The 111,265-nt window shown below is 63.6% G+C and carries 109 protein-coding genes (2 of these 109 only partly in view); 48 read left to right on the top strand and 61 right to left on the bottom strand.

Annotation, left to right across the window (positions count from 1 at the left end):
• The 11 genes in view from ACQ4W0_RS13510 to ACQ4W0_RS13460 are tightly spaced (at most 48 nt apart) and all read left to right on the top strand, a layout consistent with a single transcriptional unit that may run on beyond the window.
• Positions 1–605 carry the 3' portion of a TolC family protein gene (locus tag ACQ4W0_RS13510; protein ID WP_436577183.1) on the top strand. Its footprint begins 808 nt before the window's first position, so 605 of the gene's 1,413 nt are visible here — the last part of the coding sequence; its start codon lies off the left edge, out of view; it ends in the stop codon at positions 603–605.
• Positions 605–1,579: an HlyD family secretion protein gene (locus ACQ4W0_RS13505; RefSeq protein ID WP_436577182.1), complete on the top strand. Its 975-nt coding sequence runs from the start codon at positions 605–607 to the stop codon at positions 1,577–1,579. Before ACQ4W0_RS13510 ends, ACQ4W0_RS13505 begins: the two co-directional genes overlap by 1 nt.
• 6 nt (positions 1,580–1,585) lie before the next feature.
• Positions 1,586–2,767, top strand: a complete 1,182-nt coding sequence (locus ACQ4W0_RS13500) for an ABC transporter permease (protein WP_436577181.1) — start codon at positions 1,586–1,588, stop codon at positions 2,765–2,767.
• Positions 2,764–3,915: an ABC transporter permease gene (locus ACQ4W0_RS13495; RefSeq protein WP_436577180.1), complete on the top strand. Its 1,152-nt coding sequence runs from the start codon at positions 2,764–2,766 to the stop codon at positions 3,913–3,915. Before ACQ4W0_RS13500 ends, ACQ4W0_RS13495 begins: the two co-directional genes overlap by 4 nt.
• Positions 3,916–3,963: 48 nt before the next feature.
• A complete protein-coding gene (locus tag ACQ4W0_RS13490) occupies positions 3,964–5,544 on the top strand; it encodes an AAA family ATPase (protein WP_436577179.1) in 1,581 nt (526 codons plus the stop codon).
• Positions 5,541–6,014, top strand: a complete 474-nt coding sequence (locus ACQ4W0_RS13485; protein ID WP_436577178.1) for a hypothetical protein — start codon at positions 5,541–5,543, stop codon at positions 6,012–6,014. The genes ACQ4W0_RS13490 and ACQ4W0_RS13485 overlap by 4 nt, the downstream gene beginning before the upstream one ends.
• A gap of 9 nt (positions 6,015–6,023) precedes the next feature.
• A complete protein-coding gene (locus tag ACQ4W0_RS13480; protein ID WP_436577177.1) occupies positions 6,024–7,001 on the top strand; it encodes a hypothetical protein in 978 nt (325 codons plus the stop codon).
• On the top strand, positions 6,998–8,779 hold the full coding sequence (locus ACQ4W0_RS13475) for a VWA domain-containing protein (RefSeq protein ID WP_436577176.1): 1,782 nt from the start codon (positions 6,998–7,000) through the stop codon (positions 8,777–8,779). Before ACQ4W0_RS13480 ends, ACQ4W0_RS13475 begins: the two co-directional genes overlap by 4 nt.
• Position 8,780: 1 nt before the next feature.
• Positions 8,781–9,374: a hypothetical protein gene (locus ACQ4W0_RS13470; protein ID WP_436577175.1), complete on the top strand. Its 594-nt coding sequence runs from the start codon at positions 8,781–8,783 to the stop codon at positions 9,372–9,374.
• Positions 9,371–10,750, top strand: coding sequence for a phenylacetate--CoA ligase family protein (locus tag ACQ4W0_RS13465; RefSeq protein WP_436577174.1), 1,380 nt, complete (start codon positions 9,371–9,373; stop codon positions 10,748–10,750). The genes ACQ4W0_RS13470 and ACQ4W0_RS13465 overlap by 4 nt, the downstream gene beginning before the upstream one ends.
• Positions 10,747–11,775 carry an AAA family ATPase gene (locus ACQ4W0_RS13460; protein ID WP_436577173.1) on the top strand — a complete coding sequence of 343 codons (1,029 nt, stop codon included), beginning with the start codon at positions 10,747–10,749 and terminating at the stop codon, positions 11,773–11,775. Before ACQ4W0_RS13465 ends, ACQ4W0_RS13460 begins: the two co-directional genes overlap by 4 nt.
• Here ACQ4W0_RS13460 and ACQ4W0_RS13455 read toward each other — a convergent pair.
• Complete coding sequence (locus ACQ4W0_RS13455; protein ID WP_436577172.1) at positions 11,747–12,310, bottom strand: TetR/AcrR family transcriptional regulator; 564 nt, start codon at positions 12,308–12,310, stop codon at positions 11,747–11,749. The two genes, ACQ4W0_RS13460 and ACQ4W0_RS13455, sit on opposite strands and share 29 nt — an antisense overlap.
• A gap of 164 nt (positions 12,311–12,474) precedes the next feature.
• Here ACQ4W0_RS13455 and ACQ4W0_RS13450 point away from each other — a divergent pair, with 164 nt between their 5' ends.
• Entirely contained in the window at positions 12,475–13,278 is an 804-nt protein-coding gene (locus ACQ4W0_RS13450; RefSeq protein ID WP_436577171.1) for an SDR family NAD(P)-dependent oxidoreductase, read from the top strand.
• Positions 13,279–13,308: 30 nt separating this feature from the next.
• Here ACQ4W0_RS13450 and ACQ4W0_RS13445 read toward each other — a convergent pair whose 3' ends face one another.
• The 16 genes from ACQ4W0_RS13445 to ACQ4W0_RS13370 all read right to left on the bottom strand — a co-directional run bounded on the left by ACQ4W0_RS13445 (position 13,309) and on the right by ACQ4W0_RS13370 (position 34,330).
• Positions 13,309–14,049: a GyrI-like domain-containing protein gene (locus tag ACQ4W0_RS13445; protein WP_436577170.1), complete on the bottom strand. Its 741-nt coding sequence runs from the start codon at positions 14,047–14,049 to the stop codon at positions 13,309–13,311.
• The gene (locus ACQ4W0_RS13440) at positions 14,025–14,270 is read right to left on the bottom strand and encodes an AraC family transcriptional regulator (protein ID WP_436577169.1); all 246 of its coding nucleotides are present in this window, start codon (positions 14,268–14,270) and stop codon (positions 14,025–14,027) included. The genes ACQ4W0_RS13445 and ACQ4W0_RS13440 overlap by 25 nt, the downstream gene beginning before the upstream one ends.
• Before the next feature lie 206 nt (positions 14,271–14,476).
• On the bottom strand, positions 14,477–15,187 hold the full coding sequence (locus ACQ4W0_RS13435) for an MIP/aquaporin family protein (protein WP_436577168.1): 711 nt from the start codon (positions 15,185–15,187) through the stop codon (positions 14,477–14,479).
• A 42-nt stretch (positions 15,188–15,229) separates the two neighbouring features.
• On the bottom strand, positions 15,230–16,729 hold the full coding sequence (gene glpK, locus ACQ4W0_RS13430; protein WP_436577353.1) for a glycerol kinase GlpK: 1,500 nt from the start codon (positions 16,727–16,729) through the stop codon (positions 15,230–15,232).
• 224 nt (positions 16,730–16,953) lie between these two features.
• On the bottom strand, positions 16,954–18,531 hold the full coding sequence (gene glpD / locus ACQ4W0_RS13425) for a glycerol-3-phosphate dehydrogenase (RefSeq protein ID WP_436577167.1): 1,578 nt from the start codon (positions 18,529–18,531) through the stop codon (positions 16,954–16,956).
• Positions 18,532–19,117: 586 nt separating this feature from the next.
• Positions 19,118–20,404: an O-acetylhomoserine aminocarboxypropyltransferase/cysteine synthase family protein gene (locus ACQ4W0_RS13420; protein ID WP_070259189.1), complete on the bottom strand. Its 1,287-nt coding sequence runs from the start codon at positions 20,402–20,404 to the stop codon at positions 19,118–19,120.
• A 94-nt stretch (positions 20,405–20,498) separates the two neighbouring features.
• On the bottom strand, positions 20,499–21,410 hold the full coding sequence (locus ACQ4W0_RS13415) for a carbohydrate kinase family protein (RefSeq protein ID WP_436577166.1): 912 nt from the start codon (positions 21,408–21,410) through the stop codon (positions 20,499–20,501).
• Complete coding sequence (locus ACQ4W0_RS13410) at positions 21,407–23,086, bottom strand: alpha-amylase family glycosyl hydrolase (RefSeq protein ID WP_436577165.1); 1,680 nt, start codon at positions 23,084–23,086, stop codon at positions 21,407–21,409. The genes ACQ4W0_RS13415 and ACQ4W0_RS13410 overlap by 4 nt, the downstream gene beginning before the upstream one ends.
• Positions 23,044–23,934: a maltose ABC transporter permease MalG gene (malG, locus tag ACQ4W0_RS13405; RefSeq protein WP_353657849.1), complete on the bottom strand. Its 891-nt coding sequence runs from the start codon at positions 23,932–23,934 to the stop codon at positions 23,044–23,046. Before malG ends, ACQ4W0_RS13410 begins: the two co-directional genes overlap by 43 nt.
• Before the next feature lie 10 nt (positions 23,935–23,944).
• A complete protein-coding gene (gene malF, locus ACQ4W0_RS13400; protein WP_436577164.1) occupies positions 23,945–25,456 on the bottom strand; it encodes a maltose ABC transporter permease MalF in 1,512 nt (503 codons plus the stop codon).
• A gap of 176 nt (positions 25,457–25,632) precedes the next feature.
• A complete protein-coding gene (malE, locus tag ACQ4W0_RS13395; protein WP_436577163.1) occupies positions 25,633–26,853 on the bottom strand; it encodes a maltose/maltodextrin ABC transporter substrate-binding protein MalE in 1,221 nt (406 codons plus the stop codon).
• A gap of 99 nt (positions 26,854–26,952) precedes the next feature.
• The gene (locus tag ACQ4W0_RS13390) at positions 26,953–28,038 is read right to left on the bottom strand and encodes an ABC transporter ATP-binding protein (RefSeq protein ID WP_436577162.1); all 1,086 of its coding nucleotides are present in this window, start codon (positions 28,036–28,038) and stop codon (positions 26,953–26,955) included.
• An 84-nt stretch (positions 28,039–28,122) separates the two neighbouring features.
• Entirely contained in the window at positions 28,123–29,760 is a 1,638-nt protein-coding gene (locus ACQ4W0_RS13385; RefSeq protein WP_436577161.1) for an alpha-amylase family glycosyl hydrolase, read from the bottom strand.
• A 239-nt stretch (positions 29,761–29,999) separates the two neighbouring features.
• Entirely contained in the window at positions 30,000–31,010 is a 1,011-nt protein-coding gene (locus ACQ4W0_RS13380; RefSeq protein ID WP_436577160.1) for a substrate-binding domain-containing protein, read from the bottom strand.
• A 352-nt stretch (positions 31,011–31,362) separates the two neighbouring features.
• Positions 31,363–32,580 (bottom strand): maltoporin, encoded by a 1,218-nt coding sequence (locus ACQ4W0_RS13375; RefSeq protein WP_436577159.1) that lies wholly within the window; start codon positions 32,578–32,580, stop codon positions 31,363–31,365.
• A 208-nt stretch (positions 32,581–32,788) separates the two neighbouring features.
• Positions 32,789–34,330 (bottom strand): MFS transporter, encoded by a 1,542-nt coding sequence (locus tag ACQ4W0_RS13370; protein WP_436577158.1) that lies wholly within the window; start codon positions 34,328–34,330, stop codon positions 32,789–32,791.
• A gap of 134 nt (positions 34,331–34,464) precedes the next feature.
• On the opposite strand from ACQ4W0_RS13370, the gene ACQ4W0_RS13365 reads away from it, so the two are divergent.
• The 3 genes from ACQ4W0_RS13365 (at position 34,465) to ACQ4W0_RS13355 (ending at position 38,566) form a co-directional block, all read left to right on the top strand.
• Positions 34,465–35,391: a LysR family transcriptional regulator gene (locus ACQ4W0_RS13365; RefSeq protein ID WP_436577157.1), complete on the top strand. Its 927-nt coding sequence runs from the start codon at positions 34,465–34,467 to the stop codon at positions 35,389–35,391.
• A 312-nt stretch (positions 35,392–35,703) separates the two neighbouring features.
• Positions 35,704–36,825 carry a patatin-like phospholipase family protein gene (locus ACQ4W0_RS13360; RefSeq protein ID WP_436577156.1) on the top strand — a complete coding sequence of 374 codons (1,122 nt, stop codon included), beginning with the start codon at positions 35,704–35,706 and terminating at the stop codon, positions 36,823–36,825.
• Between the two features lie 94 nt (positions 36,826–36,919).
• Complete coding sequence (locus tag ACQ4W0_RS13355) at positions 36,920–38,566, top strand: methyl-accepting chemotaxis protein (protein ID WP_436577155.1); 1,647 nt, start codon at positions 36,920–36,922, stop codon at positions 38,564–38,566.
• Positions 38,567–38,842: 276 nt separating this feature from the next.
• Here ACQ4W0_RS13355 and ACQ4W0_RS13350 read toward each other — a convergent pair whose 3' ends face one another.
• The 5 genes from ACQ4W0_RS13350 to ACQ4W0_RS13330 form a co-directional block, all read right to left on the bottom strand.
• Positions 38,843–39,391 carry a GNAT family N-acetyltransferase gene (locus tag ACQ4W0_RS13350; protein WP_436577154.1) on the bottom strand — a complete coding sequence of 183 codons (549 nt, stop codon included), beginning with the start codon at positions 39,389–39,391 and terminating at the stop codon, positions 38,843–38,845.
• Between the two features lie 64 nt (positions 39,392–39,455).
• Positions 39,456–39,719, bottom strand: a complete 264-nt coding sequence (locus tag ACQ4W0_RS13345) for a hypothetical protein (protein ID WP_436577153.1) — start codon at positions 39,717–39,719, stop codon at positions 39,456–39,458.
• A gap of 613 nt (positions 39,720–40,332) precedes the next feature.
• Complete coding sequence (locus tag ACQ4W0_RS13340; RefSeq protein ID WP_436577152.1) at positions 40,333–41,574, bottom strand: hypothetical protein; 1,242 nt, start codon at positions 41,572–41,574, stop codon at positions 40,333–40,335.
• Between the two features lie 327 nt (positions 41,575–41,901).
• A complete protein-coding gene (locus ACQ4W0_RS13335) occupies positions 41,902–42,270 on the bottom strand; it encodes a hypothetical protein (protein ID WP_436577151.1) in 369 nt (122 codons plus the stop codon).
• A 67-nt stretch (positions 42,271–42,337) separates the two neighbouring features.
• Positions 42,338–42,754, bottom strand: coding sequence for a hypothetical protein (locus ACQ4W0_RS13330; RefSeq protein ID WP_436577150.1), 417 nt, complete (start codon positions 42,752–42,754; stop codon positions 42,338–42,340).
• A 401-nt stretch (positions 42,755–43,155) separates the two neighbouring features.
• Between ACQ4W0_RS13330 and ACQ4W0_RS13325 the strand changes: the two genes are divergently transcribed.
• From ACQ4W0_RS13325 to phaP, 6 genes are all read left to right on the top strand, one after another.
• A complete protein-coding gene (locus ACQ4W0_RS13325) occupies positions 43,156–43,623 on the top strand; it encodes an SRPBCC family protein (RefSeq protein WP_436577149.1) in 468 nt (155 codons plus the stop codon).
• A gap of 153 nt (positions 43,624–43,776) precedes the next feature.
• Positions 43,777–44,667 carry a creatininase family protein gene (locus ACQ4W0_RS13320; protein WP_436577148.1) on the top strand — a complete coding sequence of 297 codons (891 nt, stop codon included), beginning with the start codon at positions 43,777–43,779 and terminating at the stop codon, positions 44,665–44,667.
• Between the two features lie 75 nt (positions 44,668–44,742).
• Positions 44,743–46,014, top strand: a complete 1,272-nt coding sequence (locus ACQ4W0_RS13315) for a YncE family protein (RefSeq protein WP_436577147.1) — start codon at positions 44,743–44,745, stop codon at positions 46,012–46,014.
• Between the two features lie 141 nt (positions 46,015–46,155).
• Positions 46,156–46,527 carry a VOC family protein gene (locus tag ACQ4W0_RS13310; RefSeq protein WP_436577146.1) on the top strand — a complete coding sequence of 124 codons (372 nt, stop codon included), beginning with the start codon at positions 46,156–46,158 and terminating at the stop codon, positions 46,525–46,527.
• 27 nt (positions 46,528–46,554) lie between these two features.
• Complete coding sequence (locus tag ACQ4W0_RS13305) at positions 46,555–46,890, top strand: hypothetical protein (RefSeq protein ID WP_436577145.1); 336 nt, start codon at positions 46,555–46,557, stop codon at positions 46,888–46,890.
• Between the two features lie 274 nt (positions 46,891–47,164).
• Positions 47,165–47,803, top strand: a complete 639-nt coding sequence (phaP, locus tag ACQ4W0_RS13300) for a TIGR01841 family phasin (RefSeq protein ID WP_436577144.1) — start codon at positions 47,165–47,167, stop codon at positions 47,801–47,803.
• A gap of 116 nt (positions 47,804–47,919) precedes the next feature.
• Here phaP and ACQ4W0_RS13295 read toward each other — a convergent pair whose 3' ends face one another.
• Together ACQ4W0_RS13295 and ACQ4W0_RS13290 are read right to left on the bottom strand one after the other, a co-directional pair.
• The gene (locus ACQ4W0_RS13295) at positions 47,920–48,954 is read right to left on the bottom strand and encodes an alpha/beta hydrolase (RefSeq protein ID WP_436577143.1); all 1,035 of its coding nucleotides are present in this window, start codon (positions 48,952–48,954) and stop codon (positions 47,920–47,922) included.
• Between the two features lie 106 nt (positions 48,955–49,060).
• The gene (locus ACQ4W0_RS13290) at positions 49,061–49,951 is read right to left on the bottom strand and encodes a LysR family transcriptional regulator ArgP (RefSeq protein ID WP_436577142.1); all 891 of its coding nucleotides are present in this window, start codon (positions 49,949–49,951) and stop codon (positions 49,061–49,063) included.
• 204 nt (positions 49,952–50,155) lie between these two features.
• Here ACQ4W0_RS13290 and ACQ4W0_RS13285 point away from each other — a divergent pair, with 204 nt between their 5' ends.
• Positions 50,156–50,761, top strand: a complete 606-nt coding sequence (locus ACQ4W0_RS13285; protein WP_436577141.1) for a LysE/ArgO family amino acid transporter — start codon at positions 50,156–50,158, stop codon at positions 50,759–50,761.
• A gap of 4 nt (positions 50,762–50,765) precedes the next feature.
• Here the strand turns inward: ACQ4W0_RS13285 and ACQ4W0_RS13280 are convergent, their stop codons facing one another.
• Positions 50,766–52,208, bottom strand: a complete 1,443-nt coding sequence (locus ACQ4W0_RS13280; RefSeq protein WP_436577140.1) for a coniferyl aldehyde dehydrogenase — start codon at positions 52,206–52,208, stop codon at positions 50,766–50,768.
• Positions 52,209–52,356: 148 nt separating this feature from the next.
• On the opposite strand from ACQ4W0_RS13280, the gene trxC reads away from it, so the two are divergent.
• The 5 genes from trxC (at position 52,357) to ACQ4W0_RS13255 (ending at position 55,314) form a co-directional block, all read left to right on the top strand.
• Positions 52,357–52,809 (top strand): thioredoxin TrxC, encoded by a 453-nt coding sequence (gene trxC, locus ACQ4W0_RS13275; protein ID WP_436577139.1) that lies wholly within the window; start codon positions 52,357–52,359, stop codon positions 52,807–52,809.
• Between the two features lie 70 nt (positions 52,810–52,879).
• Positions 52,880–53,389, top strand: a complete 510-nt coding sequence (locus ACQ4W0_RS13270; RefSeq protein WP_436577352.1) for a MarR family winged helix-turn-helix transcriptional regulator — start codon at positions 52,880–52,882, stop codon at positions 53,387–53,389.
• Positions 53,386–54,132 (top strand): DNA alkylation repair protein, encoded by a 747-nt coding sequence (locus tag ACQ4W0_RS13265; protein ID WP_436577138.1) that lies wholly within the window; start codon positions 53,386–53,388, stop codon positions 54,130–54,132. The genes ACQ4W0_RS13270 and ACQ4W0_RS13265 overlap by 4 nt, the downstream gene beginning before the upstream one ends.
• Before the next feature lie 24 nt (positions 54,133–54,156).
• Positions 54,157–54,522, top strand: a complete 366-nt coding sequence (locus tag ACQ4W0_RS13260) for a DUF6616 family protein (protein ID WP_436577137.1) — start codon at positions 54,157–54,159, stop codon at positions 54,520–54,522.
• A 189-nt stretch (positions 54,523–54,711) separates the two neighbouring features.
• Positions 54,712–55,314, top strand: coding sequence for a DUF1287 domain-containing protein (locus tag ACQ4W0_RS13255; RefSeq protein WP_436577136.1), 603 nt, complete (start codon positions 54,712–54,714; stop codon positions 55,312–55,314).
• On the opposite strand, the gene pdxR (ACQ4W0_RS13250) is transcribed toward ACQ4W0_RS13255, so the two are convergent.
• Positions 55,271–56,755, bottom strand: coding sequence for a MocR-like pyridoxine biosynthesis transcription factor PdxR (gene pdxR / locus ACQ4W0_RS13250; RefSeq protein ID WP_436577135.1), 1,485 nt, complete (start codon positions 56,753–56,755; stop codon positions 55,271–55,273). The genes ACQ4W0_RS13255 and pdxR (ACQ4W0_RS13250) overlap by 44 nt on opposite strands.
• Positions 56,756–56,859: 104 nt before the next feature.
• Between pdxR (ACQ4W0_RS13250) and ACQ4W0_RS13245 the strand changes: the two genes are divergently transcribed.
• Together ACQ4W0_RS13245 and ACQ4W0_RS13240 are read left to right on the top strand one after the other, a co-directional pair.
• Positions 56,860–57,300, top strand: a complete 441-nt coding sequence (locus ACQ4W0_RS13245) for a carboxymuconolactone decarboxylase family protein (RefSeq protein ID WP_071078442.1) — start codon at positions 56,860–56,862, stop codon at positions 57,298–57,300.
• Between the two features lie 80 nt (positions 57,301–57,380).
• Complete coding sequence (locus ACQ4W0_RS13240; protein ID WP_436577134.1) at positions 57,381–57,689, top strand: hypothetical protein; 309 nt, start codon at positions 57,381–57,383, stop codon at positions 57,687–57,689.
• A 64-nt stretch (positions 57,690–57,753) separates the two neighbouring features.
• Here the strand turns inward: ACQ4W0_RS13240 and ACQ4W0_RS13235 are convergent, their stop codons facing one another.
• A complete protein-coding gene (locus tag ACQ4W0_RS13235; RefSeq protein ID WP_436577133.1) occupies positions 57,754–58,941 on the bottom strand; it encodes a multidrug effflux MFS transporter in 1,188 nt (395 codons plus the stop codon).
• Positions 58,942–59,130: 189 nt separating this feature from the next.
• Between ACQ4W0_RS13235 and epsC the strand changes: the two genes are divergently transcribed.
• Positions 59,131–60,069 carry a serine O-acetyltransferase EpsC gene (epsC, locus tag ACQ4W0_RS13230; protein ID WP_436577132.1) on the top strand — a complete coding sequence of 313 codons (939 nt, stop codon included), beginning with the start codon at positions 59,131–59,133 and terminating at the stop codon, positions 60,067–60,069.
• 137 nt (positions 60,070–60,206) lie between these two features.
• Here the strand turns inward: epsC and ACQ4W0_RS13225 are convergent, their stop codons facing one another.
• The 9 genes from ACQ4W0_RS13225 to ACQ4W0_RS13185 form a co-directional block, all read right to left on the bottom strand.
• Positions 60,207–60,686: an META domain-containing protein gene (locus ACQ4W0_RS13225; RefSeq protein ID WP_436577131.1), complete on the bottom strand. Its 480-nt coding sequence runs from the start codon at positions 60,684–60,686 to the stop codon at positions 60,207–60,209.
• An 85-nt stretch (positions 60,687–60,771) separates the two neighbouring features.
• Positions 60,772–61,677 carry a subclass B3 metallo-beta-lactamase gene (bla, locus tag ACQ4W0_RS13220; protein ID WP_436577130.1) on the bottom strand — a complete coding sequence of 302 codons (906 nt, stop codon included), beginning with the start codon at positions 61,675–61,677 and terminating at the stop codon, positions 60,772–60,774.
• Between the two features lie 65 nt (positions 61,678–61,742).
• The gene (locus tag ACQ4W0_RS13215; protein WP_436577129.1) at positions 61,743–62,525 is read right to left on the bottom strand and encodes a hypothetical protein; all 783 of its coding nucleotides are present in this window, start codon (positions 62,523–62,525) and stop codon (positions 61,743–61,745) included.
• A gap of 76 nt (positions 62,526–62,601) precedes the next feature.
• Positions 62,602–63,336 (bottom strand): ABC transporter ATP-binding protein, encoded by a 735-nt coding sequence (locus ACQ4W0_RS13210; RefSeq protein ID WP_436577128.1) that lies wholly within the window; start codon positions 63,334–63,336, stop codon positions 62,602–62,604.
• The gene (locus tag ACQ4W0_RS13205) at positions 63,333–64,181 is read right to left on the bottom strand and encodes an ABC transporter permease (protein ID WP_436577127.1); all 849 of its coding nucleotides are present in this window, start codon (positions 64,179–64,181) and stop codon (positions 63,333–63,335) included. Before ACQ4W0_RS13205 ends, ACQ4W0_RS13210 begins: the two co-directional genes overlap by 4 nt.
• A 6-nt stretch (positions 64,182–64,187) precedes the next feature.
• Positions 64,188–65,171 carry an aliphatic sulfonate ABC transporter substrate-binding protein gene (locus tag ACQ4W0_RS13200; protein ID WP_436577126.1) on the bottom strand — a complete coding sequence of 328 codons (984 nt, stop codon included), beginning with the start codon at positions 65,169–65,171 and terminating at the stop codon, positions 64,188–64,190.
• Between the two features lie 27 nt (positions 65,172–65,198).
• Positions 65,199–66,596: an LLM class flavin-dependent oxidoreductase gene (locus tag ACQ4W0_RS13195; protein WP_436577125.1), complete on the bottom strand. Its 1,398-nt coding sequence runs from the start codon at positions 66,594–66,596 to the stop codon at positions 65,199–65,201.
• A 3-nt stretch (positions 66,597–66,599) separates the two neighbouring features.
• A complete protein-coding gene (locus tag ACQ4W0_RS13190; protein WP_436577124.1) occupies positions 66,600–67,427 on the bottom strand; it encodes a MetQ/NlpA family ABC transporter substrate-binding protein in 828 nt (275 codons plus the stop codon).
• Between the two features lie 108 nt (positions 67,428–67,535).
• Positions 67,536–68,750 carry an acyl-CoA dehydrogenase family protein gene (locus tag ACQ4W0_RS13185; protein ID WP_436577123.1) on the bottom strand — a complete coding sequence of 405 codons (1,215 nt, stop codon included), beginning with the start codon at positions 68,748–68,750 and terminating at the stop codon, positions 67,536–67,538.
• 254 nt (positions 68,751–69,004) lie between these two features.
• Between ACQ4W0_RS13185 and ssuE the strand changes: the two genes are divergently transcribed.
• Genes ssuE through ACQ4W0_RS13160 form a run of 5 tightly spaced genes read left to right on the top strand, consistent with a single transcriptional unit; the run spans position 69,005 to position 73,506 of the window.
• On the top strand, positions 69,005–69,631 hold the full coding sequence (gene ssuE / locus ACQ4W0_RS13180) for an NADPH-dependent FMN reductase (RefSeq protein WP_436577122.1): 627 nt from the start codon (positions 69,005–69,007) through the stop codon (positions 69,629–69,631).
• Positions 69,632–69,655: 24 nt separating this feature from the next.
• Positions 69,656–70,654 (top strand): sulfonate ABC transporter substrate-binding protein, encoded by a 999-nt coding sequence (locus ACQ4W0_RS13175; RefSeq protein ID WP_436577121.1) that lies wholly within the window; start codon positions 69,656–69,658, stop codon positions 70,652–70,654.
• 21 nt (positions 70,655–70,675) lie between these two features.
• Entirely contained in the window at positions 70,676–71,836 is a 1,161-nt protein-coding gene (gene ssuD / locus ACQ4W0_RS13170) for an FMNH2-dependent alkanesulfonate monooxygenase (protein ID WP_436550937.1), read from the top strand.
• 1 nt (position 71,837) lies between these two features.
• Positions 71,838–72,638, top strand: coding sequence for an aliphatic sulfonate ABC transporter permease SsuC (gene ssuC / locus ACQ4W0_RS13165; protein WP_436577120.1), 801 nt, complete (start codon positions 71,838–71,840; stop codon positions 72,636–72,638).
• 25 nt (positions 72,639–72,663) lie between these two features.
• Positions 72,664–73,506: an ATP-binding cassette domain-containing protein gene (locus ACQ4W0_RS13160; protein WP_436577119.1), complete on the top strand. Its 843-nt coding sequence runs from the start codon at positions 72,664–72,666 to the stop codon at positions 73,504–73,506.
• Here ACQ4W0_RS13160 and ACQ4W0_RS13155 read toward each other — a convergent pair.
• Both ACQ4W0_RS13155 and ACQ4W0_RS13150 read right to left on the bottom strand, forming a co-directional pair.
• Positions 73,451–74,173, bottom strand: coding sequence for an HAD-IA family hydrolase (locus ACQ4W0_RS13155; protein ID WP_436577118.1), 723 nt, complete (start codon positions 74,171–74,173; stop codon positions 73,451–73,453). The genes ACQ4W0_RS13160 and ACQ4W0_RS13155 overlap by 56 nt on opposite strands.
• A 55-nt stretch (positions 74,174–74,228) precedes the next feature.
• A complete protein-coding gene (locus tag ACQ4W0_RS13150) occupies positions 74,229–74,696 on the bottom strand; it encodes an META domain-containing protein (RefSeq protein ID WP_436577117.1) in 468 nt (155 codons plus the stop codon).
• A gap of 150 nt (positions 74,697–74,846) precedes the next feature.
• On the opposite strand from ACQ4W0_RS13150, the gene ACQ4W0_RS13145 reads away from it, so the two are divergent.
• From ACQ4W0_RS13145 to ACQ4W0_RS13125, 5 genes are all read left to right on the top strand, one after another.
• Positions 74,847–75,788, top strand: coding sequence for a hypothetical protein (locus ACQ4W0_RS13145; protein ID WP_436577116.1), 942 nt, complete (start codon positions 74,847–74,849; stop codon positions 75,786–75,788).
• Positions 75,785–77,260, top strand: coding sequence for a MocR-like pyridoxine biosynthesis transcription factor PdxR (gene pdxR / locus ACQ4W0_RS13140; protein ID WP_436577115.1), 1,476 nt, complete (start codon positions 75,785–75,787; stop codon positions 77,258–77,260). Before ACQ4W0_RS13145 ends, pdxR (ACQ4W0_RS13140) begins: the two co-directional genes overlap by 4 nt.
• A gap of 127 nt (positions 77,261–77,387) precedes the next feature.
• On the top strand, positions 77,388–78,566 hold the full coding sequence (locus tag ACQ4W0_RS13135) for a benzoate/H(+) symporter BenE family transporter (protein WP_436577351.1): 1,179 nt from the start codon (positions 77,388–77,390) through the stop codon (positions 78,564–78,566).
• Between the two features lie 92 nt (positions 78,567–78,658).
• Entirely contained in the window at positions 78,659–79,402 is a 744-nt protein-coding gene (locus tag ACQ4W0_RS13130; protein WP_436577114.1) for a CPBP family intramembrane glutamic endopeptidase, read from the top strand.
• A gap of 31 nt (positions 79,403–79,433) precedes the next feature.
• Positions 79,434–79,976, top strand: coding sequence for a gamma carbonic anhydrase family protein (locus ACQ4W0_RS13125; protein ID WP_436577113.1), 543 nt, complete (start codon positions 79,434–79,436; stop codon positions 79,974–79,976).
• Here the strand turns inward: ACQ4W0_RS13125 and ACQ4W0_RS13120 are convergent.
• The 7 genes from ACQ4W0_RS13120 to ACQ4W0_RS13090 form a co-directional block, all read right to left on the bottom strand.
• A complete protein-coding gene (locus ACQ4W0_RS13120; RefSeq protein ID WP_436577112.1) occupies positions 79,949–80,890 on the bottom strand; it encodes an acyl-CoA desaturase in 942 nt (313 codons plus the stop codon). The genes ACQ4W0_RS13125 and ACQ4W0_RS13120 overlap by 28 nt on opposite strands.
• Positions 80,890–81,207 carry a DUF3144 domain-containing protein gene (locus tag ACQ4W0_RS13115; protein WP_133992390.1) on the bottom strand — a complete coding sequence of 106 codons (318 nt, stop codon included), beginning with the start codon at positions 81,205–81,207 and terminating at the stop codon, positions 80,890–80,892. Before ACQ4W0_RS13115 ends, ACQ4W0_RS13120 begins: the two co-directional genes overlap by 1 nt.
• Before the next feature lie 70 nt (positions 81,208–81,277).
• Positions 81,278–81,784, bottom strand: a complete 507-nt coding sequence (locus ACQ4W0_RS13110; protein ID WP_436577111.1) for a gluconokinase — start codon at positions 81,782–81,784, stop codon at positions 81,278–81,280.
• Complete coding sequence (gene yfiB, locus ACQ4W0_RS13105) at positions 81,781–82,284, bottom strand: outer membrane lipoprotein YfiB (protein ID WP_436577110.1); 504 nt, start codon at positions 82,282–82,284, stop codon at positions 81,781–81,783. The genes ACQ4W0_RS13110 and yfiB overlap by 4 nt, the downstream gene beginning before the upstream one ends.
• 16 nt (positions 82,285–82,300) lie before the next feature.
• Positions 82,301–83,572, bottom strand: coding sequence for a diguanylate cyclase DgcN/YfiN (dgcN, locus tag ACQ4W0_RS13100; RefSeq protein ID WP_436577109.1), 1,272 nt, complete (start codon positions 83,570–83,572; stop codon positions 82,301–82,303).
• The gene (gene yfiR, locus ACQ4W0_RS13095; protein WP_436577108.1) at positions 83,569–84,150 is read right to left on the bottom strand and encodes a regulatory sequestration protein YfiR; all 582 of its coding nucleotides are present in this window, start codon (positions 84,148–84,150) and stop codon (positions 83,569–83,571) included. Before yfiR ends, dgcN begins: the two co-directional genes overlap by 4 nt.
• Positions 84,151–84,343: 193 nt before the next feature.
• Positions 84,344–85,996: a Na+/H+ antiporter gene (locus ACQ4W0_RS13090; RefSeq protein WP_436577107.1), complete on the bottom strand. Its 1,653-nt coding sequence runs from the start codon at positions 85,994–85,996 to the stop codon at positions 84,344–84,346.
• Between the two features lie 189 nt (positions 85,997–86,185).
• On the opposite strand from ACQ4W0_RS13090, the gene ACQ4W0_RS13085 reads away from it, so the two are divergent.
• From ACQ4W0_RS13085 to ACQ4W0_RS13070, 4 genes are all read left to right on the top strand, one after another.
• Positions 86,186–87,484, top strand: coding sequence for a cytochrome c (locus ACQ4W0_RS13085; RefSeq protein ID WP_436577106.1), 1,299 nt, complete (start codon positions 86,186–86,188; stop codon positions 87,482–87,484).
• A gap of 16 nt (positions 87,485–87,500) precedes the next feature.
• Entirely contained in the window at positions 87,501–87,968 is a 468-nt protein-coding gene (locus ACQ4W0_RS13080) for a (2Fe-2S)-binding protein (protein ID WP_436577105.1), read from the top strand.
• Complete coding sequence (locus tag ACQ4W0_RS13075) at positions 87,961–90,279, top strand: xanthine dehydrogenase family protein molybdopterin-binding subunit (protein ID WP_436577104.1); 2,319 nt, start codon at positions 87,961–87,963, stop codon at positions 90,277–90,279. The genes ACQ4W0_RS13080 and ACQ4W0_RS13075 overlap by 8 nt, the downstream gene beginning before the upstream one ends.
• Before the next feature lie 162 nt (positions 90,280–90,441).
• Positions 90,442–91,107 carry a dienelactone hydrolase family protein gene (locus tag ACQ4W0_RS13070; RefSeq protein WP_436577103.1) on the top strand — a complete coding sequence of 222 codons (666 nt, stop codon included), beginning with the start codon at positions 90,442–90,444 and terminating at the stop codon, positions 91,105–91,107.
• 7 nt (positions 91,108–91,114) lie between these two features.
• Here the strand turns inward: ACQ4W0_RS13070 and fghA are convergent, their stop codons facing one another.
• From fghA to ACQ4W0_RS13050, 4 genes are all read right to left on the bottom strand, one after another.
• Positions 91,115–91,984, bottom strand: a complete 870-nt coding sequence (gene fghA, locus ACQ4W0_RS13065; protein WP_436577102.1) for an S-formylglutathione hydrolase — start codon at positions 91,982–91,984, stop codon at positions 91,115–91,117.
• Between the two features lie 56 nt (positions 91,985–92,040).
• Complete coding sequence (locus tag ACQ4W0_RS13060) at positions 92,041–92,904, bottom strand: NAD-dependent protein deacetylase (protein ID WP_436577101.1); 864 nt, start codon at positions 92,902–92,904, stop codon at positions 92,041–92,043.
• A gap of 48 nt (positions 92,905–92,952) precedes the next feature.
• Positions 92,953–93,624 (bottom strand): signal peptidase I, encoded by a 672-nt coding sequence (gene lepB / locus ACQ4W0_RS13055; protein ID WP_436577100.1) that lies wholly within the window; start codon positions 93,622–93,624, stop codon positions 92,953–92,955.
• A 160-nt stretch (positions 93,625–93,784) separates the two neighbouring features.
• Positions 93,785–95,359, bottom strand: coding sequence for an oleate hydratase (locus tag ACQ4W0_RS13050; RefSeq protein WP_436577099.1), 1,575 nt, complete (start codon positions 95,357–95,359; stop codon positions 93,785–93,787).
• A gap of 256 nt (positions 95,360–95,615) precedes the next feature.
• Here ACQ4W0_RS13050 and ACQ4W0_RS13045 point away from each other — a divergent pair, with 256 nt between their 5' ends.
• Positions 95,616–96,008 (top strand): VOC family protein, encoded by a 393-nt coding sequence (locus ACQ4W0_RS13045; protein ID WP_436577098.1) that lies wholly within the window; start codon positions 95,616–95,618, stop codon positions 96,006–96,008.
• A 1-nt stretch (position 96,009) separates the two neighbouring features.
• Here ACQ4W0_RS13045 and ACQ4W0_RS13040 read toward each other — a convergent pair whose 3' ends face one another.
• Positions 96,010–96,594 (bottom strand): DinB family protein, encoded by a 585-nt coding sequence (locus ACQ4W0_RS13040; protein ID WP_436577097.1) that lies wholly within the window; start codon positions 96,592–96,594, stop codon positions 96,010–96,012.
• A gap of 160 nt (positions 96,595–96,754) precedes the next feature.
• Here ACQ4W0_RS13040 and ACQ4W0_RS13035 point away from each other — a divergent pair, with 160 nt between their 5' ends.
• Positions 96,755–97,759, top strand: a complete 1,005-nt coding sequence (locus tag ACQ4W0_RS13035) for an HDOD domain-containing protein (RefSeq protein WP_436577096.1) — start codon at positions 96,755–96,757, stop codon at positions 97,757–97,759.
• A 26-nt stretch (positions 97,760–97,785) separates the two neighbouring features.
• Here the strand turns inward: ACQ4W0_RS13035 and ACQ4W0_RS13030 are convergent, their stop codons facing one another.
• From ACQ4W0_RS13030 to ACQ4W0_RS12995, 8 genes are all read right to left on the bottom strand, one after another.
• On the bottom strand, positions 97,786–98,487 hold the full coding sequence (locus ACQ4W0_RS13030) for an ABC transporter ATP-binding protein (RefSeq protein ID WP_436577095.1): 702 nt from the start codon (positions 98,485–98,487) through the stop codon (positions 97,786–97,788).
• Positions 98,480–99,193, bottom strand: a complete 714-nt coding sequence (locus ACQ4W0_RS13025) for an ABC transporter ATP-binding protein (RefSeq protein ID WP_436577094.1) — start codon at positions 99,191–99,193, stop codon at positions 98,480–98,482. Before ACQ4W0_RS13025 ends, ACQ4W0_RS13030 begins: the two co-directional genes overlap by 8 nt.
• Complete coding sequence (locus ACQ4W0_RS13020) at positions 99,186–100,157, bottom strand: branched-chain amino acid ABC transporter permease (protein ID WP_436577093.1); 972 nt, start codon at positions 100,155–100,157, stop codon at positions 99,186–99,188. The genes ACQ4W0_RS13025 and ACQ4W0_RS13020 overlap by 8 nt, the downstream gene beginning before the upstream one ends.
• Positions 100,154–101,026, bottom strand: coding sequence for a branched-chain amino acid ABC transporter permease (locus ACQ4W0_RS13015; RefSeq protein WP_099402412.1), 873 nt, complete (start codon positions 101,024–101,026; stop codon positions 100,154–100,156). The genes ACQ4W0_RS13020 and ACQ4W0_RS13015 overlap by 4 nt, the downstream gene beginning before the upstream one ends.
• Before the next feature lie 106 nt (positions 101,027–101,132).
• Positions 101,133–102,299, bottom strand: coding sequence for an ABC transporter substrate-binding protein (locus tag ACQ4W0_RS13010; protein ID WP_436577092.1), 1,167 nt, complete (start codon positions 102,297–102,299; stop codon positions 101,133–101,135).
• A gap of 112 nt (positions 102,300–102,411) precedes the next feature.
• Entirely contained in the window at positions 102,412–103,950 is a 1,539-nt protein-coding gene (locus ACQ4W0_RS13005; protein WP_436577091.1) for a class I adenylate-forming enzyme family protein, read from the bottom strand.
• An 11-nt stretch (positions 103,951–103,961) separates the two neighbouring features.
• Positions 103,962–105,116 carry an acyl-CoA dehydrogenase family protein gene (locus tag ACQ4W0_RS13000; protein ID WP_426073093.1) on the bottom strand — a complete coding sequence of 385 codons (1,155 nt, stop codon included), beginning with the start codon at positions 105,114–105,116 and terminating at the stop codon, positions 103,962–103,964.
• A 39-nt stretch (positions 105,117–105,155) separates the two neighbouring features.
• Entirely contained in the window at positions 105,156–105,980 is an 825-nt protein-coding gene (locus tag ACQ4W0_RS12995) for an IclR family transcriptional regulator (RefSeq protein ID WP_436577090.1), read from the bottom strand.
• Positions 105,981–106,265: 285 nt separating this feature from the next.
• On the opposite strand from ACQ4W0_RS12995, the gene ACQ4W0_RS12990 reads away from it, so the two are divergent.
• Both ACQ4W0_RS12990 and ACQ4W0_RS12985 read left to right on the top strand, forming a co-directional pair.
• Positions 106,266–108,266 (top strand): TonB-dependent receptor plug domain-containing protein, encoded by a 2,001-nt coding sequence (locus tag ACQ4W0_RS12990; protein WP_436577089.1) that lies wholly within the window; start codon positions 106,266–106,268, stop codon positions 108,264–108,266.
• A gap of 30 nt (positions 108,267–108,296) precedes the next feature.
• Positions 108,297–108,836 carry a molybdopterin-dependent oxidoreductase gene (locus ACQ4W0_RS12985; protein WP_436577088.1) on the top strand — a complete coding sequence of 180 codons (540 nt, stop codon included), beginning with the start codon at positions 108,297–108,299 and terminating at the stop codon, positions 108,834–108,836.
• Between the two features lie 42 nt (positions 108,837–108,878).
• On the opposite strand, the gene lipP1 is transcribed toward ACQ4W0_RS12985, so the two are convergent.
• The 3 genes in view from lipP1 to ACQ4W0_RS12970 are tightly spaced (at most 27 nt apart) and all read right to left on the bottom strand, a layout consistent with a single transcriptional unit that may run on beyond the window.
• Entirely contained in the window at positions 108,879–109,808 is a 930-nt protein-coding gene (lipP1, locus tag ACQ4W0_RS12980; protein WP_436577087.1) for a LipP1 family hormone-sensitive lipase, read from the bottom strand.
• Positions 109,805–110,671 carry an alpha/beta fold hydrolase gene (locus ACQ4W0_RS12975; RefSeq protein WP_436577086.1) on the bottom strand — a complete coding sequence of 289 codons (867 nt, stop codon included), beginning with the start codon at positions 110,669–110,671 and terminating at the stop codon, positions 109,805–109,807. The genes lipP1 and ACQ4W0_RS12975 overlap by 4 nt, the downstream gene beginning before the upstream one ends.
• 27 nt (positions 110,672–110,698) lie before the next feature.
• On the bottom strand, positions 110,699–111,265 hold the 3' portion of the coding sequence (locus ACQ4W0_RS12970; protein WP_436577085.1) for a sugar phosphate isomerase/epimerase family protein. The gene runs 495 nt beyond the window's last position; only the last 567 of its 1,062 coding nucleotides appear in the window; its start codon lies beyond the right edge, outside the window; the stop codon is at positions 110,699–110,701.

Genomic DNA, 111,265 nt, shown 5'->3' with positions numbered 1-111,265 from the left:
TCATCAGCACGGGCATGCGCGAAAATGCGAACTGGAAAAAGATCGACAGCAAGCGCGTGCAGGCCGAGCAAGCCTTGAAGCTGCACGGCAAGGAGTACGCGCCCACCGTGTTTGCCATTGGTAACTACAACTTGAATCGCGGCAGCGAAAAGCTCGTGCGTTCGAACTGGGCCATCGGCCTGGTCGTGTCCGTGCCGATCGTGCACCGCATCAACACGGGCAAGATGATCGCCGCAGCCAAGCTGGACCAGGAACGGGTGGAAGTGGTGGCGCGCCAGGCCGAGCGCGACATTCCCACCCTGATCGAGAAGAACTGGCGCGCGCTGGAGAATGCCCGCATCCAGTACTTGTCCACGGCCTCGTCGGTGGAGCTGGCGCGCGAAAATATCCGCTTGCAAACAGTGGCCTTCCAACAAGGGCAAGTGACGTCGCTGGAAGTGGTCGACGCACGCCTGAATCTGGCGAAGGTGGAAACCCAGCGCGCGCAGACTGCCTATAACTATGTGATGGGGCTGGCGCAATTGCTGGAAGCGACGGGCCAGACGCAGCGCCTGGGCAGCCTGGCCGCCGCGGCCGACATCCAATTACCTGTGGACACCAAATAATGAGTACTTCCAAAAAACCATTGGCCATAGTCGCCGCAGTCATCGTCCTGGCTTTCGTGGGCTGGGGCCTGTACCAGGCCTTCCAGCCGCAGCGCCTGCCGTTGCAGGGGCAGATGGATGCGCAGGAAGTCAATGTCTCGTCGAAAGTGCCGGGCCGGGTGGGCGAGCTGTACGTCAAGCTGGGCCAGACGGTGCCGAAAGGTGAGCTGCTGTTCCAGCTGACGAGTCCGGAAGTGGATGCGAAGATCGCGCAAGCGACGGCCGCCACGCAAGCGGCAGATGCCGTGGCGAAAAAGGCGGAAGCGGGCGCGCGGCCGGAGGAAGTTCGTGCCGCGAAAGCCAATTGGGAACGGGCGCAAACGGGGGCGACCATCGCCAAGACCACGTATGCCCGCGTCAACAATATGTTCGAGCAAGGTGTGATCGCCCAGCAGAAACGTGACGAGGCGCAAGCGCAATGGCGCGCCGCCGACCAGCTGGCGCAGGCGGCCCGGGCGCAATATGACATGGCGCAAAAGGGCGCCCGTCCGGAAGACAAGACGGCCGCCGCCGCCCAGGCGCGCCAGGTGGGCGCCGTGCTGACGGAAGCGCAGATCGCCCTGGCGGAAACGAAGGTCGCCGCCCCGGTGGCTGGCCAAGTCAGCAAGATCCAGATACAGCCCGGCGAACTGGCGCCGCAAGGTTTCCCTGTGATCACTTTGGTAAACCTGGACGATGCCTGGGCCGTGCTGCAAGTGCGCGAAGATGAAATGGCAGCGTTTGCCATGGGCAGCACGCATACGGCGAATGTGCCGGCGCTGAAACAGCAGCTGAGTTTCAAGGTCAGCTCCGTGGCCGTGCTGCCGGATTTCGCCACGTGGCGCGCTGCCCGTCCGGGCGGCACGGACTTGCGCACGTTTGAAATCCGTTTGCGCCCCGCCATCAAGGTCGAGGGCTTGCGTCCGGGCATGTCGGTCGTGTTTCCACCGCTCTGATAGCCGATGAGCGAAGCGGATAAAGAGCCGGTTTCAGCGCTGGCGCGCGAGTGGCGGCGCTTGCGCGGCGACTTCTGGGACTTCGGCATGCTTAGCTGGATTCCCGTCGTGCTATGCGGCATGTTGTGGCTGGTGTTTTCCGCCGGCATCGCGCGCGACTTGCCCATCGTCGTCATCGATAACGATAACTCCACCTTGTCGCGCCAGTTGACGCGCTGGCTCGACGCTTCGCCCGGTATCGAGGTCACGGCGAAAGTGGCGTCCAGCGACGAAGCCCTGCATCGCTTGCGCGAACGCACGGCGTTTGGCTATCTGCTCATTCCGAACGATTTCGAACAGAAACTGCTGAGCGGCCGCCAAGCCACCGTGCAATGGCTGTACAACGCGCAGTTTTCTTCGCACGCGGGCGCCTTGCTGCGCGACGTGCGCACGGTCAGCACGACCTTGTCGGCCGGTATCGAGATGACGGCGCGCGTGAAAAAGGGCATGTCGGGCGTGCAGGCCGCGGCCCAGTTCGAACCGATACGCACGACCTTGAACAGCCTGTATAACGACAACGTCAGCTATGAAGCGTTTTTGACCCTGGCCCTGATGCCGGCCATGCTGCAGATTTTCATCGTCGTTGCCGTCGTTACTTCCATCGGACGCGAGTTGCGCGACGGCACGGTGCCGCAATGGTTGGCCTCGGCCCATGGCAGTTGGCTACGCGCCGTCGGCACCAAGCTGCTGTTTCCCCTGATCGCCTACTGCGCGCTGGCGCTGCTGTATTTGCTGTTCTTCAGCCTGGCGCGGGACTGGGCCGTGGCGGGCAGCTTGCCGGCCTTGCTGTTGAGCATGTTGCTGCTGGTGCTGGCTTACTGTGGCCTGGCCACCTTGCTGATCGCCGCCACCTTGTCGCTGCGCCTGGCCCTGTCGGGCGCGGCCTTCATCACGGCGCCGGCCTTCGCGTTTGCGGGCCAGGCCTTTCCCTTGATGGCCATGCCGGCGCCGGCCCGCGCCTGGGCGGAAGCCTTGCCGCTCACGCATTATCTGCAATTGCAAACCAAATACTGGCTGGCCGGCGCGCCGTGGCGCTATGGTGTGCAGGAAATGCTCATTTTGGCTGGCTTTGCCGTCGGCTGCGGCGCCGTGGGCGTATTCCTGCTGGCGCGCCGCGCGAATGCGCCTGCGGCATGGGGGCGTGCATGATGTGGCAATCCTTCCTCGCCACCTGGCGCGCCATGCTGACGGACAAGGGCGCGCTGACCTTGCTGTTCATTGGCGGCATCATTTATTCGTTCTTTTATCCGCTGCCGTACTCGACGGAAATCGTCCAGCGCGTGCCCGTGGCGGTCGTCGACCAGGACCGCAGCGCCATGTCGCGCCAGCTGACGCGCTTCGCCATGGCCCATCCATCCTTGCAAGTCGTGGCCGTCACGCCGGACTTGCCCGTCGCGCAAGATTTATTGTGGCGCGACCAGGTCATGGGCGTGCTGATCCTTCCCGACGGCTTGCAGACGGACGTGCTGGCTGGCCGCGCCGCCCACGCGCAGGTGGCGGGCAATGGCCTATATCTGATGCTGAACAAGGTGGCGCTGAACGGCCTGGCCGAAGTGGTGGGCACCGTGTCGGCCGGGATTGAGCTCAAGCGTTTGGGCGCGGGCACGCCATCGGCCGTGCAGGCCAACCAGCAGCGCTCGCCCATCGCCTTAGCCGCCGTGCCCCTGTTTAATGTCAAGGAAGGCTATGGCGCCTATGTCGTGCCGGGCGTGGCTACTCTTATTGTGCAGCAAACCTTGTTGATCGGCATGACCATGCTGTTCGGCACCTGGTACCAGCGCAAGAGCTTTCCCCTGACAGGCAAGCGCACGGCAGGCAGCTATGCGGGCATGCTGCTGGCGTTTGCCTGCGTGGCGTTTCTCAATTGCTGCTATTTTTTCGGTTTCGTCTTCTGGTTCCAGGATTACCCCCGTGGCGGCAACTTCGGCGGCATGCTCTTGCTGCTGGTACTGTTTTCCCTGGCGGAAGCGGCCTTCGGCATGCTGCTGGGCATGCTGTTCCGCACGCGCGAACGGGGCACGCAACTGATGATCGCCACCTCGATGCCGGTCCTGTTCCTGGCCGGCCTCACCTGGCCCGTCTCGTCCATGCCTATCGTGCTGCAATGGCTGCGCTGGCTGCTGCCATCCACGGCCGGCATCCAGGGCTTTGTTGCGCTTAACCAGATGGGCGCCTCGCTGTATGAAATCCGCCATGAAGTGGCGGGCTTGCTCTGCCTGCTGGCGGCGTGCGTGGCGCTGGGCTGGTGGCGCTGGTGCAAGATGGATGAAACCGTTGTTGATTTGAACAAGGCGTAATGGGAACGATATGCAATAATTTCGTTTCCCTCACGTTGCCTGCACATCATGTCCGCCTTTAACCTGTTCCAGCGCCTGTCCCAAGCCCCCACCAAGCCGAAGGCGGCGCCCGCCGCGCGGCAGTTCGACGTGGCCGATTTGTACCAGGGACCCATCGCGCTGGGAGCAGAAGGCGAGGCGCAAGCGCGGCCTTTCGATGAAAAGCTGCGCCAGGCTTATTTCTGGATCGTCAACCACGCCATCATCAGTCCTCATTACGACATCGAGTACAACGATGGCCCGTCGCAGACGTATTCCGTGGGCGACAGCCGCCGCACCCTGAATTTACCGTCGGCGCAAAGCTATTCCAGTTTTATTTTGCTGCCGCTGCTGACCTTTGCCACGCGCCGCAAATGCCTGTTCGTCGGCGGGCCGGGGCGGGGCAAGACGGCCAGCGCCCTGCTGATGGGGGTGTTGGCCGGTTCGACCGTCAAGGAAGTCAAACGGGCCATGCAGCATGGCCACCCGCAGATGACGGTAGCCGATTTACTGGGCAACCCGCTGCCGGCGGACCTGGTCAATGCGCAAAGCATGGACGATATCCGCATCGCCTGGCGCGCCTGGCTGGGCATGCGCGTGAAAATCGTCGATGAATACAGCCGCATCCCCACGCGCACGCAAAGCGCGCTGCTCACCGTCATGGGCGACAATTACGCGGAAGTGCTGAACCACATTTACGAATGTCCGGAAGCGGCCTGGTATTTGACGGCCAACGACGACCAGGGCGGCGGCACCTACCAGGTGATCGAGGCGCTGCGCGACCGGGTCGACGTGACGGTGCAGGCGCTGGCCTTCAATCCGCGCTTTTTAAATGAGCTGCTGCTGCGCGTGGAAGAAAACGTGCGCCCCGAAGAGCTGGTGCCGCCCGAGATCATCTTCACGGAAGGCGAAGTGGATCAGATAGGCGAAGCAATCCGCCAGGTGGGCATACCCGACGCCGTGCGCCGCCGCCTGGAGTTTTTCGCCAGCCAGTTCGAGCTGTTCGAGACGGCGGGCGGCCAGTTCGAATACATGACCAAGGATACGGCGCGCCTGGCCGGCGCTGACCGTGGCGCCGCGCAGGCGGCCGACAATGGGCGCGACCGCCTGAAGGACCTGGGCTGCCAGACCCTCAACGGCATCTCCGTGCGCACCCTGATGGCGCTGCTGGTCTACGCCAAGGCCATGGCCTACTTTAGAGGCAATGGCGAGGTGGAGCTGGAAGACTTGCGCCAGGTGCTGCCGTTCGTCTTGCATAACAAGCTGCAGCCGGACCCGGACGCGCCCTTTTTCGCGCTGCCGGAAAACGCCGCCTACCGCAGCGACAGGCTGGGTTGGCTGCGCCGCCTGTTCGATTTGTCGAACGATGAATTCAACCGCCTGGACCTGGACCGAGATGATCCCGTTGGCGTGCTGTCTGCGGAATTCGACCTGGGCCTCGATGGCGTCAGCGAGCGCGAGACCCTGGCGCGCCTGAACCGCATCGAAAAGCTGATCGGCGAACGCACGAAAGGGCGCAAGCTGTACGGTCCCCTGTATGACGATTTGCTCAAGCTCAAATACCTGCACCAGCGCTATACCAACTACCGCAGCTGGCTGCGTTCGCAATGAGCGTTCCTTATTGTCTAGGCTTCCTGGAAGCGCTGGCCATACTCAATGGCGAAGCGAGCGACCTGTGCGCGAGCTACGAGTTGCAGCGCCTGCCCGATGCGCCCGATCTCTCCACGGCGCTGGGCTTGCGCGTCGAAGATTATGCCTTGAAAGTCATCGAACCCGCCCGTGACTTGCCGGCAGCCCTGTGGCACGTCAATGCGGTGCCGTGCGGGCGCGCGCACTTGGAGCAAGTGTGCCAGCGCTGGTTTTTCTCGTCGCAGCACATGCAGGCGGCGCCACCGGGGCGCTTCCGCGCGCTGCTCGTGGCCGCCTTCCTGGCGTCGCTCGACGGCGCGCTGGGCGGCTTTTCCCTGCACGCCGTGACGATGACGCCGCCGCCTGGTTTCTGGTACGCGATCCACTGGGACGAGATCGCCTTCGAATCAGGGAACGAACGCTATCTGCTGCATTTTTCGCATAGCGATTGAGGAGCGCTGATGATTTCCCCTGCCTTCGCATCGATACTCGCCGGCGGCCGCGCCCAGTTCAACGGCCGCGCTGCGGAAGCGCGCCGGCGTTTTCCCGCGCTCGACATGGCCGCCTTCGGCGCCTTCCTGCATGATGGCGTCGATCCGCTGGTGGTGGCGGTAGCCGCCGCCGCGCCCGAGCGCGCGGGCGGCGTCACCCTGGCCGCCTACGACATGGCCCTGGAACTGGTGGGCCACGGCTTGGCGGGGCCGGCGGCAAAGAATGCCTTCTTGAACACCGTCTGGCGCGAACTGGCGCCATCGTTTGCGCCGCTGCTGGCGAAGGCCCCCGTCGAGGTGCTGGGCATGCTGAGCAACGCCGCCATCCACCTTTGCGCCGTGGCGGGAGCGCGTCCCGCACAGTGGCAGGCGGAGATGGCTGCCGTGGCGCCGGACGTGACCGCCGTGGCTGAGTTGCGCGTCGTGGGCCAGGTGCTGGCCTGGCGCGCAGGCGTCGCGCATTTTCGCCAGGGCGCGCTGGCCGCCGCCGACACCTTGCCGCTCGCGCTGGCGCTGGCCGCCTTTGGCGAACCGGGTGCGCACTGGCCGCAGGTGCATGCGCAGTTGCTGGCGAATCCCTGGCGCGGCAATGCCGATGGCAGGGAGTTCGGCAGCTTCAGCGGCCTCGGTGGCGCCTTCGGTACGCCGCCGCAAGTGCGCGCGACAAAGGATGGCTGCGGCTTTGCTGTGCGCAGCGCCGAACGCCATTATCTGTTGGTGGCCGACGCCTATGGCGCCGTGCTGCATGGCGCCACGGCGCAGGAGTTCGAGCAGGCGCCAAACGATAGACCATCTTCCGTGCGTCTCGATGGGGCGACCGTGCATATCGGCGCGCGCAGCATCGTGCTCGATGTGCCGGCCGGCGACATCGCCATCGCCGCCAATGCGCATACGCTGGCCATCACCTCACCCTGGACGCATGCGATCCGCTTGCTGCCTCTCGCATGAAGAAAGATGCCGACACCGCGCTGATCGACGCCTGGCAGGCTGCCTGGCCCGAGGCCCTGGCCGTGTGGAGCAAATTTACGCGCTTGCGCGATCCCAGCCTGTGCGCCAGCCACGTCGAGGCCAGCAAGCAGGGCTTGTCCGGCAGCTTCGCCATGATCCGCCTGCTGGACCAGAGCGTCGTGGTCGACTTGCCGCTGGTGACGGAACTGGGGCTGGACGACTATGCGCTGGAAATCCTCGCGCATGAAATCGGCCACCATATCCTCGCGCCGGGCAGCGCCAGCGACCAGTTCCGCCTGCTGGCGCGCATGCGCCGCGCCTTGCCCACCCTGGAGCAGCATGCGCCCATGGTGGCCAACCTGTACACGGACCTGTTCATCAACGACCGGCTGCAGCGCCAGGCGAATTTGCGCATGGCCGATATCTACCGCAAGCTGCAGCAGGGACGCACGGCGCAAGCTGACGCTAAAAGCAGCGGCGGCGTATGGACCCTGTACATGCGCATCTATGAAAACCTGTGGCAGCTGGAAAAGGGAGAGCTGGGCGGCGGCCAGGCCGACGAACGCCTGGATACGGATGCCTGGTTGGGCGCGCGCCTGATACGCGTGTATGCGAACGACTGGATGCTGGCGGCGGGCCGCTTCGCCACCTTGCTGCTGCCTTACCTGGTGGAAGATACGGATGCCCTGGGTGACAGTCTTGACCCCAGTCGCTATCTGCTCGACACGCGCGACGCGGCGCGTGGCTGTCAGACGTATGGCGCGCAGCAGATCGAGGATGACGAGGAGGGCGGAGCCATCCACCCGGTGCATGACAAGCGCATCTCCGGTCTCGATGGGGAAGAGCCGCAAGCCGAGGCGCCGGCCAGGGCGGGCGGCGGCCAGCTGCGCGAACCGTTCGAGCTGGGCGACATTTTGAAAGCCTCGGGCGTGAACCTGAGCGACCATGAAATCGCCATCCGTTACTACCGCGAGCGGGCCTTGCCGCACCTGGTGGCGTTTCCCAGTCGCCCCGCGCCCGAATCGCAGGAGCCGCAGATGGAAGGGCTGGAAGCGTGGGAGATAGGCGATCCGCTGGAAGAAATCGACTGGCTGCAATCCGTGATGCAGTCGCCGCGCCCCGTGCCGGGCGTGACCACCGTGCGCCGCGTGTATGGCCGCGAACCGGCGCGCGCCATCGACGCCGTGCCCGTCGACCTGGACATGTACGTGGACAGTTCCGGCTCCATGCCGAACCCGCAGGCGCACACCTCGTTCCTGACCCTGGCTGGCGCCGTCATCGCTCTGTCCGCCCTGCGCGCGGGCGCGAAAGTGCAGGTAACGCTGTGGAGCGGCAAGAACGAGGTGATGCAGACGCCCGGTTTCGTGCGCGATGAAGACATGATCCTTTGCGTGCTGACGGAATTTTTTGGCGGCGGCACCTGTTTCCCCATCCATTGCCTGCGCCAGACGTATGCCGCCAGGCGCGAACGGCCCGTGCACATCCTGATGATTTCCGACGACGGCATCACCACCATGTTCGACGACGATGAACGGGGCAACAGCGGCTGGGATATTTCCGCCAAGGCGCTGGCCCAGGGCGGCGCGGGCGGCACCATGGCCCTGAACCTGGAGCGCGACTGGGAAGGCGCGGCGACCCACAAGTGGCTGCAGCAAACCTATGACGCGCTGAAACGCGCGCGCCGCGAACAGGGCTGGGATATCCACGCCGTCGAGCGCTACGAGGATTTGCTGGAATTTGCGCGGGCGTTCAGCCGGCGCCACTATATACAATCATGATATGCACACTCCCGGTCCCCACCTCGAAACCCTGACCCACCGCCTGGCCGACACGCCCGCCGAATTCCTCGCCGAGCCGCGCATCGCCGGCGTCGCCAACGCGCAGGCGGTGGCGGTTGCTGCGCTGGTTAACGACATCCTGCTGTTGCATGGCGCGCGCGCACCGGCCGCCTCCTTGCAGGGTTTTATCGGCGCACAGGTGAAGGCGGACCGCAACCGGCTGGCGCTGGCCATGATCCTGTGCTGGCTGCTGGCCGACGACTGGTTCACCGGCCAGCAGTTGCGGCAGCCAGCCTTGCTGCAATTGCTGGGCGAGGCGGCGCGCGAACTGGCCGCCGCCACGCCGGCCCACCAATTCACGCAAGACCCGGAGCGGCGCGAGGAACTGGCGCGCATCGTGCTGGCGCGCCTGGGCTTTCGTCCCCGCGCTGAAAGCGTGACGCAGGCCACGGACAGATTGTCCGCCATCAGCGGCACGGAGCGCCGCCGCTTGCTCGAAGCGAGCCGACTGGCCGAACAGCGCGCGCGGGAAATCCGCGAGGCGCTGGCGAAGAAGGCGGCCGAGGAATCGGCTGACAAGTGGTCGCGCGAATGACGCTCGCTGGCAAACCTGACGTCAATCGGCCTGGCGGCGCCTGGGAATCGGACCGCGACTACTGCCCCACCCTGACGCAAACGGGTGCGCGCATGCTGGAAAAACTGCGCAGCCATCCCGCAGCGCCCCAGTTCCGCAACCGCAGCGGCAACAAGCTGCTGGCTGACGAAGTCGATGCGTTGCGTGCTTATGAGCAGGAAGTCATGCAGGCGACGATCAGCTGGAGCGCCGTCGCGCCGCCATCCTGGCTGCCCGATTTTCTCAAGGCGACTTATGCCACGGTGCCGTACTACCGCGCCTGCGGTTCGCCACCCGCCCGCCTTGCGGACGTGGCGCCCATCAGCCGCGCCGAACTGGCGCACGATATCGCCGCCTTCGTGCCTGACGATGCGGACCTGGCGCGCATGATCAATTTCCAGACGACGGGCACCACGGGCCACCCGCTGCTGATCGCTTCGCACCCGCTGGTGGCGGGGCGCTACCTGGCTTTCCACAAGCGCGCGCTGCGGCGCTTCGGCGTGACCTTGCGCCATGGCGCGGGGCAGGTGGGCGTCATGCTGCTGGGGCACCAGCGCCGCTGCTTCACCTATGTCTCCGTCACGCCCACGATGCACGAATCGGGCCTGGCGAAGATCAATCTGCACGTGGACGACTGGCGCGAGCCGGACGACCGCGCGCGCTATCTTGATGCCATGGCACCCGAATTGATCGCGGGCGACCCCATCTCGTTTGCCGAGCTGCTGGCCTTGCCCATGACGCACAAGCCGGCCGCGCTGATGTCCGTCTCGATGATGCTGTTGCCCGGCATGCGCGCGCGCCTGGAAGAGCGTTTCGGCTGCCCCGTGCTCGACATCTATTCGCTCAATGAGGTGGGGCCAGTGGCCGTCTACGATGAGCAGGCGGGTGGCCACGTGCTGCTGCAGTACCGGCTGTACGTGGAAATCCTCGACGCCGGCGGCCAGCCCGTGCCGCTTGGCGCGCGCGGCGAAATCACCGTGACGGGCGGTTTCAATTTCTGCCTGCCCCTGGTGCGCTACCGCACGGGCGATTGCGCCTCGCTGGTCCATGGGCCGCATGGCCCCGTGCTGGTAGGCCTGGCGGGCCGCAGTCCCTTGCGCTACAGGACGATCAAGGGCGAATGGATCAACAATATCGACATCACGCATGCCTTGAAACCGCTGGCCATCGCCTTGTTCGGCGTGCACCAGCATGGCGACGGCACTGTGGTGCTGCGCCTGGCGCCGGGCGCCATGCCGCAGGCTGACCGGGCGCGCGCCTTGCTCGCCCCTTTTTTCGGCGACATCATGGTCGAGACCTTGCTGGCGGAAGACAAGATCATTCAATACACCTCGGATTTGCAGGAAGCGGCAGCATGAATCTTTATAAGCGCGGCCTGGTAGTCGGCAAATTTTGCCCGCTGCACAAGGGCCATGAACTGTTGATCCATCGTGCGCAGGAGGCTTGCGAAGAACTGCTGGTGGTCAGTTACACCAGGCCTGAGTTTCCCGGCCTGGACCCGGCGCGCCGGGACGCCTGGCTGCACGCGCAATTCCCGCAAGCGCAAATCGTGGTGCTGGACGATGCGCGCCTGGCCGCCCTGTGCGCGGCGCGCGGCGTGCCGGCGCGGACCTTGCCGCACAACGACGACGACGGCGAACTGCATCGCCATTTCATGGGCTGGCTGTGCTGGACGGTGCTGGCGCTGCCCGTCGATGCCGTGTTCAGCAGCGAAGACTATGGCCCCGGCTTTGCGCGGGTGCTGGCGCGGCATTACGCGGCGGGCGCGGTGGCGCATGTCAGCGTGGACCAGGCGAGGGGGCTGGTGCCCGTGTCAGGAACGCGGGTAAGGCAAGACCCGCAGGCGCACAGCGCCTTCCTGTCACCGCTGGTGCGTGCCCATTTCGTCACGCGCGTGTGCGTGCTCGGTGGTGAATCGAGCGGCAAGACGACCCTGGCGGCCGCGCTGGCAGCGCATTTCGATACCGGGTGGGTGGCCGAGTATGGCCGCGAGCTGTGGGAAAGCCAGGATGGCGTATTACATTACGACGATCTGCTCAAGATCGGCCGCGAACAGCTGCGCCGCGAAGCGCAAGCCGCCATGGCCGCGCAGCGCTGGCTGTTTTGCGACACGTCGCCCCTGACCACGTATTTTTACTGCGTCGAGATGTTCGGCAGGGCCGAGCAGGAACTGGCGCAGCTGGCCGGGCATCGCTACGACCTGGTGCTGCTGTGCGCGCCCGACTTCCCCTTCATCCAGGACGGTACGCGCCGCGACGGGGATTTCCGCGCGCGCCAGCATGCGTGGTACCAAGCCGAACTGGAACGGCGGGGGATCGCTTATATCGATGTGTCAGGCACGGTGGCCGACAGGGTCAGACAGGTGGCGCAAGTGTTGCCCTGACCGCCGCCAGGATCTCATCTGAAAACGCTTCATCGTCGACGGTGCGCGCCAGCGCCACGGCGCCCACCATGGCCGACAGCATGACGATGGCTTCCTGCCTGGGGTTGCGTTTTTTCTGCCACGGGAAATGCGTCGCCAGCTTGCCGATGATGGATTTCAGGTGGAAGGTGAAGGCGGGGCGCACTGCCGGCTGCTTGCGCGCGTCGCCCGCCAGCGCCGCCAGCAAACAGCCATTGCCTGGCGCATCTCGGTGGGCCGTGCTCACATAATCGCGCACATACTGGCGCATGGCTTCCGGACTGGCCGTAGCCGCATCGAGCGCCACGCGCGAGTGCTCCGAGCCATGCAAGGTGCTTTCGGCCATCAGCGCTTCCTTCGAGGCGAAGTGGTTGTAGAAGGGGCCATGCGTTAGCCCCGTCGCCTGCATGATCTGTCCCACGCTGACGCCGTCAAAGCCTTGCTCACGGAATAGCCGTGCCGCTTCCCGCAGGATACGCTGGTGTTTTTCTGCCGTCTCGGCCGCTGGGTATCGCATGGTGTTCTCCGGTTATTGCACATTTCTGTTGACATCATACATGACGTACGTCATGCTTGCGACACTAAATATGATGATCATCATGTTTAGTGTCGCGTCGAAGCATGATAAGTATCATGCTTACTGTCCCTTCATTTTAATTTGAAAACCTTAAAGGAATCATCATGAGTACAAGCAATATCCAAGGCACGGCCCTCGTCACTGGCGCATCGTCTGGCCTGGGCGCCGTGTATGCGGACCGCTTGGCCAGCCGTGGCTTTGATCTGATCCTGGTGGCGCGCCGGGTCGAGCGCCTAGGCGTGCTAGCCAAGTCGCTGGCGGAAAAGTATGGCGTGGTCGTGCGCGCCATGGCGGCCGACCTGTCTGCACCGGCCGACCTGCAGCGCGTGGCCGATGAACTGACCGGCAGCCCGGCCATCACCATGCTGGTGAATAACGCGGGCGCGTCGATTCTGGCGCCCGTCGTCGATACGCCCAAGGCGGGCATCGCCACCATGGACAAGGTGAATGTGACGGCGCTGGCCCAGCTGACCTACGCCGTGCTGCCGCAATTCAAGCTGCGCAACAGCGGCACCATCATCAACATCGGTTCCGTGCTGTCCTTCCACATCCTGCCGGTCAGCACGATCTATAGCGCCACCAAGGGCTATGTGATGAATTTCACGCGCGGCTTGCAGCAGGAACTGGCCGGCACGGGCATCACGGTGCAGCTGGTGCTGCCCGCATCGACGGCGACGGAAATCTGGGAATTGAGCGGCGTGCCGCTGGCCCAACTGGACCAGGCCACCATCATGCGCGCGGAAGACTGCGTCGATGCGGCCCTGGCGGGCCTGGACCAGGGCGAGCTGGTGACCTTGCCTTCCGTGGAAGACCGGGAGTTGTGGGAGCGTTTTGACGCGGCCCGCCTGGCCCTGTTCGCAGGCGCGATGCGCGGCAAGCCGGCATCGCGCTACGGCCTCGGTGGCTGACAGGAGGGCTGACAGCACCACGCGCCGACGCTACAGCGGTCGCACGGGGATGCAGATGTCGCAAGAGAATTCGCCGGTGGCCGGGTCCATCGCCGTGGCGGCGGAAAAGCGCTCGAAGCAGGGGCGTTCGTCCCATTGCAGGCCGCTGGCCGGCAGCCATTCGCGCGTCATGCGCGTCCATGCGTCGGCGATGGCGCTGGATGGTCCCTTGAACTGTGCCACAGCATAGCGCCCGCCCGGCAGGGTGGTGATGCTGGCCCGGCCACCTGCCTGGAAGCCATCGGGAACGGCGACGCAGGCGTCGTAGCGGCATTTGCCTGGCGGCGTGATGCTGGGATCGTCATGACCGATGCCGTAGCAGGTCGCGTCGCCCAGGCCGTGCGACTGCATCCATGGCGCGACGGTGTCGCGCCAGAAGGCGCTGATGGCGGGGCCGTAAGGGCCGATATGGCGCTGGCACGCCACGCTGGCGGGCGGCAGGTCGAGGATGGTGACTTGCATGGGACTCTCTCTATGAAGTGGATTGGAGTGCCCATGGTGCTGGAAGTTCGGCAGGTCTGCCTGATCGGCATTGCGCATCGCCTGATCCGGATTGCTATCTAGCCGGCGCAGGTGCATGGCCGCGAGCATGGCGGCGTTTTTCGCGGCGACGCCGGCGCGCCAGGCTGTCGGCGTGCAGCCGAATTTCAGCTTGAAGGCGCGCTCAAACGCTTCGCCGGAACCGAAACCCGTCGCCAGCGCGATGTTCAGTATCGTTTCGTCGGGGCGCACAGCCAGCCGCAGGGCGGCCGTTTCCAGGCGGCGAATACGCGATGAAAGTGGAAACGCGAAAAATGCGCGACGTCGGCCAGCTGCGCCAGGTCCAGCGGCGTGTCCAAGTGGCGGTTGATGTGGTCAAGCACGGCATTCATGCGCCGTGCATATTCGGCGCGGAACTGGCCGCAGAACTGGCCAGATACTGGCTGCTCAGGGGACGGAGGAGGGGAAGACATGCCGCCGATTATGGCATGAAGTCCCCGCCGTGCAGCGCCAGGGCGGGAAGTCAGGGCGCGTTCGACGCCTGTTCCAGCTCGTCGCGCGCAATCAGGGCGATGCTTTCATTGGCCAGGTCAAAGGTGGAATCATGCGTCGCAGCGGGCGTTTTGCATAGCATCCGGTTCTGTTCGTCATAATTTCACAATAATTTCCTGAGGATTACTTAGAATTTATAGTTGTTGTACAGCAGTGCCGCCAGGACGGCGCCCAGCAGCGGGCCGATGACCGGCACCCAGGCATAGCGCCAATCGCTGTCGCGCTTGCCCGGGATGGGCAGGATTGCGTGCATGATGCGCGGACCAAAGTCGCGCGCCGGGCTCATCGCGTAACCCGTGGTGCCGCCGAGCGACACGCCTATGCCCAGCACCAGCAGGGCGACGGGCAAGGCACTCATGGCGCCCAGTCCGAAGCTTGGCACCGCCATGTTCAGGACGGCAAACACGAGAACGAAGGTGGCGATCATTTCGGCGGCCAGGCTGCCGAAGGTGCCCCGGATCGCCGGGCCGGTGCAAAAGACTGCCAGTTTGGTGTCGCCATCGGGGGTGCTCTCGAAGTGCTTGTAGTAGACGACCCATACCAGAAACGCCCCCATCATGCCACCCAGCATTTGCATGGCGACATAGGCGGGAACCTTTGCCCAAGGGAATTTCCCGACCACCGCCAGCGCCACGGTGACCACCGGATTGAGGTGGCCGCCGCTGGCGGCGGCGGTGCACAGCACGGCGACAAAGACCGCCATCGCCCAGCCGATGGCGATCACGATCAGGCCGCTGTTATGGCCCTTGGTTTTCTGCAAGATGACGTTGGCGACCACGCCATTGCCCAGCAGGACGAGTAACGTGGTGCCGATGAATTCGGCGAATAAAGGATTCATGTGAAGCTTCCAGTGAAATGTGGGGGATGGGCGCTTGGCGGATCAGACCGCATCGGCCCAGGCTTTGCTGGCGTTGACCGCACGCTGCCATCCCTGTATATGGGCCTTCACTGTGCTCGCGTCGAGCGCCGGCGTGAAACGGCGGTCCAGTTTCCATTGATCCTGTATGTCGCTGACATCCTTCCAGTAGCCGACCGCCAAGCCGGCCAGGTACGCCGCGCCCAGGGCCGTCGTTTCGGTGATTTGCGGGCGCACCACGTCGACGCCGAGCAAGTCCGATTGGAATTGCATCAACAAATCGTTTGCCACCGCGCCGCCGTCGACGCGCAATTCGGTAATCTTGCCACCCAGGTCGGCTTCCATTGCCTTTAATACATCCAGCGACTGGTAGGCGATGCTGTCGAGCGCAGCGCGCGCGATGTGGGCCGAGGTGGTACCGCGCGTCACGCCGAACAGCGTGCCGCGGGCGCGCGGATTCCAATGCGGTGCGCCGAGTCCGGCGAAGGCCGGCACCAGATAGACGCCGTCGCCATGTGGCACAGAGCGGGCCAGCGCCTCGATTTCAGCGGCGCTCTTGATGATGCCGAGTCCGTCGCGCAGCCATTGCACGACCGCGCCGCCGATGAAAATGCTGCCTTCGAGCGCGTAGTTGACCTGCTCGCCGATCTGCCATGCGATCGTAGTGACGAGATTGTTTTTCGATTCAATTGGTTTGTCGCCCGTGTTCATCACCAGGAAACAACCTGTGCCGTAGGTGTTCTTGACCATGCCTGGCTTGGTGCACATCTGGCCGAACAGCGCCGCATGCTGGTCGCCGGCGATGCCGGCCAGCGGCACGGCGGAGGCAAACAAGGTGGTTTTGGTGCTGCCGTAGACGGACGAAGATGGATGGACTTCAGGCAGCATGCTGCGCGGGATATCCATCATGGCCAGCAACTCGTCGTCCCATTCCAGCGTGTGGATGTTGAACAGCATGGTGCGCGAGGCGTTGGTGACATCGGTGACGTGCAGTCCTTGCTGCGTCAGATTCCAGACCAGCCAGCTGTCGACAGTGCCGAAGGCGAGCTTGCCCTGGTTGGCGCGTTCGCGCGCCCCTGGAACATTGTCGAGTATCCAGCGGATCTTGGTTGCGGAGAAATACGAATCTATCGGCAAGCCGGTTTTTTCCCGCACGATGGCTTCGAGGCCGCGGCCTTTCAGTTCATCGCAGAAATCGGCCGTGCGGCGGTCTTGCCAGACGATGGCGTTGTACACCGGGCGGCCCGTCTCGCGGTCCCAGACGATGGTGGTTTCGCGCTGGTTGGTGATGCCGATGGCGGCGATCGATGCGCCATTCAGACCAGCGTGCGTGACGGCTTCGGCGGCGACGCCGGCCTGCGTCGACCAGATATCCTGTGGGTCATGCTCGACCCAACCTGGCTGCGGATAAATTTGCGGGAATTCCTTTTGTGCTACCGAGACGATGTTGCCGGCCCGATCAAACAACACTGCGCGCGAGCTTGTCGTTCCCTGATCGAGCGCAAGAATGTATTGGTCCTTCATCGCCATTTTCTGCATGTCTTATCTCCGTCTATAGTTGATTTTTTTTGCCGGTCTTTGCCGCGCCGGTCACTCGGTAAAACTGTCATCCCGTGTCCAGGGAGATGGCCCAGGCAAGGCAAAGCCGCCTGGAACAGTGCGCATGGTCGGCCTTCAGCGCGGCGGGCGCCATTCGCCCGATACCGGCGTGTCGCCATCGCTGCGCTCCGGCTGTTCAATCGCTCATCTCATGCTGCGACTCCCGCTTGCAGGTGATGCGAGATCTGCTGCATCGACATCTGTTTGATCCATTCTTCCAGACGCGCCACATGCTGCGGCTGGCAGTACAGGCCGCATTTGGTTCTGCGCCAAAGGATGTCTTCGGCGCTGCGCGCCCATTCCACCTCAAACAGATAGCGCGCCTCCTGTTCGTACACGCCGGGCGTCAGCTCCTCGCCCAGATCCGCCATATTGTTTGCCGTACCGAGCATGCGCCTGGCGCGGGTGCCGTAGCAGCGCGCATAACGTTGCACCAGTTTGCCCGGCAGCCATGGGTACTGGGCGTGCAGTTGTTGTGCAAAGCGCTCGAAGTCGATGCTGTCAACCAGCGCGCCCGCTTGCTCCAGGTCGCCACCCGGCAAGGGTGCCGAGGCGGTCCAGTCCGGTGCATCGCCGCCCAGGCGCGGCTGCAGCATGGCCAGCGCTTCTTCCGACAGTTTTCGGTAAGTGGTGATCTTGCCGCCCCAGATATTGAGGAAGGGGGCTGTGTTCGGGTCGCATTCGAGCAGGTAGTCGCGCGTTACCGCCGAGGCATTTTGCGCGCTGTCGTCGAGCAGCGGTCGCACCCCGGAATAGGTCCAGACCACGTCGCTCGGTGCAATCTGTTTGGTGAAATAACGGTTGGCCACCTCGCACAGGTAGCTCACTTCGCCGTCGCTGATCGTCACCTTGCCGGGCTCGCCGGTATATTCCAGGTCGGTGGTGCCGATCAGGGTGAATTCGTCCTGATAGGGAATCGCGAAGATGATGCGTTTGTCCTGGTTCTGGAAAATATAGGCGTAAGGATGATCGAACAGGCGCGGCACGATGATGTGGCTGCCCTTGACCAGCCGCAGCCCGTGCGTATTGCTCACGCCCGAGGCGGCGTTGGCGAATTGCGCGGTCCAGGGGCCGGCGGCGTTCACGATGGCGCGCGCAGTCACGTCGATGCGGCCATGCTGCTCGCTCTCCAGCGTGGCGTGCCAGCCCTGGCCTTCCTGCCGTACCGCCGCGCAGCGGGTGCGGGTCAGAATGGTGGCGCCGCGTTCGCTGGCGTCCAGCGCATTGAGCACCACCAGTCGCGCATCGTCCACCCAGCCGTCAGAGTACACGAAGCCCTTGCGGAAATCGCCCTTCAGCGGGCCGCCCGCCACGTGCTGGCGCAGCGACACGCCTTCCGAAGCCGGCAGAAAAGCGCGTCGCGCCAGATGGTCATACAGGAACAGCCCGGCACGGATCATCCAGGCTGGCCGTTGTCCGGCATCGTGAGGCATGACGAATCGCAGCGGCCACATGATGTGCGGTGCAGTGCGCAACAGCAATTCGCGTTCCTGCAAGGCCTTGCGCACCAGCTTGAATTCGTAATACTCAAGATAACGCAGGCCGCCGTGTATCAGTTTTGTGCTGGCCGAGGATGTGTGCTGGGCCAGATCGTGCTGCTCGCACAGGATGACGCGCAAACCGCGGCCTGCCGCATCGCGCGCGATACCGACGCCGTTGATGCCGCCGCCGACGATTAAAAGATCACAGTCCTGTTGCGCTAGCTGCTTGATTGTCGATTGCATCATGATCCTGGAGGTGGTGATAGGCCGCTATGGGCTATAAAAAAGTGCATGGTTTCAGGTGTTTTTTCATCCCGCCACGCAGTCGCTGCCATGCGCCTGCCTGCCACTGCCATTGGCACATCCAGGCGTCCATGCAAACAGGAAGCAAAATGCGCCGAAGTGAAGAATAACGCGTTTTTTTTCTTTATTCTACGCAAATTCGAAAATTTAACAACAGATAATTATTCTTTTTTGTTCGTTTAGATTCGTTTTCGCAGCAAGACAATATCGACCAGAGCCGCGGCGCATAGGCCTGCTGCTCGCCACATGCCTGGCGCACGGACGTTCGCCGATCATCAATCCCGACAGGAGTGCCGAAGAAGTCGCCATGGCATGGGCATGGCATCAGGGGGAGGGGGGAGATAAAGAGCTTCCGGGCTGGACCTGGGGGTTATCCAGTGCAACCATGGGGACGATGACAGAAGCGTCGCTGGCGCTCTGCGTGAACGCCGGCTTCGCTTTACGGCATATAGGAGCCTATCCCGGCAGGGTCTGCATGCATGTGCCGGGACAGGCTTTCAGCTTGATTTCAGCCAGATTTCAGCTTGCATCAGGCCGCGTTCAAGGCCTGTTCCAGGTCTTCGCGCAAGTCATCGATATGCTCGATGCCCACGGACAGGCGCAGCATGTCTTCGGACACGCCGGCCTTGGCCAGTTCTTCGGGATTGAGCTGGCGGTGCGTGGTGGACGCCGGGTGGGTGGCCAGCGACTTGGCGTCGCCGATGTTGACCAGGCGCGTAAACAGCTGCAGGGCGTCGAGCACGCGGGCGCCGGCCGCGCGCGGATCTTCGCCAGCGGCCAGCTTCAGGCCGAACGACAGGATGCCCGAGGCGCGGCCATTCATGTATTTTTTCACCAGCGCGTGGTCCGGATGGTCTTCCAGGCCCGCGTAATTGACCCACGCGACTTTTGGATGCTGCTTCAGGTGCCTGGCCAGGGCCAGGGTGTTGTCGCAGATGCGGTCCATGCGCAGGGCCAGGGTCTCGATGCCCTGGATCAGCTGGAAGGCGCTCAGGGGCGAGATGGCCGCGCCCATGTTGCGCAGCGGGACGACTCTAGCGCGGCCGATGAAGGCGGCGGGGCCGAACGCTTCCGTGTAGACGACGCCGTGATACGACACGTCCGGCTCGTTCAAGCGCTTGAAGCGCTCCTTGTGTTCGGCCCACGGGAACTTGCCGCTGTCGACGATGGCGCCGCCCACGGTGGTGCCGTGGCCGCCCAGGTATTTGGTCAGCGAATGGACGACGATGTCGGCGCCATGCTCGATGGGACGGAACAGGTATGGGCTGGGCACCGTGTTATCGACGATCAGCGGGATGCCGTGCGCATGTGCGATCTCGGCCAGTTTCGCCACGTCCGTCACATTGCCCAGCGGGTTGCCGATCGATTCGCAGAAGATGGCCTTGGTGCGCGCATCGATCAGGGCGGCGAAGGTCTCGGGCTGGCGCGCGTCGGCGAAGCGCACTTCGATGCCGATCTGCGGCAGGGTGTGGGCAAACAGGTTGTAGGTGCCGCCATACAGCTGGCTGGCAGAGATGAAATTATCGCCCGCTTCGGCGATCGTCTGGATCGCGTAAGTGATCGCCGCCATGCCCGACGCCACGGCCAGCGCGGCCACGCCGCCTTCCAGCGCCGCGACCCGCTTTTCCAGCACATCCTGCGTGGGGTTCATGATGCGCGTGTAGATATTGCCGGCCACTTTCAGGTCGAACAGGTCGGCGCCATGCTGGGCATTGTCGAAGGCGTAGGCTACCGTCTGGTAGATGGGGACGGCGGCGGCCTTGGTGGTCGGGTCGGGGGTGTAGCCGGCGTGCACGGCCAGGGTTTCGATTCTCATGTGGTCTCCGGTTCGAATGGTCTGCGATGGTGAAATCCGCAGCCATTGTGCCATGCGCCCGTTAGCTCGATGCTACGCTTGATAGAATATTAAGTCATAAGCTAGTGCTGTCTTGATATAAGTCATGCAGCTGTGACAGCGCGATGAAACGTTCATGCGTGCCATGCTGGGCGCAGGCAAATGCGCCGCCGATGGCGCCGCGGCGCATGGCGGCGTCGATGCCCGCGCCATCCAGCCATGCCTGCAGGAAGGCGGCGACGAAGGAGTCGCCCGCGCCATTCGTGTCCACCACGGGCAAGTCCAGCTGCGCGCACGGATAGTGGCGTACGGACGCGCTGCGCCGTTCCAGCATATACGCGCCGTGCGCGCCGGCCATGGCCACCACGGCTTGCGCGCGACCTTGCTCCACGATGGCGCGCATGACGGATTCCGTGCGCTCGCCCAGCGCGGCCGTGCTAAGGAACACCAGGTCGGCGCGCAAGGCAAAGACCTGGTGGTGCGGGTTGACGCCATCCCAGTCGTGCAAATCGGTCGACACCGTGGTGCCGCACGCCAGCGCATCGTCGAATAGCTCGGCCACCCAGCCCATGATGGAAAAGTGCGCATGGCGCGCCGGGCCCAGGTAGGGCAGGTAGAAGTTGGGCGGCATGCGCACGTCTTCCGGGTGGCGGCCGTCGTACAGCGACAGCCTGCGCCCTTGCGGGTCGACCAGGTTGACGCTGCGCCGCGTGCCCGATGGCTCGACGAGGTGTGAAAAATCGAGTTTGGCTTCCTTGTAGCGCTGCAGGATGGCCGCGCCTTGCGCATCGTCGCCGATGAAGTCGAGGAACTTGCAGCGCAAGCCCAGCGCGTGGCAACCCAGCGCCACGCCATTGCCCGTGTGCGCCACGTAATCGCGGATGGGCGGCACGTGCAGCGAATCGGCCACGGGCAGTTGCAGGTCGGGAACGCGCACTATCGTGTCGATGCCGGCGCCGCCGACCACTAGAATGTCATAGGTACTCATGGTGCAGTGTTCTCCAGCAGGACGGTGCCGGCCGCGTTCACGGCGACGGCGCCATTGTTGACGATGTAGTTTAGATTGGTGTAGGCGTCGCGCAGCTTGGTGCCGTCGGTGAAGACGCCGTGCACCTTCAGCGCGATAGCGCCCTGTGCCTCCGGCACGGCGATGACGGCATCGCCATCCATCACGCGAGCAAACGCATACGGCTGTTCATGGATGAATCTATGCTCGCCGCGCGCCAGGGCAGGGTGGCGCAAACGGAACTGGCCCAGCTTGCGCGCATGCGCGAGGGTGGCCGCGTCGAGCGAAGTCCAGTTCATGTCGGAGCGCGTAGCCTGCTGTTCATCGCCGGCGGGCGCTGCGCCAGGCTGGCGCGCGCTTTCATCGCCGTAAAACAGCTGCACGCCGCCCGGCGCCAGCAGCAGGGCACTCAAGCCGTGTTTCAGCTGGTCGCGCGGGAACAGGCTGGTGTCGTGCGACGAGATATACGACAGGATGTCATAGCTGGGGCCCGGGCCCTTGCCCAGCAAGCCCGCGTACTGGCGGTACACGCCATCGATGCTTTTCCAGTCGCCGGCCGCGCGGTTTTGAAAGTCGAAATTGATCATCGAATCGAAACCCGCATCAAACCAGCTGCTGCGCTCGGGGCCGTGGCCCCACGCTTCGCCCGTCATCCAGAACGGCGCATCGTCGATTTTCTGTTCAGGATGGCGCGTTTTCCAATCCTTCAAGGCGTCGCTGGCGGCCGCGCGCAGGGCCAGCCAGCTGGCCGGCTCCACGTGCTTGACGGTGTCGGCCCTGAAACCGTCGACGCCGAATTCGCGCACCCAGTCGGCCAGCCAGTGGACCAGGTAAGCGCGCACGCTGGCATCGGGCAGGGCCACGGCGCGGGTGTCCATTTTGCGCTGCAGTATGGGCGGCAAGCCCACGGCCTTGCTGCTTTCCGTGCGGAAGTCGGGCAAGTAGGCCAGCTGCATGGTGAAATCATCCTTGCCGCCGTCAGGGTAGCCGGGCAAGCCCGCGCGCACCCAGTCCGGCCCCCACCACTGCTTGAATTCGAAGTTGTTGTAGTCGATAAAGCTGTGATAATCGCGCAAGCCGGCCTTTTCATGGCCCGGCCACAGCACGGGCACCTTGTATTCGGCCAGGGTACGCAAGTCCGCGTAGCCGGGATGGTTCAGCACCACGTCGAACAGCACGCGGATGCCTTGCGCGTGGGCCGCGTTGATCATCTCGCGCAATTCTTCGCGCGTGCCCATGTTGGCGTCCATGGTGGTGTAGTCGAGCGCCCAGTAGCCGTGGTAGGCGTAGTGCTGGAATTGTTGCTTGCCGCCCACTACCCAGCCGTGTATCTGCTCGTACGGCGCCGTGATCCACAGGGCGTTGACGCCCAGCTCCGTGAAGTAGCCGGCTTTCAGTTGCTGCGTGATGCCAGCGATGTCGCCGCCGTGAAAACTGCCCACGTCGCCGCCTTGCGGGTCGGCGGCGCGACCATAACTGTGGTCGTTGCCGGGATTGCCGTTGGCGTAACGGTCCGTCACGGCAAAGTAGACGATGGGATTTTCAGCGAAGCTCCCTGCCTGCGCCGAAGCGCACAGGAGCAGGGCGGCCAGCGTAGTCAGGGGGCTGCGCATGGTCAGCCCTTCACGCCGCCAGCCGTCAGGCCGGAGATCATCCATTTTTGTGCCAGCAGGAATACGGCCGTGATGGGCAAGCCGGACAAAATGGCTGCCGCGGCGAAGTCGCCCCACAGGTATTTTTGCTCGTACAGGAACAGTTTCGAGCCGACGGCCAGGGTCAGGTTATTCTGTTCATGCAGCAGCACGGAGGCGATCGGGTATTCGATGATGGCGCCGATGAAGGACAACAAAAACACCACCATCAAAATGGGCACCGTCATCGGCAGCAGCACGTAGATGAACGCCTGCCACTGCGTGGCGCCGTCGACCTTGGCCGCCTCCTCGATTTCGACGGGGATGGTTTGATAATAGCCCTTGATGGTCCAGATATGCAGGGCGATGCCGCCCGTGTAGGCCAGCACCAGGCTGCCGTGGTGGTCGATGCCCAGCCACGGCACGTAGCTGCCCAGCACATCGAAGATGGCATAGATGGCCACCAGGGCCAGCACGGCGGGGAACATCTGCAGCAGCATCAGCGCGGACAGGGTTTGCGACTTGAAGCGGAACTGCATGCGCGCGAATGCATACGCGCAGGTGGTCGACAGCAGCACGGTGACGGTGGCGCTCATGCTGGCCACTTTGATGGAATTCCACAGCCACAGCAGCACGGGAAAGTCCGGCTCGACCAGGGTACCGTTGGGCGCCTGGTAAGACATGCCCAGCGCCAATCGCCAGTGCTCAAAGCTGATCTCGGGCGGTATCAAACTGCCCGAGGCGAAGTTGCCGGGGCGCAGGGAGATCGACAAAATCATCAGGAAGGGAAACATCACCAGCGCGATCAGCGCGATCACGGCGACATGGGCCGCCAGAATGCGCCAGCGGTTGGAACGGTCGACAACGATAGCCATGGCCAGTCCTTTATGCTTTGTTCATGCGCGTCAGGCGCATGTTGACCAGCGAAATCGCGGCCACGAGGAAGAAGATCAGGGTCGAGATGGCGGCGGCCAGGCCAAAGTTCTGGCCGGAATCCTCGAACGCGATGCGGTAGGTGTAGGACACGAGCAAGTCCGTCGTGCCGGCCGGCAGCGTTGTGTCGAGGAAATCGGGACGCCCGCCCGTCAGCAAGCTGATCAGTACAAAATTGTTGAAATTAAAACCCAGGCTGGCCACCATCAGCGGCGTGAGCGGCTTGATGATCAACGGCAAAGTGATCTTGAAGAAATTCGTCAGCGGTCCCGCGCCGGCCAGGGCCGAGGCTTCGTACAGGTCCGACGGGATTGCCTTGATCAAGCCCATGCACACCACCATCATGTAGGGGTAGCCCAGCCAGGTGTTGACTATCAGGATCATGGCCTTGGCCAGGGTGGTGTCCGAGAACCAGGCGGGCTTGATGCCGAACAGGGCGTCGAGCACCAGGTTGATCTCGCCAAAGTTGTTATTGAACAAGCCCTTGAAGACGAGGATGGAAATGAAACCCGGCACGGCGTACGGCAGGAACAGCAGGGTGCGGTACAGGCCACGGAAGCGCAGCGCATCCCAGTTCAGCAGCACGGCCAGCACCATGCCCAGGCCCGTCGTGGTGGCCACGCTGATCAGGGCGAAAACGATGGTCCAGACAAAAATGCGCAGGAAAGGGCCGCGGAACGCTTCATCGGAGAAAATTTTCACGAAGTTGGCGAAGCCCACATTGACCTTGAAGCCCGGCTCCAGCTTCGTGCCATCCGGCATTTCATAAAAGCCCGTCTTGAAGTTCGGTTTGACCAATTCGCCCGTGGCGATCTTCTTCAGGGTTTGGTCGGGCAATTGCTTGTAGACATGCGCGACGGGGCCGAATTCGCGCAAGCCCACCATGCGCAGCTCGATCTTGTTCGGCAGCACGAGGGTGAGCAGCTTCAAATCCTTTTGCAGGGCGATGATGTCCTTGATGGGCAGCGGCGGGGCCAGCACGGGCGATTGCACGGGGTCCAGCGGCGCCACCTCCACCGTCAGTGGCACGGCGCGCTTCAGGGCCAGCGGCTGCGTCAGCAGCACTTCACCCGTGTCCGGGCTTTCCAGGCGCAAGCGGTATTCCTTGTTGTCGGCATGCACGGTCATGGCATAGCCGGCGCTTTCCACGCGCTGCGTCTCGTCGAGCAGGTATTGCGTGGCCCGCTCGTAGGTGAGCAGGTTGCGCGAACTGAAATTGGTAAAGCCGATCGACACCGTGTACACCATCGGCAGCAGCACGAAGACGATTACCGCCGTGATGCCGGGAAACAGATAACGGTAGGCATAGGCGCGCGGCGACGTGAAGACAAACGTCGTCAAGGTCAGCAAGCCGAGGAAAACGGCGGCCAGCATGGTCTTGCCGGAAATGTACAACATGAAGAGCAGATACAGACCCAGCGCCATGCTGATGGTCAATACCGTAGGGCCGATAAACTTGCGCACGATGGGATACCTGTGAAAATGAAGCGCTGTAAGGATGGTGCGGGAACGATGTTGGCGTGTTGATGGCTGAACCCGTTGAACGGCCGGGGTCGGACCCTGAGGGTCCGACCCCGGATGTCGTTTGGGGTTTAGGGTTGATTCATGTTGAAAGCATCAACCAAGCCAACGATAATTTCTTAATTCGCCGTCGTAATCCGCTTCGCCGCCGCGTCCAGGCCATCCTTGGTGGTCTGGCGGCCTTGCGTGATGTTTTCCAGCGCAGATTGCATCGACGACCAGAAACGGCCCATTTCCGGATTGTTCGGCATCGGACGGCCCGCTTGCGCGCTTTCCATCGTGGCCTGGATGTTCGGATTGGCTTTCAATTCCGCGAACAGCACCTTGTTCGCTGGCGTGCCCAGCGGAACGTCGGCGTTGATGGTTTTCAGGCCATTGAGCTGCAGCATCTGGTTTTCCAGGAATTCCGTGGCCAGGTCCTTGTTCGGGCTGGCTTTTGAAATCATCGCGCCCAGCACGCCCACGAATGGGGTGGCCGTCTTGCCTGCCACGGTAGGAATCGTTGCCACGCCGAAATTGATCTTCGATTTGCGCGCGTTGTCCCACGACCATGGGCCGTTGATCATCATGGCGATCTTGCCCTGGTTGAAGCCCGCTTCCATTTCTGCGTAGCCGGCGCCCTTCGGCATGGCGCCGCTGTTGATCAGGGTCATCAGCGCATTCACGCCCGCTTGCGAACCGGCATTGTTGACGCCCGTCTTGGCCGCATCATAGCGGCCATCGGCCTTGACTTCAAACGGGAAGCCGCCGCCCGCGCCCAGCAAAGGCCACGTGAAATAGGTATTCGTGTAATCCCACAGGATGGCTTTCTTGCCTTGCGCCGACAATTTTTTGTCCAGTGCGGCGATTTCCTCGAAGGTTTTTGGCGGGTTCGGCACCAGGTCCTTGTTGTAGACGAGGGCGACGGCTTCGATGGAGATCGGGTAGCCCCAGGTCTTGCCGCCCACCGTGAAGGCGTTCCATGCCAGCGGCAGGATGGCGGCGCGTGCTTCCTTGCTTGGCGTTAATGGTTGCAGCAAGCCTGCATCGATCCAGGTGCCGATGCGGTCATGCGGCCAGATCCAGATGTCCGGGCCCTTGCCGGCGGCCGCTGCCTGCTGGAATTTGTTCGGCGCATCTTCCGGGTGCTCGACGACGACCTTGATGCCCGTCTTCTTGGTGAATTCCTCGCCGACCTTGGCCAGGCCCTTGTAGCCCTTGTCGCCATTGATCCAGATCAACAGGGTGCCTGCTTCGGCCGCGTTCGCCATGCTGACGGCGGCCAGGTTGCCGATACCGGCCAGGGCGGCGGCGATCAGGGTGGTTTTGATGAAGCTGCGTTTCGGGTGCGTGAAGGACATGTCAATCTCCAGTGTCTTTTTTTATGTGAAGTATCAAGGCTGAAACGATGCAACCGGGCCAGGCGGCGCCTGTAGCGCCTGGCCCCTTAAAGCCGGGGTTCAGGTACGGGTCTGGCCGTGCTCGTCGAATACGTGGACGCGGGCGGGCGCCACCTGCAGCGCCACGGACTGGCCAATGGCCCAGTCCGTATCCGCATCGGCGCGCACCACCAGCGGCTCGTCGCCGCCCGGTACCTGCACATACAGATAGCTGATGTCGCCCAGTTTTTCCACCGCCTGCACGGTGGCCGTGATGGCGGCCGTGGCGCCGGGCGCGCACGCTTGCACGTGCTCGGGGCGCGCGCCGATGGTGACGGGGGTGCCGCTGGCCAGCGGCTGCTGGAGTGCTGCCTGCAGCATGCCGCCCGCGTTGGTGGCGATGGTGGCCACGCCGTCGGCATAGCTGTGGATATTGCCTTTGAGGAAGTTCATGCGGGGCGAACCGAGGAAGCCGGCCACGAACAGGTTGGCGGGGTGGTGGTACAGCTCCAGCGGCGCGCCCACTTGTTCGATGCGGCCTGCGTTGAGCACGACGATGCGGTCGGCCAGGGTCATCGCTTCGACCTGGTCATGCGTGACGTAAATCATGGTCGAGCGCAATTCGCGGTGCAGATTCGCCAGTTCGATGCGCATCTGCACGCGTAGCGAGGCGTCGAGATTGGACAGCGGTTCGTCGAACAGGAAGACGTCCGGCTTGCGCACGATGGCGCGGCCGATGGCCACGCGCTGGCGCTGGCCGCCCGACAAGTCTTTCGGTTTGCGTTCGAGTAAAGGTTCGATGCGCAGGATCTGCGCGGCACGCTGCACGGCGTCGGCGATTTGTACTTTACTCATGCCAGCCAGTTTCAGGCCAAACGCCATGTTTTGCGCCACGCTCATGTGCGGGTACAGGGCGTAGCTCTGGAACACCATGGCGATGCCGCGCTTGGCGGGTGGCACGTCGTTCATGCGCGTCTTGCCGATGAACAAGTCGCCGCCGCTGATTTCTTCCAGGCCACAAATGCTGCGCAGCAGGGTGGACTTGCCGCAACCGGACGGGCCCACGAAGACCATGAATTCGCCATCGGCGATCTCCAGGTCGATGCCGTGCAGGGTTTGCACGTCGCCATATGCCTTCTTCAGCCCTGCTAATTTCAGTCCTGCCATGTCGTCCTCGTTCTCTCAATTTGGCCCCGCTGATGCGCGGGGCTCGTTATTGTAATTGGCGGCATGGCCGCCAAAGCCTGCGATTTACGCCAGGGTGCCGAACCAGCCGCCGTGCGGGGGCAGGGTGATCTGGCTGCCTTGCTTGTCGCCCGGCAAGCCGTGACCAGCCAGGGCGGTCGCTGCTGCTGCGGCCGGCAAGTCAAACGTGACCGTTTCCGTGCCCAGGTTGAAGGCGGCCAGCACGGACGGTTGGCCGGGCAGGTCGCGGCGCAGGGCCAGCACGGGTTCCGGCGCATCGAAGAAAACGATGTCGCCGCGCAGCAATTGCGGCAAGGTGCGGCGCCAGGCGAGGATGTTCTGCGCAAAGCGCAGCGGCGAGGCGCTATCGTGTTCTTCGACGTCAACGGCGCGCGCCAGATGTTCCGGAGGCACGGGCAACCACGGCGTGGCATTGCTGAAGCCGCCGTGCGGCGCTTCGGCCACCCACGGCATCGGCGTGCGGCAGCCATCGCGGCCCTTGAACTGGGGCCAGAACGGGATGCCGTACGGATCTTGCAGTGCCTCGAAAGGAATGTCCGCTTCCGTCAGGGCCAGTTCGTCGCCCTGGTACAAGCACGGCGTGCCTTTCAGTGCGGCCTGCACGGCCAGCACCACCTTGGCCAAGGAGGGCGACGGATTGTCTCCGCCCCAGCGCGTCATGACGCGCACGCTGTCGTGGTTGCCCACGGACCAGGAAGCCCAGCCGTCGGCAACCTGGGCTTCGAAATCTTCCACTTGCGTGCGGATGTGCGCGGCCGAAAACTCCGCCGTCAGCAAATTGAAACTGTAAGCCATGTGCAGCTTGTCGGCGCCCGTGTAGGCGGCCATGGTGGCCAGCGCATTGTCGTCGCCCACTTCACCGATGGAAATGGCTTGATATTCGTCAAGCACGGCGCGCACGCGCTGCAGGTAAGCGATGTTTTCCGGCTGCGTCTTGTCGTACACGTGCGCCTGCATGCCGTACGGGTTGATGGCCGACACGCTGCTCGCATCGCGCTGCGCGGCTGGCGGATTGTCGCGCAGCAGCTGGTCGTGATACGGGAAATTGCAGGAATCGAAACGGAAACCGTCGACGCCCCGTTCCAACCAGAAACGCAGGTTGTCCAGCTGGGCCTGCTGCACGGCAGGATTGTGGAAGTTCAGGTCGGGCTGGCTGGCGAGGAAATCGTGCAGGTAGTACTGGCCGCGGCGCGGCTCCCATTGCCAAGCGGAACCGCCAAATACGGACAGCCAGTTGTTTGGCGCCGTGCCGTCCGGTTTCTGGTCGGCCCATACATACCAGTCGGCTTTGGCATTGTCGCGGCTGGAGCGGCTTTCCACGAACCACGGGTGGAGGTCAGACGAGTGCGACAGCACCTGGTCGATCATTACTTTCAAGCCCAGTGCATGGGCGCGCGCCACCAGGCGGTCGAAATCGGCCAGGCTGCCAAACATGGGGTCGACGTCGCAGAAGTCGGCCACGTCGTAGCCGAAGTCTTTCATCGGCGACGTGAAGAAGGGCGAGATCCAGACGATGTCGGCGCCCAGGGCGGCGATGTAATCGAGCTTTGAGGTAATGCCGGGCAAGTCGCCGATGCCGTCGCCATTGCTGTCGAGGAAGCTGCGTGGATAGACCTGGTAGATGACGGCGCTGCGCCACCAGTCGGCGGGCAGGTGGGCGAGATTGTTCTGGATGGTCGGCATGAATGACTTCTTAAAAGTTGCCTGTAGCCTTGGCTATCAGGGCAGCGCTGCTGGTTGGTAGGCGAACGTCTTATTTTAAAATTCAAAGCGCTTTGGGTATGAAATGAGTATAATTCAAAGCGCTTTGAAAAGTAAAGCGATACACGCACCAGACATACGATTTTTTTATGAGGGTAATTCAGGACAATGAAGTGGTACCGCTGGCCAGCTGGCCGGCGGTGTCGCGAATGCGGGATTGGCTAGTTCGGCACGGGGCCGGCCGACTCGCCCGGCAGCAGTTCACACGGCCACAGTTCCTGCAGCTCGGTGACGGGCGTGCCATCCATCAGGGCCAGCAGCATGTGGATCATCTTCGCGCCGGCGCCGCGCGGGTCCGGCTGGACGACGGTGGTGACGTTGTGGCCGGCCAGGGAATCTTCCATCACGCCCCAGACGATCAGCGACATTTCGCTGCCGATGGCGATGCCTGCGTCGAGCAGGGCGCGCACGGCGCCCACGCCCGACATGTGATTGTCGACGATGACGGCGGTGGGGCGGGGCGCGCGGGCCAGCAGGCGCTGCATGGCCTGGTAGCCGGCGCGGCGGTCGTGCGCGTTGTCGACCAGGTTGTCCGGGTCGACGGCGAGGCCGCCCGCCTGCATGGCGTGCTGGAAACTCTCGACGCGCTGGCGCACGAAGTTCAGGTCCGGTGTGGCGCTGATCAGGCCGATGCGCTGGTGGCCCAGCTGCGCCAGGCGCTCGACGGCCAGGCGCATGCCCGCCTCGTTGTCGTAGTCGAACCACGCGTGCGGCTGGTTCAGCTGCGTGCGGCCATGCGCGACAAAGGGCATGCCCTGCTGCGCCAGGTAGGCGATGCGCTCGTCAAACGGTTTGGTCCGTCCGACCACCAGCCCGTCGATGCGGCGTCCCTTGACCATGCGTTCATACGTGTGGAATTCGTTGCCGGCCGACGCGGGGGCGATCATCATGTCCATCTGCTGCGCTTCCAGCGCTTCCGACATGCCGCCCACGATTTCGATGAACATGGGGTCGGCCAGGTCGTTCGGCATCAGCGGGTAGATGATGCCGACGATATTCGTGCGCCCCACGGCCAGGCTGCGCGCCAAGGGATTGGGGCGGTAGCCGGCCGCCTGCGCGGCGGCCAGCACCCGTTCGCGCGTGCGTTCACTCACTTCCGGATAGCCATTCAAGGCGCGGCTGACGGTGGTTTCGGATATTCCTAGCGTTTTGGCGAGATTTTTGAGGTTCATGGATGCTGCAGTCGGGGTCTATCCTGGGTGGGTCTTGCCGCTGCCGGCATCCTGCCGGTAAGCGGTGCGGGGCAGTGCAATGCGATTAGGGGTAGTTTATCTGATAAATGCCGGAATGATCAGGGTCATGACAAGCGGCGGCAGCGCCCAAAAAAATACGCGGGCAAACCCAGGGGCGCCCGCGCTAAAAGAGGATACTGCTGAATCACTACATTGAAGCTGCCGGCCATCGCGTGCAGCGGCGAAATGGTGGGTCCGGGTACTGCCTGCCCCTGGATGAGCGGGCGGTGTTGCTGCCAGCGACCGGCACCCGGAGGTGCCAGCCAGTGTACTAATTAAGAGCGTCTCGTTCTTACCACCAGGATTCCACCTGGAAACCCATCGAACTGCCATTGGTCTTGCCACCAAACACGCCCGTCGACGACAGCGCCGATTCTGCGGCGGCGGCCGATTGGGCTGCCTTGTTCCATTTGGCGTAGGTGTAGAAGGCGCGCAGCACGGGGCGCGACCAGAAGCTGTTGCCGGCGGACAGTTGCGGGGCAAATGTCAGCTTGGTCAGGTTGCGGCTTTCGCCGCCTTCCGGCTTGACGATGTCGTGGCCCAGTTCCACGGCCAGGCTGTAGTTGTCCGTGAAGTGGTAGACGGGACGCGCGCCGATCGAGGTCCATTTGCTGCTGACGCCGGCCGTTTGCTTGTCTTCATAGACGAAGGTGCCCATGCCCGACCAGGCACCTTTGGGCTGGATCATGATTTGTTCCGTCAGGCGCGTGACCTTGTCATCCTTGTCGGCGCCCAGGCTGAAGCCGCCCGTGTTGGCGGCGCTACCTTTGCCAAACTGCAATGCCACCTTGTTGAAGCCGCCCAGCAGATTGCCTTGCGTATGCATGATGGTCAGCAAGTGGCCGCTGGCGATGGGAGCCGCGCCTTGCGCATTGCGTTTCTGATTGAATTGCAGGCCCAGCGTCAGTTCGCCGTCCGGGTTGACCTTGATGCCCGAGAAACGCAGGTCGTGGGACAAGCCCATGCGCTTGCTGTCCGTGTCGTCGGCCGTGCGCACGATGGCGTAGGCCAGCTTGGCTGCGCCCAGGTCGATGTTTTCCAGGCCGGCACCGGGGCCGCTGTTATTCCAGAAGTAGTAATCGGTGATGTGCACGTCCTGGCGGTCGTAGTAGCGCTTGCCCACCCACGCGCGCGCTTCGGCGAAGGCGCCCGAGCCGATCTTGTCGGCCACTACGTTCATTTCGCGCCACGACGGGTCCGATTGTTCCCAGTCCTGGTTCTGGTTGACGGAGAACGCCACCAGGGTGTTGATGCGGAAAGTGGTGCCGTTGGCTGCCTTGAAGGCTTCGCCGCCGAATTTCAGTTCGCCGTAGGTTTCGCACTCATTGCCCAGACGATACTTGGACGAGGCGCCGGCCAGACCGAAACAGGCTTCCTTGCCGCCTTCGCTGCTGGTGCCGAAGCCCGAGCGGATATAGCCGCCGAAGTCGATCGGCAGGGCGGCCTGGGCCGACGCGCTCAAGGCCATCAGCACTGCCGCTGGCAACGCTTTCAAGAAAAATTTGTTCATTGTGTCTCCAGTGTTTTTATAGGTGTGGGATCGGCGCGCATCACTTCGCACAACCAAAGCGCTTTAACTATGTTTCAAAGCGCTTTGAGTATAGTTCAAAGCGCTTTGATCAGTAAACTAGTTTTATTCTTGGAAGTTTTTTAGGTGTTGCGGAGAAACATCAGGATGGGGGCGACGCGTGGGCGCCGCCGTGTATGGCAAGAGGAAATCAGGATGGAGTGTCGCAGGCGGGCAGGGCGGCCGTGCTCGTTGCCGCAGCGGCCGGATGACGCAGGAATGCCAGAATCAGCAGGGCCGAGGCCGTCGTGATACCCGCCAGCACATATAGCAAGTGGCGGAAAGCCGCGCCATAGACTTGCGCCAGTTCGGCGGCGCCAGCCTGCGGTAGCAGGGTAGCTGCATGGCGCAGCTGGCCCAGCGCCAGGAAGGGACCGGCGTGCGCCGCCTGTTCCGCGCCGATGCCGGCAATGCCACTGCCGCCCAGCGCAGTGACAGTAAGCGTGCCCAGCAGCGCGCTGACGATGGCCAGCGCCAGGCCTTCGCCCGCCACGCGCGTCGTGTTGAAAATGCCGGCCGCCATGCCGGCCCGTTCGACGGGCACGACGCTGATGGCCAGGCCATCCATCAAGCCCCAGGGCAGGCTGATGCCGCAGCCGATCAGCAGCAGCGGTCCCAGCAAGCTGGCGGGCGACTGTCCCGGCGCACAGGCGGAGAGCCACAGCAAGCCGCCCGCCGCCAGCAGCAGGCCGCTGGCGCAAATGTGCGCGGGGGCAATGCGCTGCGCCGCCATGCCGGCCAGGACAGGCAGCACCAGCATGGGCGCCGACAGGGCGATCATCATGCGTCCCGCCTCCAGCGCGCTGTAGCCTTCGATGCCGATGAAGCGGGCCGGCAGCAACACCAGCAGCACGACAAAGGAAAACGCGGGCGCGGCCGCCAGCAGTTGCACGCCGGCAAAGGCGGGCAGGCGGAACAGCGACAAGTCCAGCATGGGTCGCGCGGCGCGCCGCTCCGCGCGGATGAACGCGGCCAGCAGCAAGGCCGCGCCACCCAGCAGCCCCAGGCTGGCGGCGCTGCCCCAACCACTATCGGGCGCCTGCAGCAAACCATAGGTAAACAAGGAGAGAGCGCCGGTAAACGTCAGGGCGCCGGGCCAGTCCACGCCTTGCGCCTGCGGGTCGCGCGATTCGCGCATGGCGCGCGCGGCGGCCAGCAGGGCGGTCAGACCGGCGGCAGCCGTGGCAACAAAAATGGCGCGCCAGCCCGTGTGGGTGATCAATGTGCCTGCCAGGAAGGGGCCGAAGGCCAGGCCCACGCCGAAGGCTGTGCCGATCAGGCTGAAGGCGCGCGCGCGGGCCGGGCCGTCGAATTCCTGCGCCAGGGCCGCCAGTCCGCTCGACAGGGCCATGGCGCAACCGAGGCCCTGGACGGCGCGCAGCACATCGAGCCACAGGATGCCGGGTGCGGCCGACAGTGCCAGTGCGGCGGCGGAAAACACACCCATGCCCAGCAAGAACACGCGCTTGCGGCCGTAGCGGTCGGCCAGCGCGCCGGCCACCATCAGGCAACCGCCAAAGCTGAGCATGAAGGCATTCGTGATCCACGCCAGCGCCAGCGGCGTGCCGTGCAGGTCGGCGGCGATGGCGGGGATGGCAATGGCGGGGCCCGTAAAACTGAGCGGCATGCACAGCGCGGCCAGGCAGACAGCGGCCAGCACGAAGGCGCGCCGGGCCGGGGAGGCAGGCTTCATACGGTGATTTGTATCCATGGGAAACGATTCCAGAAAGAGGGAATCTGATGATAATATGGACGCAATCAATGAAAAAGTGGCTGAAAATCCTCTCATAACGGACAAATATTCCCTAATTGGAATGGCGAGATGGCATGGATAATCTGAACGGCATCGCTGCCTTCGTGCGCGCGGCGGAAATGCGCAGTTACGTGGCCGCGGGGCGGCTGCTCGGCGTGTCGGCCTCGGCCGTGGGCAAGAGCGTGGCGCGGCTGGAAGAAAAGCTGGGCGTGCGCCTGCTGAACCGCAGCACGCGGCGCATCAGCCTGAGCAACGAGGGCGCGCTGTTCTATGAGCGCTGCCAGCGCATCCTGGCCGACCTCGGTGATGCCGAGGCGGAACTGTCGCACTTGGCCGAGGCGCCACGCGGCAAGCTCAAGGTCAGCCTGCCCGTGATCGGCTACCGCATCATCCTGCCCCTGCTGGCGGACTTTACGCGCCAGTACCCGGAGATCGAACTCGACCTCGATTTCAACGACCGCCTGGTCGACGTGGTGGCCGAAGGCGTCGACGTGGCCGTGCGCAGCGGCACCCTGACGGATTCGCGCCTGATGGCGCGCGAGCTGGGGCCGTTTGCCTTTGCCATCGTCGGTGCGCCCGAGTATTTTTCCCGGCATGGCGTGCCGGCCACGCCGCGCGCGCTGGAGGAGCACGCCTGCGTGCGCTATAAATTCCCCACCACGGGCAAATTGCAGGAATGGACGTTGCAGCGCGCCGAGGGAGACAGCGGCAGCGAACTGCGCTTGCCAACGGCCTTGACCTGCAACAATATCGAAGCGCTGATCGGCGCCGCCACGCAGGGGGTGGGCCTCGCTTACCTGCCCGACTTTATCGTGCGCGACGCCATCGCGCGCGGCGAACTGCAGGCTGTGCTGGCCGAGTACCTGCTGTACTCGAGCAAGTTCTGGGTGCTGTGGCCGTCGAGCCGTCATCTGTCGCCCAAAATTCGCGTCTTTGTTGACCATTTGTGTACCCACCTGCACTTTTCCTCGCCCCTTCCTGATCCTGTATCGCTGCGCTGACCTCCTGGCCGCCGCACTGGCGGCTGGTTGCGGAATATTCCTACCCCCAAGAGATTATTCCTAACGCTGCCGAATTTATATTTGCTGCGCCGCATCACGCGATGCCGCGCAGCATCAGCTTATGGCCTTCCTGAATACCGGTTATGCGTTAATTAAATTGCCATGAAGAATTTATTTATGTTAATTTCATATCTGTTTCTGCAACATTGCATCGGCGTGACGGTTGCGGGAACATGTGCAGGATTAGGCGCACCAAGCGTGTAGTAACCAACAATTAAGGGGTGGTAACCCCGTTCCGTTCAGGGAGTGTGCATGAAGACAGTGATGACGACGCCGCCGAATCCGGTGCCAGCTGCGACAGCGAAACCGGCCCGAAAAACGGGTTTGTTGCTGGGTGGCGGTGCACCAAATTCCACCCTGATTGCCGGCGCCCTGGCCGCTTTTCTCGACGAGGGCATCGAGTTCGACGTCATTTCCGCCTCTGGCGCCGGCGTGTTGATGGGCTTGCTTTACACGACGCCGCACGAGGCCACGCCGCGCCAGGCCTTGCAAAGCTGGGCCGACACGGGTGTGGCCGACAGCATCTACAAGATGATTCCGATCAACTACAAGGTGTTCCAGAAGCCGGGCATGCATGCGAGCACCTTTCGGGACGCTTTCCAGCCGCCGGCCAACAATCCTTTTTTCCAGGCGTTCCAGCAAACGTTTGCGGGCGTGCCCACGGCCTGGTCGGACTGGGGCAAACTGATGGTGTCGTCGCTGTCGCCATCGGACCTGTCGGCGAAAAGCCTGGGCCTGTGCGCGCACTTGCCTTTCCTGGAAAAGGCCGTGGATTTCTCGGGCGTGGCACGCATGCGCCCCGATTTCTATATCAATGCCTACAACCTCAGCGAGCACCGCATGCAAATCTGGGGCAAGCACGAGATCGAAGCTATCCATGTGCGCGCGGCCCTGTCGTTTCCCTTCCTGTATGCACCCACGACCATCGCCGGCGACGACTACATCGAAGGCGCGGCGCTCGATACGCTCAATTTCGAGCCATTTATCGAAGGCAAGGGCGAGCACCATGACGCCGACACTCTGGTCATCCTCGACATCCTGGGCGACGAGCGTTTGCTGCGCAAGCCGCGCAACCTGTACGACGCCTGGGTGCGCTCCATCATCACGCCGCTGGTGAAAATTTCCAAGAGCGAACTGCGCCTGTTCGAGCTCGAACACAACACGGACGCGCGCACGGGCCAGCCCAAGCGGCGTTTGCTGAAACTCGACCTGATGGGCGGCATCCCGGAGCAGCACTGGCCCGACACCCTGGACTGGTCCAGCTCGAACATGCAGCTGCTGTTCGACGTGGGTCACAAGGCGGGCCTGGCGTTTTGCCACCAGCATGGCGACTTGCTGCGCCGCACGCCCGACGCTTCCCCGCTGGCGGCGTAAAGCCGAGCCGCGCGCTTCCCGACCCCGGCCACCCGATCGGCAGCTATTTATCCTGCCTGGCCTCGCCAGGCTGCTTTTTTGACTGTGAAACACCATGAATATCACGAAGCAATTAATTCTGACCCTCACCATCGCCTTGCTGGCCCTGCTATTGCTGGGCGCCGGCGGCGCCATCCAGCTGCAGCGTGCCCAGGAGCGTTTCGACATCGTGCAAAACCGCATCATTCCCAGCATCCAGGGCTTGAATGCGGCCAAGGGCTTCCTGGCCGATTCGCGCCTGGCCGGTTACCGCCTGTCCGTGTTCTCGAACCTGGCCGACAAGACGGCGCTGGACAAGGCCGTGGCCGACGCCAACACGAATTTCGACAAGGTCATCGCCACTTACCGCGCCGAGCGGCTGTACGACGCGACGGACAGCAAGATGCTCGACGCCGACCAGGCCGCCATGGAAGCCTACCGCCGCGCGCTGGTGCCATTCTTTGCCGCCGCCTACGCGGGCGACATGGATGGCGTGCGCGCCACCTTGCTGGCGGGCACGCCACTGGCCATCACGGCTGCCGCCGCGAAAAAGAGCATGGATGACCATATCGCCTACAACAACAAGCTGGTCGATGACGTGAAGGCCGAAAGCCTGGCCGCCTACGACACGGCGTTCGAGACCATGCTGGCGGTGCTGGGCGTGGCCGTGCTGCTGACGGGCGCCTTGGCCTGGCATATCTACCGCACCATCAGCGGCGGCCTGGGCGATATCGAACATACCTTGGAGCGCGTCAGCGCCTCGCTGGACCTGTCCGCCGCCATGCCCGTCGAGCGCATGGATGAAGTGGGCCGCACGGCCACCGCCTTCAACAAGTTTCTGGAACGCATAGTCGACGTGATCGCCACCGTGCGCACGTCGGCCGATACGGTCAGCGTGGCGGCCGCGCAGATTTCCGCCGGCAATGCGGACCTGTCCGTGCGCACCGAGCAGCAGGCGTCATCGCTGGAAGAAACGGCCTCCAGCCTGGAAGAGCTGACCTCGGCCGTGCGCCAGAATACGGACAATGCGCGCCAGGCGAACTCGCTGGCCGTGTCCGCCTCGGACGTGGCCCGCAAGGGCGGCGCCGTGGTGGCGCAAGTGGTGGGCACGATGGGTTCCATCAATGAGTCGGCGAAGAAGATCGCCGATATTATCGGTGTGATCGACGGCATTGCCTTTCAAACCAACATTTTGGCGCTGAATGCGGCCGTGGAAGCGGCGCGCGCGGGCGAGCAGGGCCGTGGCTTCGCCGTGGTGGCCACCGAGGTGCGCAACCTGGCGCAGCGCTCGGCGGCGGCGGCCAAGGAAATCAAGGGCTTGATCGAGGATTCCGTCGACAAGGTCAATACGGGCAGCGCGCTGGTCGACCAGGCGGGCGCGACGATGGAAGAAATCGTCGCCAGCATCCGCCGCGTGACGGACATCATGGGCGACATCGCCAACGCCAGCCACGAGCAAAGCGCCGGTATCGAGCAGGTGAACCAGGCCATTTCGCAAATGGACCAGGTGACCCAGCAAAACGCGGCCCTGGTGGAAGAAGCCGCCGCCGCCGCATCCTCGCTGCAAGACCGTGCCGTGGAACTGGTCGACGTGGTGGCCGTGTTCCGCCTGCGTGGCGATACCCAGGCAAAAGCGTTGAAAGTGGCGGGCGGCTTGCCGGCCCCAGCTACACCTGCCGCCAGCCGGCGCCTGGCGCTGCCCGGCCGCAGCGCCCGCGGTTAAACCATATGATTGCCCCGGTACGTCGGGGTTTCTCTTTGGTGCTGGCGTCGTCTGATGGGAGCGTTGAGTTCTGCGCCTATGCCGAGTGTTGTTCGGGCTGTTAGGGCGGAAGGGAAGGTGGGAGGCGCCGTCCGGTTCCGCAGCAGTCAGGGTGTCAGCCTGACTTCCGGGCGCGTGAGTCCGCTTTCGCCCCAAAGCAGTCGTTGCAAAATAGACGGAGTGTGGCTTGGTTGTCCTGAGCTATAGTCCACAAAAAGGTTGATCGCCCGGCAAATTTCAGCGAGATGCCTCGTTGATCAATGACGTAAGTATGTGATCTTTCCAGTAACCATCAATATTTAGATAGGAACGAGCGTGCCCCTCTTGCTCGAAACCGAGACGTTGTAGAAGGTGATGACTACGTTTGTTTTCCGGACGGTAGTTCGCCATCACCCGGTGTAGCGCGAGCTCGCTAAATACGTAGCCGATTGCGCATTGCAGTGCTTCGTACATTAGTCCTTTGCCCTGGAATCCTTGGCAAATCGAGAAGCCGAGGTGACAGGCTTGAAACGGTCCACGCACAATATTCGTAAACCCGCACTCCCCAATGATACGTTCAGAGCCAGGCGCCCTAAGCAACAGATGCAGAGCGTGCTGCTCCAGCATATTCTTGTTCATCGCAGAAATGCGTGCATACATTGCTTCGACTGTGTAATAGCTCTCTTCTCTCTTTGGTTCCCAAGGCTGAAAGTTCAGTCTATTCCTCTGGTAATAGTCCAGCATCTCCTTAGCGTTGTCTTGTCCAGGTGAAATCAAAATCAAGCGGCTGGTTTTTAAGGGAATCATAGCGAAGTGCATATTTGTGAATATTTTAATTCAGTGGCCGTCGGCTTCTGGCCGAAGTTGGCCGTCATTCCTCACATTCGTCGAGCAAAAGCAAGCGCTGCACTTCTTCGTCACTAGGCTGCCAGTCAGCGCCACGTTCCTCGTAAATCTTTACTAGGCCCAGTAGAGTCAATGGGTCGTCAGCGACAAAAATACAAATATCATCTTCTGCTTGATATTGTTGTTCAGCCGACTTGTCTCGAGTCACCGCATAGCCAAGTTTTTGCAAGATTCCCAACGCAGGAGCGAGCGTGTTTCCAGCGGCTGCAATTCGAATTTTATGTTGCATTTCAATGATTCCATCATCAGTACAGATACATTCCGTGCCAAGGGCCGTCCGCTCTTGGCCGACTGATGTCGTCACGAGGCTATTTTAAATGGTCATCAAAACCCAGTGCACGTGTCAATTTTGGAAGTTTAGCCCACAGAATAGCGAGAATCACTAACCCAGTTGGAAGGCCAACATACAGTAGAGCACCTTCCTCAGAAACCTTGAAAAAATACCTGGTCAATCCAGCAGCTAGTAAACCCCAGAAAAGAAACGCTACAACCAAACAAGAAACAATTGTCACCCACTTCCTAAACCACTCAAAGCGGCGCTGGCGAGGCGAATGGAGTTCATATCTTTCCATCTCATAAGTCCCGTAAAATTTCCTACTTTCAACTTCTCGTAGTACAAGGCGCATCAACTTTTTTAGCAAGTCGAACGGCTGGTTTTGGCCGAACCCGGCCGACGGCGTTCAGGATAGCGGTTTGCCCATCTGTAAAACGCACTAATTCTCACTCTAGGCTGGCGCCGCCCTGAAGCGAAAGGGCCGCATTTCCGTGCACGCGTGGCCGTTTCGCAGCGGGGAATCAGTTTAATTGAAAAATTGCAATTATTGAAATACCCTCCACCTCTTCTACGGTGTCACGAGCTGCGCAGAAGCGCTGCCTTCGGGGATAATCAGGGCAAAGTCGTAGCCGTTGATCAGGTTGAACATTTCAATGTCGCCCCCCGCCAGTTTGCGCGAGCCTGGCCGCAGTGACCGCAGGTCAAATAGAGACCAACTGCCGTCGGTGGCGCCTGCACTGGCCAGCAGTTTGAAGGCCGAGCTGTCAAGTTCGATTTGTGCCGGCTGATATGGCTTGCCCGCTCCCGCGAATCTCAGTTGCGTACCCTTCGCCGCCAGCACGATCAGGTGCAGCGAGGTATGGCCCTGGCCTTCGGCGCGTTCAGCCAGAAAGTTGCCAATGTCACGATTATTGAGTGGATTAATACCCTTGTATGCGTGATTTGCGCCGACCTTGACCACCAGCTTTTGCTCTTGCATGCCGAGCCGGGTTTCCAGGGTCCGCTTTAACAGCGTCAAACGTAAGCGGTTGGATAGGTCACGATCGCCGGGCACTTGCGAGGCGCTTTTCTGATAGATGGTGCGGGTGGCCAGCAATGCATCGAGCAGGCCTAGCGCGGTTTGCTCTTTGGGGCCGGCAAGTAGCAGGCGCAACGAGGTCAGTTCCTCGGTTGAGGCCGACAGCATAAAGTACTCGAAGGGATTGCCGGTGGCTGCCGCCTTTTGAGCCGCGACAGCTTCCATTTGACGCAAGGCTTCCAGCTTCGCGCGGGCGGCCGGATTAACCGGCTGGGCCAGCATCAGGGTGATCAGGTATTTGGACGCACCCACGAATTCCTGATCGATGCCCCAGTGCTCGAAGCGCGGTCCTGCGGCCAGGGCAAAGCCGGCGAGCATCTCTGCTTCCTGGCGCATGGTATAGAAAGCAACGGAGTCCGGATAGGTGGCGTCGAATCTGGCGATAGCAGCAACCGCGTCGGCGCCCTTGAGGATCCCTTCGAGCGCGCTCGTCACGGCTGGACCATTTTCAGTTACCAAGGTCGTGAAGCCGGCAGGGGGCAAGGCATTGAAGTAGGCGGATGAGAACTGGGCGATCTCGGCGACACCGTGATCCTCGCCGAGGAGGACGTACTGCGCCTGGCGCGAAGCCTGCAGCAGCAGTGCCGCACCGGGTCCCGATAAGGTGCCTTTGTCAAGGGTAATAGCGAGCCGGCTAGCTGTGAGTTTTTCAAGGACGGCGGTATCGGCGACGGCCGAATCGGCGAAGCCGAGCGTCAGGGTGGCGGCAAGGAAGGCGAGACGGAAGAACATAGTAGTGTGGGCCGATCAGGGCGGTCAGTGAATGAGTCAACAGTTTAAACTGTCGCTGGCAACGTCAGCTTCTGGCCGAAGCTGGCCGTTAGACAAAAGATAGCATGTTTCCAGCTGGAAAATCGAGAGTCGTCCACGAGCGGCGGGAATCGACTCAACGTAGACGCCTGAGTAGGAAAGAAGCACTCCGCCCGTTACGTCACCCCAAAAAGGCTCATCAGCGAAACACCGATGGAGTATTTGTGTATCCAGAGTGAAAGAGCGATGACGCTCACGAAAATTGCAATTGATCCAGCAATCATTGATTTTTTTATCATTGGTTCATGGCTAATTGAAAAGCATCTGGGTGCGCCTCGAAGGGCCGCTCTTGCCGGTTGCCGCTGTTGGCAGGTAAGGCATAGCGCTCACTTTATGATATATGAACCTGCAGTACGAGATCACTGCGGCCTTTTCTGCCATCCATAGATCAATCAGGGCATCCCAGCGATCCTCCATCCAGATGCACACTGTTGTATCCCAGGATTCCTTGGGTGACACTGGGGCAACCCCAGGTACACCAATGCTCGGACGATAGTCATGACGTACGAATGCATCAACGATGTGTGCTAGCACCGGACGCCAATCTGCTGGGATTTGCACTTCATTTTCAGCATCTTTTGTTATCGGGGCTTCCCTGTGACCGTCGTGTATCTTCATTCCAAAATCCTTGAAAAGGAAAATCTAGCGTGCCTGCTGAACATCCGCTCCTGGTCTAACTCGGCCTTTAATCAAAGACAATTCGTTGCCCCACCTCGAATGCATTCTCATGGCAATAAAACAGGATAAGCGGCGTGTCGTTCGAATAGACCATCGCATCGTCACGTGCAGGAATAAAAATATCCGACCAATTTTCGACCAGGAACACACTGTTGCATAAGAAGCTTTCGTCTTCTCCAAACACCACGACGACCTGCTGAGTTGCCGGCATACGGGTACGTAACCACCTGGTTGCGATTTCCACATCATTGCCGAATGCGAGCCGCTCGATGGAGGCAACGGTGTTAAGGTCCAGGCCGAGATGCGTCTTCGAATCATGAAGGCGCACTAAATCATAGGCACGGCGAGCACCCTCGGCATCAAGCCAGACAATATCCGCAGTGTGATGCTTTAGCTCAGCAATCCGCCAATGTGTTGCGTTCATAGTCTCTCCAAATCCAAGGCGCTCATGGCCGGCATTTTTAGGGCAGCATCGTGCCCAGGCGTGACATACATGCACGGTCACTTGCATACCGATTAAGCCTGGCTTAAAACAAGGCTGTCGTCATGACCAGATTCTGTTTGCGACAAGTATAAGCAGAATCTAATTATATTTATAAGATAAAAAAACAGTGTATCCTGCAATCCCGGCAAGTATATTTTTTGTCGACGCAAAGGAAAAGCCGCAGTGTTTGTTTCTGCTGGCGGAGTATCTTTTTGATTGGCGCAATTATCATGGATATTTTGCATGATAAATGCTATGCCACTGACCAATACCCAGGCACTGCGCGATGCCGGATAGCAGGCGCAGTTACTTTTATCAAAATGATAGGGAGATCCCCCAAATTGGCGCATATCGAAGAAAGCATCCACATTGCAGTACCGCCCACGGTCATCGATCAAATCTGGAGCGAGGTTGACCGATGGCACCTGTGGGATCCGGATACAAAGCAAGCCCGGCTCAATGGGCCATTCGCAGCTGGAACACAGGGCAGAATAGTTCCCAACAAAGGGATGGGTATTCCGATGGTGGTGACCGAGCGCACCGCAGGCCGCTCGTTCACCGTCGAAGGCTATATCCCCCTGTTTCGTATCCATTTCGAGCACACAGTTACGGCTGTAGACGGCGGATCGGAAGTCGCTCACCGCGTGTGGTTCACCGGAGCGCTTGCCTTTCTGTTCGGGCCAGGCGTTGCCAAACAAGTCCGGCAAGGGCTTCCCAAAACGATGCGCTCACTCAAGGCCTATGCCGAGAAGCGCAACGCGACTCTCCATGATGGCGAGGTGGGCGAGGCTAACGCGACAACAGCCTGACAGATAGTTTCCCCTCGTCAATTCCTTGCAAAGTACCGTGCCAAATTAACGTGCCGTTCCCGTCATGATGGAATACAATTCCTGCGTGGCAGCCAGCTTGCCTGGCAAGGCCGGGCACGGCGTCACGCTTTGACCTTGGAAAGATGTTTGCTTATGACTCTGCAGTTCCCCCTGCCGAATGTACCCCTGGCGCCGCGCGTGCCCTCCATTCTGTCCAAGCCATTCGGCTCGCTGTTTTCCCTGACCCTGTTCTGTTTGATTCCTGCGGCGTCCGCTATGGCGGCCACGCCTGCCAGCAGCAGCGTCATGCTGGAAGAGCTGACCAGCACGGAGTTGCGCAGCCGCATAGACCACGGCGCAACGACCGTGCTGGTGCCGATCGGCGGCGTCGAGCAGAGCGGGCCGTATATCGCGCTGGGCAAGCACAATGTGCGCGCCGGCCTGCTGGCGCGGCAGATCGCGCAAAAGCTGGGCAACACCATCGTTGCCCCCGTCGTTTCCTACGTGCCGGAAGGCGCGATTTCCCCACCGGCCGGCCACATGCGCTTTGCCGGCACCATCTCGATACCGCCGGCCGCCTTCGAAGCGGTGCTGGAAGGGACGGCCGCCAGCCTGCGCCAGCATGGTTTTCGCGACATCATTTTCCTAGGAGATCACGGTGGTTACCAGAAGAACGAGCAAAATGTGGCTAACAAGCTCAATCGTGCCTGGGGTAAAACCGCCGCTGGCAAGGAAGCGCGTGCGTATGCCTTGCTCGACTACTATGACATTACGCAATCGCAATATATTGTTGAATTGCAGAAGCGCGGCTACAGCAGCGCCGAGATCGGCCTGCATGCGGGCATGGCGGACGCGGCGCTGATGCTGGCGACGGACCCGTCGCTGGTACGCAGCGAAGCCATGGCCCATGGACCCAAGCCCGGCATGGCGGACGGCGTGCGCGGCGACGCCACGCGTGCCACGGCTGAATTGGGCCAGATTGGTATCAAGTTGCAGGTGGACACCTCGGTGGCCGCCATCAAGCAACTGCTGCAACGCAAGTAAATACTGGACTGATTCGATATCCCGCTGGAAGTGCTTAACTTCCGGCTTTTTTGCAACGAAAAGACGCGAAATTACATGAAAAAAACTCAACGACGCACCATCGTCACCTTGTCCGCCCTGGCTGCCGCACTGGCAGGCCTCGGTGTGGCCAGCCAGGTCACCGGCGCCAGCACAGCGGCCCCCGCCGCCGCAGCGCCAGCTGCCGCCTATTCTCCGCTGCCGGGCATGCCGCCGCTGGTGGACCCGAAAAACGTGTACGGCAGCATCGCCAGCAGCAATATGAGTCCCGTCGTCAAGGATCATTTGCGCCGTGTCTACGTGCCCAACCTGCGCTCGAACGATGTCTACGTGATCGATCAGGACAGCCTGAAGGTGGTCGACAAGTTCAAGGTCGGCAGCGGCCCGCAGCACGTGGTGCCGTCGTGGGACTTGCGCACCCTGTGGGTGGCGAACAATGCCGAACGCACGGACAAGGGCAGTCTGACGCCGATCGACCCTTTGAGCGGCAAGCCGGGCAAGGAAGTGCCCGTCGATGATCCCTACAATATGTACTTCACGCCGGATGGCAAGTCGGCCATCGTCGTGGCCGAAGCGCGCCACCGCCTCGATTTCCGCGATCCGAAGACCATGGCGGTGCAGTATTCGATCGACACGCCCCAGTGCGGCGGCATCAACCATGCGGATTTCTCGAATGACGGCCGCTACGCCATGTTCACCTGCGAGTTCGACGGCACCATCGCCAAGATCGACCTGGTGGGGCGCAAGGTCGACGGCTACCTGAAATTGCAGATGCCGGCCAAGCGCTTTGCCGAGTCCGGCCCCGTGGGCGGCCCGGCAAATGAAATCTGCAGCGTCAAGAAGGGCATGCCGCAAGACATACGCATCTCGCCGGACGGCAAGAAATTCTATATCGCCGACATGGACGCGGACGGCGTGCACATCGTCGATGGCGCCACCCTGAAGGAAATCGGCTTCATCCAGACGGGCGTGGGCGCGCACGGCCTGTACCCGAGCCGCGATGGCAAGAAACTGTACGTGGCCAACCGTGGCACGCACCGCATCCACGGCAAGCGCAACGGCAAGGGCAGCGTCAGCGTGATTGATTTCGCCACTGAAAAAGTGGTGTCGCAGTGGCCGATTCCCGGCGGCGGCAGCCCCGACATGGGCAATGTATCGGCCGATGGCAAATACCTGTGGCTGTCCGGCCGTTTCGACGATGTGGTGTATCGCATCGATACGAACAGCGGCGACGTGTCCAAGGTGAAAGTCGGCCAGGAACCGCATGGCCTCACCGTATGGCCGCAGCCTGGCCGTTATTCGCTGGGCCATACGGGCAACCTGCGCTAGGCGAGGCAGGTGCACGGTCATCAATCCTGGGCTCCTACGCGGGCATATTCCGCCCGCGCAGGAGCTGTAGTTTTGCTTGCTTAAAAGGCAATATTGGCGCATACTGCGCTTCCTGTCCCATACCCTCCAAGGAGCGCCACCATGATTCTTGATCACATCGGTTTGAACGTCAGCGATGCACAGGCTAGCAAGGCTTTCTTTTCGGCCGCCCTGGCGCCCTTGGGCGTGTCGGTGGTGATGGAAGAGCAGGGCTGGGTCGGCTTGGGCAAGGATGGCAAGCCCGATTTCTGGTTCGGTGTGGGCGGCACGCCGCATGCTGGCATGCATCTCGCTTTCACGGCAGACAGCCGTGCCCAGGTGGACGCGTTTTACCAGGCCGCGCTGGCAGCGGGCGGCAAGGATAACGGCGCCCCAGGCATCCGCGCCCTGTATCACCCGAATTACTATGGCGCCTTCGTGCTGGGCCCGGACGGTCACAATGTCGAAGCCGTCTGTCACCATCCCGAGCCCTGACGCCGTTCATTATCAAAAGGGAGCAGCATGAAGCACAGCGCCACCCTGTTTGCCGACGATGCCGGCCGCTATGCCTACGTGAAAGCGGGGTTTTCCTGGCCGGCCCTGTTTCTGGGCTCGTTCTGGGCCGTGGCCAAGCGCCGCTGGTGGCTGTTGCTGCTCATGCTGGCGATGGATGCGTGCCTGTGGTTTGGCAGCCATCTGGCCACCGAACTGCGCATCGGCCCGCTGATGCTGCTGATGGCCGCCGCAGAGCTCAGTTACTTGCTGGCGCGTGGCTGGTTTGGCAACCGCTGGCTGGAAGCCTCGCTGCGTAGCCATGGCTACAAGCCCGTCGTGCCGGGCACGGGCGCTGTTCCTTGAGCGTGCCTGGCACAGATTTCCCTTCCCGTCACTGACGCTTGCCAAGGGCAAGCCGTCCAGCCAAAACTTTCTGCGCTGCCTGGCGTACCTTTGATCCAGATCATCCCTCTCCTGCGGTGCTCACGTAGCCTTGGGACTCGCGTTGCAAAGCATCTCTCCACCAATCGGATATGTTTTTTCGCGTTTCGTGGCGTAGCCCGGTCGTCTGCTTTACCGTTCGACAGCCGGTGGTGTCGCCTTGTGTCTACCCAATCGCTATTTAATGAGGAACTCCATGTATCCATATTTCCGTAGTGTTACCCCTGCCGTCAAAAACCACCTGGAAGCGCAACTGGCTTTTTTCAATGGTCTGTCAAAGTCCTTGTTCCAGTCGGTGCAGCACTTTAATGACCTGAACATGCAGCTGGCGCAAGGCTTGCTGGAAGAAACCACGGTCGCCAGCCAGAATCTGCTGACGGTCGAGCGTGCTGAAGATGTGTTTCAGGTGGCTGCCGTGGCGGGCCAGCCGGCCGCCGAGCAACTGCGCAAGTATCAGGAACAAGTATCGCGCCTGGCAGCCGATACGCAGGTCGAACTGGCCAATGTGGCAGAGCGGCATGTGAATGAAACGAGCCGTACTGCCAAGGCCCTGGCCGAAGAAGTGGCGCGCACGGCTTCGGAAGAAACGCAGAAAAACGTACGCAAGCAGCAGGAAGCCATGCAGCGCGTCGCCGAACCATTCCAGGCCAACCATCAAAACGGTAGCAACCGCGACCAGCAGCGCGGTGCGCAAAGCCGTGACGGCCAAAGTCTGCAAAGCGTCAGCCAGCAGGGTAGCCAGCAGTCGGCCGGCAGCGAAAGTTCCGCCAGCGGCAGCGCATCGCAAGCGGGCTCCGCACAAGGCAAAAGCAGCAGCGCCAGCCGTAAAGAATAAGCGGGTCGCTGCTGGGGGCTGAATGGCAGCGCAATCCTCGTCACGAGGAACGGGCCTTGCGATGCGCTTTGCTGCCGCAGCATCGTGCGTATTGGTCCGGGCAGAGCGCCCGTCCTTCAGGGGGCGGGCGTATTGTCGTGGCTGGCGGGGCGCGCTGCGGCAGCTTGCGTGGCGGTGCCCTGCGTCGTTGCAGGACTTTGCGCCGTTGCCGGACGTTGTCGCGTGGCCTGGATTTCCCGCATGCCCGTGCCTTGCGGCGTGCCCGCGTTGTCCGTCCTGCTGTTGGCGTCGATAAAAGCGCTCACGGCGTCCAGCGTGGGGGCCAGCATGTGCAGGGGGCTGGCCAGCGAGGCGAGCAAGGTGGTATGGCTGACCTTGTCGAAATACGTTTCCGTCACCGGCCGTTGGTGTGCCCGCAAGGCCATGGCCAGGCCACCCGTGTTGCGTTGCGGATTGACCAGTTTGTCCCGTCCGGGCAGGGGGGCGATCAGCAGGGCGGGCGGCGCTTCGGCAGTCACGTGGTTGATGGGCTGCGAAGAGGCGGGCGTGTCCGGGTAAAAGAAGACGGGACGGGTGGTAGTATTTTCGATCGGCAGGAAATCATACGGACCGGCCAGGCCTATCCAGCCGCGCAAGTCGTGCGGGCGCATGCCGTGGCGCGCCAGCAGGCTGGCGTCGAGCGCCAGCATCGCCGCATTGTAGGCGCCGGCGCTATGGCCCATCACGAACAGGCGGGCGGGGTCGCCGCCATGGCGGCCAGACTCCATTGCGGCCCAGGCCACGGCGCGGGCCGCATCCTGCAAAATCTCCGGGTAGTGCACGTCCGGATACAGCCGGTAGTCGGCGATCACGGCCAGGTAGCCGCGTGACGCGAGCGCGTGGCCAACGAAGGCATAGTCGGCGCGCTCGCCCGTCGTCCAGTTGCCGCCATAAAAGAACACCACCACGGGCACGGGCCCCGTACGGATTTTTGGAGCATACACATCGAGTTTTTGCCGTGGCAGGGGGCCATAGGCCAGGCCCCCCGTCACTTGCGAGGCGCTGCCGGACGACAAGGCATTGATGGCGGTCAAGGGAGAGCAGGCGGCCAGGCCGGCAGCGAGCGCGATGGCAGCCAGCAAACCGAGCAATGTGGTGCACAGGATCGTCATGCTGCCTCCTGATGGTGATGGATGATGCTTGCAGTGTAGGCCAGGCAGGGCAGGGTGCACATGGGGAAGTTGCAAGCTGGCGTAGGTAACTGTTTCATGTTTTATTTCAATCTTGCAGCAGCCATTTGCGCGCCGTGGCGATGACGGCGTCCGACAAGGTGCGCGTGAGGGGCGTCTGGATATCCCAGGCATGCCAGGTCAGGGGCACGTCGAGCGCCTGCCCGGCTGCCACGTCGACCAGCCTGCCGGTGGCCAGCGCCGTTTCCGCCTGCAGCAGGGGCACCATGCCATAGGCGTAGCCCGCTTCGATGAAGCGCACGAAGTCGCGCGCCGAACCGAGTACATGGTGCGGATAGCGGCCCGTGTAGCCGAGGCGGTGCTGCAGGTAGCGCTCGTGCAGGGCATCCTTGCTGCCAAATGTGATGGCGGGCGCCTGGCTGACGGCCTCCACCGTAAAACCATGGGGAAACCATTGCTGCGCGAACGCGGGCGACGCCACGCACAGGTAGCGCATGCCGCCCAGCGGCGTGGCCGTGGTGCCGGCCACCAGGTCGTTGGCGCTGGTGACGCAGGCAAACACGCGTCCCTCGCGCAGCTGGCTCAGGGTGTGGTCCTGGTCGTCGAGGCGGATATCGAGCAGGCACGACGGCGGCAACAGCAGCGGCCCCAACGCTTCCGGGATCCAGGTGGCGGCGCTGTCGGCGTTGACGGCAATGGCCAGTTCCGGCAATTGCGTGGTGGGACCGGGCTGGGCATCGAGCGCCGCTTCCAGCAGTTTGACTTGGCGGTAGTGGGCGATCAGGCGTTGGCCCGCTTCCGTGGGCAAGGGCGGGTGGCTGCGGATGATCAACAAGGTGCCTTCCAGGTTTTCCAGGGTACGGATGCGCTGCGACACGGCCGGCTGGCTGATCGCCAGCGCTTGCGCAGCCTTTTCAAAGCTGCCCAGGCCGATCACGGCGTCGAGGGCGGCCAATCCACGGTAATCGACGACACGCATAAGATTTTCTTATATATGGTTAGAATCATTCATTATACTTATATTTACTTTTTCTTTACACTGTTGAAATAGGGTAACAACTCCACTCTCCCGCGCGGTCCTCCTGGTTCCGCACCACCCTCCACCTACCACTGATGACTTTGCCGTTGCCGGCAGAGCGTGGGCGGCCGTGCGCGTGATGGAAAGCAATGCAAAGGAATTAATATGGACAGCGCAATTTTCTTGAAAGGCATGGGGCTCGGAGCGAGCCTGATCGTGGCCATCGGCACGCAAAATGCATTCTTGCTCAAGCAGGGCTTGAAGCGCCATTATGTGCTCACCTGCATACTCGTGTGTTTGCTGTGCGACGCCATCCTGATCACGGCCGGCGTGGCCGGCATGGGCACGTTCATTGCCGATAATCCCAACTTCCTGCTGTGGGCCAAGGCTGGTGGCGCCACCTTCCTGATCGCGTATGGCTTGCGCGCCGCCAAGTCGGCCTGGCGTCCAACGGCCCTGACGGTGTCGGCCGCCAAGTCGCCTGAAGGTTACTGGGCCGTAATCGGCGCGGCATTGGCGTTCAGTCTGCTGAACCCGCACGCCTTCCTCGACACGGTCATCCTGCTCGGCTCGATCGGCGGCCAGCATGAAGGCGTGGGACGCTTCTACTTTGCAGGCGGCGCCATCATGGCTTCGGCCCTGTGGTTCTTCCTGCTGGGCTTTGGCGCCCGCTACCTGGCGCCCGTGTTTGCCAAGCCCATGGCCTGGCGCGTGCTCGACGGCATCATCGCCCTCGTCATGTGGGCCATCGCCGCCTCGCTGTTCCTCTAAGCAATTAGCGCGTCAGGAAGGCCAGCACGCGGCTGGCCAGCTTGCCGTACGGCGGCCACAGCAGTTTCAGCGCGCTGAAGCGGGCCTGGTAAAACACGGGCCGCAGCTTGCTGAAGGTATGAAAACCTTCCACGCCGTGGTAGTGGCCCATGCCGGACTCGCCCACGCCGCCGAATGGCAAATCGTGCTGGCCCACGTGGAACAGGGCGTCGTTGACAGACACGCCGCCCGACATCACCCGGTCGATCAGCAGCTGCACGGTGCCTGCCTGCTTGCTGAATGGATAGATGGCCAGCGGGCGCGGCCCCGCGTTGATGCTGTCGATCACGGTTTCAAGGTCCGCATAGCCGCGCAGGGGCAGGATGGGGCCGAAGATTTCCCGCGTCAGCAGCAGGCTGTCCTCGGGCGCATCGAGCACGATATGCGGCGCGATCTTGCGCGTGGCCCGGTCGTAGGCCGGTCCCGGCAACAGCGAAATCACTTGTGCACCCCGTTCGCGTGCTTCGTCGAGCGCCTGCAGCAGGCGCTCAAAGGCGGCCGCGTCGATGATGGAGGTGTAATCGGGTGTGTCCAGCTGAGGGTAGCGCATGGGCACGATCTGGCGCGCATGCGCGACGAAGGCAGCGATGCTGGCTTCGGGCAGCCAGGCGTGGTCGACGCTGGTGCAGATCTGTCCCGCATTCAAGTACTTGACGAACAGGATGCGCTCGGCGGCCGTGCGCAGGGGAAAGTCAGCGCAGACGATGGCCGGCGCCTTGCCGCCCAGCTCCAGGGTCACCGGGCACAGATTGCGCGCTGCCGCCGCCATGACGGCGCGGCCCGTCTGGCCGGAGCCCGTAAACAGCAGGTGGTCGAACGGCAGTTGCGAAAAAGCTATGCCCACGCTGCCTGTCTCTTCAAAGAACTGTAATTTTTCCGCTGGAAAGTAGGCGGGCATGGTGTCGATCAGCAGCCGGGCCAGGTGGCGCGAATTTTCGCTCATCTTGACCATGGCGCGGTTGCCGGCGGCGAAGATGTAAGTCAAAGGCACGAGGCTCAGGTTCACGGGGAAATTCCACGGCACGATGACACCCACCACGCCCAGCGGCTGGGGAAGCACGCGGTTGCGGGCGCCCAGGAAATTGCGCCAGTCGACGCCACGCCGCTGCGGTTTCATCCATTTTTTCAACTGTTTCAATACGTGATCGATGCCATCGATGGCGGGAAAGATTTCCGCCAGCAAGGTTTCGTGCCGTGAACGGTTGCCATAGTCGGCGCTGATCGCCTCGCACAGCGCGTCTTTATGGTCGCGGATAAAGCGCTGCAAGGTTTGCAGGTCGCGTTTGCGCTCGGCGAACGTGGGCACGGGGTGGGCCAGATAGGCGGCCCGCTGCAAGGCCAGGGCGGCATCCAGTGTTGCGTGGACGGGGGCGGTGCTCAGATCCATGTTTTCTGCGACATCAGGCATTTTTTTTCCTCGGCCGGCTTGGCAATGTGCGCGCCGCTCCAGCGCACTATAGTTGACTATGTGCAAAAGTGCCGCCAGCGTGCCGACGGGGCTGCGCGATACACCGTAAAATGTCCGTCAACTCTACGCTACGCTTCCCAGGAATGCCATGACCTCGACCACGCCAGATTCCCTGCACATCGTTTGCCCCCATTGCGACGCCGTCAACCGCCTGCCGCACGCCCGCCTCAGCGAGCAGCCTACCTGCGGCAAGTGCCAGAAGGATTTATTCATGGGCCAGCCCGTGGAGCTGGCCAGCGCCCGTTTCCTCAAGCATATCGAGCGCAGTGACATTCCCGTGCTGGTGGACTTCTGGGCACCCTGGTGCGGCCCGTGCCGCAGCATGGCGCCATTCTATGTCCAGGCCGCCAAGACACTGGAGCCGGCGTTCCGCGTCGTCAAGGTGAATACGGAAGCGTCGCCGGACCTGGGCAGCCGTTTCAATATCCGCAGCATTCCCACCCTGGCCCTGTTTCGCAGGGGCGTGGAAGTGGCGCGCCAGCCGGGCGCCATCGATGCCAATGCCATCGTCGCGTGGGCGAGGGAAAAGGCGCGACTCTAGGCGCACGGGAAAGCCCTTGAGGTTTTCCATTTGACATTTAGTATGGTGCCATATTATATTGTGCCATATGATAAAGCTCGAACAGAAATACACGGCCTTGCTGGGCGACGTGCAGCGCCGCGCGCTCGGTCCGGACATGCCGGCATCCCTCGGGCGCCTGCGCCTGTGCTTTGAAGTGCTGGGCCTGGCGTCCGCCATCGATGGCGATTGCGCCACGCGCCTGGGCCGGCATGGCTTGTCGGAAGGCAAGTTTGTTTTGCTGTCTCTGCTGCGCGACGTGCCCGAGGGACTCTCGCCGCACGCACTGGCCGAGCGGGCCGGCGTGACGCGCGGCACCATCACGGGCTTGCTCGACGGCCTGGAACGCGACGGTTTCCTGGCGCGCCACGCGGACCAGTTCGACCGGCGCAAGCTGCTGGTGCGACTGAGCGCCAAGGGAGAGGCTGCCGCTGCCACCCTGGTCGATGAGCACGCGCAATGGATCGCCAGCCTGTTTGCCGATTTCACGCCAAAAGAGATGCAATTATTGAGTGGACTGCTGGAAAAAGCCTGGCGCAAGACGGACCGAGGTGCGCCATGAGCGCCGGCATCGTTGACGTGACGCCGGCGCGCCTGTCCCTGCTGAATGCGGGGCGCGTAGCCAGCGCCACCCTGACGGAAGGGCTGGCCATCGATTTCGCCCAGCTGCTGGCCGCGGCCGTACCCGCTATCGGCGCGGCCCGCCTTGAGCAGATGCGCGCGCAGGCCGCAGCGGGTATCACCAAACGCATGGCGCTGGCGGCACAATTGCTGCTCGACGCACAAGTTGACTTGGCGCCATTGCAAGCGCATGCCTCCGACACGGTACGAGGCTGGGTTTGCTTTGCCATCGCCGCCCAGGCTGACTTGACCTTGCCGCAACAGCTGGCCGCCATGCGCCCGCTGGCCGACGATGGCCACTTCGGCGTGCGTGAATGGGCCTGGCTGGCGCTGCGGCCGCATCTGGCCGAGCATCTGCTTGATGCCATCGCGCTGCTGGCGCCGTGGACGTCGGACGCGTCGGAAAGAGTCCGACGTTTCGCCTGCGAAGCGCTGCGCCCGCGCGGCGTGTGGTGTGCGCATATTACCCAGTTAAAAGAAGCGCCGCAGCTGGCCTTGCCCCTGTTGCAGCCCCTGCGGGCCGACCCGGCCGTCTACGTACAGGATTCCGTGGCGAACTGGCTCAACGATGCGGCCAAGAGCCAGCCGGACTGGGTGCGCAGCCTGTGCGCGCAATGGCTACAGGAAAGTCCCATTGCCGCCACGGCACGCATCTGCCAGCGGGCGCAGCGCTCGCTGGCCTGACGATACCTCACCCAAGGAGCAAGCATGCATTACCTGTTAGAACTGTACAGCCCGAAACCCGCCTGGCTGGCCCTTGATGGCGCCGCGCGCCAGGCGTATTTCGACACGGTGGGCGCCGGCATGGCGGCCTTGTCGGGCATCGGCGCCGAAGCGTTGGCCATGGGCGCCGTCGACGGCGGCAAGCTGCATGCGGCTTGCCAGCAATTTTATGCTGTCTGGCGCTTCCCGGACGAGGCGGCGCTGGACGCCTTGCTGGCCGGTATCGCCGCCACGGGCTGGCATGATTACTTTGAGACCATCAATGCGGCTGGCCCGGCCGTGGATTTCCCCACCCACCTGGCGCAGCTGGCCGGCGTAAGTAATCCTCAGGAAATTATTGTGAAATTATGACGAACAGAACCGGATGCTATGCAAGGCGCCCGCTGCGACGCAGTGCGAGCACTGCTAGCAGCGGGCAACGCCGCAGAGCGCCGGTTATGGAAGTCAGAAATCACAATAATTTATTGGGGGTTACTTAGCGTCCGACGTTTTCCCTGCCGCTGCGGTAAAGTTGGCATTTCCATCCGACCACCGACGTTGATGCCAATCAAACTGCTCTCCCTCCTGGCGCTTGTCCTGGCGCCCATGCTGGCCTCGGCAGCCCCTGCCACCGCGCAAGCCCTCGTCGTCGCCGCCCGCAGCCAGGTGGGCGTGACCTTGCAGTACGATCCGCGCTATGAACGGCTCGCCTATCCGGGCGGCGACGTGCCGCTCGAGCGGGGCGTGTGCACGGATGTGGTGGTGCGCACCTACCGCCAATTGGGGCAGGACTTGCAGGTGCTGGTGCACGAAGACATGCGCAAGGCGTGGCAGGTGTACCAGCAGCAGGGACGCTGGCAGATGAAGGGGCCGGATCGCAATATCGACCACCGCCGCGTGCCCAACCTGGGCACTTTCTTTGCCCGCCACGGCACCAGCTTGCCGCCAGCCAAGGAAGCGAACGCTTACCGCGCGGGTGACATCGTCACCTGGCGCCTGCCGCGCAACCTCACGCACATCGGCATCGTCAGCGACAAGCAGTCGTGGAGCGGCGTGCCGCTCATCATCCACAACATCGGTGAGGGCGCGCGCGAGGAAAACATTTTATTCAGCTATCCGATCACGGGGCACTATCGTTGGCAACCCGGCTGGCAACCCCGCTGAGGGGCAGGGGAGCGATCTCGTGCAGGATCGCCAGCACGCGGGCCAGCGCCGTGTCGATATCGAGTTTGTCGATGGCGCCATAGCCGAGGAACAGGCCCTCATGGCGGGCGGGTCCATGGTAAAAGCCAGATAGCGCATACAGGCTGACGTCGGCCAGGCGCGCCCGGCGCAGCAATGCGGCGATATCGAGCGGCGCCTGGGCCAGGGCCGCCACGTGGAAGCCGGCGCTGGCCGGCACCAGGCGGAACCACGGCGACAACGGGCCGTTGAACCAGTGCTGCAGCCGTTCGCGCCGCCCCGCATAAATGTCGTGGCAGCGGCGTATATGGCGCAGCAAATGGCCATCGCCGATGAACTTGGCCAGCGCATGCTGGCCCAGGCTGGCGGTATGGCAATCCGCCAGGTATTTCACCGTCTGCACGGCGGCCACGAGGGCTTGCGGCAGCACCGCATAGCCGAGCCGCAATTCCGGCAGCATGATCTTGGAAAAGCTGCCCACGTGCGCGACGACGCCGTAGCGGTCCATGCTTTGCAGCGCATCCTCGGGCCGGCCTTCGTAGCGGAAGGCGCTGTCGTAATCATCCTCGATGATGATGGCGCCCAGCTGCCGGGCCCGCTCCAGCAAGGCATGGCGGCGCGCTATGCTCATCGGCATACCGAGCGGAAATTGATGTGCGGGTGTGACATAGATCAAGCGCGTGCCGTCGGGGATTTGCGCGACGACAAGGCCATCCTCGTCCAGTTCGACGCCCACCACGTGTGCGCCCTGGCTGGCGAACACGGCGCGCGCCACCGGGTAGCCGGGTTCTTCCACGGCAACGGTGTCGCCCGCTTCCAGCAGGGTCAGCGCCAGCAGATGCAAAGCTTGCTGCGCGCCGCTGGTGACGAGCACCTGTTCCTCGGTGCAATGGATGCCGCGGCTGAAGGCGGCGTGACCGGCGATTGCCGCGCGCAGGGACGGCAAGCCTTCCACGGGGCCATAGCGGCCGCGCGCCGGCCCATCCTGGCGCAGCGCGTGCAGCATGCAGGCGCGCCATTCATCTTGCGGAAAGTGCGCGGGCGTTGCGCGTCCGCCGATGAAGGCGTAGCGGGCGGGCGTTTCCTGGCTGGCGCGGCGCAAAGGCGTGGGCGTCGCTTCCCAGCGGGCGATGCGCGCGGCGCTGGCCAGCGGCGTGCTGGCGTGACGGCGCTGCGGCGAGGCATGCGGGGTCTGCACGAAGCTGCCCACGCCGACCTTTCCTACCAGCAGCTTTTCATAAGCGAGCTTCTCATACACGTCGGAGACCGTCTTGCGCGACAGGCCCAGCTGGCTGGCCAGCAGGCGCGAGGGCGGCAATTGCTGGCCGTCGGCCAGGCGGCCCGAGCGGATGGCTTCGCTGAGCTGGCGATACAACTGGCCGCCCAGGTCGCGCGTGCCGTCGATCAGGATATGTAATTCCATGGAGTATCTGTTGGTGGTCTGCCGTTTTTCGGCAGGATTGGCCTGCCGCGCGCGCTTCCTGCACTTCTACAATAGTGCATCTCTACTCTATCAAGGAATGCATCATGACACAGCAACGACTCGATTTCACACAAGCTTCGCCGGACGCCGTCAAGGCCATGTATGCGCTGGAAGCGGCCATCGCCAAGCTGGGCGTGGAACATTCGCTGCTCGAGCTGATCCGCCTGCGTGCCTCGCAAATCAATGGCTGCGCCTTTTGCGTGGACATGCACACGAGCGACGCGCGCAAGGCGGGCGAGACGGAGCGCCGCCTGTATGCGGTGTCCGTCTGGCGCGAAACGCCGTTCTTCACGCCGCGCGAGCGGGCCGTGCTGGCCTGGACGGAAGCGCTGACCCTGTTGCCACAGAATCACGCGTCGGACGAAGACTATGCGGCGCTGGCGCAGCAATTGACGCCGGCGGAGATGGTCAACGTGACCCTGGCCATCGGCTCCATCAATACCTGGAACCGCCTGGCCGTCGGCTTCCGCAAGATGCCCGAATAAATCCTCTGTTCGTTCGCGAACAGACGCCTGGCTGGTCCCTGCGTAGGCTGACAGGACGATTGATCAGCCAGGGAGCAGCCATGCAGTTACCTATCGGGGAAGGCGCCGGAAAGACGCCGCAGCAGGAGGAAGAAGCACAGGAACAGGCGCGCCGCGAATTCATCGCCGAACTGTGGCGGCGCTTTGAAACCTTGCAGGAATGGGCTGTCAGCCACTGGCCCGACCAGCAACATCCCTTGAGTTCCGCCGACTTCGTCGAGGCGCGCAAGGAGATTTTGAGTTTGCGTTCGCCCGCCGGTTCCTTGAACCAGCCAACTACGCGCGATGCGGCTGAACCGGAGCAGGGCGGGGTGCAATACCAGGATGTGACGCCAGCGCCGTGGCCTTGATTAACTGCTGGGGTCAGACCCGCCGGGTCTGACCCCAGTTTTTACCGCGTTGGTATGCGTGACTTTACTTCGCTGCAACTTCCGCAGAACCGCCCTGCGCAAACACCCAGCACAATAAACTCACCAGCAGTCCCGCCATCACGCCATACGCCAGATTCAGCGCACTGTCGAACAGCAGCGGCGCCACCAGGCCCGACACCAGCGCGAACAGCAGCATCTGGATGAACGACTGCATCGACGAGGCCAGGCCGCTGTTGTTGGGGAAGTGGTTCAAGGCCATCAGGGTCATCGGCGGCATGGCGATGGACAGTGCGAACGAGTAGAAGAACAGGGGCAGCACGGCCCATGGCACTTCGGCGGCAAAGACATAGTTGTAGCCGATGTTGGCCAGCGCTGCCACCAGCATCAGGATGAAGCCGGCCCAGATCATCTGGCGCTGGCTGTAGCGGTGGGCGATTTTCGCCGACAGGGCCGAGCCGAACACCATGCCGCTAATTAAGGGAATGAACAGCCAGGCGAATGCCGTTTCCGGCAAATGCAGGATGTTGATGATGAAGTAGGCGGCCGAGCCGATGTACAGGGCGAAGCCGCCAAAGGCGGCGCCGATGGCCGTCGACAGCAGCAGGAACTGGCGGTGGCACAGCACTTTCCAGTAGTTGACGGCGATGTCGCCCAGGTGGAAGGCGTGGCGCTGCTCCTTCGGCAGGCTTTCCGGCAGCGCGCGCCAGACGACGACGAACATCAGTACGCCAAACGCCGTGAGGAACCAGAAGATCCAGCGCCAGCCCAGGCCCACCTGCAGCCAGCCGCCCAGCACGGGGGCGATGGCCGGTGCCAGCGCGAACACCATCATGATGTGCGAGAGGATTTTTTGCGCGGCGGCGCCCGAATAGCGGTCTTGCACGATGGCGCGGCCGATCACGGAACCGGCGCCCGCCGACAGGCCCTGCAGCACGCGCCAGGCCAGCAGCCAGCCCAGCGACGGCGCCAGCGCGGCGCCCACGGAGGCGATCACATACAGCACCAGCGAAACGAGAATCACGGGACGGCGGCCGAAGGAATCGGACAGGGTGCCGTAAAACAGCATCATGAAGGCGAACGTGAACAGGAAAAAGCTCAGGGTTTGCTGCACCAGCAGGGGGCTGGCATTGAAATCGTGCACGATGGCGGGGAAAGACGGCAGATAGGTGTCAATTGCAAGCGGTCCGACCATCGCCAGGCCCGCCAAAATCCAGGTTAATAATTTAGTCATGTTGAAGAGTGTTTTTGTTAGTCCGTCATTTTACGCTAGTGACCGGAATCGGGTTTGGCGCCGACGCTGTTTGCCATCCATATGCGTTTTTCGCATATGAAATCTTGAAATTCTTCGTTTGCATCGCTTGTTGCCACCGCTAAGCTGGGGCGACCCGGCCTGTTTGCCATTTTTTGGAAGTGATACGCCATGCACAGCAATGATCCCGCAGCGCCTGCCGACGATACGGCCCAGTGGAACCTGGGGCCCGTGATCCAGGCCTTGCGCAGCTCGCGCGAAGACAAGCACAAGATCCGCCATAACGGCAGGGTGCGCGAACTGCCGTCGCGCGAAGCCCTCACCACCATCGTCAACGGCTTGTCGGCGGCGCTGTTCCCCACCCATTACGGGCGGCCGAATCTCACCGATGAAAGCATCGACTATTTTGTCGGCGACACGCTCAACACCACCCTGAACCGCCTCAGCGAACAGGTGCGGCGCGGCTTGCTATTTTCTGTGCCGGCCGGCGAGGAGCACGATGCCGCCAGCGACGATGCGGCGCTGGCGCAGCAGGCGCGCGACATCACGCGCGCCTTTGCCGCCAGCCTGCCCGACATCCGCGCCTTGCTGGTGTCGGACGTGCAAGCTGCCTACGCGGGCGACCCGGCCGCCACCTCGGTGGCCGAGATCATGTTGTGCTATCCGGGCACCATCGCCATCCTGTACCACCGCCTGGCGCATCGCCTGCACGCGCTGGGCGCGCCGTTCCTGGCGCGCCTGATCGCCGACATCGCGCATACCTTGACGGGCATCGACATCCACCCTGGCGCGCACATCGGCGCGTCCTTTTTCATCGACCACGGCACGGGGGTGGTGATCGGCGAGACGGCCATCATCGGCCAGCGCGTGCGCCTGTACCAGGCCGTCACCCTGGGCGCCAAGCGCTTTCCTGCGGATGCCAGCGGTGCGCTGATCAAGGGCACGCCGCGCCACCCCATCGTCGAGGACGACGTGGTCATTTACGCGGGCGCGACGGTGCTGGGGCGCATCACCATCGGCGCAGGATCGACCATCGGGGGGAATGTGTGGCTGACGCAGAGCGTGCCGCCAAATAGCAATGTTTCGCAGGCGCAGATGCGCAACGATTGAAGAGTGGCCGAGAAAACGTCCATGGCGGCGTTGCAGCGCCTTGGCGTACTAGCGTACTGCCTGCGGCGCCGCGCCTTGCCCTGAACGTTTTTCGATCACTCTTCATGCCAGGAGATAATCCTGGCTTTGTAATTACCTTACTTCACCGTCAGCGCTTCATAACGCGCCACGGGCACGCCATCTTTCAGCAGCAGCAATTCCTGGTCGGCGTAGCGGTAGCCATTGACTTCGCCCAGGGTGGTCAAGAGCAGGCGCTCCAGGTCCATGTCCTGCGGCTGGCACATCATCATGGTGCCGGCCATCTGCCCAAAGTTCAAGGTGCTGACGCCATCGCTAGTGTAGCCGCCCATCATCTGGTTGCAGCCGCTGTGGCCACTGGCGCGGCCTTCGGCCAGCAGCAGGGTCACTTCGCGCTGTTCAGGCGCCCTGCGCACCACTTGCTTGCCCTTCAATTCCTTCAGCTTCCATTGCGTGCCCGTCAGCTTGGGCGCCGGCTTGGCGGGCGAGGTAGCGCCTGGCGCGGTGGCGGCAGCGTCGCTGCGCACGGGCGCTTGCGCGCAGCCTGCAGTGATGGCGACGATGGCGGCGAGGGGAATCAGTCTGGCGAGTGTGAACATGGCATTTCCTTCTTCAAATGAATGGCGCCAGCGTAGCAGATTGGCGTCACGCCAGCGTGCACGGTTGACAAGGTCACTGGCAAATTCACGGTTGTTTTTCCTGTTCCAGGCGCGCGTCGAGCAAGGTGCGCGCCGCCGCCACGTAGGCGCGGCAAGCCTGCGGGTCGACGAAGGCATCGCTGCCGCCCGTGACGCTCGCCTCCAGCCGCTCCCACAATTGCGACGCTTCCGGGTGCGCCGAAATGAACACGTCGCAGGGCAGTTTTTCCAGGGTCTCGAAGCTGTGGCGCAATTCCGCCACCACGTTCGGATATTCGCTGCTGGCGCTGAACTTGAAGCCTGGGCGCGAGACGGCGTTGAGGCTATCGGCGTACACCATGTTCAGGCAGCGGGGGCCGTCGCACGATTGCCAGGTCCAGCTCAGGCCACCGGGCGTGTGGCCCGGCGTGGCGTGCGCCGTCAATGCAATGGGGCCGACATTGAAATGGCCGCCGTCGCGCGCCAGGCGCATGTCCTTGACGGGAGGGTACTTGGGCAGCGCGTGGTATTGCGGGTCGTCCGGCCCCACTTCGCCCGACGCCAGGTCCAGCGCCGCCGACGGGCTGGCGGCCACCAGTGCATTGCTGCGCCGCTGCAGCTCGGCCAGGCCGCCCGCATGGTCGATATGGCCGTGCGAATTGAGAATCAGTTTCACGTCCTCGATGCGAAAACCCAGCGCGCTGATATTGGCGATGATCTTTGGCGCCGATTCCGGCAAGCCGCCGTCGATCAGCACATGGCCCTGCGGCGACGTCACCAGCACGGAACTGAGGCCCTTCACGCCCACGTAATAGGTATTGCCGAAGATGCGGAACGGCGCCTGGTCGGCGTTCCAGGTGGCGCAGACATCGCAGCCCGGCGTCGGTGGCGTGGCTGGCGCCTGCGCCAATGCCAGGGAAGCATGGCCTGCCAGCAGCGCCAGTGCCAGCGCGCGTGTAAGAGTGAGGGGCATTGCAATCCTTATCCGTGTTGCCAAGGTGGCATATGCTGACATGGAATGGGGCCGGATGCAAACGCTCACGGGGAGGCGGACGGGGCGCCGGCAGCATCCTGCTGGTAGATCAGCTCGATCAGGGTATCGTCGGCATAGCGGGTGTCGCCGATGGGAGACAGGAAGGAGCGCCCCTCCTTTTCCACCTTCAGGGCAATGCGCTGTTCGCCATCGAGCATGGTGGCGCTGGCGAGTGGCGCATCGCTGCGGGTGCCCATCTTGAGCCGTTCGGACGAGCACCAGTCGGTGGTGCGCAGCAGGGTGCCGACCAGCGTGCGTACCCAGAACGGGATCTCTTTCTTGGCGATGGCGATCGTCACCTGGCATTGCAGGCGAAGGTCGCCCAGGCGGCGCATGCCGGCTGGCACGCCGTCACTGTGGATGACGGGCTGCCAGCGATACTGGCCCTTTTTCTTGTTGGTGATCAGGTCGGCGTCCTCGCTGTCTGCCTGCGCGCTGCGCGGTAGCGTAAAGCTGCCGTCGGCGGCCAGCGGCAGGGCAATCGCGGTTTCATTGCCGGCGATGCGCAAGCTCAGGTCCTGCATGGCGTCGGCGGGCGCGCGGCTGCCCGCGACCAGCTGAAAGCGCACTTCGCGCGCTTTCGGCGCCAGTGCGTGGTGTTCATCGAAGGCATCGAGGCCGGCCGCCATCACGCGGTACGATTTCAATTCCGGATTGCGGATGCTGTTGATGTGGATGGACTGGCCGGTTTCTGGCGGTGCGTCGGCATGCGCCGTGATGGGGCTGAGGGTCAGGATGGCGCAGAGCAGCGCCGAAAAGAGCTTGCCGGGAGGGGAAGGGAAGTGCACGTCGCCGCCTGTTTGTGTTCAACATGACAAGCTAACATGAATGACAAGGCTTGTCACTGGCGGCCGTGGGCAAGCCTCAGATCGCGTGCGCGGCATGCAGTTCGCCGAGGATGGCCTCCTTCAATGGGGCTTGCGCCGTCGGCGTGCGCAGGCGCGGCCGGGGCGTGGCCACGTCGTAAAGGGCGCGCGGCGGCCCGGCGCGCGTATCGAGCATGACGATGCGGTCGCTCAGGTACAGCGCTTCATCGATGTCGTGCGTCACCAGCAGCACGCTCAAGCCATGGCGCGCGGCGACGGCCGCCAGCAAGTCTTGCAGCTTCATGCGGGTAAATGCGTCGACGGCGGAAAACGGTTCGTCCAGCAGCAGGATGCGGGGCTGGCCAAACAGGCCGCGGGCAATCGCCGCCCGCTGCGCCTGGCCGCCCGACAGCTGCTTGGGCAGGCTGTCAGCGTGGCCTTGCAAGCCCACTTCCTCCAGCAACTGCGCGACCCTGGGATCGTGCTCGCCGCCAGCACCGAGGCCGAAGGCGATGTTTTGCGCTACCGTCAGCCAGGGAAACAGGCGCGGCTCCTGGAAGATCAGGCCAATGTCAGCGTGCACTCCCGCCAGCAGCTTGCCGTCGAGGCGCAGGATGCCGCGAAAGTCCGCATCGAGGCCCGCCACGATGGACAGCAGGCTGCTCTTGCCGCAGCCGCTGGCGCCGATCAGGCTGACGATTTCGCCCTGGCGCAGCTGCAATTGCAGATTGTGCAGCACGCGCTGCGCGCCATAGGATTTTTCACGGATGGCAATGTCGAGCAGGGGCGTCATGCGTGGGCGCTTTCGTCAGAGGGTGTATAGCTGTCGCGCCAGGCGAGCAAGCGGGTTTCCAGGCGCTGCATCAGGCTGTCGCTGGCCTTGCCCAGCACGGCCAGCAGCACGATGGCGGCCAGTACGATGTCGGCGCGGCTGGTTTCGCGTCCGTCGCTGAGCAGGTAGCCGAGGCCCTGGCTGGCGGCGATCAGTTCGGCCGCCACCATGAACATCCAGGCCAGGCTCAAACCATTGCGCAAGCCCGTGAATATGGCGGGCAGCGCGGCCGGCAGCAGCACGCGCCGCGCCAGTACTGGGCGGCTCAAACGGTACAGACGGGCCGCGTCGATCAGCTTGCGGTCCACGTCGCGGATGCCCGACGCCACGCCCATGTAGACGGGGAAGAAGGCGCCGATGCCGATCAGCACCAGCTTGGGCGCTTCATCGATGCCCAGCCATAGCAGCAGCAAGGGCACCCAGGCCAGCGAGGGAATCGCGCGCAGGGCCTGGAACGTGGGGTCGAGCAGCGCCTCTATCGTGCGGTTCAAGCCCACGGCCGCTCCCAGCACGATGGCCAGCAGAGTGCCGCCGGCAAAGCCGATGGCCACGCGCACGGTACTGGCCAGTACATGGCCGGCCAGGCCCTGGCGCGCCAGCTCGGCGATGGTGGCGCCGATGTCGCTGGGCGCCGGCAGCAGGTTGGCGGGAATGGCGCCCGTGCGCACGCCCACTTCCGCCGCCAGCAGCGCCAGGGCGGGCAGCAGCAGGCCAAGCGCCGCGCGTGGCAAAGGCTGGCGAAAGAGCCTGTGCCGGACGCCCGTGTCGTGGGCCGGTGCTGGCGCAGCGAGCGTGTCTCTGGCCATGATCGCTTACGCCTTGTTGAGGAAGGGCTGGGCGAAGCGCGTGTCGACCAGGTCCGCGATGGCGCGGTTCACGTCGGCGCCCGGCTTGACCAGCGCTTCCTCGACAAGGATGGGCGCGGCCACCAGCAGGGCCTTGACATGTTCGCTCGACGGCTGCGGATTGCTGAAGTCACTGCGCAGCTTCACCTGCAGCAGCGCCACCGGCAGGCTGACCTTGGCCTCCTCCGACAGGATTTTTGCCGCTTCTGCCGGATAGGCGCGTATCCAGGCGCGCGCCCGCTCGTAGGCCTGTATCACCTTGCCCACTTCGGCTGGGCGGCTGGCGAGGAAGTCTTCGCGCACGTTCAGGAAACCGTAGGTGTTGAAGGCCACGTTGCGGTAGATCAGGCGCGAACCGGCTTCCAGTTCGCTGGCGGCCATGTGCGGATCGAGTCCGGCCCACGCATCGACCTTGCCCTGCTCCAGCGCCGCGCGGCCATCGGCATGCTGCAGGCTGACGTGCTCGATGTCGCCGCGTTTCAGGCCCGCCGTTTTCAATGAGCGCAGCAGGAACAGATACGGGTCGGTACCCTTGGTGGCGGCCACCTTCTTGCCCTTCAAGTCGGCGATGCTGCGGATGGGGCTATCCTTGCGCACCACCAGCGCCGTCCACTCGGGACGCGAAAAAATGTACGGCGCGCGAATAGGATTGCCGTTGGCGCGGGCCAGCAGGGCAGCCAGGCCGGCGCTCGATCCGATGTCGATGCTGTTGGCGTTCAGGTATTCGAGCGCGCGGTTGCTGCCCGCGCTGAGCACCCATTTGATGCTGGTGCCCTCAGGCTTGAATGCCTCTTCCAGCCAGCCGAAGCGGCGCAGCACCAGGCTGGTGGGAGAGTAGTAAGCGTAATCGAGGCGCAGCTCCTTCAGGGGTGCCGCTGCGCGGGCCAGGCCGGGCAAGGCGGTGAGGGCGGCGGCGCTGGCGGCCAGTTGCAAGATGGTTCTGCGTTTCATGGTGTCCTTGGATGTCGGGGAGAGGCGTCAGGCCGCCAGCGCAGAGGCGGGCGTGGACGTGGGTGCGATGCTGACCTGGCGGCCTGCATGGTTGACAGGCAGGCGCGGGCCCTGACCGAAGACCTTGTGGCGCAAGCTGCCTTCCTCGTAATGGGTGCGATAGCGGCCGCGCCGCTGCAGTTCCGGCACGATATGGGTCACCACGTCGGCCATGCTGTCGTGCGCCACGGCGAAGGCGAGGTTGAAACCGTCGATGCCCGTCTCGTCCAGCCAGCTTTCCAGCTGGTCGGCCACCTGGCGCGCATCGCCCACCAGCACCGGGCCGCGCCCGCCAAGGCCGATGTATTCGGCTGCTTCGCGCACCGTCCAGCTGCGGTCCGGGTCGGCCTGGCTGAACGAGGCCAGCGCCGAACGGCCCGCCGGGGAATCGATGTAGTCGATGGTGGCGTCGAGCGGGTAGCGGCTGAAATCGACGCCCGTCCAGCCCGACAACAGCACCAGCGCCGCCTCGATATTGACGTGGCTGCGATAATCGTCGTACTTGGCGCGCGCGTCCGCTTCGGTGGCGCCCGTGATGATCAGCGCCTGCGCGTAGATCAGCAGCGCATCGCCATCGCGTCCCGCCAGGCGCACGGCGGCGCGCAAGTCGTCGGCGTAGCGCTTCACCACCGTCTTGCTGGGGCCACTGACAAAGGTGGCTTCCGCATGGCGCGCCGCGAAGCGCGTGCCGCGCGGCGAGGTGCCCGCCTGGTACAGCAGGGGCGTGCGCTGCGGCGACGGCTCGCACAGATGGATGCCGGGCACCTGGTAGTGGCGGCCCACGTGATTGATCGGATGCACGCGGGCCGGATCGGCGTAGATGCCGCGCACCTTGTCGTTGACGACGGCCTCGTCGTCCCAGCTCTTTTCCCACAGCTTGTAGACGACGTCCAGGTATTCGTCGGCCAGGTCGTAGCGTTCGTCGTGGCCCAATTGCTGGCTCAAGCCCAGGTTGCGCGCCGCGCTATCGAGGTAGCCGGTGACGATATTCCAGCCGATGCGCCCACCCGTCAGGTGGTCGAGGGTGGAGATGCGCCGCGCGAAGGTGTACGGATGCTCGTAGGTGAGGGCGCAGGTGACGCCGAAACCCAGGTGCGTGGTGGCTTGCGCCATGATGGGCACGAGGGCCAGCGGGTCGTTCAGCGGCACCTGCACGCCGTGTTCCAGGGCCGCATCGAGGCTGCCCCGGTACACGTCATACACGCCCAGCACGTCGGCCAGGAACACCGCGTCGAACAAGCCCGCTTCCAGCAGCCGCGCCAGTTCCGTCCAGTGTTCGGGGTCGGTATAGCTGTGGCTGCGGTCGCGCGCATGCGTCCACAGTCCCGGCGACTGGTGGCCCACTGTGTTCATCTGGAAGGCGTTGAAGCGTATCGTCTTTGCCATGGCTTATTTTGCCGCCGTCTGCAAGGCTTGCTGGTAATCGGGTTTCGAATAGCCGGCAAAGTGTTTATTGGTGATGTCGAGGAATTCGCGCGAGCGGTAGGCGGCCGCCAGGTCTTTCGCGAACTGCTTGTCCTTGTCCGCCGTGCGGATGGCCACCAGGTTGATGTAGTTGGGCGAGATTTTCTCGGCCACCAGCGCATCCGTCAGTTTCAGCCCCGACGCCAGCGCGTAATTGCCGTTGATGAAGGAGTAGTCGGTGTCGCCCAGGGAGCGTGGCAGCTGCGCCGCTTCCAGCGGCAGCAGCTTGATTTTCTTCGTGTTGACGGCGATATCCCTTTCCGAAGCGCGCACGGGGTCGAAGCTGGCGCGCAGCTTGATCCAGCCCAGCTGGTCGAGCAGCACCAGCGCGCGCGCCTGGTTGGTCGGATCGTTCGGCAAGCCCACCGTCGTGCCTTCCTTCACGTCGTCCAGGGTCTTGTGCTTCTTGCTGTAGATGGCGATCGGCGCCGTGGGTATCGTAATCAGGTCCGTCAGGGCCAGTTTGTGCTCCAGCGCGAATTTCTTCAGGTAGACGATGTGCTGGAACACGTTGGCGTCCAGCGAACCCTCGGCCAGCGCAAAGTTCGGCTGGATGTAGTCATTGAATTCCACCAGCTTGACCTTGTAGCCCTGTTTTTCCAGGATAGGCTTGATGCCCAGCTTGATCTGGTCCGCGTACGGCCCGGCGCTGGTGCCGATGGTGATTTCTTTCGGGTCCTTGGCGTGGGCGAAGCTGGCCGTCAGGGCCAGGGTCAGGGCGCTGAGGAGGATGCTGCGGCGGGCGATGGTCATGTTAACTCCTGCTGAGTGAAGAACTGGGGTCAGACCCGCCGGGTCTGACGCCGGAAGTCCGCTAAATAGCCTGCGGCGCAAAAGTACCGATTCGCCCAGGCCGTGGTTTTATGAATACGCGGTCGGTTCGGGCAGCGTGCCAGTCAAGGCAAAGCGTCCCAGGTCGCGCAACTTGTAGTCGATGGGGTCGTGCAAGGTATGCACGCGCACGTTGCGCCAGTAGCGGTCGAAGCCATACTGGGCCGAGGTGGAACGGGCGCCCGTGAGCTCGAACATCTGGCTGCTGATTTCCAGTCCCGCCTTGTGCGCCAGGCACTTGGCTTCGGCCACGGAGACGGCCAGCAAGCCCCGTTCGCGCGCCGTCACCAGCGCGCCCTTGCGGAACACCTTTTCCAGTTCCTGCGCCGCGCCGTCGGCCAGCACTTGCGCGGGGCGCAGCAGCAGCCATAGCTGGCCGTAGCGGTGCTGGATCAAAGGGTCGTCCGTTGCCTTGGCAACGCCTGCGGCAAACCAGGCTTTCGCCTGCTCGTCGGTGTAGCGGCGCGCCGCCTCGAACGCGCCTTCGGCGATGCCCAGATATAAATTGGCCATGATCAGCTGCGCAATCTGCGAGCGCACGGTGGCTTGCGGCGTGGCGGCTTGCGCGGGCGCCTGCAGCACCAGTTCCTGCGGCAGGACGACTGCTTGAAAATGCACATTGCCGCTGTCCGTCTGGCGCTGGCCGAAGGCATCCCAGTCCGCCTGTACGCTCACGCCATCCTGGCGCGTGGGCAGGGCGGCGATCAGCGCCGTTTGCGTGGGCGCGTGCCAGGCCGAGACGGTCAGCCAGTCGGAACCGACGGAGCCGGAAGAAAAGCTCTTGATGCCGTCGAGGATGAAACCGTCGTCGCTGTCGATGGCCGTTACCCGCTTGTCGAGGGGATTCAAGGCATTGCCCCAGAACAGGCGTTCATCGACGGTAAGGGCCAGCAGGCGGCGCTGTTGCTGCGCGCTACCGTATAGCTGCAAGCCCGCCAGCTGCAAATGGTGGAAGCCGAAGACATGCGCCAGCGCGCTGTCGGCGCGCGCCAGGATGCGGATCACCTGATACACGAGGGGCCAGGATGCGCCCTGGCCGCCGAATTCGACGGGAATCGACAAGGTCAGCAAGCCTGAATCGCGCAGCCATTCGCGTTCCTGGGCCGCGTGGCCGCCGGCCTGGTCGCGGGCATTGGCCGTTTCGGCCAGGCGCGCGGCCAGCGCGGTGGCAATGCGGATGGCGTCCTGCAGCGGTTCCTGTGCGGGGGGCTGGGAGCGGGTGGCGTGGAGAAAAGCGCTAGACATGAGTGACATTCCAGAAAGACGATGCAGCCGATATTGCACCGCCAGGCGTGCGCCGTACACGAAGAAAACCGCGCATGGATATGCGAAAAAAGCCGCTCGGCTGCTGGCGCCAAGGCGTGCGGGGCGTCAGGCCCGGATAGTCGGAAAACGCATATCGAAGCGCGAAAGCATTCGTTTTACCCGGCTGATGATGGCGATAGGCTGCAAGCATCCGAGCAGATCCACTTTCGATAACCTACAGGGACGGGCATCACATGAGCATCTTGTTATTGGGCGGTAGCCCCCAGCTACCATCGAGTTCCAGCCGCTTGCTGTTGCATATCGGCGAACAACTGGCGCTGCAGGGCCATAGCTACGCCAAGCTGCATGTGCGCGACCTGCCGGCGCGCGCCCTGCTGCTGGCCGACTACGACGACGTGACGATTGCCCGCGCCGTGCGCGCCGTAGCCGACGCCGACGCCATCGTGATCGCCACGCCCATCTACAAGGCGTCCTATACGGGTTTGCTGAAAGCCTTCCTCGACCTGCTGCCGCAGGATGGCCTGGCCGGCAAGCTGGTGCTGCCGCTGGCCACGGGTGGCGGCCATGCCCACACCCTGGCGCTGGACTATGCGCTGCGTCCCGTGCTGCATGCGCTGGGCGCCAAGCAGGTCTTCACCAGCATCTATGCCAATGCGCAGCAGCTGGACTGGCACGAAGAACGGGGCCTGAGCCTGGATGTGCCGATTGCCGAACGGGTATTGGCCGGCATCGAGGAACTCTCCACCGGCCTGTTCGTGCTGCAGGGGCAGCGCCCGCCAGCGCCAGTGGCGGCGGATGCTTCCGTGCCCGGCCGCTCGCTGCGAGACCAGCCTTACGCTCCCCATTATCAAGCCGCCTGATTATTCACCGACCAAGGAACCGCCATGACACACCGCCACGCACAACGACTCTCGCGCCGTACCACTCTGGGCTTGCTATTTGCAGCCGCCGCCGGCGTGATGGCGGCCGGCATGCCGGCCGCGGCGCTCGCGCAGGCCAAGGGGGAAGTCCGCATCGGCTACCAGAAATACGGCACCCTGACCCTGCTCAAAGGGCGCGGCACCCTGGAAAAACGCCTGGCCGAGCAAGGTGTGGGCGTGAAATGGACGGAATTCCCGGCCGGCCCCGTGCTGCTCGAAGGCTTGAATGTGGGCAGCATCGATTTCGGCACCGTGGGCGAAGCGCCGCCGATCTTTGCGCAGGCAGCCGGCGCCAACCTGGTGTATGTCGGCAATGAGCCGGCGTCGCCGGCCAGCGAAGCCATCGTCGTGCCCAAGGGCTCCGGCCTGCGTACCCTGGCCGACTTGAAGGGCAAGAAAATCGCCCTGAACAAAGGCTCGAACGTGCACTACCTGCTGTTGAAGGCACTGGAAAAGGCCGGCGTCGCCTATGCCGACATCCAGCCCGTGTTCCTGCCGCCGGCCGATGCGCGCGCCGCCTTCGAGCGGGGCAGCGTGGATGCCTGGGCCATCTGGGACCCGTTCCTGGCGGCCGCCGAAAAGCAGCTGGGCGCCCGTGTGCTGGCCGATGGCAAGGGCCTGGTGGCGAACTACCAGTTTTACCTGGCGTCGCGTACGTATGCGGAAAAAAATCCCGAGATCCTGCGCATCGTGCTCGACGAGGTGGCCAAGGTCGATGACTGGGGTCGCAACAACCCGGACGAAGTGGCGACGATCTTGTCGGCGCAGACGGGCCTGAGCACGGAAGTGGTGGCGCTGGCTGCCTCGCGCTATGCCTACGGCGTCAAACCCGTCTCGGTCGATGTCATCGCTTCGCAGCAAAGGGTGGCGGACGCCTTTTCCAGCCTGAAGCTGATTCCGAAACCGATCGTCGTCAAGGATGCGCTGCTGCCGGCGCGCCAACTTGCCACCAGCACCAAATAAACACGAAAAGGAAAGCGCACCATGTCATTGAATGTCTTCTGGTTCATCCCTACCCACGGCGACAGCCGCTACCTGGGCACGTCGCAGGGCGCGCGCCCCGTCGATGCCGATTATTTGCGCCAGGTGGCCGTGGCCGCCGACACGCTGGGCTACGACGGCGTGCTGCTGCCCACGGGCCGCTCCTGTGAAGATGCGTGGGTGGTGGCTTCGTCCCTGATCAGCGTGACGCAAAAGCTGAAATTCCTGGTCGCCGTGCGCCCCGGCCTGTCCACGCCTGGCCTGGCCGTGCGCATGGCGTCCACGTTTGACCGCCTGTCGAACGGGCGCCTCTTGATCAACGTCGTCACGGGCGGCGACCAGGGCGAGCTGGAAGCGGACGGCCTGTTTGCCGACCACGCCAAGCGCTACGAGATTTCCGATGAATTCATCAAGGTGTGGCGCGCCACCTTGGCGGGTGAGGGCGGCGCGGCCGGCTACGATTTCGAGGGCAAGCATATACAGGTAAAGGGCGCGAAAACTTTGTACCCGCCCGTGCAGAAACCGTATCCGCCGCTGTATTTCGGCGGCTCGTCGGAGCCTGCGCATGAACTGGCGGCCGAGCAGATGGACGTGTACCTGACCTGGGGCGAGCCGCCTGCCGCCGTGGCGGAAAAGATCGCCGACATCCGCGCCCGCGCGGCAAAGCGGGGCCGTACGGTGCGCTTCGGCATCCGATTGCACGTGATCGTGCGCGAAACCAACGAGGCGGCCTGGCGCGCGGCCGACGAACTGATCAGCCACCTGGACGACGACATCATCGCCAAGGCGCAGGCGGCCTTCGGCAAGATGGATTCCGTGGGACAGCAGCGCATGGCGGCCCTGCACGGCGGGCGGCGCGACAAGCTCGAAGTGTCGCCCAATCTGTGGGCCGGCGTGGGCCTGGTGCGCGGCGGCGCGGGCACGGCCCTGGTGGGCGACGCGCCCACGGTGGTGGCGCGCATGCAGGAATACGCGGACCTGGGCATCGACACCTTCATTTTCTCGGGTTACCCGCACCTGGAAGAGTCGTACCGCTTCGCCGAGCTGGTGTTCCCACTGCTGGGCAAGGGAAAGGCCGTGGGTGAGCAGTCACTGACGGGGCCTTTCGGCGAAGTCATGGCCAGCAATATCGTACCGGCCGCACCGCAGAAAAAGGCGGCCTGAGATGGCGGCCGGCTCCATTAAACGGGCAAGCTCCGCGCCTTGGCCTTCGTTGCGTCAGGCGCTGGCGCCGTGGGCCCTGCCCGTGGCGCTGCTGCTGGCCTGGCAGTTGGCCGCGCAGTGGGGCTGGCTGTCGAGCCGCATCCTGCCTGAGCCGTGGGCCGTGGCGAAGGCTTTCTGGCACCTGGCCGTGTCGGGCGAACTGTGGCTGCACCTGAAAACGAGCTTGTGGCGCGCCACGGTCGGTTTCGTCATCGGCGCGGGACTGGGCTTGCTGCTGGGCCTATTGACGGGCAGCTTCCGTCACGCGGAAACCCTGCTCGACACGACGCTGCAAATGGTGCGTAACATCCCGGCGCTGGCCCTGATCCCGCTGGTGATCCTGTGGTTTGGCATCGACGAGACGGCCAAGCTCTTTCTGCTGGCCGTCGGCGTCTTCTTTCCCGTCTACCTGAACACCTTCCATGGCATCCGCTCGGCCGACCAGGGCTTGATCGAAATGGCGAAAAGCTACGGCCTGTCCGGCTGGCCCCTATACCGCGACGTGATCCTGCCGGCCGCCATGCCCTCCATCCTGGTGGGCGTGCGCTTCTCGCTGGGACTCGTGTGGGTGCTGCTGATCGTCGCCGAAACCATCTCGGCGCAGGCCGGCATCGGCTACATGACCATGAATGCCCGCGAATTCCTGCAAACGGACGTGGTGCTGGTGGGGATCTTGTTGTACGCCTTGCTGGGCAAGCTGGCCGATTTGTTTTCGCGGGGGCTGGAACGCCACTGCCTGCGCTGGAATCCCGCCTACCGATAGTGACGAAATGAGGAAAGAAAAAACCATGCTGCTCGCCCCCATCCAGATTGAAACGGATTTTTTGTCGCACTTCGTGCAATACGACCCCGCCAGCGCGCCGCCGCAAGCCAGGGGCACGCCGACTGCTCCGCTGGTGCGCCGCGGCGTGCCTCTGGCCCTGACGCAATTGAGCAAGGCGTATGGCGAACGCCCTGTCCTGAATAACGTCGACCTGCAGCTGGAAGCTGGCGAATTCGTCGCCATCGTTGGGCGCAGCGGCTGTGGCAAGAGCACCTTGCTGCGCTCCATCGCGGGCCTGGAAAGCATCGATGAAGGCAAGATCGCCGTCGGCAGCGGCGTGGGCGCGCCTGATATCCGCATCATGTTCCAGGAATCGCGTTTGCTGCCGTGGAAGACGGTGCTCGACAACGTGGCCCTGGGCTTGCCTCGCTCCGTCGGCGCGGCGGCCGCCTCGCTGTGGACGGTGGGCCTGGCCGAACGCGCCGACGACTGGCCGGCGGCCTTGTCGGGCGGGCAGAAGCAGCGCGTGGCGCTGGCGCGCGCCCTCGTGCACGAACCGCAATTGCTGCTGCTTGACGAGCCCTTGGGGGCGCTCGACGCGCTGACGCGTATCGAGATGCAGCAGCTGATCGAGTCGCTGTGGCTGGCGCGCGGTTTTACGGCCGTGCTGGTGACGCACGATGTGGCCGAGGCGGTGGCCCTGGCCGACCGGGTGCTGCTGATCGAGGATGGACGCATTACCCTGGACGTGAAGGTGGATTTGCCGCGCCCCCGCCAGCGCGGCCATGCGGCCTTCGCCGCACTGGAGCAGGCTATCTTGTCGCGCGTGCTGCAGCCGCAGGGTCAGATAACTGCGCCAGCACGATGAAACCATCCGCATCGACGGTTGCCACGATGCTCTCGTAGCTGTCGATGGCCGGGTGACGCGTGACCAGCGGGTGCGCATGCGTGGCGGTGACGACGATGATCTTTGCGCCCGCCGCTTCGCCCGCCTCGATGCCGACCGAGGCATCTTCGAACACCAGGCAATCAAAGGGTGCCACGCCCAGTTTTTCCGCCGCCAGCAGGTAGCAATCGGGCCTGGGTTTTCCTGCCTTGACGTCTTCCGCCGTCACCATGATGGCGGGAATGGGCATGCCGGCCGCCTTCAGGCGTGCCGTTGCCAGCGCCCGCGGGGCCGACGTGACGATGGCCCATTGCGCGGGCGGCAGCGACTGCAGGAAGCGCAGCGCGCCCGCAATTTCAATAATCCCATCTACATCGATGATTTCGGCATCCGTGATGCCCTGCGACTCGCGCTGCGCGTCGACGCCGGGCAAGCGCAGTTTGGCAATGGTGTCGACCGAGCGCGCGCCGTGGATGGTGGGCAGGAAGGCAGCTACATCGAGGCCCTGGCGCTGCGCCCACGTACCCCAGATGCGTTCGGCGGCGGCGATGGAATTGATGACGGTGCCGTCCATGTCAAACAGAAAAGCGCGGTAGCGGCCGGCGGCCGATGGTGTCGGGGATGAAGACGGCGAGGGCAGTGCGGACATGGCTTCCTTCCGGATGATGGGCTGGAAGCCATTGTAACGGCAGTCGATTTTTATTTCACAGGTAGACCGATTCAAAGCGGGCCACGGGCATGCCATCCTTGAGCAGGATCAGGTACTCGCCTTCAAAACGGTAGCCCGTCACGCTGTTCAAGCTGGCCAGCACGGCGCTTTCCAGCTGCATCAGGGGAGGCGGGCAAGCCATGCGCGTGCCGGCCAGCTGCGTGAAGCGCAGGGCCGTGCCGGTCAACGTATAGCCGCCCATCACGCGGTTGCAGCCCGTAAAACCTTGGACCTTGCCATCGTCGGTGAGGGTGATGCGCACTTCGCGCTCCTGCTCCGGCACCATCGTCACGGGGGCGCCATCGAGTTCCGTCAGCTTCCAGTAGGTATTCGTCAGGCTGTAGCTGGGCGTCAAGCCGGAGTCCGGCTTGGCGCTGTCGGACGTGGTGGCGCAGCCGCCGGCCATGGCGATGGCGGCGGCGAGGGACAGGTATGTAAGGTGATGCGTCAGGCGATGCAGCATGGGAGGCTCCTGTTCATGGGTGAATAGGCGCCAGACTAGCAGTTTTTCCGTGCCTGCCCGCGTACGGCAGCGGCGATTGTTTTCATTTTGCCAGCCTTGGCATTACACTCATGCTTTCTGCTGTTTTAACTTTATCGGGGAGCCGGGCCGATGCTGCATGCACAAGCGCTGGATAATCGACTGGTCGCCACTAGTGCCGACGACGTGCTGGTCGACCGCATCGTGCCCGGTGCGCCGCTGGTCATCGCCTTTGGCTTCGTCTCGTGGACCACGCGCCCCGCCTTCGATTTTTACGGGCGCCTGCGCAAACTTGAGCAGGCCAGCGGCCGGCCTCTGAATAAAATCCTGGTGCGCGATTCGGGCAATGCCTGGTATCACCGCCAGATTGCGGGCCTGGGCAGCCATGTGGACGAAACGGCGCAGGCCCTGCGAGAGCTGGTGAACCGCATTGCGCCAAGCCAGGTCACTACCATCGGCCAGTCCATGGGCGCGTATGCGGCCGTCATGTTTGGCTTGCTGCTCGATGCGCAGCAGATTGTCGCTTTCGGCCCCATGTCCTTCCTCGACGTGCAGCAGGCGCGTCTGTACCACGAGCTGCGCTGGCTGCCCGTGATGGAGTCGCTGGCGCAAGACCCGCCAGTCTCGGGCTATTACGACCTGGCGGCCCTGTGCCGCGCCAGGGCGACGGAGCATACGCAGATGCACCTGGTGTTCGGCACGCGGCCGGACGTGGCCAACCCTGGCGCCAGCGCCAGCGAATCGGTGAACCTCGACGCCATGCACGCGCAGCGCTTGGCCGCCTTCGGCCGCTGCACCCTGCACCCGTTTCCCCATTCCGGTCACGCGGTGGTGCAGCACCTGATCGACACGCAGCGCATCAACGGCTTGCTGGCCGCATGCATACTCGGTCTCACGTTGGCGCCCGAGCCGATGCCGGAGATCGGCGCCGCCTGGCAGGACTGGGTGGCGGAAAACCTGCGTCTCGGTTGCGCCGGCGAGCAGTTGGTGGCGGTGCTGCAGCAGCACGGCTTTTCGCACGCCAGCAGCATGGCTGCCGTGGATGCCGCCCGCGCCGCGCCGAAAGCACCATGACGCCGCAGTTCGAACTCGACACCCTGAAAATCCGCATTGCCGCTCCCGAACTGGCGGCGCTCGACTTGCGCGTGCGCGTGCAGCGCGCGCTGCGCCAGTTGATACTCGATGGCGTGCTGGCGCCCGGCCTGCGCCTGCCGGCCACGCGCGCGCTGGCGCAGTCGCTGGGCGTGTCGCGCGACACGGTGGAAATGGCGTATGCGCAGCTGCGCCTGGACGGGTATATCCAGCGGCAGGCGGGATCGGGCAGTTTCGTGTCGCAGAAGATAGGAGCAAGCTTGCTGGGCAAGCCGTCGTCGGCATTGCAGCCTGCGTCCGCGCATCAGGTGGCCCTCAGCGCGCGCGGTGCGCAGATTCTCGCCAGCGGCGGCGTGGCCGACCAGCAGAGCGTGAAGGCGTTTGCCACGGGCTTGCCGGAAACGCGCGCCTTCCCCCTCGACGTGTGGGAACGCTTGCGGCGCCAGGCGGCCAGCGAACACCATGCCAGCGCGCTGCTGCACGGCGATCCGCAAGGCGCCGCGCCCCTGCGGCAAGCCATCGCCGATTATGTGAACCTGGAGCGGGGCGCGCGGGCCACGGCGGATCAGGTGCTGGTCTTGAGCAGCACGCGCCAGGCCCTGTACCTGTGCGCGCAGGTGCTGGCCGATGCGCATGGCCCGATATTGATGGAAGATCCCGGCTATTTTGGCGCCCGCAAGGCGTTCGAGATGGCGCAATTGCAGGTCGTTCCCGTGCCGGTCGACGCGCATGGCTTGTCCATCGAACACTTGCGGGCGGACCGCAGCGGGGCCAACACGATTTATGTCACGCCGTCGCATCAATACCCGACGGGCGCCACGCTGGCGCTCGAGCGCCGCTTCGCGTTGACCGCCTGGGCCGCCGAGCGCCAGGGCTGGAGCATCGAAGACGATTACGACAGCCAGTTTCATTACGCCGGCTTGCCGACGGCTTGCGTGCAGGGGCTCGATACGCAGCAGCGCACGATTTATATGGGCACCTTCGCCAAGTCGCTGTATCCGGGCTTGCGCATCGGCTACATGGTGCTGCCGCCCGCGCTGGTGAAACCGATGACGTATGCGCGCAGCATCCTCGACGGGCATACGCCGCAACTGGATCAGCTGACACTGGCCCGTTTCATCGCCGATGGCCATTTTGCGGCCCAGGTGCGCGCCATGCGCAAGGTCTACGCCGTGCGCCGCGATGCGATGGCGCAGGCTGTACGCCAGTACTTGCCGCATGTGGTCACGGCGCAGCTGCCGCCGGGCGGCTTGCAGATGCCCTGTCTGCTGCACGAGGGCAGGGATGAGCTGGACACGATACGCATGGCGGCGCAGGCGGGCATCGTGCTGCCGGGCCTGAGCCGGCTGTATGCGATGCCGCCGGCGCGCGGTGGCTGGCTGCTGGGCTTTGCAGCCTTGAGCCCGCACGAGATCGAGAGCGGCATCGTCCGCCTGGCGCGCGCGCTGGGATAAACTTGCCAAAGTGGTCTGCTGTTTATCGATGAATTGGCCTGCTATGGCAGGCCATGCGGCCATTAAGATGCTCCCTTTCAATGGCAGGGGCATATATATGACAACAGCAACCACAACAACCACCGCCATGGCTGACCGGCTGCGCTGGCGCGATCTTGCCTCCCCCACGATGGCCGCCTGCATTTCTGTCCTCGTCAACTACGGCGGCACCTTCGTGCTGGTGTTCCAGGCAGCCCAGCTGGCCCAGCTCAGCGCGGCGCAGACGGCGTCCTGGGTCTGGTCGCTGAGCATCGGCGTGGGCGTCACGGGCATCTGGCTCAGCTACCGCTACCGCGCGCCCATCATCACGGCCTGGTCCACGCCCGGCGTGGCCTTCCTGGCCACCGTCATGCCGCACACGCCGTACGCGGAGGTGATCGGCGCCTACATGGTGTCCGCCATCGCCTTCATTTTGCTGGGCATGTCCGGCGCCTTCGAGCGCCTGGTGCGCTGGATTCCTGGCGGCATTGCCGCCGGTTTGTTGGCCGGCATCTTGCTGCAGTTTGGCGTGAATGCCTTCGGCGGCGCCAGCGCCGACCCGCTGCTGGTAGCGGTGCTGCTGCTGTCGTACGCCGTGCTGCGCCGTTTTACGGCGCGCTTTGCCGTGGTGGGCATCATGCTGATCGGCCTGGCCCTGCTGCTGGCGCAGGGACGCATCGATGCGCACGGCATCGAACTGGCCCTGGCGGCGCCCGTGTTCGAGATGCCGCGCTTTGCCGTGGCGTCGCTCTTGGGCGTGGCGCTGCCCTTGTTTCTGATCACCCTGACTGGCCAGTACATGCCCGGCATGCTGGTGCTGCGCAATGACGGCTACCCCGTCAGCGCCAATCCCATCATCACGGTGACGGGGCTCGGTTCGCTGCTCATGGCGCCATTTGGCGCGCACGCCTTCAACGTGGCCGCCATCACGGCCGCCATCTGCACGGGCAAGGATGCGCACGCGGACCCGGCTAAGCGCTATGTCGCGGGGCTGGCGTGCGGCGTGCTGTACATTCTGGTGGGCGTCTTCGGCGTCACCCTGGCCAGCCTGTTCATGGTCTTGCCGCGCAGCTTCATCACGGCGCTGGCGGGCCTGGCCCTGCTGGGCGCCATCGGCAACAGCCTGGCGCAGGCGATGGCGGACGTGCGCATGCGCGAAACGGCGTTGATCACCTTCCTGGCGACGGCCGCGAATGTCATCCTGCTGGGCGTGGGCGGCGCCCTGTGGGGGCTGGCGGCAGGGCTGGCAGCGCACGTGCTGATGCATGGCTGGCGCAAGGCGGCTTGACAGCGGCATCGCCAGATAGATTGCCCATTTTGCCAGCCGCCGCATACAATTGCTGCGCCCGTGCCCGTTGGCACTACCGACCGATATGAACGATGCCCGAGATCACCTCCCTGGCGCAGTATCTGCTGGCGATCACGCCCGCCTTCCTCGTCTGCGCCGCCTTGCTGCTGGTGTTGCCACGTACTGCGCCACGTACTGTGCCGCTGCTGCGCGTGCTCGTGCACATCCTGTTTTTTGTGCTGGCGCGCGATGCGATGACGGCGCACGGCTATTGGCAGGTAGCGGCAGGTGGCTTGCGCTTCACTGCGCCGCCGCTGGTCTTGCTGGCGCTGGGGGCCATGTCGCTGGGGCTGGCGGCAAGTACGTGCTGGCTGGAAAGCGAGGCGCGCCGCCAGATCCGCTGGTTCGGCATGCGGCCAGCCCTGTCCCTGCTGCTGGGTGTGGCGGGCGCGACCCTGATCATCGCGCTGGCGACGGGCTTGAAAGCCCTGTTTGGCCTGCCATCCCTGGCGCCCGTCCTGCCGTCCATGCTGCCCTTGCTGCTGGGCTTTGCGCTGGCGGCCAATTGTTATGAAGAATTGCTGTTCCGCGGCTTGCTGCAGCAGCAATTGCGCGCCTGGCTGCCGGCCTGGCGCGCGGCGCTGGTGTCGGGCTTGCTGTTTGGCCTGTGCCACGCTTTCCTGGCCACCACCGTCACGCAGGTGGGCGCACCCATCCTTGTATTCACCGTGATCGAAGGCGTGGTGGCGGGACTGGTATATTGCCGTGCCGGCTTGCTGGGCGCGTCCCTGGCCCATGGCCTGGCGATTTTTGCGCTGGCCGCCGGCTGGGTGTGAATGTTTACTTTTAATGAAAAGCGAGAAAGCGATGCCTGTCAGTTCCTACCTGAATACCCGTCCCGTCGTGGGCGAGCGCGTCTACCTGCATGACACGGCGCAAGTGATTGGCGATGTGCAGATCGGTGACGACTGCTCGATCTGGTGCAACAGCGTGCTGCGCGGCGACGTCAACCGCATCGTCATCGGCGAGGGCAGCAATATCCAGGACTTTTCCATGGGCCATGTGTCGCACAAGAATGCAGCCAAGCCCGACGGTTCGCCCTTGACCATTGGCAAGTACGTGACCATCGGCCATTCCGTGATCTTGCATGGCTGCACCATCGGCGACGAATGCCTGATCGGCATGGGCAGCATCGTCATGGATGACGTGGTGGTGGAAAAGCACGTGATGCTGGGCGCGGGTAGCCTGGTGTCGCCCGGCAAGGTGCTGGAAAGCGGGCATCTGTATGTGGGCAGGCCCGCCGCCAAGGTGCGCGCACTAACGGAAGCCGAGATCGCCTACCTGCGCTATTCGGCCGAGCATTATGTGCGCGTGAAGAACAATTATCTGGCCGGTGGCGACGACGCCTGAGCGCCAGCGCAGTCCAGGCGGCGCAGTTCCGGCCGCGGCGCCAGGTCTTGCGGCAGGCGCAGGCCGGACACCAGGCCCATACGCTGCCACAGCAGCAGGACCCACCAGCCAGGGTCCCATTCGCCCGGTAGCAGGCCCAGCCTGGCCGAGCCGGGATAGGCGTGATGGTTGTTGTGCCAGCATTCGCCCATGGTCAGCAGCGAGACCAGGCGGATATTTCTCCCTTGCACAGCGGCGCCGTCGACATGAAAATGCATTTGCCCATGGTTGTGGGCGAAGTAACCGATCAGCCAGTGACCGAGCACGCCGGCGCTGACACGCGCGCAGACACCCCAGCAGACAAAGCCCCAGCCGCCCCAGGCGAAGAACAGCAGGGCCCACGGCAGTTGCTGCAACATCCATGTTGATTCCAGGAAACGATAAAAGCGGTCGTGCGCGATGCGCGGCTCGATGGCGATGTGCGGCGGATGGACCAGTTGCAAACGGCAGTGAAGTTGCCACCAGGCGTCGCGCCAGAAACCGGCGCCGTGGCGCAGGTAGGGGTGGCAGTCGGGCAGGCGCTGGGCGTAGTCGCGCAGCTCGTGCTGGCGCAGCAGGCCCAGCGGGCCGCTGAGTCCCACCAGCACGCCCAGGTACACCAGCAGGTATACCAGCCAGCGGGGGCAGCGGTAGCTGTCGTGGATCAGTTTGCGATGGCTGCCCAGCGAGTGGCCGAACAGCAGGACGATGGCCGTGCTGATGACAAACAGCAGCAGACCGGTCCAGCTGAAGAAGAACAGGGCGCCGGCAATGGCGCCGGCCAGCATGGCTGTCAGCCACAGCGATTGCATTGGTGCATGGCGTACCGCGCCGTCAAGGACGCTGTCGGCGTGCGTGGCGCGGGCGCGGTGGCTGTCCAGGCCGGCAGTTGACATCAACCCTTGGGGGCCGATGACGGTTGCGTGTACTTGTCGAAGTTGGTGATGTAGTCGTTGAAGTTGTCGGTCAGCATGCGCTTGTACTGTTCCGTGAAGAAGGCCACGGCGCCTTCCTTCTCTTCCTGCATCTTGGCCACGTCGTTGCTCTTGCTGGCGACGAGGAATGCGTTGAAGCGGGCGGCCGCGTACAGCAGCGAGGTGGCCACTTCATTGCCGCCGCTGTGCATGCATTGTTCATTGGCCAGGGCGATGACCTGGTCGGCGCGTTCCCAGAATTCCGGGCCCGGTGCTGGTTTGGTGGTTGGTGTGGTCATAACAATCCCTCATGAAAGTGCGCGCCAGTCTACACAGCGGGCCGCAGGCTGTCCAGCCGCGCACTGCCTGTCAGGGCGCCTGCAGGATCTGTTCGACCAGCACGCCCAGCGGCTGGCGGATATCGAGCACGATGCCGGCCTCGTCCGGCAGCAAGGGCTGCAGGGTGGCCAGCTGGCTGTCGAGCAGGCTGGGCGGCATGAAATGGCCGGGGCGCTGCATGCGGCGCTCCAGCACGTCGCGCGGGCCGTCCAGGTGGGCAAAGCGCAGGGCTGGGTCGCCTTCGCGCAGCAGGTCGCGGTAAGCGCGTTTCAGGGCAGAACAGGACACCACCAGGCCGCTGCCCTGCGCGCGGGCCATGGCGATCTGCTGGCGCAGGGCGGCCAGCCAGCCGGCCCGGTCGGTATCGTCAAGCGCGATGCCGGCGGCCATCTTGGCGACGTTTACGGGGGAGTGCACATCGTCGCCTTCCACGTAGGGCACGCCCAGCGCGTTGGCCAGCAGGCTGCCGACGGCGCTCTTGCCGCAGCCGGACACGCCCATCACGACCCAGCGCACGGCGGGCACGCCCACGTTCATGGCGCCGAAACGATGACGGTGACGCGGCGGTTTTCCGCCTTGCCCGTCTTGCTGGCGTTCGATGCCACCGGTTTGCTCATGCCCAGGCCCTTGACGCTGATGTTGTCGCGTGGAATGCCCGATGCGCTCATGGCGTCGGCCACCACGTTGCCGCGCGCTAACGACAGCTTGTTGTTGTACGCTTCCGTGCCTTCGTTATCCGTATGGCCTTCCACACGCATGTGGGTGATGCCCACTTTCAGCAGGGCGGCGCTGATTTTCTGGATGGCGTTGCGGCTCGGCGGCGTCAGCTTGGCGGCATCGAATTCGAACAGCAGCTTGTCGGTAAAGCTCAGTTCCCAGCCTTCGTCGGTCTGGTTGAAGCCCTGTTCCTTCAAGGTAGCGACCTGCTCGGCGTTGAAGATGGGCTTAGTCTCTGGCGTGCTCTGGCAGGCGGCCAGCAGGCCCAGCAGGAACAGTCCGAGGAAGCCGAGGCGTAGTTGCTTGTAGATGAATTGCATGGTGTTGCTCCTTGGTTCAGGGGTGAGTGTGGGGTTGCGGCAGGCGCGCTACCTGGCGCGTGCCGCGCTGCGCCTGCTTGGCGCGGTACATGGCTTCGTCGGCCGCACCGACCAGCGAGGCGGCGTCGACGGCGTGATCGGGGAAGACGGCCACGCCGATGGTCAGCGAGCTGACGATGCTGTTGCCGGTAGGCAGTTCAATGGCTTGCGCCATGGCGGCGATGATGTTGTCGGCGATGTGCATGGCATCGCTGCTGTTGCGCAGCGGTTTGAGCAGGATGGCAAATTCGTCGCCGCCCAGGCGGGCCACCAGGTCGCCTTCGCGCAATTGCTGCTTGATGCGCGCGGCGATCGTCACCAGCACGCGGTCGCCCGAGGCATGGCCGAAGGTGTCGTTGATATACTTGAAGCGGTCGCTGTCGAGGAATAGCACGGCCACCTTGCCATTGCCAATGCGCGCTTCGAGGATGGCGCGTTCCAGCTCCGCTTCCATGAAGGCGCGGTTCGACAAGCCCGTCAGGCTGTCGTGGTTGGCGCGGTGCGACAGCGAGGCGTGTTCCTTTTGCAGATGGCTTTGCCACGCTTCCAGTTCGTCAAGCAGGGCGTTGAAGTCGTCATTGAGCTGGTTCAGTTCGGCGATGTTGGCGGGCGGCACGCGCAATTCGAACGAGCGGTCGCGCCGCACACGGTGGGCCGTTTCCGCCAGGTGGCGCAGGGGCGAGGTGATTTCTGTTTCCATGCGGCGCGACAGGCGCACGGCGACGGCCAGGCTCAGCACGAGGCAAGCCAGCAGGCAGGAGAGGCCGCTCAGCAGGAAGGGCAGCAGGCTGCGGCTGTGCGGCACCAGCTTGATGCTGCCGATGGCCTGGTCATTGCGCATGATGGGGAAGGTCAGCGAATCGGGCAGCATCCAGCCAGTCAGCGCGCGTTCGATGTAGTAGCGGGTGCCGTGCTGACCCCGTTCCCAGCGGGCCAGGACCTTGCCGGCCGTGTCGCTCACCTGCGCCTGGTCAATATCTTCATTGACGCCGATCAAGGCCAGCGCTTCTTTGGCGGCCATGGAGTCGCCAAAGACGACGGCCCCTTCCACCGTGTAGCTCATCGAGCGGGCCACCAGGCGCAGGTTCTGGTCCGAATACACGCGCAGGGCCAGCAGCGCCACGGCTGTCAGGGTCAGGCCGGCCGCCAGCACGGCGATCAGCGACACGCTCAGGTGGGCGCGCCGCAGCACGCTGTCGAGCGTGGGGCGGGGCTTGCGCGTCAGCCGGGGAGGCATGCTGGCGCTCATGGCGAAGGTGCCTTGCGACGTGCAATTTGCAAGGCGTTCGGATGCACGCGCAGGCCGCTGCGGGCGATGGCGTCGAGGTTGACGTCAAAACCGATCTGCGCCTCGGAGAGGCGCAGGCAGAACATGGTGCCCACGGTGCAGGACGTGCCGGGTTCGGCGACCGATAAAATGGGCTTGCCGATGATCTGCGCCAGCAGATGCTCGCGTTCGCCATCGGGCAGGCTGCCCAGGTAAATGACGTCGCATTCGCCGGCTGCGGCTGCCGCCGCCGGGATTTTCACGCGAATGCGCTGGCCCAGGCTGGAGGCGGGCGTGTCGACGATGGCTGCGCCAAAGCGGGGCGCGCCTAGCATGCAGACGCGCACTTCCGGGCGCGCCACGGGCCAGCGCACATAACTGATGATGCCAAACAAGACCTGGGCCACTTCGGCCGGCCGCCTGGCGTCGGCCGCCGCGCCCGTCTGCGCCCACGCCGCGCACGGTGCCAGCGCGCCGCAGGCGAACAGCGAGGCCAGCAGCGCGACGGCGAGCAGGGCAGGCAGCGCTGTGCGCTGCCGGTGGCGTAGGGAGGAGGGCACGGCGTCGGGTGTCTTTATTCAGGTCGGGTGGCTACTCAAATTGCTACGCATCAGCACAGACTCTACGGAACTGCATGCTGAAAGTAAATCAATTGTGCGATATAACCTTGCATTATAAACACCAATTCGAAAACTTGCATTCTCTACCATGAGAATTGCACGTCAACATGGCTGAAGTGTGGCTGGACTGTCTCTATTCTTCCAGTGTCGCTTCCAGCAAGTCGATTTCGCGCAGCAGGCGCAAATGGATGGTGTCGTCGAGTTCGCCCGAGATGCGGCGGTGGAATAGTTCATCGCGCTCGGCATTCAGCGCTTCCAGGCGCAGCGCCCGTTCGGCCTTGGCCAGTTCCTGCAGCCGCATCGCCTCGTCGTTGCTGCTTTCGCCGTACGCGAGACGGCGCCGGTAGGTTTCGATCAGGCGGTTGGCCGCCTCGGTGACGACTTGCTGCTTGTCATTCTTGTCGATGCCTTCGCAGACTTTTTCCAGCCGCGCGATGGCCGCTTCGGCGGCAGCGGCGCGGGCATTGCGCTCTTCCGTCGAGCGGCGCGCGGGCGGCGCGAACACCAGGCCCTTGGTCAGCAGGGGCAGGGTGACGCTGGCCAGCAGCAGCGACAGCAGGATCACGCCCATGGCCAGGAAGATGACGAGGTCGCGCGCGGGGAAACGATTTCCGTCAGGTAAGAACAAGGGAAGGGTCAGGATGCCGGCCAGGGTCAGCGCGCCGCGCACGCCCGCAAACGACGCCACCAGCAGCAGGCGCAGGCTGGGGCGCGCCAGCAGCGCCGCATCCTTCGATTCGCCCGCCATTTTCTTGTGGTGCTTGAACAGGGTCAGTTTCATGGAAATGAAGACCCAGATGAAGCGCATGAAGGTCAGCCCCACCGTGATGGCGATGACGAACAGGGGCAGTTTCCAGGCGCTGCCGGCGCCCACTTCCATGGAAGCGGCGGGCAAGCCGGCCACGGTGGTGGGCAACTGCGCGCCCAGCATGACGAAGATCACGCCATTCAAGACCAGTTGCACGGTATCCCACACGGCCTTGCGCTGGGTGCGCGTGGCGGCCAGCGGACGGCCGATCAGGTCGGCGTAATGCATGGATACGCCCGCCGTGGCGGCGGCCAGGATGCCCGAGCCGTGGATTTGTTCGGCGCCCAGGTAGGCGGCAAACGGAATCAGGATGCTGATGAGGATTTGCAGGCCCGGTTCTTCGCCAACCTTGCTCACCAGCCACTTATTCGCCAGGCCCACGCCCCACGAGATGGCCAGGCCGATGACGATGCCGCCGCCCGCTTCCTGCAGGAAACTCAGCGAGGCGGCGCCGATGGAAAAGCCGCCCGTCATCATGGCGCCCACGGCAAACGTGAAGCAGACCAGGCCCGAGGCGTCGTTCAGCAGCGATTCGCCTTCGAGTATGTGCATCAGGCGCGGCGGGATGGGGTTGCCGGCCGCGATAGCCGACACGGCCACGGGGTCGGTGGGCGAGAGGATGGCGCCCAGCGCGAAGGCCACGGCCAGCGGCACACTGGGAATCAGCCAGTCGATGAAGAAACCCATGCCCAGTACGGTAAACAGCACCAGGCCGATGGCCAGCATCAGGATCGAGCGCGCATCGGAAAAGAAGGCGCCCTTGGGTATGCGCCAGCCGTCGAGAAACAGCAGCGGCGGAATGAAGAGCAGGAAGAAAATATCGGGATCGAGCGGCACTTGCACGCCAAACAGGGCCAATCCCGTGCCGCCGGCGATCTGGATCAGGGGCAGCGGCAGCTTGACCCAGCGCGAGCGGGCGATGAAGCCGCACAGGACGACGCTCAAGACGAGGATGAGGATGATGGTAACGGTATGCATGAAGGAGCGGCGGCGTGCTGAAACGCTGATTATAAGGCGCAGGCCATGGATGGCGTTGCCTGCGTGTCATTGCGTACATACAGCAAGTCACAATCGCGGTAAGATTGTCCCTATCATTGTCAACATTTGCCCTGTTGCTGCCGTCCGTGCGCGGCAGGCGCGTGCTCAGCCTTTTACCGGACTCCTGTTTTGCTCAAGAAAATTTTCACCAGCCTGCTGTTCTTGCTGGCGCTGCTCATCATCGCGGCGCTGGCCGCCTACTTGTATTACTGGCGCCCCGCGCTGGCGCCCATCGATCCGCCTGCCGCCACGGCGTTTTCCCCGCAAGTGGTGGAGAAGGGCCGCATCCTGGCCGGCATGGGCAATTGCGCCGCCTGCCATACGGCCAGTGGCGGTGCCGATTACGCGGGCGGCCACGGCCTGGCCACGCCGTTCGGCACGATCTACGCGACGAATATCACGCCCGACAGGCAAACGGGCATCGGCCGCTGGTCGCTGGCCGCCTTCCAGCGGGCCATGCGCGAAGGCGTGGGCCGCGATGGCGCCCACCTGTATCCCGTCTTTCCGTACACCCACTTCACGCTCGTCTCGGACGCCGACCTGACGGCCCTGTACGCGTATTTCATGACGCGCCCGCCCGTGTATGCGGCCGCGCCCGCCAATAGCGTGCCATTCCCTTTGAACCTGCGCCCCTTGCAGGCGGGTTGGAAGCTGTTATTTTTCAAGCCAGCCAGCTATCAACTTGATGCCGCGCAAGGGCTGGACTGGAACCGGGGCCGCTACCTGGCCGAAGGCCTGGGCCATTGCGCCGCCTGCCACACGCCGCGCAATGCGCTGGGCGCCGAGCTTGCCGGTTCAGCGTATCTGGGCGCGTCCATCGACCACTGGTATGCGCCAGCCTTGACCAGCGCCAACACGGCACCGTTGCCGTGGACGCAGGATGAACTGTATGCCTTCCTGCGTACGGGGGCGACGGCCCTGCACGGCGTGGCGGCCGGGCCCATGTCGGCTGTCGTGCACGAGGGCATGGGCGCATCACCCGATAGCGATATCCGCGCTCTATCCGTGTATTTTGCCGGCGTGGCCGGAGTCGAGCAACGCCAGGTCGATACTGATACCGTGGTGAAAGCCGGCATCCAACGCTCGCAGCGCGTCAGCCTGGTCGACAACGACCGTGGCGCCAGCCTGTACGTGGCCGCCTGCGCGTCGTGCCACTCGAACAGCGATGGCCGGCCCGTGGCCCTGCGTCCGGAACTGAGCCTGAACAGCGCCGTCAGCGCACCCGATCCCGCCAACCTGATCCAGGTGATATTGCATGGCTTGAGCAAGGACGCGGCCATGCCCGGCGTGCTGATGCCCGGCTTTGCCGCCTCGCTGACGGACAACGACGTGGCCCAGCTGGCTGCCTATTTGCGCCGCAGCCGCAGCCACCAGCCGGCCTGGACGAATCTGGAAGCGGTCGTGGCGCGCACGCGCGCCGGCAAGTAATTCTTGAAAGTATCTTATGTATAACATTACCGTCAATGGACAGCCCTTCGGCACCGAGGTCGACGCCGAGACGCCCCTGCTGTGGGTGCTGCGCGACGAGGCCCATCTGAAAGGCACCAAGTTTGGCTGCGGCATCGGCATGTGCGGCGCTTGCACCGTGCATGTGGATGGCCGCGCCATGCGCTCGTGCATCACGCCGATTGCCGCCGTCACCGGTTGCGCCATCACCACCATCGAAGGCCTCTCGCCGCACGGCACGCATCCGCTGCAGCGGGCCTGGATCGCCACGCAGGCGCCCCAGTGCGGCTATTGCCAGTCGGGCCAGATCATGCAGGCGGCCACCTTGCTGCGCGACTATCCGCAGCCGACGGATGCGAATATCGATGCCGTCATGAGCGGCAACCTGTGCCGCTGCATGGCGTATGTGCGCATCCGCAAGGCGATCAAGCTGGCGGCCGGCATGCAGGAGGCACCCGGTGTTTAAGTTGCCGAAAGAAAATTCTTCTGTCCGTCCCCCTTCTATGGGACGGCGCGGTTTCCTGATCGCCGCCGCCGGCACGGGTTTTACCCTGGCTTTCTTGCGCGCCGACAGCTCATTGGCCGCCGGCAAGGTGGCGCCCGTACCTCCGGTCAAAGCCAGCGCGCCCGTGTTCGATCCCGGCATCTGGTTTCAGATTGAGCGCGACGGCATCGTCACCGTCAACATTGCCAAGGCGGAAATGGGCCAGCACATCGGCACGGCCCTGGCGCGCATCGTTGCCGAGGAGCTGGAGGCGGACTGGAGCAAGGTGCGCCTGCATTACGTGGACACGGACCCGAAATGGGGCTTGATGGTGACGGGCGGGAGCTGGTCCGTGTGGCAGAATTTCGATCCGCTCAGCCGTGCCGGCGCGGCCGGCCGCCTCGCGCTGGTCGAGGAGGGCGCGCGCCTGCTGCGCGTGCCCGTGTCCGCCTGCCACGCCAAGCTCGGTGTCGTGCATGGCCGTGGGCGCTCGATCAGCTATGGCGACATCGTGCGTCGTGGCAAGCTGGCGCGCCAGTACACGCCAGAGCAATTGAAAGCCATCGTGCTCAAGACGCCGCAGCAGCGCAGCCTGATCGGCCAGCAAGTGCAGGCGCTGGACATCCCCTCGAAAACGGATGGCACGGCCGTGTACGGCATCGATGCGCAGGTCGACGGCATGCTGTATGCGCGCCCGAAGATCCCGCCCACGCGCTACGGCTCGAAGGTCGTGTCCATCGACGACTCGGCGGCGAAAAAGGTGAAGGGGTACTTGCGCTCGGTCGCCTTGCAGGACCCCAGCGGCACGGTGCCCGGCTGGGTCATGGTGGTGGCCGACACGTATGCGGCCGCCATGCGCGCGGCCGACCTGGTGCAGGTGAAATGGCGGGCCGGTGCGGCCGCGCACGTGTCGGAGGAGGATATCGTCAACTATGCAGGCAAGCAGCTGGCCGATGCCAGCCTGGGCGCCCGCGTGGTCGATGATGATGGCGTGGAGCAAGCGTTCAAGGATGCCAGCCTGCAATTGGAACGCCACTACACGACCAGCACCGTGCTGCATTTCCAGCTGGAACCGGTGAATGCGCTGGCGCAGGAAATCGACGGCGTCTGGCACATTCATGCAGGCAACCAGTGGCAATCCCTGATCCTGCCCGTGCTCGCGCAGGCGTTGAAGGTGCCGGAGAGCAAGGTGATGCTGCATACCTATCTGCTCGGCGGCGGTTTCGGGCGACGCCTGAATGGCGATTATTGCGTGCCGGCCGCGCTGGCCGCGCAAGCCGTCGGACGTTCCGTCAAGATGATTTGCACGCGGTCCGACGATGCCCGTTTCGATTCGCCCCGTTCACCGTCCCTGCAACATGTGCGCATGGCCTTCGACGATGCCGGCAAGGTCTCGGCGATGGTGCACGAAGCGAGTGCGGGCTGGCCCACGCAAGCCATGATTCCCGCTTTCCTGGCCAAGGATACGCATGGCCATCCGTATGACCCGTTCGCCATCGCCGGCGCCGATCACTGGTACACGGTGGGCGCGCAGCGCGTGCGGGCCGTGTCGAACGACCTGGCCAACAGCAGTTTCCGTCCTGGCTGGCTGCGTTCCGTGGGCCCGGGCTGGACGAATTGGGCTGTGGAAAGTTTCATGGACGAGGCGGCGCAGGCGGCCAAGGTCGATCCGCTGGCCTTCCGTTTGTCGCTGCTGCAGGCGACGGGGCGCAACGCGGGCAGCGCGCCGAACGCCGTCGGCGGCGCCGCGCGCCTGGCCCACGTGCTGCAGCGGGTGGCGGACAAGGCGGGTTGGGGCACGGCCATGCCGCCCGACACGGGCCTGGGCATCGCCGCCACCTTCGGCCAGGAGCGCGACATGCCTACCTGGACGGCCTGTGTTGCCAGGGTGAAAGTGGACCGCAGCACTTGCATGGTGAAGGTCGAAAAACTGTTCATGGTCATCGACGCTGGCAGCATCGTCGACCCCGATGGCGCTCTGGCGCAGGCGGAAGGGGGGGCGCTGTGGGGCGTGAGCATGGCCTTGCATGAAGGCACGGCTTTCCTGAATGGCGAAGTGAAGGATACCAACCTGAATACCTACACGCCCCTGCGCATGGCCGACGTGCCCGAGCTCGACATTGAATTTGTTGCCAGCACGCACGCGGCAACGGGCATGGGCGAGCCGCCCACGACGGCCGTGGCGCCCGCCATCGGCAACGCCATCTTCGCCGCCGTGGCCTCGCGCGTGCGGCATTTGCCGATCCGCCCGGAAGCCGTGCTGAAGGGGCTGGACCGGCACGGCGCCGTCTGATGCTGGCGTGTGGCAAATTTGACGTGTGCCGCGCGTGAACGGACGCAGGCTGGTACACTGAGGATTGCCGCTCAGGGCGCGCAGGCGGCGACCGGTCCGGCAAAATCAGCGCAATAGCAGCTTGATTTTCAGCCCGATTTCAGTTCGATAGCGGAGGCAGCCATGCAAGAACAATTTGTCAGCATCACGGCCGATGAACTTCAAATGGACGGCGTGCTTGAAATGCCCGAGCGACCGGTGGGCATCGTCCTGTTTGCCCATGGCGCGGGCGCCGACAGCGACTATCTGGGCGCCTCCAGTCACGCCACTTCCCAGGATTTTTTGCGAGCGGGCATCGCCACCCTGCGCTTCGACCAGGGCGGTGTCGGGCCTGGCGGCGGCAGCAATGGCCACGCATATTTCGTGCGCAGCGATATCGTGCTGCTGGCGCGCCAATTGGAAAAAGCCCTGGGCTGGCTGCAGGTGGACCCATCCACGCGGCGCTTGCCCTGCGGCCTGTATGGCTATGGCACCAGCGCCGCCGTGGTGATGCAGCTGGCGGCCTGGCGCAGCGCGGAAATCGCCGCGCTGGCCGTCTGCGATGGTCAGGTGGAAATGGCTGGCAAGGCGGCGCTGGAAAACGTGCGCGTGCCATCGCTGCTGATCGTGGGCGGGCGCGACCCCGATGTGGCCGGCCTGAACCGCATGGCTTTTGCCACCTTGCGCTGCGACAAGCAGCTGGAACAGATCGCCGCGCCTGGCGGGCCCGACACGCGCCACCAGGCGGCCTTGCTGGCCACGGACTGGTACACGCGCCATTTCAACGGGCATACCAGCACGGCGCAATAGTTTCTAATCAGCCAATGGCGCGCAGGTTTTTCGCATGGAAGCGCAGATGCTCTTCCATGAAGCTGGCGATGAAGTAATAGCCGTGGTCGTAGCCGGCATGGCGGCGCAGCCGTAATGGCTGGCCAGCGTCGCGGCATGCCGCTTCGAAGACGTCGGGGAACAGTTGCTCGGGCAGGAACTTGTCGGCCAGGCCCTGGTCGATCAAGATGCCTTCGGGGAATAGTGGTGGCTGGCCCTGGCGGCCGCGCATCAGCGCACTGGCGTCGTACTGCTGCCAGCTGGCCGCATCGCTGCCCAGGTAGCCCGTGAACGCTTTCTTGCCCCAAGGACACTGGCTCGGTGCGGCGATGGGGGCGAAGGCGGACACGGAGCGGAACAGTGCAGGATTGCGCAAGGCCAGCACCAGCGCGCCATGGCCGCCCATGGAGTGGCCGAAGATGCCCGTGCGTTGCGCATCGATTCCCAGCTCCTGCTCCAGCAGGGCGCGCAGTTCCAGGATGTAGCTGTACATGCGGTAGTGGCTGCTCCACGGCGCCTCGGTGGCATCCACGTAAAAGCCGGCGCCCGCGCCGAAATCCCAGGCATCCGTTTCGCCTGCGATGTTGGCGCCACGGGGGCTGGTGTCGGGCGCGATCAGGATCAGTCCTTCTTCGGCCGCCACGCGCTGCGCGCCGCCCTTGATCATGAACGTTTCTTCCGTGCAAGTCAGACCGGCCAGGTAAAACAGGGCGGGGCGTTTGGTGCTGAGCACGCTGCCTGGCGCCGTGTCGGGAATGAAGGCCGAAAAACGCATGGGCAAGCCGATGGCGTGCGCGTCGTGGCGATAAAAGCGTTGTACGCCGCCAAAACAGGCGTGTTCACTCAACAGTTCCAGCATGAATTCTCCTCGTCAATCCCACAGTATAGCGAGAGTGGCGCAGCGCTGAGGCGCGATCAGCCCAGCATGGCCGCTAATGCTGGCAAGATGTCCTGTGCCGGCGCATCGGTCTTGAATGCCAGCAAATGGTCGGCGCGCGTCTTGCCCAGGTTGATGGCGGCCACGGGCTTGCCCGTCTCGGCCGCCATGCGGCACAGGCGAAAGCTGGAATACACCATGACGGATGAGCCCACCACCAGCAGGGCGCTGGCGGCGTGCATCTTGCTTTCCGCCTCGGCCGCGCAGGCGGAGGGCACGCCGTCGCCGAAAAACACCACGTCGGGCTGCAGGGTGCCGCCGCAGCGGGGACAGACGGGCAGGTGGAATTTGGCCAGCCGGGACGGTTCCAGCAAGGCGTCGCCATCGGGCGCCGGCGTGGCCGTTGCGCCCAGCATCTGTGGATTGTCGCGCTCCAGCATGTCCTGGATCAGGCGGCGCGTGTGGCGGGTATGGCAATCGAGGCACACCACGCCGTGTATGCTGCCGTGCAACTCCGTGACGGCGGTGCTGCCTGCCTGCTGATGCAGGCCATCGACGTTTTGCGTGACCAGGCCGCCGATGTGCTGGCGCTGCGCCAGTCGCGCGATGGCCAGGTGGCCGGGATTCGGCATGGCGCGCGCCAGGGCGGGCCAGCCCACCATGCTGCGCGCCCAGTAGCGGCGGCGCACGGCTTCCTGGCGGCGAAAATCGGGGCCTTGCACGGGGGCATTGCCGCGCCGCACGCCGTCCGTGTCGCGGTAAGCGGGAATGCCGGACGCCGTGCTGATGCCGGCGCCCGTCAGCAGCAGCACGTCGGGATGGCGTTGCAGGAACTGCGCCAGCTGCTCCAGGGCGGAATCGTCGCTGGCGCTCTGCTGGCTGACTGAGGGAAAGTTTTGCATGATGCGCCATGCTAACCGAAAAGCACGGCGCCGTTGCAAGGCCAGTGTTTACTCCAGCTTCATGCCGAAACGCTGCAGCCGCGGCTGCCAATGCTCCTGGATGTTGGCCGAGACGAGGATGCGCTCGGCCTTGCCGATCAGCAATTCGCGTGGCACGAAGCCGAAATAGCGCGAGTCGGCGCTGTTGTCGCGGTTATCGCCCAGCATCATGAAGTGGTCGGCCGGCACCGTCACGGGGGCAAAGCTGCGCGCCGCGCCCGCGATTTGCGGCAAGACCTGGATGCGGTGCTGCTCGGTCTGGTTGCGTTCGCTGATGCGCTGCGCCGTCAACTGGCCCACGTGGGCGATGGTTTCAGGCGCCGTGTCGAGCGCCGTGTAGCGGGCGGGCTGGCCATTGATGACCAGCTCTTCATTGCGCATTTCCACCGTGTCGCCGGGCAGGGCGATGATGCGCTTGATCAATCGCGTGCCGTCTTTCGGCGAGGAAAAGGTGACGATGTCGCCCCGCTGCGGTTCGCCCAGGCGCTGCAGCACGATATCGGTGAGCGGTACTTTCAGGTTGAAGGCGAGGCGGTTGACGAAGACCACGTCGCCTTCGAGCAGGTTGGGGCGCATGGATGCCGACGGTATGGGATTCCAGTCCGCCACGGCCGTGCGGAATACGCCGAACAGCAGCAGAAACATCAAAAAACCTTTGTTGGCGCGCATCCATGTTTTCATGTTGGCTCTTTCGCTGGGCCGTGCCCGTGAGTGTGAGGGGCGGCGCCATTGCTGCTGGCGCCCTATCCACGATGCACGGCGAGGCTGAAGCCAGTCTTAAACCAGGTGCTTGCACGGCCGGCAGCGCGGCCTTTGTTGCGTGCAAGCGTCAGCAACGAGGCTATTTGAACGCCTTGATGACGGCATCGAGCTTGACCTTGAGCGACTTGTCGTGCGCGTGGATGGCCGGCACTTCGCGCTGCACGCCGAGCAACTGGTAGACGGCCGTCTGCGCTGCGCGTACTGAGTATTCCACGGTGAAGACGACATCGTCGGCGAGCTCCACGAACTGGCTGACGAAGGCCAGGTTGACGGAGTTGGCCGGCACGGGCAGGGGGCGGTCGCTCTTCGCGCGGGGCATGAACATGCTGGTGATGTAGGGCATGCGGCAGGGAATGCAGTTGGCCGTGGCCATGATGTCGAGGTCGAAGTTCAGGTGGCCGCACAGCTCGCGCAGGATTTCCGCACCGCTGCATTCGGACATGGGCTTGGCGACGAAGTTGCCGATGCGGTCGGGGTGCAGCGCATAACCCCAGAATACTTGCACGCCCTCGGGCTGGCCGGCGAAATGGGGCTGGTGCGCCAGCACGACGGACATGAACCAGTTGCTGTCCTTGAAGGTGACGAGGCCGCCCGTGCCCGCGCTGTTGCCCGTGAATTGTTCCATTCGATCAAAGAAGGCGCTGTCCTTCAAGGTGACCGTATACGAGGCCCAATACGATTCGGCGATGCTGCTGTTGAAGGCGGCTGGCCGGCCCAGTTCCGGGCGGCCCTCGGCCAGCTTTTCCCACAGGCGCCAGCCCTGGCTGTCGTTTTTCGTGCGCTTGGCCGGCGCGCTGTGCAGGCTGCCATAGCTGGAGGCATCCGTCATCGAGGCATTCTGGAAAAACACCAGGTCGCCGGCCGCGACGGGGATCACGTCGGCCAGGCCGCGCCGCTGGCAGTGCAGGGCGGTGGCCGTCAGGCGGCCTTCGGGCTCCTGCACTGCGATATCGGTCACCGTGCAATCCATGATGATATTCACGCCTTGCTCCTGCAGCCACGCGACCAGCGGGCGCACCAGCGAGTCGTACTGGTTGTAGACGGTGCGCTTGACGCCAGCCAGGGTTTCGATGCGCGAAAACTCCATCATGAAACGGTGCAGGTAGCGCTTGAATTCGACGGCGCTATGCCAGGGCTGGAAGGCAAACGTGGTGGCCCACATGTACCAGAACTTGGTGTCGAAGAATTCGGGCGAGAGCCAGTCCGTGATGGCGCTGCTGCCCAGCGTGTCTTCATCGGCTTCCGTCAGCTTCAGCAGGTCCAGCCTGTCCTGCATGGAAAAGCCCATGCTGCTGACATCGACCTTGAAGCGGTTGCGGTCGACCAGGCGCGCGCGCGAGTGGGGAATGTGCCGTTCGTTGAAGGCGATGGTTTCATCGTAGACGCTCTGGCCCGCATGTTCGAGCGAAGGGATGCTCTTGAACAAGTCCCAGGTGCACTCGTAATTATCGGTGGTCAGCATGCGCCCGCCGCGCAAGGTGTAGCCATCCTCGGCATTGCCGCCGCCATCGAGGCTGCCCCCGGTCACGGGCGATGCTTCGAAGATGGTGATGTTGCTGCCTTGCATGCCGCCGTCGCGTATCATGAAGGCGGCCGCGGCCAGCGAGCCGATGCCGCCGCCGACCAGATAGGCTTTTTTGTCAGTATTGCGCATGTTTTCCCCGAGTGTGAGTGGCTCCGCGTGCGCGAAAGGCCGGCAAGCGGCACGGCCGATGCCGTGTCATATTTGCCTATTTTACAATGCCAGGGGAGCGCTGGCTGATAAATAGAGCAATCGTTCGGTTTTTGTCAGATGCCAGACCGCGACCGAGGCGGTCGCGGTCTGGTATGGGAGCGGGTCGGAAAGCGATGCGCCATTATAATCAGCTGGCGCATTTTGCCGCACATGCTTGAATTCATGAAGGAGCAGCATGCTGTCCCATATATGCCTCGGCACCAACGACTTTACCCGCGCCTATGCCTTCTACACGGCCCTGCTCGGAGAACTCGATTTGATCGAGAAATTTCATGATCCGGCCCAACCCTGGGCGGGCTGGATGGCGAAGGAGGCACCGCGCCCCCTGTTCGTGCTGACGGCGCCGCATGACGGCTTGCCGGCGACTCCCGGCAATGGGCAGATGACGGCCTTGCTGGCGGCCAGCCGCGCCCAGGTGGACCGCTGCTACCAGGCCGTGCTGGCGCTGGGCGCCCTGTGTGAGGGGCCGCCCGGCTTGCGCCCCCATTATCACGCCCATTACTATGGCGCCTACTTCCGCGACCTCGACGGCAACAAGCTGTGCGTCTGCTGCCACGCCGAAGAATGATTCAGCGCTCTTCCCAGACGTCGTCTTCCGTCCAGCCCAGTTCCAGGAAATCCTGCGCCCGTTCGCCCGCTTCGCCGGCGCAATAGAACTCGTCGAGCTGGGGCGGCGCGATGCGCGTGCCGGCCAGCATGGCGTGCACTTGCCCCCGGTGGTGGATCTGATGCTGGAACAAATGCGCCAGCATGCGCTGGCGCGTGTCGACTTGCGGCGTGTCGCGCAGGATCGTCACGGGCCGCGCCAGGTCCGCATCGCACAGGCTGCGGCAATGGGCGATTAGGCGCAGGTCCGAGGCGCGCTGCGCCGCGTGCACGGCGGCGCAATCGGTGAACGGTTCGTCCTGTTCAAAAAAGACATAGCAGTCGGGGTGCGGCGCTTCGCCGCGCAGCTCGCGTTCGAGCGCGTCGAGATAAAACCAGTCGCAAGTGAGGATGTGGTTCAGGGTGAACTGGATGGTGGGGAAAAAACTGACGCGCGTGGCCTGGAACTCGGCCTGGGTCAGCTGCCCGCAAGCCTTCAGCAAGCGGTGGTTGGCCCAGGCGTTGTTGTACGCCTGGCCGGTGACATAGCGGGCCAACAGATTGTTCATGATGTACCTTGCAAAGCAGGGGGACCTGCGAGAGCGCCACTGTAGCATTTTGCGGCAAGTGGGCAAGGCCTGCGACGCCCGCCGCACCAGCGCTGCTGTCATCAAGTAAAATCGTGTAGCGGATGTCGCGATAGTGATGCATAAAGGTTTGGATAGCAAAATGGGTTGGATAGGAAAATTACTGAACGGCGGCGACGAAAAAAACAAGGCTGCGCCCCTCACGGCAGCGGCGGCGCCCGAGATGACACGGCAGCCAGCCACCATCACCGAAATCGATGCCATCTATTACCGCTGGCTGGCGGCCGCCGGTTCGGCGCAGGCTTCCGCGCAGGCCGAACAGCAGATTCTGGACGAATTGGCGCGCCTGGCCCGTGAACCGGTCGCTGGCGCCGCGCTGGTGCCGCGCATTCCGGCCATCATTCCGCAGTTGATGCGGACCTTGCAAAATGAAAACATGAGCGCGGCCGAGCTGTCGCGCCAGCTGGCCCAGGACGTGCTGCTGGTCGCCGAGGTCTACCGCGAAGCGAACCGGCCCCGCTACCATTCGCGCTACAACGCCAGCCCGTCGATCAACAACATGGAAGGCGCCATCATGCTGCTTGGGCAAAACGGCATGCGCATGCTGCTCGCCCGCGTCGCCTTCCGCCCCATCGTCAGCATGCAAAGCGGCGGGTTGACCATACGCACGGCGCCCCTGATCTGGCGCCAGTCCGAGAAATGCGCGCTGGCGGCCAATTTGGTCGCGCCCGCCATGCAGGCCAACGCCTTCGACGCCTATCTCGCGGGATTGATGGCCAATGTCGGCCTGGTGGTGGCGTTCCGGCTGATCGACCAGATGCATGCGCCCGATGCCTTCCCGCAATCGGACGCCTTCATTGCCCAGGTGTTTGCGCAAGCGCGCATCCTGTCCGTACGGATCGCCGAATTATGGGAGTTTCCCGCGTCCGTGACCAATGCGATCGAGCATGCCGGCGTCGATACCCACGCCGATGCCGATCCGCAGGCGCAAGCGCTGGCGCTGGGTGATCGCTTGAGCAAGCTGCGCATGCTGGTCGATACTGGCCGTTTTCCTGCCGACGATCCCTTCGTGATGGCCGGACTCGGCAAGAGTGAGCTGCTGGTGTTCGACAAGCTGGCCGACGAGGACGAGGACGACGAGGAGTGATGCCAGCTGCATGCAGCGGATATTACTCAGCGCGCGAAATAGAGTTCGTGCAGGTGCTCGAGATCGACCTCGGAAGCCGTTTGCGACAGCGCCACTTTACCGCTTTGCATCAGGTAGACATGATCGGCCACGCCCACGGCGCGCGCCGTGTTCTGTTCCACCAGGATGATGGTGCGCTTGCCGTCGTTCAGGCGCGCGAGGATCTCGAACAGCTCGTTGACCACCAGTGGCGCCAGGCCCAGCGACGGCTCGTCGATGATCAAGAGCGACGGGTCCGACATCAAGCCCCGCGCCATGGCCAGCATCTGCGCCTCGCCGCCTGACAAGGAACCGGCCAGCTGGCGGCGCCGTTCGTGCAGGCGTGGGAACATGGCATAGGCTTCGGCCAGGCGCGCCGGCATGTGGTTGCGGTGCTCTTTCGGGAAGGCGCCCATGATCAGGTTTTCTTCCACGCTCATGTCGCGAAACGTCATGCGGCCTTCGGGGATCATGGTGACCCTCGCGTCGCTCATCTTCCAGGTGGGCGTGCCGTTGATGCCCACGCCTTCGAGCGCGATGCTGCCCGCACCCACGGGCAGCAAGCCCATGATGGCGCGCAGCAGGGTGGTCTTGCCGGCCCCGTTCGGGCCGATGATGGTGGTCAGCTTGCCCTTCTGGATCGAGAGCGACACATCCCACAGCACATTGATGGCGCCATAGCCGGCGCGCAGTTTACTTATTTCAAGCATGGGCTGCTCCCGTATAGCTTTCGATGACGGCCGGATCGCGGAAGACGGCGTCGGGCGTGCCGTCGGCGATCAGCTGGCCAAAATTGAGCACGGCCACGCGCTGGCACAGATTGCTGATGGTCTCGATGTCGTGCTCGATCATGACGATGCCCACGCCAAAGGCGGCGTGCAAGTCCTTCAGCATGCCCATGAAGCGGCGCTTGCCGTTCGTTTCCAGGCCGGCCAGCACTTCATCGAGCAGCAGCAGCTTCGGGTTGGTGGCCAGCGCCTTGGCCACTTCCAGCGCTTTGAGTTCCGTCAGCGCCAGTTCGCTGGCCGCATCGCGCCCGGCCTTGTCAAGAAGGCTCGTAAAATCGAGGATTTCATCGATCTTGCGCTGGTCTACCTTGCCGGTGCCGAAGCGCTGCGCCACGATGAGGTTTTCGCGCACCGTCAATTCATGCATGGGCTGTGGAATCTGGAAGGTGCGTCCCAATCCCAGGCGGGCGCGCTGGTACATGGGCGTGGCCATGATGTCGCGCCCCTCGAAGCGGATGCTGCCACTGGTGGGGCGCACCAGGCCGGAAATCGCATTGAACAGCGTGGTCTTGCCGGCGCCGTTGGCGCCCACCAGGCCGATCACGTCGTGGCTGCCCACGTTCAGGGTGACGGAATCAACGGCCGTCAAGCCGCCGAAGCGCACCGAGACATTATCGAGTTCAAGCATGTGCGTTCTCCTTGACCAGCGCTTTTTTCAGCCATTTTTGCAGCAGGGGCAGCAAGCCGTTCGGACTGAAGACAATCATCGCCACCAGCAGCACGCCCAGCACCAGCTGGTGGCCCGTGGGAATCAGCGACTTGAAGATCAGCTGGTCGACCAGGTAGACCACCACGGCGCCTAGCACGGGGCCGAGTATCGTGCGGTAGCCACCGAAGATGGCCGCCACGATGGGCAAGGTCACCCACAGGCTGTTGAAGGCGTAATCCGGCTCCAGGAAGTTGATGTAGTGGGCGTTGAAGGCGCCGAACAGGCCCGCCATGAAGGCCGACACCAGCAGCATGGCGCCTTTCAGCAGGGTGCTGTTGACGCCGACGACGCGCGTGGCGTCTTCGCTGTCGTGCATGGCGCGCAGGGCGATGCCGTAATGGCTGGCGCGGATGCGGCTGTAGGCGAAGGCGCATGCCACCACCAGGGTCAGCACCACCAGGTAGGCGCCCGTCTTGCTGGCCAAATCAAAGCCGAAGACGGTGGGCAAGGTGGGGATATTGTTCACGCCACCGGCGCCGCCCGTGACGGTACTCCATTCTGTGGCCAGGATGCGGAAGATGTGGGCGTAGGCGAGGATGGCCAGCGCAAAATACGGTCCGCGCAGGCGCAGCACGGGCAGCATGATGACGGCGGCGATGGCCGCCCCCGCACCGCCCAGCAGCATGGCGGGAAACACGGGCAAGCCCAGTTTCACGGTAGTGAGGGCGGACACATACGCGCCCACGCCAAAGAACGCCGCATGGCCGAAGCTGACCATGCCGCCCAAATTACCCAGCAGGGCCCAGGACATGGCCACGCCGCCGATGATCAGGGCCGCCACCACCATGCTCATCACATACTGGTTGCCGCCCAGGGCCAGCGGCACGGCGATATACGCGGTCAGCAGCAAACCGGCCGTTGAAATCAATGTCGAGCGCTTCATCCGCGTCTCCGTTGTGCGCCGAACAAGCCGTTCGGCATGATGAACAGCACCAGCAGGAACAGCACCATGCCGGACAATTCCTGCAGCGCGGAGCTGGCCAGGGTGACGGTCAGCGCTTCGGCCACGCCCAGCAGCACGGCGGCCAGCAGCACGCCGGGGATCGAGCCGATGCCGGCGAGGACCGTGATGATGAAGGCTTTCACCGTCAACGCACCACCGTAGGCAGGCTGGATCACGCCATAGCTGAACAGGGCCACACCGGCGAAGGCAGCCAGGATGCCGGCGACTAAAAAGGAGACCAGTTCCGTGCGGCCCGGGTCGATGCCCATCAGCTTGGCCGCATCGCGGTTGCTGGAGACGGCGCGCACGGCGCGGCCATACCAGCTGGTGGCCAGCCAGCGCCACAGGGCCGCCATCAGTACCAGGCTGACGCCAAAGAAAATCACTTCGCTGCGCATGCTGAAAAACGGGCCGATTTCAAAACCTTCCTGCAGCCAGCTCGATGAGGTCGAGCGGATGTCGGCCTTCCACACCAGCAGGATGAAATTGGTAAGAATGACGCCGATGCCGTAGGTGAGGATCAGCGAATTGATTTCGCGGTCTTTCTTGATGCGGCTGACGATCAGGTACACGCCCACGGACGTCAGGCTGACGATCACCAGCGCGATGGGAATGGCGAACATGGGACCGAGTCCCAGTCCCGATTCTACGCTGTAGGCGATGTAAGCGGCCAGCAGTACCAGTTCGCCGTGCGCCAGGTTGATCACTTTCATGGTGCCGAAGACCAGCGCCAGTCCCAGTGCGATCAGGGCGTAGGAGCCGCCCTGCAGCAAGCCTGAATACAGGGCTTGCAAAATTAATTCTGTCATGTCGTCATCCCGTCAGGCAGTCCTGGCGCATCGCGAAGGATGCACCAGGGCTGCCGTTCATCGGTGCACGCCCTAAAGGGCGCGCGCGTGTGCAGCGGGAGGCTGCCTACCAGGGCAGGGCTGGATAGGCCAGCTTGCCCGTGGCGTGTTCCTTCGGCCAGACGATCACCACCTTCTTGTCCTGGTGCTGCGCCATGCGGTGCACGAAGTTCTGGTTGTCGCCATTGGCGGCGAACTGCACGCGGCCGATCAGGGTTTCGCGGTCCGTCTTGCGCATTTCCTCGGCCACGCCGCCTTTCTTGAGCGTGCCCTTGTCGGCCGCGCGCGCGATGGCTTCGAACAGCAGCATCGATTGTACGTAGCCGAACTGGCCCAAATAGTCCGGTTCTTTCTTGTACAGCTGCTTGTAGGCGTCGCTGAAGGCCTTGCCATCGGCTGTCTTGAATTCGGTGGGGAAGGGCAGTAGGGCCGTGCCGAACACGTTCGGCATCAGGTCGGGGAAGTCGGCTGCCATTTTCGGCGTGGCCAGCGACCACACGCCCACCATGGCCTTGATTTTTGGTTTGAGCACGCGGGCGGCGCGGATGATGCCCACGTAATCGTTTTCGTAGCCGACCATGGCCACGACTTCGGATTTGTCCTGCAGTTTGATCTTGTTGATGATGGGCTTGAAGTCGGTAATGGCCGGGTCGAACGAATGCGTCGTCACCTTGACGCCCTTGGCCGTCAGGGCCTTTTCCACGTCTTTCGCCAGGCCCGTGGTGGCGTCCTTGGTCGAATAGACGATGGAAACGGACTTGGCGCCCACATCCTGCAGCAGTCCCAGCATGGCTTTTTCGTAGCCGGCCGTGTTATTGATGCGGAAAAAATTCTTGCGTCCGCTGGCTACCAGGCTGTCGTCCACGCCGCCCGAAGTGATGTAGACCAGGCCCAGTTTGTTCGCCGTGTCTGAGGCGGGCGAGATATTGTTCGAGCCGTAGCCGCCCGTGATGGCGACCACGCCCTGGCTGGCCAGCTTTTCCACGGCGGCAATCGCTTTGGCGGGCGCCGATTCGTCGTCGACGGTGACGATCTTGACGGTGTGCTTGCCGTTGGTCTTGTTGAATACCTCGGCCGCGACCATGATGCCTTCCTGCATGCCGGCGCCGACCCGCGCCAGGTTGCCCGTCAGGGGGATTTCCGCGCCGACCAGGAATTCGTCGGCGCTGGCCTGCGCCATCCAGGCGCTGGCAACCAGCGCTGCCATGGCGATGCGTGTGTATGTGCGTTTCATCGTGTCTCCTCCGGTGATGTGACTCGGTTTGCCGGCGCCAGGATCGGCACCGGCAAAGCTACCCGCCTGGGTTTTATTGTCGGGTGTATTGAAACCAACTGCAATGGTGAATTTACTGCCTGTTCTGCGCCAGCTGCCGCAGCTGTCCTTTTAAAATCTTGCCCGTGGCAGCGGCTGGCAGCGCTTCCATGACGATGATGGCCGACGGGCACTTGTAGGGCGACAGGGTCTGCGCCAGATAGTCCTGCAAGGCCTGCACCGTCACGGGGTGCTGCGGGTCCAGTTCCACATAGGCGATGACGTCCTCATTGCCATCGTCCAGGGTGCGTCCCACCACGGCCGACTGCACCACGGAAGCATGGGCGTTGAGGGCCGTTTCCACTTCCAGCGGATACACGTTGAAGCCGGAGCGGATGATCAGCTCCTTGGTGCGGCCCACGATGAACAGCGCGCCGTCCGGTTCCTGGCGCGCCATGTCGCCCGTGTTGAGCCAGCCGCCGTCGCGCATGGTCGCCGCCGTCATGGCCGGTTCACGGTAATAGCCGGCCATGACGTTCGGCCCGCGTATCCACAGTTCGCCCGCTTCGCCCGGCGCCACGTCGGCGCCGGCGACGTTTACCACGCGCACTTCGACGCCGGGGATCGGCATGCCGACGGAACTGTCATGGCGCGGCGCATCGAGCCGCGTCTGGCTGATGGTGGGCGCGCTTTCCGTCATGCCGTAGCCGTTGTGCAGCGCGGTGCCCAGCAGCTTTTCCACGTCGCGCTTGAGCGACGGCGCCAGCGGCGAGCCGCCCGCATACGCAAAGCGCAGCTGCGTGGGCAGTGGCGTATCGGCGCCGCCCAGGGTTTGCAGCAGCTTGGCGTACATGGCGGGCACGCCCTGCACGATGGTCAGTTCATCGTCCTTCAGCGCGGTCAGCAGGCCGTCGACGGAAAAGCGCGGCACCAGGTACAGGGCGGCGCCCGCATACAGGGTGCCCAGGGCAACCGAGGCCAGACCGTACACGTGCGAGATGGGCAGCACGCCGTAGGCGCGGTCGCTGCGCGTCAAGCCCCGCAATGTGCTGGAGACGGCGGCGATGAACAGCAGGTTGCGGTGCGTCAGCATCACGCCCTTTGATTGTCCCGTGGTGCCCGTCGTGTAGATCAGCGCGGCCACCTGTTCGTTGCCGGGCACGCAGGCTTCCGCGACGCTGGCCTCGTTCAAGCTGCCCGCCAGCAGCTCGCCCATGCCATCGACCGTGGCGCTGGCCGCGCCCAGACGTACGGCATGCGCTGCCGCCTCCGGCGAGGCGCCGGCCAGGAACAGCAGCCGCCGGGCGCTGGAATGCTCGGCGATCGTGTCGATCTCGCGCGCCGACAGGCGCGCATTGACGTTGACGATCCACGCGTCGATGCTGGCCGCTGCAAAGATCAGCGCCACCTGCAGCGCGCCGTTTTCGCCCACCACCATCAGGCGGTCGCCGGGGCGCACGTCCAGCTGGCGCAACAACTGTGCTGCATTTTCCACACTGTGCTGCAGCTGCGCATAGGTCCAGCTGCGCCCAGCTTCATGCAGTGCCGGTGCGTCGGGCGCGCGCGCTGCCCAGTAAGCGGGGATGGCCGACAGGCGGGCCGGCAGGCCGGCCAGCAAGGCTGGAATGTCCATCGCGGCTTCCTTCACTTTTGTGCTGCCTTGATCATGTTGCGGGCGATGACGATCTGCTGGATCTGCGTCGTGCCTTCGTAGATGCGGAAAAGGCGCACGTCGCGGTAGAAGCGCTCGGCAGCGTATTCGCTGATGTAGCCGGCGCCGCCGTGGATCTGCACGGAGCGGTCGGCCACGCGGCCGCACATTTCGGAGGCGAACAGCTTGCAGCACGACGCCTCCGTCGAGATGTCTTCCTTGTTGTCGCGTCGGCGCGCGGCGTCGAGCACCATGCTGCGCGCGGCGTAAATCTCGGCCTTGCTGTCGGCCAGCATGGCCTGGATCAGCTGGAATTCGGCGATGGGCTGGCCGAACTGCTGGCGCTCCATGGCATACGCCAGGGCGTCGGCCAGCATGCGTTCGGCCGCGCCCACGCAGACGGCGGCGATGTGCAAACGCCCTTTGTCGAGCACCTTCATGGCTGTCTTGAAACCCACGCCTTCCTTGCCGCCGATGATGTTCGCGGCCGGCACGCGGCAGTTTTCAAAGATCACGTCGCAGGTATGCGCGCCTTGCTGGCCCATCTTTTTATCGATTTTGCCCAGGGACAGGCCCGGCGTGTCCCTTTCCACGATGAAGGCGGAGATGGCCGAGGCGCCCCGCTTGACGGGGTCCGTGCGCGCCATTACCGTGAAGATGCTCGCTTCGGGCGCGTTGGTGATATAGCGCTTGCTGCCGTTGAGGATATAGAAGTCGCCGTCGCGCACGGCGCTCGTGCGCAGCGATGCCGCATCGGAGCCTGATCCCGCTTCCGTCAGGGCGAACGAGCCGATGATCTCGCCGGCCGCCAGTTTCGGCAGGTAGTGCTGTTTCTGCGCTTCCGTGCCGTCGATGACGATGCCTTGCGAGCCGATGCCGTTGTTCGTGCCGATCAGCGAGCGGAAGGCGGGCGAAGTGCGGGCGATTTCAAACGCGACCCTGACTTCCTCTTCCATGCTCAGTTCCAGGCCGCCATAGGCTTCCGGGATGGACAGGCCGAACAGGCCCAGTTCGCGCATCTGCGCCACGATGGCGGGCGGTATCGTGTCCGTTTCGGCCACCAGCGCCTCGTTCGGCACCAGCACTTCGCGCACGAAACGGGCGATGCTGTCGAGCAGGATGTTCAGGGTTTCTTCGTCGCGTATCATCGGGGTCCTCGGAATCGATGTTGAGAGGGGGCGCGCAGTCTAACCGCGGCCCAGGTTTTTTTCCACTGTCTTGACCAGGGCGACCAGGCGTGGTCCCAGGTCACCTTCGAGTTTTTCACGCGATAGCAGGAAGGCGGGGCCACCGCAATTGAAGGCCATCACCTGCTCGCCATCGGCACCCAGCATGGGCACGCCCACCGCATGCACGTCGTTCTGCCACTCGCCGGCCGAGATGCAAAAGCCCCGGTCCTGGTAATCCTTGAAGCCTTGCTCGATGCCGGCCTTGATGCGTGGCCAGCGTTCCGTCTCGTGCACGCGTGCATGGTCCATCAGGTAGTCGCGTTCGGCCTGCGGCAGGATGCACAGCAGGGCCTTGCCCATGGCCGTCGTCATCAAGGGAATGCGCGAGCCGACGTCAAGGCGCAGGGTGACGTTGGCGCTGCTGCGGCAGGTTTCCACGTACACCATGCTGAGACGGTCGCGCGTACCCAGCGAAACGGAGGCCTGCGCATGTTCGGCCAGTTCTTCCATCAGCGGGCGCGCCATTTTGCGCACGTCGAGGTTCGACAGCATGCGGTAGCCAAGGGCCAGTACGCCGGCGCCCAGCTGGTACTTGCCCAGGCTGTCCGAGTAATTCAGGTAGCCCAGTTTGGTGAGGGTGTAGGTGAGGCGCGAAATCGTGGGTTTCGGGATGCCAGTGCGCTTGGCCATGTCCGCGTTCGACAGATAGACTTCGCCGGGGCGAAAGCACCGGAGCACTTCCAGCCCGCGCGCCAGCGCGTTGACGAACTGGCGATCCTTGCCTTCCTCGTCATCGCTGAAAACGATGAGTTCCGGATCGGCTGCGGCCTGAATATTGGTCATATTTGCTTTCATTTTCTGACTCCCTGAAAATCAGTTTGCCTAGCCGAATCTCGCATGTCAACCGTTTTGTGAAACATTCGTTCGCACAGCGAAATGCTGCGCTGCATGAAAAAGGCGTGAAATTTGACCTGCGCAGGTGTTTCCCGTCTTGTCGCTTGAGCATCGCTATATACGTCTGTATATTGCGCTGTTGGGTGACGGCCGCCGCATGCGCGGCCGCTTTTTTGAATATCGATATATAAGACGGTATATAACGCATATAACGAGAGTGGAAAGAACAAGACGATGTTGAAACAGGTAATGGCAGGCGCCGTGATGCTGGCGCTGGCGCAGATGGCACTGACGGCGCAGGCGCAGCAAACGGCAGGCAAGGATGAGGCGGCGCCGTTCGTGCTGGGCACGGTGACGGTGATCGGCCAGCGCGACCAGCTGGGGCAGGTGGCGCAGTTGGATGAGCAGCAAGTGGGTTCGCAAGTGAGCCGCGCCGAAATGCGCCGCTTTAACCGCGACAACGTGGGCGACGCCCTCAATTTGCTGTCGGGCGTGTCGCTGTCGACCAATTCGCGCAACGAAAAGACCGTCGCCATCCGCGGCTTCGATGCGCGCCAGGTGCCGCTGTACATCGACGGCATTCCCGTCTATGTACCCTATGACGGCTATGTCGATTTCAACCGCTTCACGACGGCCGACCTGGCCGCCATCCAGGTGGCCAAGGGCTTCAGCTCCGTGGCGTATGGCGCCAATACCCTGGGCGGCGCCATCAACCTGATCTCGCGCAAACCCACGGCGCGCCTTGAGGGCGATACCTCCATCGGTTTCGGCTCGGGCAGCGAGCGCCAGGTGTCGGCCAACGTGGGCACGAACCAGGGCCTGTGGTATCTGCAGGCGGGTGTGTCTTATATCGACAGCGACGGTTTCCCCCTGTCGTCCGTCTTCCGTGCCACGGCCACGGAAGACGGCGGCACGCGCAACAATGCCTACCGCAAGGACCATAAACTGTCGTTCAAGGTGGGCTACACGCCCGCGGGCGGGGACGAGTATGCATTGAGCTACTACAAGCAGCATGGCGAAAAGGGCCAGCCGCCATCGACCAATCCCGTCGGCGCGCGCTACTGGCAGTGGCCGTACTGGAACAAGGAAAGCGTGTATTTCGTCTCGCAGACGCGCCTGGGCGAGGCCGAGCGGCTGAAACTGCGGCTGTACCACGACAGCTACGACAATGAAATCACCTCCTACACGAACGGCAGCTACGCGACCCTGAAAACCAGCGGCCAGGGCAGCGTCAGCGGCGGGCGCAGCATCTATAACGACCGCACGAACGGCGGTGCGGTGGAGCTCGAATCGTTCCGCCTGGCCGCGCACAGCCTGCGCTTCGTCGCCAGCGTCAAGGCCGATGAACACCAGGAACTGGACGCCAAGGGCGTGCGCAATACCTGGTACAAGGATGCCCTGTGGACCCTGGGTGCGGAAGACAGCATCGCCGTCAACGCGGCGACGGAACTGTCGCTGGGCGTGTCGCGCAATGCACTGCGCCCGGATACCGTCTACAGCGCCGGCAATGCGTATACCTTGCCAAGTAATCAATCGGCCACCGACCTGCAGGCGGGCCTGTTCCACAAGATCGGCGCCGAGGCGCGCGTGTACGCCACCGTGGCGCGCAAGTCGCGCCTGCCGACCCTGAAGGACCGCTACTCGCAGCGTCTGGGCACCTATATCGAAAACCCGGCCTTGCGCGCGGAAGAGGCGATGAATTATGAGCTGGGGTATCAGGGCAATGCGCAAGGCCTGGCGCTGGAAGCTGCACTGTTCTACAGCGATGTGAAAGACAAAATCCAGAGCGTGGCGAACGTGTCGGGCGTGCGCGCGCAGATGCAGAACGCGGGCAGGGCGCATATCAGCGGCGTGGAACTGGGCTTGCGCGGTCGCGCAGGTGCCTGGCTGGACTTCGGCGGCAATTACACCTACACGGAGATGAAGAACGTCAGCGACCGGGCCATCCGCCTGACGGACGTGCCGCGCCACAAGCTGACGGCGCACGCCGTGCTGCATGCTGCGCGCCAGGTCGACGTGGTGGCCATCGCGGAATCGAACAGCGGGCGCTGGGTCTCGAACACTTTGGCACTCGGTGGTTTTACGACGCTGAACCTGAAGGCCGTGTACCGCCCCTTGCAGGCATTGACCTTGGAAGCGGGCGTGGCGAACCTGGATGACCGCAATTACGCGCTCTCCGACGGTTTTCCCAGCGCCGGGCGCACCTGGCTGGCCAATGCACAGTACCAGTTCTGATTTTTTGACTGTTCAATGAAAGGACATAGCATGTTCAAGAAAATATTTGCTGCTTGTACAGCGGCGTCGTTGCTGGCGGCGGCACCGGCCGCGTGGTCGGCACCCGCTGCCGCGCGCGACAACATGAGCCACGCGCTCGCCGTGACGGGCATGGTGGAAACGCCTTTGATCCTGAAGGTGGCCGACCTGCGCCAGCTGCCGCCCGCGAATGGCGGGGAAATCGCCGTCACGCGTCATAACGGCGACAAGGCCGAGACCATCACCAGCTACAAGGGTGTGCGCCTGCGCGACATCCTCGACAAGGCGGTGCTCGATGCGCCGGGCCATAACGACGTCAAGAAGCTCGCCATCATCGCCACGGCGACCGATGGCTATGCGGTGGTGTTTTCCTGGGGCGAGCTGTATAACGCGCCGGCCGGCGAGGGCGTGATCGTCTACTACGAAAAAAACGGCAAGGCGCTCGACGACAACGATGGTGAAATCGCCCTCATCTCGGCAAAAGACATTCGCACGGGTCCGCGCCATGTGAAATGGTTGAATGGCATCGAGGTGCGCAAGCTGGTGGACTGATGTGATACGCCGCCGTGGAGCCATCCCCGGCGGCGGTTTTTTTTACGTTCCCAGCGCCTGCCGCATGGCCTGGCCCGCCACCTCGAACAGGCCCCGCGCCGCTGGCGTCAGGCCCAGCATGTGCATCGATGCATGGATCATGCCGTCGAGCTGTACGCATTGCGCCGCCACGCCGTCATCGCGCAAACGCCGCGCATACGCCGCGCCTTCGTCATGCAGCGGATCGAATTCGCACACCAGCACGGTCGCCGGCGGCAAGTCCTTGAGCGACGCGGCCCGCAGGGGCGCCGCGTAGGGATGCGCGCCGTCGGCCGGCTCGTTCAGGTACGCCGACCAGCAAAAGCGCATGGCTTCGCGCGTCAGCGAATGACCATCCGCATAGCGCTGGTAGGACGGCGTGTCGAAGGCAAAATCGAGCGCCGGGTACAGCAGCAGCTGGTGCGCCAGCGCGGGGCCGGCCTGGTCGCGCGCCATCAGTGCCGCTGCCGCGGCCAGGTTGCCGCCCGCACTGTCGCCACCCACGGCCAGGCGCTTCACGTCGATGCCCAGCGCCGCCCCATGCTGGGCGACCCAGCACAGCGCCGCGTAAAAGTCGTCCAGCGGCACGGGGAACTTGTGCTCGGGCGCCAGCCGGTAGTTGACGGAAAAAATCACGCAGCCGGTGGCGTTGGCCAGCGCGCGGCACGGATTGTCGTACAGGTCCAGCGAACACAGGCACCAGCCGCCGCCATGCGCGAAGACGATGGCGGGCAGAGGCTTGCCCGTATCCACACCAGCCGGTACGTAGGCGCGCACGGTCAGCGCATGTTCGCCCGGCAGCACGTAATCCTTAATCGAGGCGACGTCTTCCAATGGCCCGTGCAGCTGGCGCAGCCCCGTTTCCGTGGCGGCGCGCAGCTCTGCCAGCGAGGCGGGCGGCGGCGCATCGTTTGCCTGTGCCAGGAAAGCCGCTACTTGCGGGTCCAGGCTCATGCCGGCTCTCCCGCCAGGAAGGGCAGCAGGTGGGCGATGAACGCTTCCGGCTGTTCTTCCATGATGAAGTGGCCGCATTCGGCGACGATGGCGCCTTGCAAAATGTCGGCCTTGCCCTGCATGGTCAGCAGGGGCGCGTCATTCGTCGCGTGGTCGGCGCCGATGGCCATCACGGGCATCGGCAGGCTGTGTTTTGCCCGCTCCAGGTTTTGCCGGATGGTTTCGGGAATGGCGCGGTAGTAGGCGAAGCCCGCGCGCAGGGCGCCCGGCGTGGCGTAGGCGTCCGCATACACGTCGACGGCCACCTTGTCGCGGCGGTACGACCAGCGGTCGAAAATGAAGCGGATGTATTCGCGTTCCTTGCCCGCCGTGAGCATTTCCGGCAAATCGAGCACCTGGTTGAACATGAAATGCCACAGGAAGATGTTGTCGGACGGCGCCACGAAGATGGGCGGCGCCGGCGCCAGACCGGGAATGACGGCTTCCGTCAGCGCCAGTTTCGTCACGGCCTGCGGGAAATCGCTGGCCAGCGCATAGCCCACCCACATGCCGATATCGTGTCCTACCACATCGTACTGCGCGTGGCCCAGGGCCAGCATGGCGCGGTGCAGGGTGGCGGCAATGGCGCCCGTGTCGTAGCCATCGGCCGGGCGGCTGGAGTGGCCGCTGCCTGGCGGGTCGATGGCGATGGCCTGGTAACCATTGGCTGCCAGGGCTGCCATCACGTGGCGCCAGGCATACCAGGTCTGCGGCCAGCCGGGGATCAGGAGCACGGGTTTGCCTTCGCCGGCAATCACGCAATGCAGGCGCTGGCCGTCGATGCGCACATAGTCGTGGGTGTAGTTGTCTTCATGTTGATGCATGGTGAGTCCTTGTATTGATACAGTTGATCAGTTGTGCCCGATGCCGAGCAGGGTGTTGATTTGCTGCGCGCTGACGGGGGCGCCGGCGAAGTCGTCGAAGATCTTGCCGGTCACGGGAATGATGTGGGCATTGATGAAGGTCACGCCTTCGCGCGCACCCACCTCCTGATCCTTCAGGCAGCATTCCCATTCCAGCGTGGCCCAGCCCGCGTAGTCGTTCTGTGCCATCTTCGAAAAGATCGCCTTGAAATCGACCTGGCCATCACCCAGCGAGCGGAAACGCCCGGCGCGGTTTTCCCACGACTGGTAGCCGCCGTAAATGCCTTGCCGTCCCGTCGGATTGAACTCCGCATCCTTCACATGGAACATGCGGATATGGTCCTTGTAGATATCGATGAATTCCAGGTAGTTCAGCTGCTGCAGCACGAAGTGGCTGGGGTCGAACAGCATCTTGCAGCGCGGATGGCGGCCCACGCGTTCATAAAACATCTCGAAGCTGATGCCGTCATGCAGGTCTTCGCTGGGGTGGATTTCGTAGCACAGGTTGACGCCCTGTTCCTCGCACACGTCGAGGATGGGCAGCCAGCGGCGCGC

This window comes from Janthinobacterium breve (assembly GCF_051380895.1).
Classification (GTDB): domain Bacteria; phylum Pseudomonadota; class Gammaproteobacteria; order Burkholderiales; family Burkholderiaceae_D; genus Janthinobacterium.
The sequence above is the reverse complement of the archived record's forward strand: the minus strand, read 5'-3'. Positions and strand labels throughout refer to the sequence as shown.

Bases quoted from the DNA above. Each gene is read 5' to 3' on its own strand.
- ACQ4W0_RS13505 (WP_436577182.1), top strand. From the start codon at position 605: ATGAGTACTTCCAAAAAACCATTGGCCATAGTCGCCGCAGTCATCGTC.
- ACQ4W0_RS13500 (WP_436577181.1), top strand. From the start codon at position 1,586: ATGAGCGAAGCGGATAAAGAGCCGGTTTCAGCGCTGGCGCGCGAGTGG.
- ACQ4W0_RS13495 (WP_436577180.1), top strand. From the start codon at position 2,764: ATGATGTGGCAATCCTTCCTCGCCACCTGGCGCGCCATGCTGACGGAC.
- ACQ4W0_RS13490 (WP_436577179.1), top strand. From the start codon at position 3,964: ATGTCCGCCTTTAACCTGTTCCAGCGCCTGTCCCAAGCCCCCACCAAG.
- ACQ4W0_RS13485 (WP_436577178.1), top strand. From the start codon at position 5,541: ATGAGCGTTCCTTATTGTCTAGGCTTCCTGGAAGCGCTGGCCATACTC.
- ACQ4W0_RS13480 (WP_436577177.1), top strand. From the start codon at position 6,024: ATGATTTCCCCTGCCTTCGCATCGATACTCGCCGGCGGCCGCGCCCAG.
- ACQ4W0_RS13475 (WP_436577176.1), top strand. From the start codon at position 6,998: ATGAAGAAAGATGCCGACACCGCGCTGATCGACGCCTGGCAGGCTGCC.
- ACQ4W0_RS13470 (WP_436577175.1), top strand. From the start codon at position 8,781: ATGCACACTCCCGGTCCCCACCTCGAAACCCTGACCCACCGCCTGGCC.
- ACQ4W0_RS13465 (WP_436577174.1), top strand. From the start codon at position 9,371: ATGACGCTCGCTGGCAAACCTGACGTCAATCGGCCTGGCGGCGCCTGG.
- ACQ4W0_RS13460 (WP_436577173.1), top strand. From the start codon at position 10,747: ATGAATCTTTATAAGCGCGGCCTGGTAGTCGGCAAATTTTGCCCGCTG.
- ACQ4W0_RS13455 (WP_436577172.1), bottom strand. From the start codon at position 12,310: ATGCGATACCCAGCGGCCGAGACGGCAGAAAAACACCAGCGTATCCTG.
- ACQ4W0_RS13450 (WP_436577171.1), top strand. From the start codon at position 12,475: ATGAGTACAAGCAATATCCAAGGCACGGCCCTCGTCACTGGCGCATCG.
- ACQ4W0_RS13440 (WP_436577169.1), bottom strand. From the start codon at position 14,270: ATGTCTTCCCCTCCTCCGTCCCCTGAGCAGCCAGTATCTGGCCAGTTC.
- ACQ4W0_RS13435 (WP_436577168.1), bottom strand. From the start codon at position 15,187: ATGAATCCTTTATTCGCCGAATTCATCGGCACCACGTTACTCGTCCTG.
- glpK (WP_436577353.1), bottom strand. From the start codon at position 16,729: ATGAAGGACCAATACATTCTTGCGCTCGATCAGGGAACGACAAGCTCG.
- glpD (WP_436577167.1), bottom strand. From the start codon at position 18,531: ATGATGCAATCGACAATCAAGCAGCTAGCGCAACAGGACTGTGATCTT.
- ACQ4W0_RS13420 (WP_070259189.1), bottom strand. From the start codon at position 20,404: ATGAGAATCGAAACCCTGGCCGTGCACGCCGGCTACACCCCCGACCCG.
- ACQ4W0_RS13415 (WP_436577166.1), bottom strand. From the start codon at position 21,410: ATGAGTACCTATGACATTCTAGTGGTCGGCGGCGCCGGCATCGACACG.
- ACQ4W0_RS13410 (WP_436577165.1), bottom strand. From the start codon at position 23,086: ATGGATGATCTCCGGCCTGACGGCTGGCGGCGTGAAGGGCTGACCATG.
- malG (WP_353657849.1), bottom strand. From the start codon at position 23,934: ATGGCTATCGTTGTCGACCGTTCCAACCGCTGGCGCATTCTGGCGGCC.
- malE (WP_436577163.1), bottom strand. From the start codon at position 26,853: ATGTCCTTCACGCACCCGAAACGCAGCTTCATCAAAACCACCCTGATC.
- ACQ4W0_RS13390 (WP_436577162.1), bottom strand. From the start codon at position 28,038: ATGGCAGGACTGAAATTAGCAGGGCTGAAGAAGGCATATGGCGACGTG.
- ACQ4W0_RS13385 (WP_436577161.1), bottom strand. From the start codon at position 29,760: ATGCCGACCATCCAGAACAATCTCGCCCACCTGCCCGCCGACTGGTGG.
- ACQ4W0_RS13380 (WP_436577160.1), bottom strand. From the start codon at position 31,010: ATGAACCTCAAAAATCTCGCCAAAACGCTAGGAATATCCGAAACCACC.
- ACQ4W0_RS13375 (WP_436577159.1), bottom strand. From the start codon at position 32,580: ATGAACAAATTTTTCTTGAAAGCGTTGCCAGCGGCAGTGCTGATGGCC.
- ACQ4W0_RS13370 (WP_436577158.1), bottom strand. From the start codon at position 34,330: ATGAAGCCTGCCTCCCCGGCCCGGCGCGCCTTCGTGCTGGCCGCTGTC.
- ACQ4W0_RS13365 (WP_436577157.1), top strand. From the start codon at position 34,465: ATGGATAATCTGAACGGCATCGCTGCCTTCGTGCGCGCGGCGGAAATG.
- ACQ4W0_RS13360 (WP_436577156.1), top strand. From the start codon at position 35,704: ATGAAGACAGTGATGACGACGCCGCCGAATCCGGTGCCAGCTGCGACA.
- ACQ4W0_RS13355 (WP_436577155.1), top strand. From the start codon at position 36,920: ATGAATATCACGAAGCAATTAATTCTGACCCTCACCATCGCCTTGCTG.
- ACQ4W0_RS13350 (WP_436577154.1), bottom strand. From the start codon at position 39,391: ATGATTCCCTTAAAAACCAGCCGCTTGATTTTGATTTCACCTGGACAA.
- ACQ4W0_RS13345 (WP_436577153.1), bottom strand. From the start codon at position 39,719: ATGCAACATAAAATTCGAATTGCAGCCGCTGGAAACACGCTCGCTCCT.
- ACQ4W0_RS13340 (WP_436577152.1), bottom strand. From the start codon at position 41,574: ATGTTCTTCCGTCTCGCCTTCCTTGCCGCCACCCTGACGCTCGGCTTC.
- ACQ4W0_RS13335 (WP_436577151.1), bottom strand. From the start codon at position 42,270: ATGAAGATACACGACGGTCACAGGGAAGCCCCGATAACAAAAGATGCT.
- ACQ4W0_RS13330 (WP_436577150.1), bottom strand. From the start codon at position 42,754: ATGAACGCAACACATTGGCGGATTGCTGAGCTAAAGCATCACACTGCG.
- ACQ4W0_RS13320 (WP_436577148.1), top strand. From the start codon at position 43,777: ATGACTCTGCAGTTCCCCCTGCCGAATGTACCCCTGGCGCCGCGCGTG.
- ACQ4W0_RS13315 (WP_436577147.1), top strand. From the start codon at position 44,743: ATGAAAAAAACTCAACGACGCACCATCGTCACCTTGTCCGCCCTGGCT.
- ACQ4W0_RS13310 (WP_436577146.1), top strand. From the start codon at position 46,156: ATGATTCTTGATCACATCGGTTTGAACGTCAGCGATGCACAGGCTAGC.
- ACQ4W0_RS13305 (WP_436577145.1), top strand. From the start codon at position 46,555: ATGAAGCACAGCGCCACCCTGTTTGCCGACGATGCCGGCCGCTATGCC.
- phaP (WP_436577144.1), top strand. From the start codon at position 47,165: ATGTATCCATATTTCCGTAGTGTTACCCCTGCCGTCAAAAACCACCTG.
- ACQ4W0_RS13295 (WP_436577143.1), bottom strand. From the start codon at position 48,954: ATGACGATCCTGTGCACCACATTGCTCGGTTTGCTGGCTGCCATCGCG.
- ACQ4W0_RS13290 (WP_436577142.1), bottom strand. From the start codon at position 49,951: ATGCGTGTCGTCGATTACCGTGGATTGGCCGCCCTCGACGCCGTGATC.
- ACQ4W0_RS13285 (WP_436577141.1), top strand. From the start codon at position 50,156: ATGGACAGCGCAATTTTCTTGAAAGGCATGGGGCTCGGAGCGAGCCTG.
- ACQ4W0_RS13280 (WP_436577140.1), bottom strand. From the start codon at position 52,208: ATGCCTGATGTCGCAGAAAACATGGATCTGAGCACCGCCCCCGTCCAC.
- trxC (WP_436577139.1), top strand. From the start codon at position 52,357: ATGACCTCGACCACGCCAGATTCCCTGCACATCGTTTGCCCCCATTGC.
- ACQ4W0_RS13265 (WP_436577138.1), top strand. From the start codon at position 53,386: ATGAGCGCCGGCATCGTTGACGTGACGCCGGCGCGCCTGTCCCTGCTG.
- ACQ4W0_RS13260 (WP_436577137.1), top strand. From the start codon at position 54,157: ATGCATTACCTGTTAGAACTGTACAGCCCGAAACCCGCCTGGCTGGCC.
- ACQ4W0_RS13255 (WP_436577136.1), top strand. From the start codon at position 54,712: ATGCCAATCAAACTGCTCTCCCTCCTGGCGCTTGTCCTGGCGCCCATG.
- pdxR (WP_436577135.1), bottom strand. From the start codon at position 56,755: ATGGAATTACATATCCTGATCGACGGCACGCGCGACCTGGGCGGCCAG.
- ACQ4W0_RS13245 (WP_071078442.1), top strand. From the start codon at position 56,860: ATGACACAGCAACGACTCGATTTCACACAAGCTTCGCCGGACGCCGTC.
- ACQ4W0_RS13240 (WP_436577134.1), top strand. From the start codon at position 57,381: ATGCAGTTACCTATCGGGGAAGGCGCCGGAAAGACGCCGCAGCAGGAG.
- ACQ4W0_RS13235 (WP_436577133.1), bottom strand. From the start codon at position 58,941: ATGACTAAATTATTAACCTGGATTTTGGCGGGCCTGGCGATGGTCGGA.
- epsC (WP_436577132.1), top strand. From the start codon at position 59,131: ATGCACAGCAATGATCCCGCAGCGCCTGCCGACGATACGGCCCAGTGG.
- ACQ4W0_RS13225 (WP_436577131.1), bottom strand. From the start codon at position 60,686: ATGTTCACACTCGCCAGACTGATTCCCCTCGCCGCCATCGTCGCCATC.
- bla (WP_436577130.1), bottom strand. From the start codon at position 61,677: ATGCCCCTCACTCTTACACGCGCGCTGGCACTGGCGCTGCTGGCAGGC.
- ACQ4W0_RS13210 (WP_436577128.1), bottom strand. From the start codon at position 63,336: ATGACGCCCCTGCTCGACATTGCCATCCGTGAAAAATCCTATGGCGCG.
- ACQ4W0_RS13205 (WP_436577127.1), bottom strand. From the start codon at position 64,181: ATGGCCAGAGACACGCTCGCTGCGCCAGCACCGGCCCACGACACGGGC.
- ACQ4W0_RS13200 (WP_436577126.1), bottom strand. From the start codon at position 65,171: ATGAAACGCAGAACCATCTTGCAACTGGCCGCCAGCGCCGCCGCCCTC.
- ACQ4W0_RS13195 (WP_436577125.1), bottom strand. From the start codon at position 66,596: ATGGCAAAGACGATACGCTTCAACGCCTTCCAGATGAACACAGTGGGC.
- ACQ4W0_RS13190 (WP_436577124.1), bottom strand. From the start codon at position 67,427: ATGACCATCGCCCGCCGCAGCATCCTCCTCAGCGCCCTGACCCTGGCC.
- ACQ4W0_RS13185 (WP_436577123.1), bottom strand. From the start codon at position 68,750: ATGTCTAGCGCTTTTCTCCACGCCACCCGCTCCCAGCCCCCCGCACAG.
- ssuE (WP_436577122.1), top strand. From the start codon at position 69,005: ATGAGCATCTTGTTATTGGGCGGTAGCCCCCAGCTACCATCGAGTTCC.
- ACQ4W0_RS13175 (WP_436577121.1), top strand. From the start codon at position 69,656: ATGACACACCGCCACGCACAACGACTCTCGCGCCGTACCACTCTGGGC.
- ssuD (WP_436550937.1), top strand. From the start codon at position 70,676: ATGTCATTGAATGTCTTCTGGTTCATCCCTACCCACGGCGACAGCCGC.
- ssuC (WP_436577120.1), top strand. From the start codon at position 71,838: ATGGCGGCCGGCTCCATTAAACGGGCAAGCTCCGCGCCTTGGCCTTCG.
- ACQ4W0_RS13160 (WP_436577119.1), top strand. From the start codon at position 72,664: ATGCTGCTCGCCCCCATCCAGATTGAAACGGATTTTTTGTCGCACTTC.
- ACQ4W0_RS13155 (WP_436577118.1), bottom strand. From the start codon at position 74,173: ATGTCCGCACTGCCCTCGCCGTCTTCATCCCCGACACCATCGGCCGCC.
- ACQ4W0_RS13150 (WP_436577117.1), bottom strand. From the start codon at position 74,696: ATGCTGCATCGCCTGACGCATCACCTTACATACCTGTCCCTCGCCGCC.
- ACQ4W0_RS13145 (WP_436577116.1), top strand. From the start codon at position 74,847: ATGCTGCATGCACAAGCGCTGGATAATCGACTGGTCGCCACTAGTGCC.
- pdxR (WP_436577115.1), top strand. From the start codon at position 75,785: ATGACGCCGCAGTTCGAACTCGACACCCTGAAAATCCGCATTGCCGCT.
- ACQ4W0_RS13135 (WP_436577351.1), top strand. From the start codon at position 77,388: ATGGCTGACCGGCTGCGCTGGCGCGATCTTGCCTCCCCCACGATGGCC.
- ACQ4W0_RS13130 (WP_436577114.1), top strand. From the start codon at position 78,659: ATGCCCGAGATCACCTCCCTGGCGCAGTATCTGCTGGCGATCACGCCC.
- ACQ4W0_RS13125 (WP_436577113.1), top strand. From the start codon at position 79,434: ATGCCTGTCAGTTCCTACCTGAATACCCGTCCCGTCGTGGGCGAGCGC.
- ACQ4W0_RS13120 (WP_436577112.1), bottom strand. From the start codon at position 80,890: ATGTCAACTGCCGGCCTGGACAGCCACCGCGCCCGCGCCACGCACGCC.
- ACQ4W0_RS13115 (WP_133992390.1), bottom strand. From the start codon at position 81,207: ATGACCACACCAACCACCAAACCAGCACCGGGCCCGGAATTCTGGGAA.
- ACQ4W0_RS13110 (WP_436577111.1), bottom strand. From the start codon at position 81,784: ATGAACGTGGGCGTGCCCGCCGTGCGCTGGGTCGTGATGGGCGTGTCC.
- yfiB (WP_436577110.1), bottom strand. From the start codon at position 82,284: ATGCAATTCATCTACAAGCAACTACGCCTCGGCTTCCTCGGACTGTTC.
- dgcN (WP_436577109.1), bottom strand. From the start codon at position 83,572: ATGAGCGCCAGCATGCCTCCCCGGCTGACGCGCAAGCCCCGCCCCACG.
- ACQ4W0_RS13090 (WP_436577107.1), bottom strand. From the start codon at position 85,996: ATGCATACCGTTACCATCATCCTCATCCTCGTCTTGAGCGTCGTCCTG.
- ACQ4W0_RS13080 (WP_436577105.1), top strand. From the start codon at position 87,501: ATGTATAACATTACCGTCAATGGACAGCCCTTCGGCACCGAGGTCGAC.
- ACQ4W0_RS13070 (WP_436577103.1), top strand. From the start codon at position 90,442: ATGCAAGAACAATTTGTCAGCATCACGGCCGATGAACTTCAAATGGAC.
- fghA (WP_436577102.1), bottom strand. From the start codon at position 91,984: ATGCTGGAACTGTTGAGTGAACACGCCTGTTTTGGCGGCGTACAACGC.
- ACQ4W0_RS13060 (WP_436577101.1), bottom strand. From the start codon at position 92,904: ATGCAAAACTTTCCCTCAGTCAGCCAGCAGAGCGCCAGCGACGATTCC.
- lepB (WP_436577100.1), bottom strand. From the start codon at position 93,624: ATGAAAACATGGATGCGCGCCAACAAAGGTTTTTTGATGTTTCTGCTG.
- ACQ4W0_RS13050 (WP_436577099.1), bottom strand. From the start codon at position 95,359: ATGCGCAATACTGACAAAAAAGCCTATCTGGTCGGCGGCGGCATCGGC.
- ACQ4W0_RS13045 (WP_436577098.1), top strand. From the start codon at position 95,616: ATGCTGTCCCATATATGCCTCGGCACCAACGACTTTACCCGCGCCTAT.
- ACQ4W0_RS13040 (WP_436577097.1), bottom strand. From the start codon at position 96,594: ATGAACAATCTGTTGGCCCGCTATGTCACCGGCCAGGCGTACAACAAC.
- ACQ4W0_RS13035 (WP_436577096.1), top strand. From the start codon at position 96,755: ATGGGTTGGATAGGAAAATTACTGAACGGCGGCGACGAAAAAAACAAG.
- ACQ4W0_RS13030 (WP_436577095.1), bottom strand. From the start codon at position 98,487: ATGCTTGAAATAAGTAAACTGCGCGCCGGCTATGGCGCCATCAATGTG.
- ACQ4W0_RS13025 (WP_436577094.1), bottom strand. From the start codon at position 99,193: ATGCTTGAACTCGATAATGTCTCGGTGCGCTTCGGCGGCTTGACGGCC.
- ACQ4W0_RS13020 (WP_436577093.1), bottom strand. From the start codon at position 100,157: ATGAAGCGCTCGACATTGATTTCAACGGCCGGTTTGCTGCTGACCGCG.
- ACQ4W0_RS13015 (WP_099402412.1), bottom strand. From the start codon at position 101,026: ATGACAGAATTAATTTTGCAAGCCCTGTATTCAGGCTTGCTGCAGGGC.
- ACQ4W0_RS13010 (WP_436577092.1), bottom strand. From the start codon at position 102,299: ATGAAACGCACATACACACGCATCGCCATGGCAGCGCTGGTTGCCAGC.
- ACQ4W0_RS13005 (WP_436577091.1), bottom strand. From the start codon at position 103,950: ATGGACATTCCAGCCTTGCTGGCCGGCCTGCCGGCCCGCCTGTCGGCC.
- ACQ4W0_RS13000 (WP_426073093.1), bottom strand. From the start codon at position 105,116: ATGATACGCGACGAAGAAACCCTGAACATCCTGCTCGACAGCATCGCC.
- ACQ4W0_RS12995 (WP_436577090.1), bottom strand. From the start codon at position 105,980: ATGACCAATATTCAGGCCGCAGCCGATCCGGAACTCATCGTTTTCAGC.
- ACQ4W0_RS12990 (WP_436577089.1), top strand. From the start codon at position 106,266: ATGTTGAAACAGGTAATGGCAGGCGCCGTGATGCTGGCGCTGGCGCAG.
- ACQ4W0_RS12985 (WP_436577088.1), top strand. From the start codon at position 108,297: ATGTTCAAGAAAATATTTGCTGCTTGTACAGCGGCGTCGTTGCTGGCG.
- lipP1 (WP_436577087.1), bottom strand. From the start codon at position 109,808: ATGAGCCTGGACCCGCAAGTAGCGGCTTTCCTGGCACAGGCAAACGAT.
- ACQ4W0_RS12975 (WP_436577086.1), bottom strand. From the start codon at position 110,671: ATGCATCAACATGAAGACAACTACACCCACGACTATGTGCGCATCGAC.